Source organism: Halococcoides cellulosivorans (assembly GCF_003058365.1).
GTDB lineage: Archaea > Halobacteriota > Halobacteria > Halobacteriales > Haloarculaceae > Halococcoides > Halococcoides cellulosivorans.
Window position 1 is genome coordinate 1954138 of record NZ_CP028858.1, and the last position, 108615, is coordinate 2062752.

The 108615-nt window shown below is 67.3% G+C and carries 116 protein-coding genes, 2 tRNA genes and 1 other RNA gene (1 of these 119 only partly in view); 52 read left to right on the forward strand and 67 right to left on the reverse strand.

Features of this window, described 5'->3' with window-relative positions:
- Nucleotides 1-122: 122 nt before the first annotated feature.
- Nucleotides 123-1115: a ribonucleotide-diphosphate reductase subunit beta gene (locus HARCEL1_RS09745; protein ID WP_108382936.1), complete on the reverse strand. Its 993-nt coding sequence runs from the start codon at nt 1113-1115 to the stop codon at nt 123-125.
- Nucleotides 1112-3655 carry a ribonucleoside-diphosphate reductase subunit alpha gene (locus tag HARCEL1_RS09750; protein WP_108382939.1) on the reverse strand — a complete coding sequence of 848 codons (2544 nt, stop codon included), beginning with the start codon at nt 3653-3655 and terminating at the stop codon, nt 1112-1114. The genes HARCEL1_RS09745 and HARCEL1_RS09750 overlap by 4 nt, the downstream gene beginning before the upstream one ends.
- Nucleotides 3656-3882: 227 nt before the next feature.
- On the opposite strand from HARCEL1_RS09750, the gene HARCEL1_RS09755 reads away from it, so the two are divergent.
- Entirely contained in the window at nt 3883-5463 is a 1581-nt protein-coding gene (locus HARCEL1_RS09755) for a COG1361 S-layer family protein (protein ID WP_108382941.1), read from the forward strand.
- On the opposite strand, the gene HARCEL1_RS09760 is transcribed toward HARCEL1_RS09755, so the two are convergent.
- Nucleotides 5460-6650 (reverse strand): hypothetical protein, encoded by a 1191-nt coding sequence (locus tag HARCEL1_RS09760; RefSeq protein WP_108382943.1) that lies wholly within the window; start codon nt 6648-6650, stop codon nt 5460-5462. The genes HARCEL1_RS09755 and HARCEL1_RS09760 overlap by 4 nt on opposite strands.
- Nucleotides 6651-7091: 441 nt before the next feature.
- Between HARCEL1_RS09760 and HARCEL1_RS09765 the strand changes: the two genes are divergently transcribed.
- Both HARCEL1_RS09765 and HARCEL1_RS09770 read left to right on the forward strand, forming a co-directional pair.
- Nucleotides 7092-7367: a PadR family transcriptional regulator gene (locus HARCEL1_RS09765; protein ID WP_108382945.1), complete on the forward strand. Its 276-nt coding sequence runs from the start codon at nt 7092-7094 to the stop codon at nt 7365-7367.
- Between the two features lie 43 nt (nt 7368-7410).
- A complete protein-coding gene (locus HARCEL1_RS09770) occupies nt 7411-8523 on the forward strand; it encodes a Gfo/Idh/MocA family protein (RefSeq protein WP_108382947.1) in 1113 nt (370 codons plus the stop codon).
- On the opposite strand, the gene HARCEL1_RS09775 is transcribed toward HARCEL1_RS09770, so the two are convergent.
- Complete coding sequence (locus tag HARCEL1_RS09775) at nt 8499-8927, reverse strand: zinc ribbon domain-containing protein (protein WP_108382949.1); 429 nt, start codon at nt 8925-8927, stop codon at nt 8499-8501. The two genes, HARCEL1_RS09770 and HARCEL1_RS09775, sit on opposite strands and share 25 nt — an antisense overlap.
- A 101-nt stretch (nt 8928-9028) precedes the next feature.
- Here HARCEL1_RS09775 and HARCEL1_RS09780 point away from each other — a divergent pair, with 101 nt between their 5' ends.
- Together HARCEL1_RS09780 and HARCEL1_RS09785 are read left to right on the forward strand one after the other, a co-directional pair.
- Nucleotides 9029-9802, forward strand: coding sequence for a fumarylacetoacetate hydrolase family protein (locus tag HARCEL1_RS09780; RefSeq protein WP_108382952.1), 774 nt, complete (start codon nt 9029-9031; stop codon nt 9800-9802).
- A 92-nt stretch (nt 9803-9894) separates the two neighbouring features.
- The gene (locus HARCEL1_RS09785) at nt 9895-12126 is read left to right on the forward strand and encodes a glycoside hydrolase family 3 N-terminal domain-containing protein (RefSeq protein ID WP_233357325.1); all 2232 of its coding nucleotides are present in this window, start codon (nt 9895-9897) and stop codon (nt 12124-12126) included.
- Here HARCEL1_RS09785 and HARCEL1_RS09790 read toward each other — a convergent pair.
- Entirely contained in the window at nt 12120-12338 is a 219-nt protein-coding gene (locus HARCEL1_RS09790; protein ID WP_108382955.1) for an antitoxin VapB family protein, read from the reverse strand. The two genes, HARCEL1_RS09785 and HARCEL1_RS09790, sit on opposite strands and share 7 nt — an antisense overlap.
- A 157-nt stretch (nt 12339-12495) precedes the next feature.
- Between HARCEL1_RS09790 and HARCEL1_RS09795 the strand changes: the two genes are divergently transcribed.
- A complete protein-coding gene (locus tag HARCEL1_RS09795) occupies nt 12496-12726 on the forward strand; it encodes an AbrB/MazE/SpoVT family DNA-binding domain-containing protein (RefSeq protein WP_108382957.1) in 231 nt (76 codons plus the stop codon).
- Nucleotides 12727-13101, forward strand: coding sequence for a type II toxin-antitoxin system VapC family toxin (locus HARCEL1_RS09800; RefSeq protein WP_108382960.1), 375 nt, complete (start codon nt 12727-12729; stop codon nt 13099-13101).
- Between the two features lie 22 nt (nt 13102-13123).
- Here the strand turns inward: HARCEL1_RS09800 and hisS are convergent, their stop codons facing one another.
- Nucleotides 13124-14428: a histidine--tRNA ligase gene (hisS, locus tag HARCEL1_RS09805; protein ID WP_108382962.1), complete on the reverse strand. Its 1305-nt coding sequence runs from the start codon at nt 14426-14428 to the stop codon at nt 13124-13126.
- 79 nt (nt 14429-14507) lie between these two features.
- Between hisS and HARCEL1_RS09810 the strand changes: the two genes are divergently transcribed.
- Nucleotides 14508-15326 (forward strand): aldo/keto reductase, encoded by an 819-nt coding sequence (locus tag HARCEL1_RS09810; RefSeq protein ID WP_108382964.1) that lies wholly within the window; start codon nt 14508-14510, stop codon nt 15324-15326.
- 60 nt (nt 15327-15386) lie between these two features.
- Here HARCEL1_RS09810 and HARCEL1_RS09815 read toward each other — a convergent pair whose 3' ends face one another.
- The 6 genes from HARCEL1_RS09815 to HARCEL1_RS09840 form a co-directional block, all read right to left on the reverse strand.
- Nucleotides 15387-16436: a methionine synthase gene (locus tag HARCEL1_RS09815; RefSeq protein ID WP_108382967.1), complete on the reverse strand. Its 1050-nt coding sequence runs from the start codon at nt 16434-16436 to the stop codon at nt 15387-15389.
- A complete protein-coding gene (locus tag HARCEL1_RS09820; RefSeq protein ID WP_108382969.1) occupies nt 16433-17410 on the reverse strand; it encodes a 5-methyltetrahydropteroyltriglutamate--homocysteine methyltransferase in 978 nt (325 codons plus the stop codon). The genes HARCEL1_RS09815 and HARCEL1_RS09820 overlap by 4 nt, the downstream gene beginning before the upstream one ends.
- A gap of 93 nt (nt 17411-17503) precedes the next feature.
- Entirely contained in the window at nt 17504-17839 is a 336-nt protein-coding gene (locus HARCEL1_RS09825) for a type II toxin-antitoxin system PemK/MazF family toxin (protein WP_108382971.1), read from the reverse strand.
- Nucleotides 17840-18187 (reverse strand): MarR family transcriptional regulator, encoded by a 348-nt coding sequence (locus HARCEL1_RS09830; RefSeq protein ID WP_108382973.1) that lies wholly within the window; start codon nt 18185-18187, stop codon nt 17840-17842.
- A 253-nt stretch (nt 18188-18440) separates the two neighbouring features.
- Entirely contained in the window at nt 18441-18926 is a 486-nt protein-coding gene (locus tag HARCEL1_RS09835; protein ID WP_108382976.1) for a hypothetical protein, read from the reverse strand.
- Nucleotides 18926-19219, reverse strand: coding sequence for a UPF0175 family protein (locus HARCEL1_RS09840; protein ID WP_108382979.1), 294 nt, complete (start codon nt 19217-19219; stop codon nt 18926-18928). The genes HARCEL1_RS09835 and HARCEL1_RS09840 overlap by 1 nt, the downstream gene beginning before the upstream one ends.
- Before the next feature lie 139 nt (nt 19220-19358).
- On the opposite strand from HARCEL1_RS09840, the gene HARCEL1_RS09845 reads away from it, so the two are divergent.
- A complete protein-coding gene (locus HARCEL1_RS09845) occupies nt 19359-19724 on the forward strand; it encodes a hypothetical protein (protein ID WP_108382981.1) in 366 nt (121 codons plus the stop codon).
- A complete protein-coding gene (locus HARCEL1_RS09850) occupies nt 19721-20293 on the forward strand; it encodes a hypothetical protein (protein ID WP_108382983.1) in 573 nt (190 codons plus the stop codon). The genes HARCEL1_RS09845 and HARCEL1_RS09850 overlap by 4 nt, the downstream gene beginning before the upstream one ends.
- A 9-nt stretch (nt 20294-20302) precedes the next feature.
- Here the strand turns inward: HARCEL1_RS09850 and HARCEL1_RS09855 are convergent, their stop codons facing one another.
- Nucleotides 20303-23032: an ATP-dependent helicase gene (locus tag HARCEL1_RS09855; protein WP_108382986.1), complete on the reverse strand. Its 2730-nt coding sequence runs from the start codon at nt 23030-23032 to the stop codon at nt 20303-20305.
- Nucleotides 23033-23158: 126 nt separating this feature from the next.
- On the opposite strand from HARCEL1_RS09855, the gene HARCEL1_RS13370 reads away from it, so the two are divergent.
- From HARCEL1_RS13370 to HARCEL1_RS09880, 4 genes are read left to right on the forward strand one after another with little or no spacing between them, the layout of a single operon-like run.
- Nucleotides 23159-23578, forward strand: coding sequence for a DUF5791 family protein (locus tag HARCEL1_RS13370; RefSeq protein ID WP_159077081.1), 420 nt, complete (start codon nt 23159-23161; stop codon nt 23576-23578).
- Complete coding sequence (locus tag HARCEL1_RS09870; RefSeq protein ID WP_108384220.1) at nt 23578-24462, forward strand: NAD(P)H-binding protein; 885 nt, start codon at nt 23578-23580, stop codon at nt 24460-24462. The genes HARCEL1_RS13370 and HARCEL1_RS09870 overlap by 1 nt, the downstream gene beginning before the upstream one ends.
- Before the next feature lie 37 nt (nt 24463-24499).
- Nucleotides 24500-24874: a cupin domain-containing protein gene (locus tag HARCEL1_RS09875; RefSeq protein WP_108382992.1), complete on the forward strand. Its 375-nt coding sequence runs from the start codon at nt 24500-24502 to the stop codon at nt 24872-24874.
- Nucleotides 24875-24900: 26 nt separating this feature from the next.
- On the forward strand, nt 24901-25725 hold the full coding sequence (locus HARCEL1_RS09880; protein ID WP_108382994.1) for a DUF7537 family lipoprotein: 825 nt from the start codon (nt 24901-24903) through the stop codon (nt 25723-25725).
- Nucleotides 25726-25746: 21 nt separating this feature from the next.
- Here the strand turns inward: HARCEL1_RS09880 and ftsY are convergent, their stop codons facing one another.
- Genes ftsY through rpl18a form a run of 3 tightly spaced genes read right to left on the reverse strand, consistent with a single transcriptional unit; the run spans nt 25747 to nt 27608 of the window.
- Nucleotides 25747-26955 carry a signal recognition particle-docking protein FtsY gene (gene ftsY, locus HARCEL1_RS09885; protein ID WP_108382996.1) on the reverse strand — a complete coding sequence of 403 codons (1209 nt, stop codon included), beginning with the start codon at nt 26953-26955 and terminating at the stop codon, nt 25747-25749.
- 3 nt (nt 26956-26958) lie between these two features.
- Nucleotides 26959-27429, reverse strand: a complete 471-nt coding sequence (pfdA, locus tag HARCEL1_RS09890; protein ID WP_108382998.1) for a prefoldin subunit alpha — start codon at nt 27427-27429, stop codon at nt 26959-26961.
- The gene (gene rpl18a, locus HARCEL1_RS09895; protein ID WP_108383000.1) at nt 27426-27608 is read right to left on the reverse strand and encodes a 50S ribosomal protein L18Ae; all 183 of its coding nucleotides are present in this window, start codon (nt 27606-27608) and stop codon (nt 27426-27428) included. Before rpl18a ends, pfdA begins: the two co-directional genes overlap by 4 nt.
- Nucleotides 27609-27901: 293 nt before the next feature.
- Here rpl18a and HARCEL1_RS09900 point away from each other — a divergent pair, with 293 nt between their 5' ends.
- Nucleotides 27902-28357, forward strand: coding sequence for a DUF5814 domain-containing protein (locus HARCEL1_RS09900; RefSeq protein ID WP_108383002.1), 456 nt, complete (start codon nt 27902-27904; stop codon nt 28355-28357).
- A 25-nt stretch (nt 28358-28382) separates the two neighbouring features.
- Here HARCEL1_RS09900 and HARCEL1_RS09905 read toward each other — a convergent pair whose 3' ends face one another.
- The 3 genes from HARCEL1_RS09905 to HARCEL1_RS09915 all read right to left on the reverse strand — a co-directional run bounded on the left by HARCEL1_RS09905 (nt 28383) and on the right by HARCEL1_RS09915 (nt 30417).
- Nucleotides 28383-28790, reverse strand: a complete 408-nt coding sequence (locus HARCEL1_RS09905) for a CopG family transcriptional regulator (RefSeq protein WP_108383004.1) — start codon at nt 28788-28790, stop codon at nt 28383-28385.
- Between the two features lie 107 nt (nt 28791-28897).
- A complete protein-coding gene (locus HARCEL1_RS09910; protein WP_108383006.1) occupies nt 28898-29491 on the reverse strand; it encodes an RPA family protein in 594 nt (197 codons plus the stop codon).
- A complete protein-coding gene (locus HARCEL1_RS09915) occupies nt 29488-30417 on the reverse strand; it encodes a replication factor A (protein WP_108383008.1) in 930 nt (309 codons plus the stop codon). Before HARCEL1_RS09915 ends, HARCEL1_RS09910 begins: the two co-directional genes overlap by 4 nt.
- 228 nt (nt 30418-30645) lie before the next feature.
- Here HARCEL1_RS09915 and HARCEL1_RS09920 point away from each other — a divergent pair, with 228 nt between their 5' ends.
- Together HARCEL1_RS09920 and HARCEL1_RS09925 are read left to right on the forward strand one after the other, a co-directional pair.
- The gene (locus HARCEL1_RS09920; protein WP_108383010.1) at nt 30646-30927 is read left to right on the forward strand and encodes a DUF7091 family protein; all 282 of its coding nucleotides are present in this window, start codon (nt 30646-30648) and stop codon (nt 30925-30927) included.
- Between the two features lie 46 nt (nt 30928-30973).
- Nucleotides 30974-31180, forward strand: a complete 207-nt coding sequence (locus tag HARCEL1_RS09925; RefSeq protein WP_108383013.1) for a hypothetical protein — start codon at nt 30974-30976, stop codon at nt 31178-31180.
- Nucleotides 31181-31243: 63 nt separating this feature from the next.
- On the opposite strand, the gene HARCEL1_RS09930 is transcribed toward HARCEL1_RS09925, so the two are convergent.
- From HARCEL1_RS09930 to HARCEL1_RS09950, 5 genes are all read right to left on the reverse strand, one after another.
- On the reverse strand, nt 31244-31702 hold the full coding sequence (locus HARCEL1_RS09930) for a TRAM domain-containing protein (protein WP_108383016.1): 459 nt from the start codon (nt 31700-31702) through the stop codon (nt 31244-31246).
- A 51-nt stretch (nt 31703-31753) separates the two neighbouring features.
- On the reverse strand, nt 31754-32740 hold the full coding sequence (locus HARCEL1_RS09935; protein ID WP_108383019.1) for a radical SAM protein: 987 nt from the start codon (nt 32738-32740) through the stop codon (nt 31754-31756).
- 63 nt (nt 32741-32803) lie between these two features.
- Nucleotides 32804-33649: a CheF family chemotaxis protein gene (locus HARCEL1_RS09940; RefSeq protein ID WP_108383022.1), complete on the reverse strand. Its 846-nt coding sequence runs from the start codon at nt 33647-33649 to the stop codon at nt 32804-32806.
- A gap of 424 nt (nt 33650-34073) precedes the next feature.
- On the reverse strand, nt 34074-36077 hold the full coding sequence (locus tag HARCEL1_RS09945) for a MutS-related protein (RefSeq protein ID WP_108383025.1): 2004 nt from the start codon (nt 36075-36077) through the stop codon (nt 34074-34076).
- A gap of 69 nt (nt 36078-36146) precedes the next feature.
- Nucleotides 36147-37220, reverse strand: coding sequence for a M48 family metallopeptidase (locus HARCEL1_RS09950; protein ID WP_108383027.1), 1074 nt, complete (start codon nt 37218-37220; stop codon nt 36147-36149).
- A 63-nt stretch (nt 37221-37283) separates the two neighbouring features.
- Here HARCEL1_RS09950 and HARCEL1_RS09955 point away from each other — a divergent pair, with 63 nt between their 5' ends.
- Genes HARCEL1_RS09955 through HARCEL1_RS09975 form a run of 5 tightly spaced genes read left to right on the forward strand, consistent with a single transcriptional unit; the run spans nt 37284 to nt 42569 of the window.
- Nucleotides 37284-38300, forward strand: coding sequence for a DUF4129 domain-containing protein (locus HARCEL1_RS09955; protein ID WP_108383029.1), 1017 nt, complete (start codon nt 37284-37286; stop codon nt 38298-38300).
- Nucleotides 38297-38929 carry a DUF7269 family protein gene (locus HARCEL1_RS09960; RefSeq protein ID WP_108383031.1) on the forward strand — a complete coding sequence of 211 codons (633 nt, stop codon included), beginning with the start codon at nt 38297-38299 and terminating at the stop codon, nt 38927-38929. Before HARCEL1_RS09955 ends, HARCEL1_RS09960 begins: the two co-directional genes overlap by 4 nt.
- Entirely contained in the window at nt 38926-40149 is a 1224-nt protein-coding gene (locus tag HARCEL1_RS09965; protein WP_108383033.1) for a DUF58 domain-containing protein, read from the forward strand. Before HARCEL1_RS09960 ends, HARCEL1_RS09965 begins: the two co-directional genes overlap by 4 nt.
- Nucleotides 40146-41597: a DUF7519 family protein gene (locus HARCEL1_RS09970; RefSeq protein ID WP_159077082.1), complete on the forward strand. Its 1452-nt coding sequence runs from the start codon at nt 40146-40148 to the stop codon at nt 41595-41597. Before HARCEL1_RS09965 ends, HARCEL1_RS09970 begins: the two co-directional genes overlap by 4 nt.
- A gap of 24 nt (nt 41598-41621) precedes the next feature.
- On the forward strand, nt 41622-42569 hold the full coding sequence (locus HARCEL1_RS09975; protein ID WP_108383038.1) for an AAA family ATPase: 948 nt from the start codon (nt 41622-41624) through the stop codon (nt 42567-42569).
- Nucleotides 42570-42582: 13 nt separating this feature from the next.
- Here HARCEL1_RS09975 and HARCEL1_RS09980 read toward each other — a convergent pair whose 3' ends face one another.
- From HARCEL1_RS09980 to HARCEL1_RS09995, 4 genes are all read right to left on the reverse strand, one after another.
- The gene (locus HARCEL1_RS09980) at nt 42583-42933 is read right to left on the reverse strand and encodes a hypothetical protein (protein ID WP_108383040.1); all 351 of its coding nucleotides are present in this window, start codon (nt 42931-42933) and stop codon (nt 42583-42585) included.
- A complete protein-coding gene (locus HARCEL1_RS09985; RefSeq protein WP_108383042.1) occupies nt 42933-43298 on the reverse strand; it encodes a MarR family transcriptional regulator in 366 nt (121 codons plus the stop codon). Before HARCEL1_RS09985 ends, HARCEL1_RS09980 begins: the two co-directional genes overlap by 1 nt.
- A 119-nt stretch (nt 43299-43417) precedes the next feature.
- On the reverse strand, nt 43418-47638 hold the full coding sequence (locus tag HARCEL1_RS09990) for an LAGLIDADG family homing endonuclease (protein WP_108383044.1): 4221 nt from the start codon (nt 47636-47638) through the stop codon (nt 43418-43420).
- Nucleotides 47639-47812: 174 nt separating this feature from the next.
- Nucleotides 47813-48496 (reverse strand): potassium channel family protein, encoded by a 684-nt coding sequence (locus HARCEL1_RS09995; RefSeq protein ID WP_325047893.1) that lies wholly within the window; start codon nt 48494-48496, stop codon nt 47813-47815.
- An 82-nt stretch (nt 48497-48578) separates the two neighbouring features.
- Between HARCEL1_RS09995 and HARCEL1_RS10000 the strand changes: the two genes are divergently transcribed.
- The gene (locus HARCEL1_RS10000) at nt 48579-50087 is read left to right on the forward strand and encodes a hypothetical protein (RefSeq protein ID WP_108383046.1); all 1509 of its coding nucleotides are present in this window, start codon (nt 48579-48581) and stop codon (nt 50085-50087) included.
- Nucleotides 50088-50091: 4 nt separating this feature from the next.
- Here the strand turns inward: HARCEL1_RS10000 and HARCEL1_RS10005 are convergent, their stop codons facing one another.
- Complete coding sequence (locus HARCEL1_RS10005; protein ID WP_233357326.1) at nt 50092-50649, reverse strand: response regulator; 558 nt, start codon at nt 50647-50649, stop codon at nt 50092-50094.
- Nucleotides 50650-50752: 103 nt separating this feature from the next.
- Here HARCEL1_RS10005 and HARCEL1_RS10010 point away from each other — a divergent pair, with 103 nt between their 5' ends.
- The 3 genes from HARCEL1_RS10010 (at nt 50753) to HARCEL1_RS10020 (ending at nt 53942) form a co-directional block, all read left to right on the forward strand.
- Nucleotides 50753-52789: a sensor histidine kinase gene (locus HARCEL1_RS10010; RefSeq protein WP_108383051.1), complete on the forward strand. Its 2037-nt coding sequence runs from the start codon at nt 50753-50755 to the stop codon at nt 52787-52789.
- Nucleotides 52790-52911: 122 nt separating this feature from the next.
- Nucleotides 52912-53352 (forward strand): CBS domain-containing protein, encoded by a 441-nt coding sequence (locus HARCEL1_RS10015; RefSeq protein WP_159077083.1) that lies wholly within the window; start codon nt 52912-52914, stop codon nt 53350-53352.
- Nucleotides 53349-53942: a response regulator gene (locus HARCEL1_RS10020; protein WP_108383056.1), complete on the forward strand. Its 594-nt coding sequence runs from the start codon at nt 53349-53351 to the stop codon at nt 53940-53942. The genes HARCEL1_RS10015 and HARCEL1_RS10020 overlap by 4 nt, the downstream gene beginning before the upstream one ends.
- 16 nt (nt 53943-53958) lie before the next feature.
- Here HARCEL1_RS10020 and HARCEL1_RS10025 read toward each other — a convergent pair whose 3' ends face one another.
- The 7 genes from HARCEL1_RS10025 to HARCEL1_RS10055 form a co-directional block, all read right to left on the reverse strand.
- A complete protein-coding gene (locus HARCEL1_RS10025) occupies nt 53959-55440 on the reverse strand; it encodes a PAS domain-containing protein (RefSeq protein ID WP_159077084.1) in 1482 nt (493 codons plus the stop codon).
- 93 nt (nt 55441-55533) lie between these two features.
- On the reverse strand, nt 55534-56640 hold the full coding sequence (locus tag HARCEL1_RS10030; protein ID WP_108383060.1) for an aminotransferase class V-fold PLP-dependent enzyme: 1107 nt from the start codon (nt 56638-56640) through the stop codon (nt 55534-55536).
- Nucleotides 56641-56703: 63 nt separating this feature from the next.
- Nucleotides 56704-56979, reverse strand: coding sequence for a hypothetical protein (locus HARCEL1_RS10035; RefSeq protein WP_108383063.1), 276 nt, complete (start codon nt 56977-56979; stop codon nt 56704-56706).
- A gap of 66 nt (nt 56980-57045) precedes the next feature.
- Nucleotides 57046-57384 (reverse strand): fluoride efflux transporter FluC, encoded by a 339-nt coding sequence (locus HARCEL1_RS10040; RefSeq protein ID WP_108383066.1) that lies wholly within the window; start codon nt 57382-57384, stop codon nt 57046-57048.
- Nucleotides 57381-57779, reverse strand: coding sequence for a fluoride efflux transporter FluC (locus tag HARCEL1_RS10045; protein WP_233357327.1), 399 nt, complete (start codon nt 57777-57779; stop codon nt 57381-57383). The genes HARCEL1_RS10040 and HARCEL1_RS10045 overlap by 4 nt, the downstream gene beginning before the upstream one ends.
- Nucleotides 57780-57844: 65 nt before the next feature.
- Entirely contained in the window at nt 57845-58930 is a 1086-nt protein-coding gene (locus HARCEL1_RS10050; RefSeq protein ID WP_108383068.1) for a TrkA C-terminal domain-containing protein, read from the reverse strand.
- Nucleotides 58927-60090 carry a potassium transporter TrkA gene (locus HARCEL1_RS10055; protein ID WP_108383071.1) on the reverse strand — a complete coding sequence of 388 codons (1164 nt, stop codon included), beginning with the start codon at nt 60088-60090 and terminating at the stop codon, nt 58927-58929. The genes HARCEL1_RS10050 and HARCEL1_RS10055 overlap by 4 nt, the downstream gene beginning before the upstream one ends.
- A gap of 88 nt (nt 60091-60178) precedes the next feature.
- On the opposite strand from HARCEL1_RS10055, the gene HARCEL1_RS10060 reads away from it, so the two are divergent.
- A complete protein-coding gene (locus HARCEL1_RS10060; RefSeq protein WP_108383074.1) occupies nt 60179-61309 on the forward strand; it encodes an NAD-binding protein in 1131 nt (376 codons plus the stop codon).
- Between the two features lie 24 nt (nt 61310-61333).
- On the opposite strand, the gene HARCEL1_RS10065 is transcribed toward HARCEL1_RS10060, so the two are convergent.
- Nucleotides 61334-63802: an efflux RND transporter permease subunit gene (locus tag HARCEL1_RS10065; RefSeq protein WP_108384228.1), complete on the reverse strand. Its 2469-nt coding sequence runs from the start codon at nt 63800-63802 to the stop codon at nt 61334-61336.
- A 205-nt stretch (nt 63803-64007) separates the two neighbouring features.
- Nucleotides 64008-64760: a DICT sensory domain-containing protein gene (locus HARCEL1_RS10070; RefSeq protein ID WP_108383076.1), complete on the reverse strand. Its 753-nt coding sequence runs from the start codon at nt 64758-64760 to the stop codon at nt 64008-64010.
- Between the two features lie 213 nt (nt 64761-64973).
- On the opposite strand from HARCEL1_RS10070, the gene HARCEL1_RS10075 reads away from it, so the two are divergent.
- The 4 genes from HARCEL1_RS10075 to HARCEL1_RS10090 all read left to right on the forward strand — a co-directional run bounded on the left by HARCEL1_RS10075 (nt 64974) and on the right by HARCEL1_RS10090 (nt 67209).
- Nucleotides 64974-65816 carry a polyprenyl synthetase family protein gene (locus HARCEL1_RS10075; RefSeq protein WP_108383078.1) on the forward strand — a complete coding sequence of 281 codons (843 nt, stop codon included), beginning with the start codon at nt 64974-64976 and terminating at the stop codon, nt 65814-65816.
- Between the two features lie 49 nt (nt 65817-65865).
- The gene (locus HARCEL1_RS10080; protein WP_108383080.1) at nt 65866-66417 is read left to right on the forward strand and encodes an AAA family ATPase; all 552 of its coding nucleotides are present in this window, start codon (nt 65866-65868) and stop codon (nt 66415-66417) included.
- Nucleotides 66414-66848, forward strand: a complete 435-nt coding sequence (locus tag HARCEL1_RS10085) for an RNA-binding domain-containing protein (protein ID WP_108383083.1) — start codon at nt 66414-66416, stop codon at nt 66846-66848. Before HARCEL1_RS10080 ends, HARCEL1_RS10085 begins: the two co-directional genes overlap by 4 nt.
- Nucleotides 66849-66945: 97 nt before the next feature.
- A complete protein-coding gene (locus HARCEL1_RS10090; protein WP_108383086.1) occupies nt 66946-67209 on the forward strand; it encodes a hypothetical protein in 264 nt (87 codons plus the stop codon).
- Here the strand turns inward: HARCEL1_RS10090 and HARCEL1_RS10095 are convergent.
- Entirely contained in the window at nt 67206-67763 is a 558-nt protein-coding gene (locus HARCEL1_RS10095; RefSeq protein WP_108383088.1) for a magnesium transporter, read from the reverse strand. The two genes, HARCEL1_RS10090 and HARCEL1_RS10095, sit on opposite strands and share 4 nt — an antisense overlap.
- On the reverse strand, nt 67764-68327 hold the full coding sequence (locus tag HARCEL1_RS10100) for a magnesium transporter (protein ID WP_108383091.1): 564 nt from the start codon (nt 68325-68327) through the stop codon (nt 67764-67766).
- Nucleotides 68328-68467: 140 nt separating this feature from the next.
- Here HARCEL1_RS10100 and HARCEL1_RS10105 point away from each other — a divergent pair, with 140 nt between their 5' ends.
- Nucleotides 68468-68836 (forward strand): universal stress protein, encoded by a 369-nt coding sequence (locus HARCEL1_RS10105; RefSeq protein WP_108383094.1) that lies wholly within the window; start codon nt 68468-68470, stop codon nt 68834-68836.
- Nucleotides 68833-69393 (forward strand): GNAT family N-acetyltransferase, encoded by a 561-nt coding sequence (locus tag HARCEL1_RS10110; RefSeq protein ID WP_108383096.1) that lies wholly within the window; start codon nt 68833-68835, stop codon nt 69391-69393. The genes HARCEL1_RS10105 and HARCEL1_RS10110 overlap by 4 nt, the downstream gene beginning before the upstream one ends.
- Before the next feature lie 30 nt (nt 69394-69423).
- Here HARCEL1_RS10110 and HARCEL1_RS10115 read toward each other — a convergent pair whose 3' ends face one another.
- Entirely contained in the window at nt 69424-69876 is a 453-nt protein-coding gene (locus tag HARCEL1_RS10115; RefSeq protein ID WP_108384230.1) for a universal stress protein, read from the reverse strand.
- Between the two features lie 119 nt (nt 69877-69995).
- On the opposite strand from HARCEL1_RS10115, the gene HARCEL1_RS10120 reads away from it, so the two are divergent.
- On the forward strand, nt 69996-70436 hold the full coding sequence (locus HARCEL1_RS10120) for a universal stress protein (RefSeq protein ID WP_108384233.1): 441 nt from the start codon (nt 69996-69998) through the stop codon (nt 70434-70436).
- Complete coding sequence (locus tag HARCEL1_RS10125; protein ID WP_108383099.1) at nt 70433-71527, forward strand: DHH family phosphoesterase; 1095 nt, start codon at nt 70433-70435, stop codon at nt 71525-71527. The genes HARCEL1_RS10120 and HARCEL1_RS10125 overlap by 4 nt, the downstream gene beginning before the upstream one ends.
- 11 nt (nt 71528-71538) lie before the next feature.
- Here HARCEL1_RS10125 and HARCEL1_RS10130 read toward each other — a convergent pair whose 3' ends face one another.
- The 6 genes from HARCEL1_RS10130 to HARCEL1_RS10155 form a co-directional block, all read right to left on the reverse strand.
- A complete protein-coding gene (locus HARCEL1_RS10130) occupies nt 71539-72564 on the reverse strand; it encodes a segregation/condensation protein A (RefSeq protein WP_108383102.1) in 1026 nt (341 codons plus the stop codon).
- Nucleotides 72557-76126: a chromosome segregation protein SMC gene (gene smc / locus HARCEL1_RS10135; RefSeq protein ID WP_108383104.1), complete on the reverse strand. Its 3570-nt coding sequence runs from the start codon at nt 76124-76126 to the stop codon at nt 72557-72559. The genes HARCEL1_RS10130 and smc overlap by 8 nt, the downstream gene beginning before the upstream one ends.
- Nucleotides 76127-76146: 20 nt before the next feature.
- The gene (locus HARCEL1_RS10140) at nt 76147-76383 is read right to left on the reverse strand and encodes a DUF7518 family protein (protein ID WP_108383107.1); all 237 of its coding nucleotides are present in this window, start codon (nt 76381-76383) and stop codon (nt 76147-76149) included.
- Between the two features lie 93 nt (nt 76384-76476).
- Nucleotides 76477-76674, reverse strand: a complete 198-nt coding sequence (locus tag HARCEL1_RS10145) for a hypothetical protein (RefSeq protein WP_108383110.1) — start codon at nt 76672-76674, stop codon at nt 76477-76479.
- A 107-nt stretch (nt 76675-76781) separates the two neighbouring features.
- A complete protein-coding gene (locus tag HARCEL1_RS10150) occupies nt 76782-77303 on the reverse strand; it encodes a GtrA family protein (RefSeq protein WP_108383112.1) in 522 nt (173 codons plus the stop codon).
- Complete coding sequence (locus tag HARCEL1_RS10155) at nt 77300-78070, reverse strand: glycosyltransferase (protein ID WP_108383115.1); 771 nt, start codon at nt 78068-78070, stop codon at nt 77300-77302. Before HARCEL1_RS10155 ends, HARCEL1_RS10150 begins: the two co-directional genes overlap by 4 nt.
- A gap of 356 nt (nt 78071-78426) precedes the next feature.
- Here HARCEL1_RS10155 and HARCEL1_RS10160 point away from each other — a divergent pair.
- The 5 genes from HARCEL1_RS10160 (at nt 78427) to HARCEL1_RS13380 (ending at nt 80565) form a co-directional block, all read left to right on the forward strand.
- Nucleotides 78427-78502: transfer RNA gene (locus HARCEL1_RS10160), tRNA-Cys, on the forward strand.
- Nucleotides 78503-78824: 322 nt separating this feature from the next.
- Entirely contained in the window at nt 78825-79511 is a 687-nt protein-coding gene (locus HARCEL1_RS10165) for a helix-turn-helix domain-containing protein (RefSeq protein ID WP_108383118.1), read from the forward strand.
- Between the two features lie 35 nt (nt 79512-79546).
- Nucleotides 79547-79693, forward strand: a complete 147-nt coding sequence (locus HARCEL1_RS13375; protein WP_159077085.1) for a hypothetical protein — start codon at nt 79547-79549, stop codon at nt 79691-79693.
- A 45-nt stretch (nt 79694-79738) separates the two neighbouring features.
- The gene (locus HARCEL1_RS10170) at nt 79739-80338 is read left to right on the forward strand and encodes a DUF5789 family protein (protein WP_108383120.1); all 600 of its coding nucleotides are present in this window, start codon (nt 79739-79741) and stop codon (nt 80336-80338) included.
- A 77-nt stretch (nt 80339-80415) separates the two neighbouring features.
- Nucleotides 80416-80565, forward strand: coding sequence for a hypothetical protein (locus HARCEL1_RS13380; protein ID WP_159077086.1), 150 nt, complete (start codon nt 80416-80418; stop codon nt 80563-80565).
- Between the two features lie 156 nt (nt 80566-80721).
- Here HARCEL1_RS13380 and fer read toward each other — a convergent pair whose 3' ends face one another.
- From fer to HARCEL1_RS13395, 5 genes are all read right to left on the reverse strand, one after another.
- The gene (gene fer / locus HARCEL1_RS10175; RefSeq protein WP_108383123.1) at nt 80722-81111 is read right to left on the reverse strand and encodes a ferredoxin Fer; all 390 of its coding nucleotides are present in this window, start codon (nt 81109-81111) and stop codon (nt 80722-80724) included.
- A 176-nt stretch (nt 81112-81287) separates the two neighbouring features.
- A complete protein-coding gene (locus tag HARCEL1_RS13385; protein ID WP_159077087.1) occupies nt 81288-81461 on the reverse strand; it encodes a hypothetical protein in 174 nt (57 codons plus the stop codon).
- Between the two features lie 69 nt (nt 81462-81530).
- The gene (locus HARCEL1_RS10180) at nt 81531-82919 is read right to left on the reverse strand and encodes a signal recognition particle protein Srp54 (RefSeq protein ID WP_108383126.1); all 1389 of its coding nucleotides are present in this window, start codon (nt 82917-82919) and stop codon (nt 81531-81533) included.
- A 59-nt stretch (nt 82920-82978) separates the two neighbouring features.
- The gene (locus HARCEL1_RS13390) at nt 82979-83119 is read right to left on the reverse strand and encodes a hypothetical protein (protein WP_159077088.1); all 141 of its coding nucleotides are present in this window, start codon (nt 83117-83119) and stop codon (nt 82979-82981) included.
- A gap of 92 nt (nt 83120-83211) precedes the next feature.
- Nucleotides 83212-83367, reverse strand: a complete 156-nt coding sequence (locus HARCEL1_RS13395) for a hypothetical protein (protein WP_159077089.1) — start codon at nt 83365-83367, stop codon at nt 83212-83214.
- A gap of 165 nt (nt 83368-83532) precedes the next feature.
- Between HARCEL1_RS13395 and HARCEL1_RS10185 the strand changes: the two genes are divergently transcribed.
- Nucleotides 83533-83943 carry a DUF302 domain-containing protein gene (locus tag HARCEL1_RS10185; protein ID WP_108383128.1) on the forward strand — a complete coding sequence of 137 codons (411 nt, stop codon included), beginning with the start codon at nt 83533-83535 and terminating at the stop codon, nt 83941-83943.
- Between the two features lie 40 nt (nt 83944-83983).
- Here the strand turns inward: HARCEL1_RS10185 and HARCEL1_RS10190 are convergent, their stop codons facing one another.
- On the reverse strand, nt 83984-86560 hold the full coding sequence (locus HARCEL1_RS10190) for a heavy metal translocating P-type ATPase (protein ID WP_108383130.1): 2577 nt from the start codon (nt 86558-86560) through the stop codon (nt 83984-83986).
- A gap of 177 nt (nt 86561-86737) precedes the next feature.
- On the opposite strand from HARCEL1_RS10190, the gene HARCEL1_RS10195 reads away from it, so the two are divergent.
- The 7 genes from HARCEL1_RS10195 to HARCEL1_RS10225 all read left to right on the forward strand — a co-directional run bounded on the left by HARCEL1_RS10195 (nt 86738) and on the right by HARCEL1_RS10225 (nt 92369).
- Nucleotides 86738-87460, forward strand: a complete 723-nt coding sequence (locus HARCEL1_RS10195) for a hypothetical protein (protein WP_108383132.1) — start codon at nt 86738-86740, stop codon at nt 87458-87460.
- A 67-nt stretch (nt 87461-87527) separates the two neighbouring features.
- Nucleotides 87528-88214, forward strand: coding sequence for a TVP38/TMEM64 family protein (locus HARCEL1_RS10200; RefSeq protein WP_108383135.1), 687 nt, complete (start codon nt 87528-87530; stop codon nt 88212-88214).
- A gap of 52 nt (nt 88215-88266) precedes the next feature.
- The gene (locus HARCEL1_RS10205) at nt 88267-88539 is read left to right on the forward strand and encodes an AbrB/MazE/SpoVT family DNA-binding domain-containing protein (protein ID WP_108383137.1); all 273 of its coding nucleotides are present in this window, start codon (nt 88267-88269) and stop codon (nt 88537-88539) included.
- Nucleotides 88540-88670: 131 nt separating this feature from the next.
- Nucleotides 88671-89678 carry a sodium:calcium antiporter gene (locus HARCEL1_RS10210; protein ID WP_108383140.1) on the forward strand — a complete coding sequence of 336 codons (1008 nt, stop codon included), beginning with the start codon at nt 88671-88673 and terminating at the stop codon, nt 89676-89678.
- Nucleotides 89679-89726: 48 nt separating this feature from the next.
- On the forward strand, nt 89727-91670 hold the full coding sequence (locus HARCEL1_RS10215; RefSeq protein WP_108383142.1) for an SLC13 family permease: 1944 nt from the start codon (nt 89727-89729) through the stop codon (nt 91668-91670).
- Between the two features lie 61 nt (nt 91671-91731).
- Nucleotides 91732-91959 (forward strand): antitoxin VapB family protein, encoded by a 228-nt coding sequence (locus HARCEL1_RS10220; RefSeq protein ID WP_108383144.1) that lies wholly within the window; start codon nt 91732-91734, stop codon nt 91957-91959.
- Nucleotides 91956-92369, forward strand: a complete 414-nt coding sequence (locus HARCEL1_RS10225; protein ID WP_108383146.1) for a type II toxin-antitoxin system VapC family toxin — start codon at nt 91956-91958, stop codon at nt 92367-92369. The genes HARCEL1_RS10220 and HARCEL1_RS10225 overlap by 4 nt, the downstream gene beginning before the upstream one ends.
- A 616-nt stretch (nt 92370-92985) precedes the next feature.
- Here the strand turns inward: HARCEL1_RS10225 and HARCEL1_RS10230 are convergent.
- Nucleotides 92986-93060: transfer RNA gene (locus HARCEL1_RS10230), tRNA-Arg, on the reverse strand.
- A gap of 86 nt (nt 93061-93146) precedes the next feature.
- Between HARCEL1_RS10230 and HARCEL1_RS10235 the strand changes: the two genes are divergently transcribed.
- Nucleotides 93147-93560, forward strand: coding sequence for a CoA-binding protein (locus tag HARCEL1_RS10235; RefSeq protein ID WP_108383148.1), 414 nt, complete (start codon nt 93147-93149; stop codon nt 93558-93560).
- Here HARCEL1_RS10235 and HARCEL1_RS10240 read toward each other — a convergent pair.
- On the reverse strand, nt 93557-93919 hold the full coding sequence (locus HARCEL1_RS10240) for a DUF5798 family protein (RefSeq protein WP_108383151.1): 363 nt from the start codon (nt 93917-93919) through the stop codon (nt 93557-93559). The genes HARCEL1_RS10235 and HARCEL1_RS10240 overlap by 4 nt on opposite strands.
- A gap of 86 nt (nt 93920-94005) precedes the next feature.
- On the opposite strand from HARCEL1_RS10240, the gene ffs reads away from it, so the two are divergent.
- Nucleotides 94006-94319, forward strand: an RNA gene (gene ffs, locus HARCEL1_RS10245) — signal recognition particle sRNA.
- Between the two features lie 80 nt (nt 94320-94399).
- Here the strand turns inward: ffs and HARCEL1_RS10250 are convergent.
- A complete protein-coding gene (locus tag HARCEL1_RS10250) occupies nt 94400-95287 on the reverse strand; it encodes a mechanosensitive ion channel family protein (protein WP_108383154.1) in 888 nt (295 codons plus the stop codon).
- A complete protein-coding gene (locus HARCEL1_RS10255; RefSeq protein ID WP_108383157.1) occupies nt 95284-95523 on the reverse strand; it encodes a YhbY family RNA-binding protein in 240 nt (79 codons plus the stop codon). The genes HARCEL1_RS10250 and HARCEL1_RS10255 overlap by 4 nt, the downstream gene beginning before the upstream one ends.
- A gap of 103 nt (nt 95524-95626) precedes the next feature.
- On the opposite strand from HARCEL1_RS10255, the gene HARCEL1_RS10260 reads away from it, so the two are divergent.
- Complete coding sequence (locus HARCEL1_RS10260; protein WP_108383160.1) at nt 95627-95932, forward strand: DUF7565 family protein; 306 nt, start codon at nt 95627-95629, stop codon at nt 95930-95932.
- 19 nt (nt 95933-95951) lie between these two features.
- Here the strand turns inward: HARCEL1_RS10260 and HARCEL1_RS10265 are convergent, their stop codons facing one another.
- The 7 genes from HARCEL1_RS10265 to gatC all read right to left on the reverse strand — a co-directional run bounded on the left by HARCEL1_RS10265 (nt 95952) and on the right by gatC (nt 100695).
- Entirely contained in the window at nt 95952-96680 is a 729-nt protein-coding gene (locus tag HARCEL1_RS10265; protein ID WP_108383163.1) for a metal-dependent hydrolase, read from the reverse strand.
- 86 nt (nt 96681-96766) lie between these two features.
- Complete coding sequence (locus HARCEL1_RS10270; RefSeq protein WP_108383165.1) at nt 96767-97204, reverse strand: hypothetical protein; 438 nt, start codon at nt 97202-97204, stop codon at nt 96767-96769.
- A gap of 1 nt (nt 97205) precedes the next feature.
- Nucleotides 97206-97718 carry a DUF7342 family protein gene (locus HARCEL1_RS10275; RefSeq protein ID WP_233357328.1) on the reverse strand — a complete coding sequence of 171 codons (513 nt, stop codon included), beginning with the start codon at nt 97716-97718 and terminating at the stop codon, nt 97206-97208.
- Between the two features lie 139 nt (nt 97719-97857).
- The gene (locus tag HARCEL1_RS10280) at nt 97858-98232 is read right to left on the reverse strand and encodes a hypothetical protein (RefSeq protein ID WP_108383168.1); all 375 of its coding nucleotides are present in this window, start codon (nt 98230-98232) and stop codon (nt 97858-97860) included.
- A gap of 57 nt (nt 98233-98289) precedes the next feature.
- Nucleotides 98290-99033: a glucose 1-dehydrogenase gene (locus HARCEL1_RS10285; protein ID WP_108383171.1), complete on the reverse strand. Its 744-nt coding sequence runs from the start codon at nt 99031-99033 to the stop codon at nt 98290-98292.
- 59 nt (nt 99034-99092) lie between these two features.
- Nucleotides 99093-100415: an Asp-tRNA(Asn)/Glu-tRNA(Gln) amidotransferase subunit GatA gene (gene gatA, locus HARCEL1_RS10290; protein ID WP_108383173.1), complete on the reverse strand. Its 1323-nt coding sequence runs from the start codon at nt 100413-100415 to the stop codon at nt 99093-99095.
- 1 nt (nt 100416) lies between these two features.
- A complete protein-coding gene (gene gatC, locus HARCEL1_RS10295; RefSeq protein ID WP_108383176.1) occupies nt 100417-100695 on the reverse strand; it encodes an Asp-tRNA(Asn)/Glu-tRNA(Gln) amidotransferase subunit GatC in 279 nt (92 codons plus the stop codon).
- Nucleotides 100696-100905: 210 nt separating this feature from the next.
- Here gatC and HARCEL1_RS10300 point away from each other — a divergent pair, with 210 nt between their 5' ends.
- Nucleotides 100906-101871, forward strand: coding sequence for a transcription initiation factor IIB (locus HARCEL1_RS10300; protein ID WP_108383178.1), 966 nt, complete (start codon nt 100906-100908; stop codon nt 101869-101871).
- Between the two features lie 47 nt (nt 101872-101918).
- Here HARCEL1_RS10300 and HARCEL1_RS10305 read toward each other — a convergent pair whose 3' ends face one another.
- From HARCEL1_RS10305 to HARCEL1_RS13400, 3 genes are all read right to left on the reverse strand, one after another.
- Nucleotides 101919-104522 (reverse strand): glycoside hydrolase family 9 protein, encoded by a 2604-nt coding sequence (locus HARCEL1_RS10305; RefSeq protein ID WP_108383181.1) that lies wholly within the window; start codon nt 104520-104522, stop codon nt 101919-101921.
- Nucleotides 104523-104640: 118 nt separating this feature from the next.
- Nucleotides 104641-106920, reverse strand: a complete 2280-nt coding sequence (locus tag HARCEL1_RS10310; protein ID WP_108383184.1) for a glycoside hydrolase family 3 N-terminal domain-containing protein — start codon at nt 106918-106920, stop codon at nt 104641-104643.
- A gap of 122 nt (nt 106921-107042) precedes the next feature.
- Nucleotides 107043-108615, reverse strand: partial view of a hypothetical protein gene (locus tag HARCEL1_RS13400; protein ID WP_159077090.1) — the 3' portion only. 1145 nt of this gene lie beyond the right edge of the window; the window shows 1573 of its 2718 coding nt (coding positions 1146-2718); its start codon lies beyond the right edge, outside the window; the stop codon is at nt 107043-107045.

Below are 108615 nucleotides of genomic sequence, written 5' to 3' on the forward strand. Positions count from 1 at the left end.
CGCTCGCCGCTCCGAGGCCCCCACTTCGTTCGGGCCTCGCTACCCTTCGCGCGGACTCCGTCAGGACTCCAGTCCATTGCAGGGTTTATCTCAGTACCTCAGCAACCACGGCGACCCTCAGCCTACCACTCCAGCGACCCGCCGCTGCGGTATTCGGTGACCTGCGTCTCGAAGAAGTTCTTCTCCTTGTTGAGATCGGCCTGTTCGGACATCCAGGGGAACGGGTTCTGGGTGCCGTACTGCTCTGGCAGATCGAGTTGTCCCAGCCGGCGATCCGCGACGTACTCGACGTACTCGACGAACGAATCGGCGTCCATGCCGGGCACGTCGGGCGGGCAGGCCTCGCGGGCGTAGATCGCCTCCAGGTCGACCGCCTCGCGAACGAGTTCGAGGACCTCCTCACCGAACGCCTCGGTCCAGGCCTCGGGATGCTCGCGGCGGATCGCGTCGATCAGATCGACGCCGAAGCCCACGTGCAGCGACTCGTCGCGCATGATGTACTCGAACTGCTGGCCCAGGCCCGGCATGCGGTTGCGCCGCTTCAGGTTGAGGATCATCGCGAAGCCCGCGTAGAAGAAAATGCCCTCCATCACGACGTAAAAGCCGACGAGATCGCGGAGGAGTGCGCGCACGTCGGACGCGTCGTCGATCGAAAAGCCGTCGTGGTCGATCGACTGGGTGAGATCGACGACGAACTGGTCTTTCTCCTCGATCGAGGGCACGCGGTCGTACATACCGTAGAGGTGGTCCGGGTCGAATCCGAGGGTGTCACAGCAGTAGATGAACGTGTCGGTGTGGATGGCCTCCTCGTAGGCCTGCCGGAGGAGATACTGGCGACACTCCGGCGCGGTGACGTACTCGTAGAGTGCGAGCACGATGTTGTTCGCGGTGAGCGATTCCGCCGTCGAGAAAAAGCCCAGCGTGTACTCGATGAGGCGGCGCTCGCCGTCGGTCAACTCGTCGCCGTCCCACTGGCTGACGTCGTCTTGCATGGGGATCTCGCTGGGCACCCAGTTGTTGTCCACGCCGTCGGTGTAGTACTCGCGGGCCCAGTCGTACTCGATCGGGAGGATCTTGTTCGGGTCGTGTTCGGCGTCGGTGTCGAGGATCATTATTGGCAGGCGTCACAGGTCGGATCGGTGAGGCGAGCAAGCTCCTCGCTCGCGTCGTCGGTCGTCGAATCGTTCGCTTCGTCGGTCGAGGCGTTCGATGCGTTCGATTCGCCGGTCGAGTCCTGGCCGTCAGTCGAGTCCGTGTCCGCGCCTCCGCCGGGAGCGCCGATCGGAGATCCCGCGTCTGCCGACGACGGCGCGTCCTCGGCGTCCGAGCGACGCTGGGTGCGGCCGTACTCCGAGAGGTCGAGCGTGGATTTCTCGATCTGGGAGGCCCCGAGCGTGCGGAGGTAGTAGGTCGTCTTCAGGCCCAGACGCCAGGCCGTCCGATAGATCGAATCCAGGGCCTGCCCATCGGTCCCGGGGAAGAAGACGTTGTGCGAGACCGACTGGTCGATCCACGTGCCGCGATGGGCGGTCAGGCGCAACTGGTGGCGCGGATCGATCTCGAAGGCGCTCCGATGTCGCTCGCGGATCGACTCCGGAATCGCGGCGATCGACTGGATCGCGCCGTCGTGATAGAGGATCTGCTCGCGGATCTCGTCGGTCCACAGGTCTGCCTCGCGCAGATCCGCGACGAGGTGCTCGTTGATCACGGTGAACTCCCCGGACATGTTGGACTTGACGTACAGGTTCGAGTACCGGGGCTCGATCGACGGCGTCGTCCCGTTGATCGTCGAGACCGTCGCGGTCGGTGCGATCGCCATCGTGTTGGAGTTGCGCATGCCGTGCTCGGCGACGTGGGCGCGGACCCGCTCCCAGTCCAGAGTCTCCTCGCGGTCGGTCGGCACCTCGCGCCCGCGCTCGGCTTCGAGTCGATCGACAGTGTCCTGGGGGAAGACCCCGCGATCCCACTTGCTGCCCTCGTAGGACGGATGGGGCTCGCGTTCGGCGGCCAGACGGGAACTCCCCAAGATGGCGTGATAGGCGACGAACTCCTGCCAGCGGTTGGCGTACTCGATCGCCTCCTCGGTGGCCATCCCGACGCCACAGGCCGTGAGTGCGTCGTGAAAGCCCATCGTCCCCAGGCCGATCGGACGGTGGCGCATGTTCGAGCGCTCGGCGTCGTCGGTCGGATAATAGCACAGATCGACGACGTTGTCGAGCATGCGCATCGCGGTCTCGATGGTGTCGGCGAGTCGGTCGCGGTCGAGACGCCCGTCGGCGACGTGGGTGGCGAGGTTGACCGAGCCCAGATTGCAGACGGCCTCCTCGTCGGGCCCCGTGTTGAGCGTGATCTCCGTACAGAGATTCGAGGAGCGGACCGTCCCGACGTGGTCCTGTGGGCTGCGAATATTACAGGGGTCTTTGAACGTGATCCAGGGGTGGCCGGTCTCGAACAGGCGCGTGAGCATCGTCCGCCACAACTCGCGGGCGGGGAGGGTATCCGACTGGCGCAACTCGCCCGCCGCGGCCTGGCGTTCGTATTCTCGGTATTTCTCGGCGAACTCCTCGCCGACCGCCTCGTGGAGGTCGGGCACCTCGTCGGGACTGAACAGCGTCCACTCCTCGTCGTCAGCGACCCGCTCCATGAACAGGTCGGGCACCCACGCGGCGGTGTTCATGTCGGGCGTGCGGCGGCGCTCGTCGCCCGTCGCCCGCTTCAGGTCCAGAAAGTCCGGGAAATCGAGATGCCAGGCCGCGAGATACGCACACGCCGCCCCGCGGCGCTTGCCCGAGCGGTTGATCGCGGCGGTGACGTCGTTCGAGATCCGCAAAAAGGGGACGATCCCGGTCGATTCGACGCCCGTCGATTCGATGAGCGACCCCGACGCGCGGACCGGCGTCCAGTCGTTGCCCAGCCCACCGGAGTATTTCGAGAGCTGGGCGTGATGTTTGTACGCGTCGAAGATCCCCGCCAGATCGTCCGGGACGGTCGTCAGATAACACGACGACAACTGGGGCGTGGTCGTCCCGCTGTGGAACAGCGTCGGTGTCGAGGGGGTGAATTCGAGCGTGGAGAGCACCTCGTAGAACTCCAGGGCGCGGGCAGTGGGATCGGACTCCTCGATGGCGAGCCCCATCGCGACGCGCATCCAGAACGTCTGGGGCAACTCGAAGGGGGTCGCGTCGGGGCCCGTCCGGAGGAGATAGCGCTGGCGGAGCGTCTCGACGGCCATGTAGCCCAACTGGTCGTCGCGGGCGGGCCGGAGCGCGCCGGCCAACCGATCGAGGTCGAACCGCGCGGCGAGCGCGGGGTCGAGGCGGTCGGCAGCGATCCCCCGGTCGATGCCGTCGTGGAACTGCTGGCGATAGACCGCAGGGCGTTCCTCCGGAGCGGGATCCGTGCCCGTCACGCGGTAGAGAAGACGGCGTCGGAGGAGCGCACTCGCGAGGCGGTCGAACTCGGGATCGCAGTCGATGCGATTCGAGGCGACGCGCGCAGTCGTTTCGAGCCGATCGGCCAGATCGGGATCGGGCCCGAGTTCGCGCTCGGCCGCGCTGGCGAGGCCGTCGAGCCTGTCGTCGAGGTCGACGCCCGTCTCGCGAGCGGCCCGGTCGAGGATCGATCGAAGCGTCGTGGGTGGCGATGTCTGACTCATGTGTTCCGTGGCGCGATCGTGTCAGATCGGCGGCGGACGGCCGATCTCATCGAAACCCCGGATATCGGGGGTCGATCGTCGCCCCAGGATGGCTCCGGAACGCGGACCCCATAAAGTTTCCCAACAAGATTGATGTTGTCCAATATGAGTTGTTTTCGATCGGCCGCCCCACGCTCCGCGGTCAGTACATATACAATCCTGCGACCACAATCAAAGGACAGAATCCAATGCGCCGTCTCACGCAGGTCTCGCTGGCCGTTCTCTCAGTCGTGTTCCTCGTCGGCGTCGCGAGCGCCGCCTCGGTGATCGGGAGTCCCTCGCTCGTGGCGACGATCGACGACCGCTCGGTCGCGCCCGGCGCAGACACCGCGATCAACGTCAGCCTGACCAACCAGGGAGAGGTCGACACCGCACCGACCTCTGCGAGTTCGCTCGCCCAGCGCGTGACCACCGCGCGGGCCGTCCGGGTCCAGTTGAACTCCGCGGACGCACCGCTCACCGTCCACACCGACCGGCGGACGCTGGGATCGCTCCCCGAGGGCCAATCCGCCCCGCTGCCCTTTTTCGTCTCGGTCGACGACGACGCCGAGCCAGGCACCTACGAGATGAACGTCCGCGTCTGGTACCGCTACACCGAGGAAATCTCGCTCGACACTGGAAACTACCACGAGACCGACCGGTTCCGGTCACTAGACGTGAAAATCCGGGTCGAGGAGGAGCCACGATTCCGGATCGAGAACGTCACTGGGACGGTCCCCGAAGGCTCGACGGACGACGTCACGGTCGCGATCACGAACACGGGCGGGACCGCCGCCTCGGACGCCTCGCTATCGTTGCAGTCGAGTGGCGATTTGACCCTCGGTCGGTCCGCCCAGACGACCCGTCACGTCGGGGCCTGGCCGGCGGGTGAGACCCGCGAATTCAACGTGACCATGGGAGCCAGTCCGGACACCTCGGGCACCGCTTCGGTGACCGCCCGTGTCAGCTACGAGGATATCGACGGCATCCCCGGCCAGTCCGACCGGCTCTCGATCCCGGTCGACGTGACGCCCGATCGGCGGTTCTCGATCGAGAACGTCACGAGCAGTCTCGAAGTCGGCGCAGAGGGGACGATCAGCGGCGAGGTCAGAAACACCGGCGATCGGCGCGTCCAGAACGTCCAACTGGCCCTCCCGATCGAGTCGGCCACGGTGACGCCCGTCGACGCGACCGCGGCGGTGGGCGATCTGGCACCCGGTGAGCGCGCCGACTTCGAGTTCCGTGTATCGGTGAGCGAGGACGGATCGGCCGGGCCCCGGCAGTTCACGATCCAGCCCAGCTATCGCACCGTCGCGGGCAACCAGCGCGCCGGACAGTCCGCCGTCGTGCGCGTCCCCATCGAGGACAGCGTCGATCGGTTCGCCGTCGAGACGAGCGACGCGACCGTCGAAGAAGGCGACTCGACGCGCGTCACGCTCAGCGTGACGAACACCGGCTCCGACCCCGTGCGTCGGGTCTCCGCACAGCTGTTTGCCGACAGCCCGATCTCGACGACCGACAAGCGCGCCTACGTCGACACGCTCGCTCCGGGCGACACCGAGGAGTTGACCTTCGGCATCGCCGCCGAGGGCGCGCTCCCGAAGGCGTACCCACTGTCGGTCGACTTCGAGTACGAGAACAGTGACGGCGACACCGAACTCTCCGATACTTACTCGGTGGCGGTCCAGGTGACCGAACCGGCGGAGAACGGCGCACCGATTTTCGCACTCATCGCCGTCGTCGGCCTTCTCGGTGCCGTCCTCGCCGGCCTCTATCTCTGGCGGCGCTAGCGATCGAGGGCGTCGAAGCCTGGCAGGACGGACGGATCGCCGCGCCGGTCGATGTATTCGATCGCGATGCCCGTCAGCGGCGACTCGGCGGTCTCGGCGTGCTCGCGCGCGCAGTCGAGGTACGCCTCGACCACGTCGAGGATGGACCGACACGCCGACCGGTCGGTCTCCCGAAGCACGTACTCGGCAGTCACCGGCGTCAACTGCCCCGCCTGGCGATCGACGCGGTAGTCGTCGAGGTCGTCGAGCCAGATCTGCGCGCCGACGATCGCGAGCACGACGGCCCGCTCGAACGACACAGAGAGCTCCACACCCGTCGCCCGATACATGTCGATCATCGCCTCGTAGATCACCCCCACGCGGGCGTACTGGCTGTGGAGATAGGGGAGATCGGGACTTGCCCGCAGAAAGTCGCGATCTGGATCGGTCGCGTCGCGATACTCGTCTTCGATGGCCTCGCGCGCTCCGGGCACGCCATCCGTCGCCGCTCGATAGTGGGCCCGGAACGCGCGATCGCGATCCTGATGGGTCTCGCTGTACGCGACCGCGTCGTCGTAGGGCGCGCGGATCGCGTCGGGCAGGCGATCGAACTGTTCGTCGAGGTCGTCAGCGAGCGCTCGCTGGGCGGCCCGGGCGGCCCGTTCGCGGTCCACCTGTTCCCCGTCGACGCTGACCTCGAAGTCCTCGAACTCCCTGTCGTTGATCGCGTCGCGCATGTCGCCGTCGAGCAGCGCCTGGACGACCAGCCGTGTCACGCGCTCGCCGTAGGCGACCAGCGTCTCGGGATCGAGATCTCGATCTCCGTCGAAGGCATCTATCGTCCAGGGATCGTCCGGGGGCCCGTCGGCCCACGGACCGGAATCGACCGGATCGCCGTCTGCGCGCTCGCGGGCGAGTCGGTAGACCCGGCCGAGAGCGAGTTGTGCAGGCAAGAGGAGCTTCGTGTCGTAGGCGAACGAGACGGCTCGGGGATCGGCGTCGAAGGCGTCTGCGATCGCGGCCTCGGCGACCCCGAACGCCGCTGCGACCATGCGATCGGTCCGCCGGTCGACGAGGCGTTTCAGACGGAGACTCCCGAGGTCGACGTCGCCGGTCGTCGCCGTGTACCCGGCCGCCGCCTGGACCGCAGTGGGCAGCGCCGATCGGTTCGCGACCCAGGCGGCGAGACGGCGGCGCTGGCTGACCATGTCACCCTGAGGGGAGTGGGGGCGGCGGTTTCAGGGTTCCGTCCGACGGAGGCGATAGATTTAACCATTTTCAGTGGGAAATCACGCCCGGCGCTTCGTCTGGAGGGCCGAAGCGTCAGCGGGGACCAACTCAGGGCGGCACGCGTCCACGGAGTTTCCTCCGTGGCGTGCTTTTTCGCTGGACGGAACGGGGTCCGGAGCCACGGCCAGGGTTGACCGATCGGACCCATCGATCCGGCAATCCGGACCCATCGATCCGGCAATCCGAGCCCATCGATCTGACATGCCACCCGACACCCCGGGCCGAGCGTCAGATCAATCGCGTTATCCACCGCAAATTGAGCGACCGATTCACTCGCGAAGACGGTGGTCACCGGCAGTACACCGAATCTTCGACATATTTATACTATCCGGTGAACAAACGTCGAATGGACATAACCGATGTACGACCTGACAGGATTTCAGCGCGACCTGCTGTACACGATCGCAGGCAAAGACGAACCGCACGGACTGGCGATCAAAGACGAACTCGAAGGCTACTACGAGAAGGAGATCCACCACGGACGGCTCTATCCCAACCTCGACACACTCGTGGACAAAGGGCTGGTCGAGAAAGGCCAGCGCGACCGACGAACCAACTACTACAGTCTGACCCGGCGTGGCACCCGCGAAATCGAGGCCCGCCGCGAGTGGGAAGACCAGTACGTCGACCTCTGAACGGGCCCGGAAAGACTATTGGGGCGTCGCGTGACCTGCTGGTGTGTCACTCACCGTTGGCTTTCTCGGGGCCGGGTTCATGGGCCGCGCCCACACCCACGCCCTCACACGACTGCCGCTGACCGACGACCGACGGGTCGAGCGGGCGATACTGCTCGGGCGTGACGCCGATCGGACGGCCGCGGCCGCCGAGCACCTCGGATTCGATCGCGCGACGACCGACCGCGCGGAGGCGGTCACCGCGTGTGACGTGTTCTACGTCCTCGGGCCGAACGACGTCCACGCCGAGGCGTCGGTCGCGGCGCTGGACGCGGGCTGTGACGTTCTCTGTGAGAAACCGCTCGCGCGCTCGGCCACAGAAGCCGATCGGATGGTCGCCGCGGCCGAGGACAGCGACGCCGTCACCGCAACGGGGTTCAACTACCGGTGGGTGCCCGCGCTCCGATATGCCCGAGAACTGATCGGGTCCGGCGAGATCGGGACGGTCCGACGGTTTCGTGGCCGCTACCTCCAGAACTGGCTGCTCGATCCCGACGCCCCCTGGTCGTGGCGGTGTTCGGCCGACCGGGCGGGCAGCGGCGCGCTGGGCGATCTGGGCGCGCACGTGATCGATCTGGCGCGCTGGCTGGTCGGTGAGATCGCAGTCGTCGACGGCGAGACGACCACCCACGTCGACCATCGGCCCGCCCCCGGCGGAACCGACCAGCGACCGGTGACCGTCGACGATCACGTCAGCGCCGAGTTGGCCTTCGAGGACGGCGCGACCGGCCAGATCGAGTGCTCACGGGTCGAACCGGGCCGGGCGAACGATCTGACGGTCGAAATCGTCGGCTCCGAGGGCTCGATCCGGTTCTCGCTCCCGCGGCTGAACGAACTCGAACTCGTCGACGCCGACGAGTCGGGCGTACGCCGTGTCGACGTCACCGGCCCCGACACACCGGGCGGCGAGCGATGGTGGCCGCCGGGGCACGTCCTGGGCTGGGACCACACGTTCGTCGCCGAGAACGCCGCCTTTCTCGACGCGGTCAGCGAGCGCGAGGGCTACACGCCCGATTTCGCCACCGGGCGGGCCGTCCAGCGCGTCCTCGACGCGATCCAGGCGAGCGCGAAGGCCGGCGAGCGCCGCTCGGTTCACTCCGAGAGTCGGCGGGACTGAGCCAGGAGGTCGTCGGCGGTCGGCCCGTCGATCTCGGAGAGCCAGTCGAGCGCGACGAGCAGCCCCCGAATCTCGGGATCGAGATCGTCGGCCCGATCGGCATCGCGCGCGGCGGCCAGCGCGCCCGCGGGATCGATCGGTGCGAGGCGGTCGCGCTGATCGCCAAGCCCGTCGAGCGCGGCCAGGTCGGCGAGCGCAGCGCGGAGATCGCCCTGAAACTGGTCGGTCGGCGCGTCGTCGGGATCGACACTGCGCGCGCCGTGAGCGATCCCGGTACAGTACTGCCGGCTGACCGGGTGGAGCCAGCCACGGTCGTGCTCGTCGGCGGTGCGATCGGGCTCCCCACACCGGGTGCAGAAGCCGGCCGCGGCGTCGAGCGTGGCCCCACAGTACGGACAGTCCATGTCGGGCCTGAGAGTGCCGGCGACAAATACGTGCGGTCGTCGAGCCCGCCCCGCGGCACGGTTCAACAATGTTTATGCCCGAACGGACGGGATGAAGGGGCATGAAGCGGGTCCGGTTCCGGGACGACGCGGGGAACGTCCGGGGTGGACGATGGACGACGATCGACGGCGACCCCGCCGTGACGAGCGCCGCCGACCCCGTCGGAGACGGGAGTTTCGACGACGACACCTATCGACTCGACGAAGTCGAAGTGCTCCCGCCCTCCCACCCGACGAAGATCGTCTGCGTCGGCCTGAACTACCGGGATCACGCCGCCGAACAGGGGAAATCGGTGCCCGACCGGCCCATGCTGTTTTTGAAGACGCCGAACACCATCCGTGGCCACGGCGCGACGGTGACACTCCCGAAAGGGAAATCTCGTGTCGACCACGAGGCCGAGCTCGCAGTCGTCATCGGACAGCGCTGCCGGAACGTCGACCGCGAGAACGCCGAGGACGTGATCGCGGGGTTCACCTGCATGAACGACCTCTCGAATCGCGACGACCAGCAGCGCGAGCAAAACTGGGTGCGCGCGAAGGCGTTCGACGGCGCCGCCCCGCTCGGCCCGCTGATCGCCACGCCCGATCACGTGCCACGGGACGCGACCGTCGAGTGTCGTGTCAACGGCGAACTCCGCCAGCAGTCCTCCCGAGAGGAGTTCATCTTCTCGATTCCCGAACTTATCGAAGAGATCACCGCGTACATGACCCTCGAACCGGGCGACGTGATCTCGACCGGGACGCCCGCGGGCGTCGGCCCGCTCGAAGACGGCGATCGCGTCGAGATTACCGTCGAAGGTATCGGGACGCTCGCGAACGACGTCGAATCGGCCTGAGTGTCGTGTCCGAGCCGACACCACACGGAGTGACGGGCAGGTCCCCGACGACACGGAAGGACTCTTTAGTCCGAATAGCGTTGTGATATCATATGAACGATCTTCCACCCTACCGAGAGTCGTCCCGACCGATCGACGATCGCGTCGCCGACCTCCGCGACCGAATGACCACGCGCGAGAAGGTCGGCCAGCTCGTCGGCACGTACGTCGGCACGATGTGGACCCACAAGGGCCCCGACGACGTGGCCGACGAAATCCGGGAGTACGGCGTCGGCTCCGCCGTCCCGTTCGGCGTGTCGGCCGCCGACACGGCCGATCCACTCGCGGCCGCCGAACTCGCGAACGAGCTTCAGGAGGTCGCGATCGAGGAGACGCGCCTCGGAATCCCCCTCGTGATCCCCGTCGACGCCACCCACGGCCACGCATACGTCCTCGAATCGACCGTCCTGCCCCACGGCCTCGGCATGGGCGCGACTCGCCGGCCCGCGTTGGCGCGAGCGGGCGCGAGCGTGACCGCCAGCGAGTGTCGCGCGACCGGTGCATCGGTCGCCTACAGCCCGACCGCCGACATCGCCGCGGACCAGCGCTGGGGGCGCGCATTCGAGACGTTCGGCGAGACGGCCACGCTCGCGGGGGCGTTCGCCCGCGCGAAAGTCGAAGGGCTGCAAGGCGGGAGGGTCGACGAGGACGATAGCCACCAAGAGGGCCTCACCAAGGGTGTCGCCGCCTGCGTGAAGCACTTCCCCGCGTACGGCCAGCCCGTCGGCGGCGAGGACGCCGCCCCGGTCGACGTCAGCGAGACGACCCTGCGCGAGCGGTTCCTCCCACCGTTCGAGGACGTCATGGCGGCCGCCCCCGCCGTGATGATGCCGTGTTACAACGCCGTCGGGGTCGAGCCAGCGCATTCCTCCACATGGATGCTCGAGGACCTCTTGCGTGGCGAGTTGGGCTTCGACGGCGCGGTGTTCTCGGACTGGGGCGCGATCCGGATGCTCGACGAGGACCACCACGTCGCTCGCGATCACCGCGAGGCGACGTATCTCGCGCGGCAGGCGGGCGTGGACAGCGCCTCGGTCGACGGGCCGACCCACGCCGAGTCGCTGCTCGACCTCCTGGAGGCGGGCGAACTGTCCGAACAGCGCCTCGATCGACAGGTCGAGCGCATCCTCGCACTGAAATTCGAGCTCGGACTGTTCGAGGACCCCTACGTCGAGGCCGACCGGGTGCGCGATCAGTTGTTCACCGACGAGCACCGCGCGACTGCGCTGGAGGCGGCCCGCGATTCGATGACGCTGCTGGACAACGACGGGGTGCTCCCACTCGATGCGAGTGACGACGTCCTCGTGACCGGCCCGAACGCCGACTCGCTGGTCGGGCAGTGTGGCGGGTGGACCTGGCCCGACGAGGACGGCCTCGCGGGCACGACCGTCCGTGAGGGCCTCGACGATGCCCTCGACGGCGATCTGGTGTACGAGCCCGGTGCGGACTACACCGCCGAGCGCGACCTGGAGGCGGTCGAAACAGCGGCCCGCGACGCCGACGCCGCGGTCGCGGTCGTCGGCGAGGGCTGGTACATCCACGAGTTCGGCGGCGACGGCTCTGGCGACGCCGAGGCCTGGCCCCGACGGGACGACCTCTCGCTCCCACCGGCCCAGCGCCGCCTGCTCGACACGCTGTTCGAGACACCGACTCCGACGGCAGTCGTGCTCGTCTCCGGACGCCCGCTCGCGGTCACCGAGGCCGCCGAGCGCGCCGACGCGGTCCTGATGGCGTACTATCCCGGATCGACGGGTGGGACGGCGGTCGCCGAGACGCTACTGGGCGACGTGAACCCCGGCGGCGCGCTCCCGGTGTCGGTCCCCCGGTCGGCGAGTCGCGTGCCCGAGCGCATCGAGGATCGCCCGCACCCGACGCCGATCGGGAGCGAGCACCACCTCGACAGCTACGATCCCCTGTATCCCTTCGGCCACGGCGAGAGCTACACCGACTTCGAGGTCGGCGCGCCCGAGGCCCCCGCGACGGTCCGGCCCGGCGAGCGGGTGACTGTCGAGGTGCCGGTCGAAAACGTCGGGGATCGCGCGGGCGAGCGCGTCGTCGACGTGTTCGTCCGCGATCGGGTGAGTTCGGTCGTCACACCACGCCACGAACACGTCGGCTTCGATCGCGTCGCGGTCGATCCCGGCGAGACCGAGACCGCGACGGTGGAGTTCGCGGCGTCCGAGCTATCGGTCCAGGACGGGCGCGAGCGACGGATCGAACCCGGCGCATTCGAGGTCATCGTGGGCGAGGAGTCGGCGACGATCGAACTGGAGAGCGACTACTGAGAAGGCCTGTCGAGTTCCGATCGAATCGACTCGCGGGCCGCGCGGGCGTGCTCGGGCACCTCGGAATCGGCCCACAGTCCGGCCCCGGAGTCGATGGCCTCGCGGCGGTGATCGAGGAGCCGATCGACGCAGTCGTCGATGGTTTCGTCGTCGGCTTTCAGCCCGGTGAGCGCGGCATACGTGTCCTCACCGTGTTGAACAGTCAGGCTCATAGCAAACAATTGCATTCGTAATTTGAAATGTGGTCGGCCGATCTGGTGAGAAACAGATCCATGCGAGTGAACGCCGAGTAGATCGATGACAAAAAATCGTCTCCAGACACTCATCGATAGTGGGAATATATTTGAGTCTCCCCGGATTAGCTGACGTATGGGTTCGACCAGCCTCGACGACCGGGGGCGCTTGACGCTCCCGAAGGAACTCCGCGAGCGGTATGGCGATCGATACTACGCCATCGACATCGATGACGGCGTCAAGCTCGTCCCCGTCGCGGAGGATCCGCTGGCGGCGCTCCGCGACGAGTTCGCTGACGTCGACAAGAGTGCCGACGAGCTTCGAGACGGGGCCCGGACCGCGATGCTCGACGAGGCTGGCGAATAGATGTACGCAGAGACCGACTTCCTTCTCGCCCTGATCAAAGACGACGACTGGCTGGGCGACGCCGCCGAGGCAGTCTACGAGGCCCACGCCGACGACCTGTGGACCTCACAGTTCACGCTCGCCGAACTGTTGATGGTTGCCTATCGGGAGGATCGGGATGTCGAACGCGTCGTCACGAACGCCACCTCGCTGGTCACCGTTCGCGGCGACGAAACGGCGATCGTCGCGGCGGCAACACACGTCAAGGAGTACGGACTGACACCGTTCGATGCGATCCACCTGGTGATGGCCGACGGTGATCGGATCGTCTCCAGTGACGACAGCTACGACGGCCTGATTCCGCGGCGTGATCTTCGAGAGTATCGACCCGAGTGAGCCGTAAACTGAAAGCGACCGCTCAGGCGAAATCGTCGAACGTCGGCCGGTCGTGCGCGCCAGGGAACGCCTCGACGGGCACCTGGGTCTGATCGCCCGAAGCCATGTCCTTGATCGTCACCTCGTCGTTCGCGAGGTCCTGCTCGCCGACGATGACGACCGTCTCGCTGTTGATCGAGTCGGCGTAGTCGAGTTGCCCCCCAAAGCCGCGATCCGAGAGGTCGGTCTCGACGACGTGGCCCCGCTCGCGCAGATCGCGGGCGATCCGGGCCGCGACCGGACGGGTGTCGCCGACCTGGAGGACATAATAGTCGGTCGCGATCGATTCCTCGGGCCAGACGCCCGCGCGCTGACAGAGCAGGCCGAGCGTGGCGTGGCCGGGCGCGACGCCGACCGCCGGGGTGGGTGGGCCGCCGAACGATTCGATCAGGTCGTCGTAGCGGCCGCCGCCGAACACCGCCCGGGAGACCTCGCCCGTCGAGTCGAAACACTCGAAGACGACACCCGTGTAGTAATCCAGGCCGCGGGCAGTCGTCAGCGAGAGGTTACACTGTTCGGAGACGCCGAGATCCGCCGCAGCATCGAGGACGGCCTCCAGATTGTCGAGCGCCGCGTCGAGCGTCTCGCTGGTGGCGAACTCCCGGACTGCGCCGAGGTCGTCGGTGCCGGCGACGAGCACCTCGTCGAACTGCCGGGCCTGGTCGATACCGAGGCCCGCGTCGACCAGCATATCGATGTAGGCTGCCTCCTCGACTTTCGCGCGCTTGTCGACCGCCCGGATCGCCGCGCGACGGTCGACGTCGGCCTCGAAGGTGTCGAGCAGCGCGCCCAGCACGTCCCGATGGGAGACCCGAAACTCGAAGTCCTCGCCCGTCAGCCCGAGCGCGTCGAGCGCGTCGGCGGCGACCGCGAGCACCTCGGCGTCAGCGATCGGTTCGCGCGACCCGAAGACGTCGATATTCGTCTGGTAGAACTCCCGAAAGCGGCCCTGCTGGACCTGTTCGTACCGCCAGAACGGCCGCGTCGACACCCACTTGATCGGCTTCGACAGGGCCTGCTGGCGCGCGACGACCATGCGCGCGACCGTCGGGGTGAGTTCGGGCGTGAGCGCCACGTCACGGCCGCCCTTGTCCTCGAAGCTGTACAGTTCCTCTAAGATCTCCTCGCCGGACTTGTCGGCGTACATCGCGGCGTCTTCGAGTGCGGGCGTGCCGATCTCGCGGAAGCCATAGCGCTGCGCGGCGTCCTCGACGGTGTCGATGACCTCGCGGCGGGCGGCCATCTCGGGCGGGTAGAAGTCACGAAAGCCCTTGATGCGGTCGTACATACGCCGGATTCGGGCAGCGGGCGTTTGAAACTGTCCGTTCGGGCGGAGCTATATGCCGTGGGCGGTCCTATCCATGAGCATGGAGTTCGAAACCGCCGCCGGGCACGAGGTCCCGAAACTCGGGCTCGGCACCTGGCAGATGGATCCCGCGGTCGCACGCGAGACGGTCCAGACCGCCCTCGATCTGGGCTATCGTCACGTCGATACCGCCCAGGCCTACGGCAATGAGGCCGCCGTCGGGGCCGCACTGCGCGAGTCGCCCGTCGATCGCGAGGAGGTCTTTCTCACGACGAAAGTCCACGGGATGCGCCGGTCGTTCGATTCGATCGTCGCCTCAGCGCGTGACAGTCTCGACCGCCTCGGCGTCGAACAGGTCGATCTCCTCCTCATTCACTGGCCGAACCCGCTGGCCGACCTGGAGACCGTGATCGCCGCTCTGGAGGAGGCCCGCGAACGAGGCTGGACGCGGTCGATCGGCGTCTCGAACTTCGGGCGCGATCGCCTCGCTCGCGCCCGACGGCTGGCCGACGGCGAGATTCTGACCGACCAGGTCCTCTTTCACCCGTGGTGGCCCCAGCGGGAGTTGCTCTCCTACTGTCAGGACGAGGACGTCATCCTGACCGCCTACAGCCCACTCGCGAACGGCGGTGCGATCGACGATAGGGTGCTCGCGGCGGTCGGCAAGCGCCACGAGAAAACGGCCGTCCAGACCGCACTCCGGTGGGTCACCCAGCACGAAAACGTCGTCACGATCCCGATGTCGACGAGTCGGAACCACCTCGCGGAGAACCTCGATATCTTCGATTTCCGCCTCTCACAGGCCGAACACGACCGCATCACGCGCCCGTCGTACTACAAAACGGGCGTGACGATGGCGCGTGGCATGCTCGGGCTGTGACCCATCCGGTTCTAGAGTGGGATCTGGCCCACCGGCCGAGCGACCGGGTAAGCCGGCGACTCAGTGCTGAACGGTGTCGATCCGACCCGCGTCCAGATCCGCCTCGACCGATCGGGCCGCTTCGACCATGTTCGCCATCTTCTGGTAGGCGACGTCGCGATCGAGCAGTTTCAGGCCACAGTCGGGTGAGACCGTCAGGCGCTCGGGCGGGACGACCTCGAGGCCTTTGCGGATGTTGGCCTCGATCTGATCGACCGATTCGACCGTCGCGTCGTGAACGTCGAGGACGCCCAGCGCGAGGTCTTTCTCGAAAGTGGGCTCTTTGAACACGTCGATCTGCTCGAAGTCGCCGTTCGCGAGTTCGAGGTCGAACTCCTCGACCGGATAATCGAGAATCTCGGGGTAGATCCGCGAGTAATCGCCATAACAGACGTGCAGACCCAGGCGGACGTCCTCGGGCACGTCTGCGACCACGTGGTCGAGGGCTTCGCCGACGATGGCGTGGTCGTCGGGCGTCGTCGCGAGCGCGGGTTCGTCGATCTGGATGTAGCGCGCGCCGGCGTCGACCAGATCGAGGATCTCCTCGTTGACGAGGTCCGCGAGCGCGTAGGTCAGTTCCTCCTCAGAGCCGTAGTGTTCGTCGAAACTCCAGGAGGCGAGCGTGTACGGGCCCGTGATCGGGACCTTCACCGGTGAGTCGGTGACCGACGCCGTGAACTCGTACTCCTCGCGGAGCCAGGGCTCGTCGTAGGCGACCCGGTCCACGACGGAGGGCTTGTCGAAGTAGTTGTGCCCCCAGACCTTGACGCGGCCGTTGAACTCGTAGCCCTCGATTCGCTCGGCGAAGAATTCGACCATCTCGTTGCGGCGCATCTCGCCGTCGCTGACGACGTCCAGTCCCGCGCGGTCGTGTTCCTGGGTGATCAGGCGCGCGGCGTCGTCGAGTGATTCCTGCCAGTCCGACTCGTCGAAGTCCGCCTCGGGGTCTTCGTACAGCTCGCGGGCGCGGTCGTGCCAGGTCGGTTTGGGATGGGAGCCCACGATGGTCGTCAGCAGGAAATGCTCGTTCGGGTGATCGTCGGGTCGGAACTGTGCGCGTGTGTCAGTCATTGCTCGACCTCCGCTGGGGCCGCGGCGAGTGCATCCAGTTTCGCTTCGAACTTATTGTCCGGTAGATAGAACAGCTCGGTGTTCGCCGTCGCGATCACCGTCTCGGGGCTCGCGGCGCTTAGCGCGTCTTCGACGGTCGTCGCGATCCCTGCAGGCGACTCGACGAGGGTGTTCTGCCCGTCGACCGCGCCGACGGCGAGGGTGTCGGGCGCGCCGAATTGGGCGAGACGGTCGAGTGCGGCGTCAGCCGAGGTGACGAAATCCAGGCCGACGCCGTCGGCGACCTCGGTGAGACCGGGGTAGGTGTCGGCGTCGGGGACGCCCCAATAGGACTGGACGATCGTTTCCTCGGCTGCGCCGGCGACCTGTTCGATCGCGTCGAGCGTGCGGTCGATCGCGTCGGGCGGATCGACGGCGAGCGAGGGTTCCGCGAGCACGAGCGAGTCGATCGCCGGGAACTGCTCGATCTCGGCGACGAGCAGGTCGGCGATCGCCGCGAGGTACTCGCCCGCGTCGCCATAGTACTCGTCGGTCCCCAGGTCGGCCAGCGAGTACGGGCCGGGCAGGACCGCCTGGAGCGATCCATCGGCGTCCACGGCCGCAGCGGCTGCGTCGAGTTCGGCCGCGACGTCCCCGCTCGCCTGGAGGTCCTCGACCACGACCGGGTCGCGATAGAAGTTGTTGTTGTCGTAGTACCGCACGATCCCGCGGGTTTCGACACCCGCGGCCTGGGTCAGCGGGTGGGCGAGCATGTCGTCCCACCGCGCCTGGCCCTCGACGATCCGATCGAGGCCCGCCGATTCCTGGCGCTCGACGACCGCCGCGCGCACCTCGTCGTAGACGTCGACGATCGCGTCGCTCTCGGTGCCGTCGATCAGATCCGCCTTCTGGTGGCCTTTCAGCTCCGAGAGGTCGTCTTTCGCCCAGTCGGGCAGGGGATACAGTCCGAGCGTCGCCGCCTCGCATACTGTCATTACTGCGGCTTGGCCATGCCGGGCTTTAATATTTACCACTGCGTCGTATGTTCGTGAGTAATTCTCAGGGCGGGCCCCGGTGACGTCCCCGCGTCAGTCCGAGTGGACTCGCGTCAGTGCTCGAATCCGATCGGCGACCCGATGCATCGTCGTCGTATCGAGTTGGGCGACGCGTTTCGTGATCTCCTGGTGGGGCAAGACATGCAGTGACCAGGGTCTCACGAAACTCGGGTAGGTCTTCAGTCCGCCGTCGGAGATGGACCCTCGCTCGATCGGAACCGCCTCGGGGCGTTCGGTCGAGGTGACGACGGCAACGGTGTAGCGATTGCCGTAGAACGGTCGCTCGCGGTTCGAAACGACGAGATACGGCCGGCGACCCGATTTGAACGTGGCCGGGCCGATAACGACGCTGCCCTGTGCGTACGCCATCTATGCATTTTCACCGAGGTCCGGCGCGTCGACGGCCCACTCGTCGTCGTAGGCGTCGTCACCGTACTCCTCGGCGACGGTCGACAGCGAGACGACTGTCGCCATTCGTGACGCACCGACATCGTCGGCGACCGCCCAGTACGAATCGACCTTCCGAACGAGGCCCCGATCACGCAGTCGAGAGAGCGTCTTGTGGACACTCGCGTGCGGCACGTCGGTCAACTCCGCGAGTTCCTTCGGCGCGAACCCCATCTCGGGATGATCGAGTAGGACCCCCAGCAGCGCCTCGGCATTGGTATCGGGAGAGACTGGTGGCGCGTCGGCAGCGTCGTCGATTCTGATCGGCATGTCCCTGTTTGTCAGCGTTCGTCTGCGATCGTCATAACGATTGTGTCGTGCGGCCACAGTCAGCGGCCTGCGGCGTCGACATGAGTCGAACGACCGACACCTGCGACGATTGTGGTGCGTGCCTCGATAACGAGTACGACCTCACAGAGAAAGCGGGACAGTGCGCGCGCTGAACCTGTGCGGTCTGTCAGACGACGGTCCCAGAGGTCGTCGCCGAGCGGATCGACCACCAGCACCAGCGCCCGGCGTGAACTCAGTCCCCGAGTTCGCGGAGTTTCTTCTGTACCTGCGAGTAGACCGTCGGGTGGAGGTTCATCCCCTCGTTGACGAGGTCGTACAGGAGATCGGTCGCCTCGGTCGCCGTCAGATCGCCCGCTTTGGTCGCGCTGAGTAACAGCGTCGTCACCCACCAACAGTCGATGCCGTGGCTCCGGGCGACTGCGATCAATCCCTTGTCGTTGGCGAGGAGAACCTCCTCGTCCTCGGCCAGCAGGATGACCGACGCGTCGGCAACCGCGATGCCCTCCATCGATGCGATTTCCTCGGCCTCGGCCGGTGTGTCGTGGACGGCCACGTCTGCCAGAAACGCCTCCAGGGCCGCCGTGCCCCGTTTCCCCTCCGTGAGGACCTCGTCTCGAACGTCCTCGGTCGTGCGACAGTCCTCGAAGGTCGTCACGACGAGGTCGAGTCGGCCGACCCACGCGAGCGGAATCAGCGCGGATGAGTCGAGAACGACCATCAGATGCGGTCGAGGTCGCGCTCGAGGTCGTCGGTCGTGTACCCCACGTCGATCCCCTCCTCGGCGGCAAGCGTCAGCATCTCGACGAGCGAGACGTCCGCGCGCTCCGCGGCCGTCCGGAGTGTGACGCTATGCTCGCGGAGTTGATCCAGCGCTCGCTCCCTGCGCCAGTCGTCGAGCCCCTGTCGAATGAGTCGGCGAAGCACCTCCGACCGGTCGGCACTCTGTGCGTCCTCGAGTGCGGCGAGTGCCTCCTCGTCGTCTTCTGGAATGCGCGTGGTGACCGTCTTCATCGTTACAATCCATTACGTTACGATACGCAATAGATGTAACGGACGGCGACGCTCCAGAACCATACTGAATGTGGTCTGGACGGCCATTCGCGGAAATTGACGACCACATTTATTCGTGTGTAGATCCTACACATCTACGATGACCGAGGGCCGCACGAGAGTCGACTTCAACGCGCCGACATCGCTCGTCGATCGGGCCGACGGCGCGGCGGAGTTGCTCGACGTCTCCCGGACGCAACTGCTCGTCGAGGCACTGGAAGACCGTCTCGCTGACCTCGCCGGAGACGAACAGTTCCGCCACCGCCTGGCCGAGGCCTACTACGACGGCCGCGTCGACTACGACACGGTCGAGGACATCCTCGGGACCGAAGAGGCAATGGGACTCCAGGTCCTGCGTGCGTCGCTCGATCGAGACCCCCCAGTCCCGCGGCTGGACGAGGTTCCGACCGACGAGGAGTTCTACGACGGACCGGTCCCAGAATGGGCTCCCGACGACGAACGATGACGGCGACGGGGCTGACCGAGCCGACGATCGTCGTCGATACGAACGTCCTGCTCAACCTGGCGACGCCGGTGGTCGACGCCAGCGACCGCGCTGCGTCCGGCGACGATCCGTTGAAGACAGTCCTCAGTGCATACGACGTGCACGTTCCTGACGTGGTTCTCGGGGAAGTGACTGACGCCTCGACGGGGTCCGATCCCCTCTCGACGGCCGCGACTGCCGTCCTCTGGGCGTCCGAGCATCTCACGACCCACGCCATCGACGAGCGTATCGGCGCACCGCTCGATTACGGCCTCGATACTGGAGAATCGTACGCGATCTGGCTGGCCAACGATCTGGATGCAGCGATGTTCGTCACTGACGAATTTGGGCGCTCGAACTATCTCTTCGTCGCCCTGGCACTCGACGATCGCAACACGTTGTTCACGACGCCGCACGTGCTCTGCACGCTCGGTCGCGACGGCGTGATCGACTCCCAGTACGTCGATGCCGTCCTGACATACTACGAAGAACGGAAGGGGTGGGACGGTGCGTTTCTCGATCAGTTGCGCGAGCGATATCTGCGGGTCTGAACACCGAGATTACTCCACTGCTTCCCCCTCGATTTCCGCCATGACGCGCTCGTGAAAGTCCTGTAACACGGCGGACTCGTCTTCGGCGAGCACCACGTCGCTGGCCGAGAGCGTCGCCAGGCCAAAGGCTCGCGGTGTCGGTGAGTCCACCCGGTGGCTCACCACCTCGATGTCGCCAGCCTCGATCGCTGCGAGCACGCCTTCGATGCCCGCGACGTCGAGTTTGTCCTCTGCGATCTCCCGGTAGGTCTCCTCCATGACGGCGAAGTTCGGCAACTCCTGGGCGAAGTCGATCAGCATCTCGGCGTCGACCTGCTGTTGGCTCGCGGACTTGGAGTGGCCCTTGTAGTTCCGGAGGATCATCAGCGCGCGCGTCGCGTTGATCCGGAAATACCGCTGGAGCAGATCCGTGCCGTCGAGGGCATCGCGGAGATCTTCGCGGACGGTCTCGGGATCGAGGCCCTCGAGGAGGTTCACGGGGTCGACCTTGCGATTCAGCGGCATCGAGAGCACGAACCCGTTGTCGGCGACCGCGACCTGGACGTTCGCGTCGGCGGCGTCGGCGATCCGATCCGCGAGCAAGCGCGACAGGCCGTCGTTGAACCGCCGGCCGTAGATCGAGTGGACGTAGTACCGCCGTTCGTAGTCCTCGCGGTCTTGCTCGTGTTCGATGACGATCCGGTCGGGCGTCGCGAGACTCTCGGGGCCCGCGAAGCGAAGTTGCTGATCGAACAGTTGGGTGAGTGCGCGGACCGCATTTTCCGTCATGGGAAACTCGCGGAGCCACTGTCGCAGCGCGGGCATTCCAGCGCGGTCGTGATGATCGATGATTTCGCGTTGGATCGCGAGGATCTCCCGTCCGAGGTCCCGGGACAGGGGCAGACGCTCGGAGTACCACGACGGCACCGTCGGGCGCGCACTCGATCGATCGACGTACACCTTCGTCCCCCGGCGATAGCTGTACTCGTAGCGATCACCACCGAGGACGAACACGTCGCCCGGATCGAGCGTGTCGAGATACGCCTCGTCGAGGTGGCCCACCCAGGTGTCCGACCCGCGGAGGACGACCGTACACGAGAAACTGTCGGGGATGGTCCCGACGTTGGTCATGTAGATGACCCGCGCCATCCGCCCGCGCTTCCCGATCAGCGGTTCGCCCACCGGGTACTCCTCGTAGTGGTGTTGCCCATCGGGGGCGTCGTTCGTGTCCCGCCAGACTTTCGGGTAGACGTCCCGGTCTTCGAGGCCCTCGTAGTCGGCGGTGAGATAGGCCATCAGCGACTCGTAGTCGTCGTCTCCGTACCCCCGATAGGGGTCGGCTTTGGTGAGGATCGCGCGGACCTCGCTCTCGGGCCGGGGCCCGTTGATCGCCATGCCGTAGACGTGCTGGGCGGCGACGTCGTGGGCGTTCTCGGGGACGAACACGCGATCGACGAACCCCTCGCTCGCGCGCTCGACCATGACCGCGAGTTCGACCAGATCGTCGCGATCGAGTGCGATCGCGCGCCCGGTGACGGTCTCGCCGAGTTGGTGGCCCGCACGCCCGACCCGCTGGAGCAAGGCGGCGACCCGCTTCGGTGAGCCCAACTGGACGACCAGATCGACGTGGGGCATGTCGATGCCCAACTCGAGGCTGGTGGAAGTCGTCACCACGCTAATATCGCCCGCCTTGAGTTTCGACTCGATGCGTTCGCGGCGCTCGCGATCCAGACTGCCGTGGTGACAGCCACTCGTCTCCTCGTCGTAGGCGTCGTAGCGCTGGCGAAGGCGGTGGAGGACGCGTTCGGCTCCCGAACGGGTGTTCGTGAAGACGATGGTGTTCTCGTGGGCCTGAATCATCGCGTGGAGGTCCTCGTACAGCGCGTCGGTGACCGCCCCGGGTCCGGTTCCGATCAGATCGTCGACGGGCACGTCGAGTTCGAGGTCCAGATCGCGCGCGAAGCGGGCGTCGACGATGTCGTACTCGCGGGCGGGCCCGCCCGGGCGCTCCCGCCCGACCAGGAACTCGGCCATCCGATCCAGCGGTTCGACCGTCGCCGAACAGCCGATCCGGGTGGGCGACTCGTCGGCGAGCGCTTCGAGGCGTTCGAGTGAGACCGCGAGATGCGTGCCGCGTTTGTTGTCCGCGAGGCTGTGAATCTCGTCGACGACGACGTACTCGACGGTGCGAAGCTTCTCGCGGAACTTCGGGGAGTTGAGCAAGATCGCGAGCGTCTCGGGCGTCGTATTCAGGATGTGGGGGGTCTCTTCGAGCATCTGCTGGCGCTCGTGGTCGGGCGTGTCGCCGTGGCGGATCGCGTGCCGGACGGTGACGTCCTCCCCGGCGTCGGCCAGCCGATCGGTCACGCCCTCCAGCGGCGTCGCGAGATTCCGGTGGACGTCGTTGGCGAGCGCTTTCAGCGGCGAGACGTAGAGTGCGTGGACGCTGTTCGAGAGCTCCTCGGCCCGAGCGCGCTCGAAGAGGTCGTCGAGGATCGCCGCGAACGCGGCCTGGGTCTTCCCGCTCCCGGTCGGCGCACAGATGAGGGCGTTCGTCCCGTCGTCGATCAGCGGGATGGCTTCCTTCTGCGGGGGCGTGAAAAACCCGCCGTTCTGGGGGACGAACGCGCCGAACTGATCGACCCACCACTCGCGCAGTGGTGACTGGAACCGATCGAGGACGTCGCTATCATCGATCGCGATCGACTCGGAATCGAACTCGACGGCGCGTGCGGCCAGCAACTCGCGTCCGGTCGTCATCGAATAGCCGAGGTTCGCTCTCGGCGACCTTCTGTGTTTGGCAGGGGGGGCTGTTCGGGCCGCCCGACCTGCGGCCAGGCCCGCCGGGGGAGACAGACCCAAGCCGCCGACGGCCCAGTCGACTGTATGCACACCGACGCGATCGACGACGCCGAGTCCCGGGCGCATATCCTCGACGCCTGGACCGACGGGGCCCGCGACGCACTCGCCGACGCCGGGGCCGCGGCCGTCCGGGAGGCGACCGACGCCGACGCCGTGACCCTCGACGCGATCCAGGCGGGCGAGATCGAGCCGATTCCACTGGAGACCGTCGCGGGCGTGCTCGCCTGTGACCCCGACCAGCCAGACGCCGACGTGATCGCCGCCGAGGCGCGCGATCGACTGCTGCTGGGGATGACACGCGCGGTCCTCGACGTCGATCGGCTGGCGGCGCTGGTCGAGACCGATCGGACCGCGACCGAACTCCAGCAGGCCATCGAAGGGCGAGCCGAACTCCCGATGGGCGAGTTCGCGAGTTTGCGCGCGGCGATCGCCCGGGAATCGTGATCGACAGCGTCGCGATTCTGGGCTGTGGATGGGTCGGCTGTGAACTCGGGCGCATCCTCGCGGGGCGGGTCCGGGCGGTCGGCGTTCGTCGCTCCGACGCCGGCCTGGAGCGCGTCCGCGGAGCCGGGATCGACGCCGTCCAGGCGGATCTGACCGACGCCGACAGCCTGGCGCGCGTCCCCGACGTCGAAGCGCTCGTCGTCGCCGCGACGCCCGACGATCGGACGGCGGCGGCCGCACGCAGGCTGCACGTCGACGGCCTCCGGACGGCGATCGACCACTTTTCCGGGCGCGAAGCCCCACCCGATCGGCTCGTCTACGTCTCCTCGACCGGCGTGTACGGCGATCACGGCGGCGACTGGGTCGACGAATCGACCGAAATCGACCCGCCGACCGCGAAACTCGAGGCGATCGCAACCGCCGAGCGGATCACTCGCGAGCGCAGCGGCGCAATCGACGGCACCGTCGCCCGGTTCGGCGGGCTCTACGGGCCAGAACGCTATCGAATGGCCCGCTACGTCGAGGGGCCAGTCACCGCGGGCTGGCTCAACTCGATCCACCGCGACGACGCTGCGGGCGCGATCGCCCACCTCATCGCGACCGACGCCCGGCCCGACATCGTCAACGTCGTCGACGGATCGCCGGTCGAGAAACACCGCTTCGCGGACTGGTTGGCCGAGCAGTGTGGTCGGCCCCAACCCCCGAAACGAAGCGTCGCCGAGCGCATCGACGCGCTCGACGACCCGAACGGTGATCGCGGGGCGCGAATCCGCGCCCAGAAACGCGTCGCGGGAGATCGACTCCGATCACTTGGGTTTCGCCCGCGCTGCCCCTCCGCACGGGCCGGGTTCGCCGCGGCGGTCGCCGCCGGGAACTGTCCCTGATCGCGGCGCTCTTTTCGATGCCGTGCGACCGACCGGCATGGGCTACGCACAGATCGATCCGGCGGATCTCGCGGCGACCGACGACTTTTCGTGCGACCGACGCTCGATCGACGAGGCCGTCGGACTCGACGCGCTCGCGCTAACGGTGTACACGATCGCACCCGGCGAATCGCTGGCGCGATCGTACCATCGCCACGCGACCCGCGAAGAGGCGTTCTACGTGCTCGACGGCGCGTTGACCGTCGAGACCGCCGAGGGCGAGCGGACCGTCCCTGCCGGCGAGGTGTTCGTCGCGGAGGCCGACAGTCCACATCGGCCGTACAACCCCGCGAGCGCGAGCGATCCGGTGCGCGTGCTCGCCGCGGGCGCGCCACGATCGGATCCAGGACTGCCCGCCGACCGCCCGGAGTGAAGTGGGTCCGGGTCCAACCCCCACCGATGGACCGGTATCGGGCGACAGTGGTCACGACCGCCCTCGTCGTCGCACTGGCGGGCTGTTCGCTGCCGAGCGATGCGCCGACCGACACCGTCACGCCGGTCGATATCGGCTCGACGGACCCGCCCGGCGTCTCCACCCGGACCGACAGCGTCGACGCCGAGGCGTTGCTCGACGCTCACGAGCGCGCCCTCGCGAATCGATCGTTCGCCCTGCGAGTGAACCGGACCGAGCGGCAGCACGGCGAGACCGTCGGCACGCTCGGGGTCGACGCGGGGTTCGGCGCGGCTGACGGGGAGTACCGAATGGACGTTCGGGCCAGCGGCCGATTGACGGCGTACGCCTGGGCCCAGCGCTCGCGATACTGGGCCGGCGACGGCCAGTCGGTCGTCGTCCGCGAGTACAACCAGACGACGCTGTATCATCAAACCGAGCCGGCACGGTGGGCGCTCCCGATCGAGTCGACGCGCCGCTCGCGGATTGCGGGCGCGCTCGCGGACCTCACCGTGACGAGTATCGAGCCCCAGGCCAGCGGCGTCCGGATCGAAGCACGCGCCGATCCCGCCGGCGACGGCGTGACCGACTTCTGGTCGGCACCCACGGTTCGATCGGCGACGCTCGTCCTCGACGTGTCGAACGCCGGCCTGATTCGTGCGATCGACCTGGAGTACACGCTCGTCGAGAGCGACGGCGACCGCATCCAGATTCGAGAGACGACGCAGATCGACGGCGTCGGATCGACGACCGTCGGCCGCCCGGCGTGGGTCGAGACTGCGCTCCCGAACGCCTCGTCAGCCACGCCCGACCGCGATCGGCCGGGCTACTGAGGTCGGGACCGCCGGCCGAACCTACTCACCGACGAGATCGTCGGCCATGGCTTCGGGGTCGAACGCCTCCAGGTCGTCGTACCCCTGCCCGGTGCCCAAAAAGAGGATCGGCCGGCCGGTCACCTGTGCGATCGAGATGGCCGCGCCGCCCTGAGCGTCGGCGTCGGCTTTCGTGAGCACCGTCCCGTCGATGGCGGCGGCGTCGTCGAACTCCCGCGCGCGATTCACGGCGTCTTGCCCGGCGACCGCCTCGTCGACGAACAGCGTCAGGTCGGGCTCGACGACGCGGTCGATCTTTTCGAGTTGGGCCATCAGATCGTCGCTCGTGTGGAGTCGACCGGCGGTGTCGCCCAACACGACGTCGACGTCGTGGGCGTCGGCGTACTCGACGGCGTCGTAGATCACCGCGGCGGGATCGCTGCCCTGCTCGTGGTGGATGCACTCGACGTCGAGCGCCTCCGCGTGCTCGATGAGTTGCTCGTTCGCGCCCGCGCGAAACGTGTCGCCGTTGGCGACGACCGACGAGTAGCCCGCCCGGTCGAGATACCGGACGAGTTTCGCGATGGTCGTGGTCTTCCCGACGCCGTTGACACCCGTAAAGACGACCACGGCGGGGTCGTCGCCGGCCTCGATCGCCTCGATGAAGTCCAGATCGCCAACGTCGAGCGTGTCGTAGAGTGCCTCCCGGAGTGCATCCCGCGCCAGATCGCCCGTACTCGACAGTCGACGGCGCGTCTCACCGAGCAGCGTCGCTTCGACGCGGTCGATGATGCGCTCGGCGACCGACAGCTCGACGTCGCTCGCGAGGAGGGCGAACTCCAGGTCGTCGAGGTGGCCTGCGAGGTCGTCCTCGTCGACGACGGTCTTGCCACTGGCGAACAGTTTGGCCCGTTCGGTCAGGCCGCGACCGTCGTCGGCCTCGGCGTCGGAGTCCGCCTCGACTGACGTCTCGGCGTCCGCTCCAGTTTCGGCGTCCGCACCGTCCGCGTCTTCGGCCCGATCGGCGTCCGTAGCGGCCGGGGTTTCGGCACCGTCGTCGTCCGGCGCGGTCTCGGCGTCGGCAGCTGCCGACGCGTCGGCCTCTGACGGTGGCGACGGCTCCTCGTCAGCGGACGCTTCGGTCGGTGGGGCGTCGGCGTCCTCGGCCGCGGCGTCGGCGTCAGGCTCCTCGATGTCGTCGTCGACGTCCTCGGTAAAGGAGGACAGACGGTCTTTGAGCCCGTCGAACATCGGCTATTCGTCGTTTTCGGAGGCCTGCTGTTGTTGCATCTGCTGTTGCATCTGCTGTTGTTGCATCTGCTGTTGCATCTGCTGGGCGCGCTGTTCGAGTTCCTGACTCTCCTCGTCGAGCGCGTCGATGTCGTCGTTGAGGTCGTCGATCCGGGCGTCGTGGGCGTCCTGTTTGAGTTCGAGCGTCTCGACGGCGCCGTCGGCGTCGCGCTCGGCGGCGTAGCCGTCACCGATCTCGACGACGATCTCCTCGATGTCCTCGATGGTCGCGCGGACGTACGCGCCCCCGCCGAGCGGGACCTGCACGGACTCGTCGGTGTCCAGGGACTCGATCGCCTCGATGGCGTCGTCGATGTCGCCCTGTTCCTCGCGGTGGGCCTGGATCTCCGTGCGGATGGTGTTCTGCTCGGATTCGATCTCCTCGATGGCCTCGACGAGTTGCTGGAGCTGCTGGCGGCCCTGACCCTGGCTCATTGTGCGGCCTCCTCGACGGTGTCGACGGTCATCTCCGTCCGTTTGAGGCCGTGTCGCGACCCCATCGTCGCGAACGCGCGCTCGGTCGCGACATCGGCGTTGGGCGCGTCGATTGCTGTCTCGAACGAGCGGTCGCCCGCTCGGTCCTCGTAGGTTCCTGCGACTGTGTACGTTCCCATGTCCGAACGGGGGGCCGGATCGCGGAAGAATCTTCTCATCCAGCCCTGGACTCGCTGGGCCAACCGTCACGAAAAAATCGAGGTCCGGGTGCGGGAATTGAACCCGCCTCTGAGCCCCCACAAGGCTCAAGGATGCCACTACCCCAACCCGGACGCGCTGAGGCATTCGTTCGTATTCCAGCGCGGGGCAAATAGGTTTCGACACGACACCGCGAGCGCACGGCGCCACCGTGGCCGGGACCTGTCCCGGCCGATCCCGAGGCGCTTTTTGTCGTCCCGGCCCGAGGACGGGTGTGGCGATCACCGACCGCATCCAGCTGAAAAATCACCGCCAGATCCAGTCACAGCTGGAGACGTCGATCCCCAAGCGCGCGTTCGCTGGGGCGACTCTCGACGCGTTCTACGCCCGCGAGGGGCTCGCAGAGGTCGACGATGCGACGCGCGACCGCCTCGAAGCGTTCGCAGAGGACTTTCTGGTCTGTGACTGTGAAGGCGCACCCCACTGTGGCTGTGGCGAGCGGGCCTTCGTCGAGTACCTGCTGGACCTGCGCGCGAGCGGCCTGGGTCCGGACGCCATCGTCGACGTGATGGAAGACGACTACATGCTCACGGCCTACAGCGGCGACGTGCTCGGATTCCTCGACGAGAGTGTCCGCACGCTCGAAGCGGTCTCGGCACTCGCAGACGTCGACGGTCGCGACGAGGTCGCGGACGCGGCCCGATCACGACGCGACGATCTCGTGGGGTGAGGACGGCCGAGCACCACCGCGCCAATCAAAACGGCGTGTCGTCGAGGTCCGTCTCGATGCGGTAGGCCGATCCCTCGTCGCCCGCGTCGAGGTCTTCGAGGTGGACCACGTCGTCGGTGCCCTCTTCCAACTGCGCGACGTAGCGTTTGTACTCTTCGAGTTGCTCGCGGAGGTGATCGGCTTCGAGTTCGAGGCGTTCGTGCTCGCGGATGAACCGCTTCGGCACCTCGACTTTCGGTGGGAAGGAACCGTCGACCTCGCTCGCGTCTCCCTCGGAAACGACCTCGACCTGTCCGTCGTGGTCGACGAGTTTGTCGACGTAGTCCCGAAACATCGCAGACAGCGAGAGGTCCCGAGACTCCGCGATCTCCCGCAGGGCCTCGAACTTCGCCTCGCTGACCCGAAAGGAGATCGTCTTGTTCTTGTTGCCCATCGCTACGAGAATGTCGTCGTCCTCGCACTTAACGGTTCGTCAGACACGCTGCCCTCGGGGAGTTCGATCCTCGTCGAAGTGACGAAGTACGGGAACAGGGGAGCGCCCTACGCCGGCGCAGTCGCGTCTTCGGTGTCGAGATTCTCCAGCGCTTCGACGACCGCCCGGCGGTAGTTCTCGATCGGCCCCTCGTACTCCTCGCGGGCCATCCGAACGTACTCGTCTCCGGCGGCGGTCTCGTAGTGTTCGATCCGGTCGAGCGTGCGCTGGGCGGTCTCGATCACCCACCGGTCGCGCGTCCCCTCGTCGACCTCGGTGATCGACTCCGGCCGGACGGAGACGTTGACCGTCCCGTCGTCGGTCTCGAAGGTGCGGGGTTTACCGACGACGGCGACGTACGCCGGCGGTTCGATGTCGCGCAGCACGCTCGCGGCGTCTGGCTGGTATTGGCCGGCGTAGACGAAGAAGGGGTCGCCGTTCGGGTCGACGACCCGGCCCTGCCAGTACTCGCTGTCCTGGCCGACGTCTTCGGTCTCGGTGAGCGTCCCGACGATGAAGACGCGGTTCGAGCGCTGGCCCGTCGGGAGGAGTGCATAGACGGGAGCGCGGTCGTCGTCCGATTCCTTGAACGTGACCGTGGCGTCGTTGAACTCCGTGGCGAAGACGCGGCGCGCGACTTCGCGAGTGGGCGTAGTGCTCATTGCATCGACCTCGCTTGGACCAGCACGTCGTCGGCTGTCCCGGGGGCACCCAGGCGTTCGAACGCATCGACCAGGAGATACCGTCCGATCGTCGGGCCCTCGACGTGGTAGTACCGCCCGAGCACGTCGGCGGCCATCTCCTCGACGACGACCGACGTATCGAGGGCGTCCATCGCCATGTCCTGGGCCTCGTCGAGCGTGATGCCGGTCAACTCCTCGGTGGCCTCCCGATCGAACAGGACTTCGCTGACGGTCTCGCCGTCGTCGAGGACGCCCTTGATCCGCAGGTCGAACGTGCCCTCGACTTCGCCGTGTTCGGAACACCGGCCGTTCTGGAGGACGCGCGTGCAGTCCTCGTCGGGACAGCGCTTGATCAGACCGCTCCCCGACTGGACGTCGACCATCGCGCCCTCGACGGTCTCGCTATCGTCGCCGACCTCGATCTCCTCGTCGATGGCTTCGATCGTCGTCGTCCGATTGAGTTTGACCGAGAATCGGCCCTCGTACTCGTCGGTGACGACGTTGCTGAGTTCGTAACACGCGTCTTCCTCGAGGTCCTGAAGCTCGGATTTCGCCCACTTGGTGAACTTGATCGTCCCCGTTTCGTCACCGAGGAGGCCGACCTGGGCGACCGAATCGCTCCGGGGCTCCCAGAGGTCGGCCACGCGGACGCGCATGTCGACCCACTCTTCGGGGGCGTCGACGTCCGCGACCGTGACGGACTCGTTGCCGCTGTAGAGGTCCTCGTCGTCGAGGTCCGCCTCGTCGCGATAACTACTCTCGACGCTCCGACGGGCCTCCTCGACGGGCACCGAGTACTCTTCGACGAGTGTTTCGAGACGCTGTTCGATCTCGTCGACGTCGAGATCGAGCGCGTCGGCAAATCGCTCCTGAATCGCCTCTGCCTGGGTGCGCAAATCGGTCATGGGTTGGTGTCTCCACTCTGTTTTTCCCGGGAGACAGACGGGCTTGGAGACGGGTGTTCAAAAAGGTCGGCCATCACCGGAGTGGAAGTGTGCGTCGCGCCGTCAGGGGCGACGGAAAATACGCGTCGCGCCGCGAGGGGTGGCGGAACGCGCGCCACGCCGTTCGACCAGCAGCGAGACCCCGCCGGCGTCGAGAGGTCTTTCCCGCTCGGGCGGGTAGGCCCGCCGATGGGAGCGTTGCCCGACTGGCTCCGCGAACACGCTCGCTCGGCGGGCCGCCGTCTCGAAGAGACGCGGCGGGCGTTCGAGGAGGGCCAGGAGCGCTCACGGCAAAACCGCCCCGACGCCGAGCGGATCGGCCTGGTCTGTCGGCGCCACGCCGAGCGCCGCGAGGTCGACCTCGACGGTGCAGGGCGACCCGCGTGTTTCGAGGCGGGCCACCCGGACTGTGAGGGCTGTCTGGCCGACCTCGACGCGGGCCGCCTGGAGCGATGGAGTCCCGAGGACTGAGTCCCCGATCGGTCGATTTATCCGGGCGTTCGACGACGCTGCACACATGGCCAGGATCGACCAGTACGTCGACGACCGACTCGGCATCTACAGCGTCCTCGTCGGCGTGTTTCTCGTTCTCACTGCGCTCGGAACGCTCGCCGGACAGCCCTGGAACACCGACCCGACGGTCGTGATCACGCTGATCCGTCTCGTCGGCGTGGTCGCGGTCCTCGGTATCGGGACCGGCCTCCTCTGGCTCGCCGGGCAGTGACGCTGCGAACGAGACGCTCCAACCCCCGATTTCGAGCGACGGAAAATACCGGCAGTCGGCCGCCTACGAGCCCCAGAAGTTGTCGCGACTGCCGAGTCGGGTCCCCTCTTCGACGGACTCGTCGGTCGTGTCCGCGTCGGAATCGCTGATCTGGTCACCGTCGTCCGCGTCGTCGGCCTCGTCGGCGTCGAGTTCGAGGCGCTCGACCTCTTCGGCGCGAGCGTGATTCGAATGGACGTTCGTGATTCGGACGCGAGATCTGGCCTCGGGCAGCACGCCGTCGATGAGGACGATGAATCCGTCCTCGGTTCGACCGACGCCCGCACCGCTTTCGTGGATGTCTTCGACGTCGACGACGACTTCCTCACCGAGCTGGACCGGCTGGGACTTGAGATCGCTGATGGGCTGATTGAAATGCTTGCACCATTCGGCCCCACCCCGGTCGCCGTAGTGCTGGCAGCCCATGCCCTCGATCCGCTCGGTGTACTGCGGGCAGTCGTCGGCGAGCGGGCACTCCGCCATGGTATCAACGATAGCTCAGGCGGGCAGTAAACGTTTGCGCCTTGGCCCGGTCTACAGCGGCGTGCGCTCGACGACCGGGCGCTCGACGGTCGGATGGACCTCGACGATCGCGCCCCCAGGGAGGTCGCCGTCCGCGACCATCTCTTCGAGCAGCCACCACGCGATCGCGACGTGATCGTCGTCGACGGCGTAGAACTCCGCGGGCACGCCCAGTTCCTGGAGGCGTTCCGGCTCCGCTGCGGTCCGCCCGACCACGATCGTTCCGTCGTCGGTCACTTCCTCGAACGGACGGCTGACGCGCTCGGCGGTGCGTTTCATCCGGTTGCGGTGCTGGGCCGCGTCTTTGAACTGGCTGGTACACGCGAAGACCACGTCGTGGTCGCGATACCGGTCGAGGACCGATTCGAGGCCCTCGACGCGGTTGCCCTCGTCGGCAACACTGTGTCCCTGCGCGCGCATCGCGGCGGCGTTGCCGGCGCTGACCTCGAACTCGTTGACGTTGACGAACTCCGCAGGGCCGTCGGTACAGAGGTCGATGAATTCTGGTTCGTACTCGATGCCGGGAATCTCGAAGCCGGGACGCAGGCCCGCTCGGCGAGCCTGTTCGAGGGCCGCCTCCCAGGGACCGCCACGCAACTCGCCCCACACGTCGATCGGCGGGTGAAATCGAATCTCGTCGAGGCCCGCGTTGGCGAGGCGCTCGAAGGACTCCCGATCGCCCGTCTCGCCGGTGTAGAGGTGAACGTAGTGGTTGGGGCCGCGTTCCGTGACCAGCGCGTCGATGTACTCGGTGGTCCGATCGAGCACCGAGAGCGGTTCGCCCCCGGTCACGGCCGTCCCGAGCGCGTCCATGCGTTCGGCGGCCGCGAGCACGTCCGCGACCGACTCGACCCGTCGTTCGTTCGCGAACGCATGTTCGGCAGTCCGGCGCTCGGCGCCCAGCGGGCAGTAAAAGCAGCCACGATTGGGACACCGACCGGTGACGAACAGGGTCAGCACGGCCCCACGCGCACACCGTCGACAGCCCTCCGAATGCACGGTCGTCGGTCGGGCGTCCGCACACAAGAGTCGTCCGGACGCTCTCGGGCCCGGAGAATCGCGTCACTCCTCGTTCATCGCCTGACTCGCGAGATTCCGCCCCGTCCCGTTGAGCGCGACCTCCGTGCGGGTGCGGACCTCGTCGACGGCGCCCTTCTCCAGCAAGTCCTGATAGATCGATTCGACCTCGTCGACTGTGATCCCGACGAAATCGGCCATCTCGAAGGGCGCGACACCCGAATACAGCGCCATCAACACCTGTTTTTCGTGATCGGTCAACGCGGCGTCGTCGCCGTCTGCGAACGCCGCCCGACAGAGCGCGCCCAGGATCGAGGTGTGCCGCGACGTCCCGGAGACCTGCGTCTCGATCCGGCGGTCGTCGTCGGTGTACGCCACGGCGAGCACGGGGCGGGTCTCGCCCTGGACCGTCTCTTCGCGGTCTTCGACGCCCTCGATGGCGTCGACGGGGATCACCTCCCGATCGCCACCGGGAAACTGCAGCGTCAGGGTCTCGGCCTCGACGGCGAGTTTGGCCTTCGAATAGGTGGTGTCGTCCTGGACGACCCCACCGATCACCGCTCGCGGCCGGGCGAGCAACACCGTCCCGTCGAGGTTCGCGCGGTAGTACCGCTCGGGAAAGTCGTCGACGTCCGTCGCCTCGATCGCGACCAGCGACTCACCGACCGAGAGGACGAGCGTCTCTCGATCGTCGACGACGTCGGGTATCGTCTCGGGGGCGCGCACTTTCGCGTGCGGGAGCGCCGTCGAGGACTCCCCGCGATCGAGTACGATCCGTTTCGAGGTGAGGACGACCTGGCAGGACCGCCAGGACGGCGCCGTCGTGGCGGACGGATCGACACGGCAGTAGTCGCCCGCCGATTCGAGGATCCGCCGTTCGTCCTCGCTCATCCGCTCGCAAACTACGTCCCGTCCGTTGAAATACGTTCCCGCCAGGGTGGCCGCCCGCGGCTCGCGGCGCGTGCTGGTGGCGGCCACGCCTCAGAGGGACCCCGTCGACGGGGGCCGACCCGATCTGGCCCAGAAGATTCAGCATTGAGATCGATTCCCCGGTCCTCCGGATCACTCTGGAGAGATATAGAGATGGACGGCCCGAACCCCTTCGTTTCGGGTGGAACTGAGATCAATTACCACACGAGTACGTCGTTTTCGAACGCGATAGACGTCCGCCACCGAGTCGGTGACTCCACGTCGGGCGAGGTGAGGGCTGCGTTCTCACGGGTCGCGCGTCACGACCTACAGTTCGCGCGTCACGCCCTTCACGGGCAGGGCACCACGCGTCGGTCACGATCGATGCTGGGCGGCATTCGACAGGTCAGTCGCCGCTCGCGGCCTCGAATTTCCCGAGCAACCGATCGTAGAAGGCGCGATCGGTCTCGTCAGCGAGTTTCTCGACGATGAGTTCGGGCGTCGACCGTGCGAGGACGCCCTCGACGGGCGAGCGCTCGACGACGAGGTCGCCGTCGTCGAGACCGACCGCCTGAATGCCGTCGACCTGGATCTCGATCGTCGTTTCCTCACGGATCTCACGGGCGAGATGGGAGACGAACACCGCGGTCGTCTCACGATCAGCGAGTGCCTCACAGATGCCCGCGACGATGCGGGCGCTCGCCCCGGGTTCGGTGATGCTTTCGAGTTCGTCGACGAGGACGAGCGCGCCCTGACCGGCGTCGTCGATCAGCGTTTCGAACTCCCGGAGTGTGCTCTCGAAGGCCCCAGCGTCGAGTGTCCCGCGGTGTTTGCCGTAGTAGTTGATCGACGGGACGATCGGCGTCCGCACGCGGTCGGCGGGGACGGGCAGGCCCATCTGGGCCAGGATGGTGACGGTCGCGATCAGGTCGAGCGTCGAGGTCTTCCCACCGCTGTTGACCCCCGACAGGAGGCGAACGCCTGCGACCGTGTAGTCGACCGGGTCGACTCCGCCCGGCGCTTCCGGGAGCAGTGGATTCCGCCCGCCGACGATGTCGATGCCCGACCCCTCGGTCCCAGCGCCCTCGATTTCGGGCATCGTACAGTCGTACTCGGCGGCGAAGCGCGCGATCGCGCGGTCGACGTCGACCGCGAGCGCGGCGTCGAGCAGCGGATCGATCGCCTCGCGGAACGGGGCGAGTTCGCGAGCGACCTCGCGGGTGCGCTCCAGGCGACGACGATCCCGGGCGGCACGAAGCTCCGCGCGGAGATCCGCGAGGACCGACTCCTCGAACGCGATCGGGTAGGTCGGCTCGTCGGGCAGCGCCCGGTCGACACGGTCGGCCCGCGATTCGAGGTCGAGACGGTCGACGATCGCCGACCGGCCCGCGCTCACCGCGGCGTCGAAGGCGTCGCCCAACTCGCGTTCGAGGACGGTGTCGACGCCCGCACCGCGTTCGGCCAGCGAGAGGAGGTCCGCACCCTCGATGGTGACGTCCCGATCCTCGATCGCCGCGCGAAGGTGATCGGTCGCGGTCTGCTCGGCGGCCCCGACCGCGTCGTCGAACCCCTCGATCGCGCGTTCGAGGCGCTCGATCTCCGCCCCCGGCCGGACCGACCCGTCGGCGTCGATCTGGTCGAGAGCGGCGTCGAGTGCGTCGAGATCACAGGGCGGATCCAGCCCGACCCGGCGGTGGACTGCGATCGCCGCCCGCAACGCGTCGCGGTTCGCGCCGAAGGTCGCGAGCACGCGCTCGGGGACGACCGCGACCGGATCGTCGAGCGCATCGGGTCGAACCCGCACGTCGCCCTCGATGTCGAGGCCGCCGAAGGCCCGATCGAGCGCGATCACGGTCGCATACCCCTCCGCGAGGTCAGCGAGTTCGCGGGCATCCGCGACGGTCTCGACGCTGATCTCGGGGAACCGTTCGGTCGCGGCGGCGTACCGTTCGGCGTCACCGGTCGCGAGACACCGCTCGCGCACCCGGACGGTCGCGGCCTCGGCGCGTGGGTGGACGGCCGCGAGGTCGCTCGACAGGTCGTCGGGATATTCGCGGTCGATCGCGCGCTCGACGCGCTCGCGGACGCTGTCGATGCGCGATCGCGCGGTACTGGGATACAGCGTGCGGAGGTGCTGGCGGCCCGCGTCCGTGACGGCGCGCGATTGGAGCAAGTCGAGAATCGAGCGGTGGATCTCCGTCGCTCGATCGGTCGCGAGCACGTCGCCCGACTCGTCGTGGCGCGCCTGGATCGCACTGCGAGCGATGCGGGCCGCGCGAGCGGGCGTGATCTCGGGCGCGGCCGCGATCGCCGCGACGTCGCCCTCCCGGAGCGCCCGCTCTGGGTCGTCGATGTCGGCCAGCGCTGCCGCTGTCTTCGGCCCCACCCCCGGGATCGACTCCGGATCCATCGCATAGAGCGACGGCCCGTACAGCCAAGAAGGGCAGGGGTCCGTCCGGTCAGTGAGGAATCCCGTCGTCTACACTGCCGCCTCGCGGTCGACCCCGCCCTGCTCCAGTTCCGCGGCGATCTCGCGCAAGTGCTCGATCCGGCGCTCGGTCGGCGGATGGGAGTGCGTCTCGATGGTGAACGCGGGGTCGGAACCGAGACCGTCTCGGTCGGACTCGTCACCGAACCCACGCGCGAGCAGACAGAGCGCGGCGACCCCGTCGGCCCGACGATCGGTCGTCGGCCGATCCGCACGGTCGTCCAGCCGTTCGAGCGCGAGTGCGAGCGCGGCGGGATCGCCCGTGAGCAACGCCGCCGCGCGGTCGGCGGCCAGTTCCCGATCGCGGGCGAGCCGGCGGGCCAGGACCGTCACCGGGACCGCGAGCACGCCGAGCAAGACGCTCCCCAGCACGATCGTGAGCGTCGTAAGCACGACGAACGCACCCAGTGTCGTCGGACTGACCAGTGGAGCGTCGACGAGCGCCGCCGTGAGCGCGAGTCCGAGGCCGCCGGCGACCAGCCAGGGCCACCGCCGACTCGTCAGGTCGGGCAGAACCCGCCGGTCGTCGACCAGCGCGGGCACGAGACTCACGACCGTCATCACGACCGCGTCCCGGTTCTGGCGATGGGCGAGTTCGTGGGCGAGCACGCCGTCGAGAGCGTCGCCGTCGAGGGCATCGATCAGTCCCGTACTGACGAGCAGGGTGCCACCGCCGATCCCGCCGACGAGCGCGCTGTTGGGCACCGGGCTGTCGACGATCACCACCGCAGGGACGGGAACGTCGGCCTGAGCAGCGAGTCGTCGGACGCGATCGAGCAGGGCGGGATGGCTCCCCTCGGTCGCGGGCGTCGCGTCAAGGTCGTCGAGCAGGCGGTGACGCGCGACCGAGAGCGCAAGCACGGCGAGTGCGAGTGCGGCGATCGGCATGAGGCCGACCAGCACGACGGCGGCCGGGAGTCGGGGGAGGCCCGCAGTGCGAGTCAGCGCATCGACGGCCGGGCGGACCCACGGCACCGTGAGCGCCGCGAGCACGACCGCGACAACGATATCGAGGACGGTGAGCGCGGCCAGCGTCGTCGCCATGCGTCGCCGGAGTCGCGACATACCGCACGGTCGTCGGGCCAGGTAATAAACATCTATATGTGACCGTGATGGTCACTCGATACTGTGACCGATCGTCGCCACCTCTGGCCCGTCGCGATCGCGGGACTGGCCGCAGTCCTGCTGGTGTTGCTCATTCCGCCGGCGGGGCTTGGCCCCTCACCCGTCGGCACCGCCGACACCGGGCCCGGAGGCGTCGATCAGAGCGAGACCCCGGCCGCGACGGACACCTCGACGCCCACGGCGACGCCGACGCCGCAGGCGACGAGCGCCGGGACCGAAACCGACACGGACGCCACCGAGGATCGCGAGCGCGAGCGAACGACCACCGAGACCGACGAGGCCGCGGCCGCCGACACCGACGACGGAACGGGGCCCGCCGGCGTCCTCGGAGGTCTGCTGGGGTGGCTGATCGCGAGCGTCGTCGCCGTCGGTGTCGGGTGTGTTCTCTCCGTCGAAGGCAAGTACCGCGGCTGGCCGGGATTCGTGCGCCTCCCGATTCCGAGCGTGTCGGTTTTCGGCGCCAGTCAGTCGATCGCCCAGTCCGCGATGGTCGGGACGGTCGGGGCGGCCGCCACCACCGAGCACGTCCTCGACAGCCTCACCGTGCTCGGGCGGGGGCTGACCCGGTCCAGCGGAGCACTCTTGACCGCGCTGGGTCGTGGAGTCGCGGGACTCGTCGTGCTCCCCGCCGAGTTGCTGGGCGGACTCGCAGGGGCGATGTCGGGGCTCGGGACCGCACTCGCCGGCGTCGGCGCGCACACCGATCGCGTCGACGCGACCCCGGACACCGATCCGGTCCGTGAGCAGGACGTCAGCGACGCCGACGAGGAGCCCTGGCGACCGACGAGCGTCGAAGAGGCCTGGCAGGGGCTTCGCGACGCGATCGGGTACGTCCCCGACAGCCGAACGCCCGTCGAAATCGCGGAGATCGCGGTCGATCGGGGCCTCCCGGCAACGCCCGTCCGAACGATCACCGACGCCTTCCGGGCGGTCGTCTACGGCGGCCACTCCGAGGAGCGGTTGCGCACGACAGCGATCGATGCCTACGAGCGCATCGCGGGTCAGGAGGGCGACCGATGAGACTCCGGACCTGGAGTGAACTGGTGAGCGGGGGATTGCTCCTCGCGGCGGTCGCGGTCCTCGTGGTTCCGCTGCCGTCTGCGGCCCAGACCCTCGGGTGGGCGATCGCACGCCAGGAGTGGCTGCTGACCGCGAGCGCGGCGCTCGTCGGTCTGAGTGCCGTCGCCGCGCTCGCCGCGTCCGGAGGCCCGGGCGTCGAGATGCTGTTGGCCGGCCTGTCGAGCCATCGCTTGTCCCATCGTAGTCGACGGCCCGACGACGGCCTCGATCTCGCTGTCGCCGGCGGCGACATCGAGGCGTCACTCGATCGCCTGCGCGAGGGGTCGAGCGAGGGCGTCCCCGTCCGGACCGATCGCCACCGCGTCCGACGCCGACTCACCGAACTCGCGGTCGCGACGATCGCCGCGCGTGACGAGTGTTCGCGCGCGGCAGCCGGCGAGCGGGTCGCCCGAGGAACGTGGACCGACGACCCGCGCGCGGCGGCGTTTCTGGCCGACGACGAGCGCCCACCGCTGGACGTGCGGATCGAAGACTGGCTGTTCGGTCCGCCGACCGAACGGCGGGCCCGCGCGACCGTCGCGGAGATCGCCGCGCGTCGTGACATCGACACGGAGGTCGAGCGCCCGTGAGCCGAGATCTCGCCGCTTCGGGAATCGCCGTCGCGCTGATCGCGGTCGCGGCGGGCATTCTGACCCGCCAGCCCGGGATCGCGATGATCGCCGTCGTCGGCGCGGCGTTCGCGATCTACGGGCGATCGGAGACGGCCCTCGATCCCGATCTGGAGGTCGAGCGCCGGATCGAACCGCGGGCCCCGCGGCCCCGCGAGCGCGTGGCAGTCGTCCTCGTCGTCACCAATCGCGGGGATGGCGTCCTCACCGACGTGCGGATTCGGGAGTCACTCCCCGAAGAACTCACGCCCCTGGACGGCGATACCGCGTGCGCGAGTAGTCTCCGACCGGACGAGTCGGTGACGCTGTCGTATACACTGCGGGCCCGACCAGGACGGACGGTGATCGATCCGCCGACGATCGAGTGTGTCTCCGCGAACGGACGGCGCCGCCAGACCGTCGAGACGACCGCGCGGACCGAGTGGCACTGCCGCGCACCGCCGGTCGACGTGCCACTCGCCCAGCGGACGACGGCGTACACCGGGCAAGAACAGACGGACACGGGCGGCGAAGGCATCGAATTCCACTCGGTGCGAGCCTACCGCTCGGGTGACCCGCTCTCGCGTGTCGACTGGAACCGTCTCGCCAGCGATGGCCGTCTGCGGACGATCGAGTTCCGCGAGACCCGCGCGGCGTCGGTCGTGGTCGTCCTCGACACGACGGCCTCGACCACCCAGCGGCGGGGGCCCGACGAGCCAGCGGGCCGAACGCTCGCCAGACAGGCCGCCGAGCGCGTCGTCGACGGCTTGCTCGACGACCACAACCGGGTCGGCGTCGCGACCGTCGGGGAGCGCACGGGCTATCTCGCGCCGGGCGCGGGGCGTGACCAGGCGATTCGAGCCGAGCGCCTGCTCGACGGAACCTCGTCGGGGCTGGCTCTCGACTCGCTCCGGGCGGTTCGAAACCACCTGCCGGCCGACGCACAGGTCGTCGTCTGTTCGCCGCTGCTCGACGACGACGCCCTCACCATGGCGAGAGCGTTCCGTGCGGCCGACCACCCGGTGACGCTGCTCAGCCCGTCGGTGACCGATCCCGCGACCGTCGGCGGCACCGTCGAACGCATCGCCCGCCAGCGCCGCATCGATCGGGCGCGCCGGTCGGGCGTCCAGGTGCTCGACTGGCGGGCCGACGACCCCCTCGAACGCACCCTCGACGCCGCACGACACGGGTGGTCGCGATGAGGGATAGTGTCTCGCGGTCGGGCGGGACGATCGCGCTCGTCGTCGCGACGGTCGCCGGCCTCGCGGTCGGAATCGGTGCGCCGGTGGCGACGATCGCCGGCCTCGGGGGCGCGCTCGTCCTCGTCGGCGCGCTCTCGGTCGTTCGCTCGGACCGACTCGCCCATCGGGCGCTCGGCAGCGTCGGCCTGCTGGCCGGCGGTGGCCTGATCTGGGCGCCCCTGGTAAGGAATTCGATCACCGCCACGCTCGCGACGGTCGCCGTCCTCGTCGTCGGAATCGTCGGCCTGGTCGAGCGTGGGCCAGACCTGGACAGGAACGGCCTCGATCGGGCCTGGCTGGGCGCCGCCCGTGACCTGGGCATCGTGCTCGTCGCGACACAGCTCGTCTCGATGGTGGGCCTCCATCTCGGCGCGGCGATCGGCCCCGTCGCCGGCGTCGCGACCGCGACGATCACGACCCCCGCCACCGGATCGATCGTGTTGCTCCTCGAACTCGCCGCGGTGCTGATCGTGGTCGGCCCGGCGACCGCGACGCTCGAAACCTGGACCGACCGGGCGTATCGGCCGCTCGAATGGCTGGGCGTCGATCCCGACCGAGACTCGCTCTGGACGACACTCAGATCGAACGCGGTGCTCGTCGCCGTCGCGGTCGTCGTCGTGATCGTCGCGCCCGAACTGCTCGTCCGCCTGCTGAGCGAACTGCCCCTGATCGGCACGGCGATTGGCTGGCTGTTGACGGCCGGCCTGGTACACCTCCTCGTTGGGATCGGCCTCACAGTTCTGCTCGCGATCCTGGCCGTCGAAGCGGTCCGGCGGAGCGTCGTGGCCTGGGCCGGCGCGAGACCGACGCTGACGGTGGCGAACGCCGCTGGCGGGGTCCTCGTCGCGGTGCTGGCCTTCGTCGTCGGCGCGATTCCACCGATCGGATCGGTCGTCGCCGACACCAGTCCGGTCCTGTCTGGGGCGTTCGGCGTCGCGGGCGTCCTCGCAGGGGTCGCACTGGGCGTCGTCGCCGTACAGGTCGGTCTCGTCTTCACCATCGCACTCGTCGGCATGCTCGCACCGGGCCGGCCCGAACGGACCGAACTCGCGATCGGGAGTGGCGCGCTGATCGTCGCCGCGGTCGTCGCCGCGGGATCGATCCCGACGCCGGTCGTCCTCGGCGTCGCTGCCGCGGGACTCGTCGTCTGGGACGTCGGATCGCGAGCGGTCGATCTGGGAGCGTTGGGAGCCGACGCGCGAACCCAGCGGGCCGAACTCGTCGGGGCCGCGATCGCCGTCGCCGTCGGCGCACTCGGCATCCTCGTCGGGACGGCCGCCGTCGCACTCGTCGGGCCGACTGTAGACGGCGTCCCGCAGTGGCGGGCGGGCATCGCCGTCATCCTCGTCCTCGGGGCGCTCGTCGCCGTCGTCCCCGCCGCGCTCGACGATCCAGATACAAGCGCCTAAGTGTCACGACTCGAATGGATCGGTATGGACGTCGCGACTGCCCAGGCGACCACGCAGGACCTTCTCGACGAGATCAGTTCGGCAGTGATCACCGACCGGCGGTTTCTGGAGACCGTGTTCGTCGGCGTGCTCGGCCGGAGTCACGTCCTCCTCGAAGACGTGCCCGGGACCGGGAAGACACTCACCGCACGGACGCTCGCCACGACGCTCGGCTTGAGTTTCTCGCGCATCCAGTTCACGCCCGATTTGCTCCCCGCGGACGTCACCGGGACGCACGTGTTCAACGAGCAGGATCGTAGCTTCGAGTTCTCGAAGGGCCCGATCTTCGCGAACGTCGTGCTCGCTGACGAGATCAATCGCGCGCCGCCGAAGACCCAGAGCGCACTGCTCGAAGCGATGGAAGAGGGCCAGGTCACCGTCGACGGCGACACCCACGACCTCCCGGAGCCGTTTTTCGTCATCGCGACCCAGAACCCCGTCGAGATGGAGGGCACCTTCGAACTCCCGGAGGCCCAGGTCGATCGGTTCGGGATCAAGGCCTCGATGGGCTATCCCACCGCAGACGGCGAGCGCGAACTGCTCGACCGACGGCTGGGTCGGACCGAACAGAGTCCGAGCGTCGAAAGCGTGCTCGACCGCGAGCAGGTCACGGCGTTGCGCGCGGTCCCCGAAGACGTGCGTGTCGACCCCGACGTGCTCGATTACATGGTCGCGATCACGCGGGCGACTCGCGAGCACCGCCACGCCGAAGTCGGCGTCTCACCCCGTGGGACCCAGCGCTTTCTCGAACTCGCGCGGGCCCGGGCCGTCATCGCCGGGCGAGACTACGTGACCCCCGACGACGTGAAGTGGGTCGCCCGCCCCGCGCTCGCCCATCGCGTCGTGCTCACGCCCGAAGCGCGCGTCGACGGCGTCTCGAAGGCTGCCGTGATCAAGCGCGTGCTCGACGAAGTGCCCGTGCCGACGGTGTGATATCACTCCCCAATTACTGACGTGCCGAGTCTGCCGACGCGTTTCGATCGTCGACGTACCCGGCCATCCGACGGACGGTCGCGTCAGTGACGGCCTCCGAGACCCGAGCGACTGCTCTGTCGATGGTCGCATCACGGAGCGACACCACTGCCCACGGAGCGACGAACGACTCGCGATCGAGTCGCCCCTCGACGAATGCATCCGCGAGCGGGATCGACTCGTCGTACGACTTGGTCGAGATCCCCACGGCGATGCACTGTTCCCCGGCGAACGGATGCGTATCGTCGCTGACGACCAGATACGGTCGGCGCGGTGTCGTTCCAAACGGGTCCGCCGCGACCACGACGGTGCCTCGACGATACATCACTCGTCGCTCGGCCGGTCGGCGTCGAGATCCGGAAGGTCAGCGTCCCAGTCGTCGGTGCGATCGTAATAATCGCCCTCGAACTGGTCCGCGACAGCCTGGAGTCCGATCCGACTGGCGGTGTGGGCATCGTACGCTTCGACGTTGATCGCCCAGACCTCACCCTTGTGACGGACGAACCCACGCTGTTCGAGTCGCCGAAGCGTCGTTCCGACACTGCCACGTGGAATTGACAGTTCCGTTGCGAGTTCGCTCGGCCGGTATCCGAGATCGGGGCTCTCGGCGAGAAATTCGAGAATCCGCCGGCCATGAGTGTCCTCGTCCGGCAGGTCGGTCGGCGTGTACGACTCGAAATCGACCGGCATTGTAATCGTACGTCACGCTACGTCATCGAACGTAAAAACGATGGCGACGGACTTCCCCGATAGACAGCCGATCGGGGATGGCCCGACGCTATTTCTCCACCGAGATCCGGCCGCCGACGCTATGTCGTCCGGAGGTGATCGGTCCGGGGTTCGTACACCTCGCCCTTTTGTTTCAGCTTCTCGATCTCGTGGTCGGCTTTCGACGGCTCCATCCCGGCCTCCTCGGCCCGATCGATCACGACGTCGACGGGGGCGCCCTCGTCGTACTCGTCTTCGATGTCCGCGATGATGCCCTTGATGTTCTTGATACGGTCGCGCTGGGATTTCGAGCGGCCGGTCTCGATCACGTCGGCGTCGAGTTCGCCCGTCTCGGGGTCCATCCCGATGTCTTCGAGACAGTAGCTCGCGATGTCGGTCGCGCGGTGTGCGTCGGCGTCGGTCACCTGATCGCCCAGTCGGACGCGGGCCGAGGCCTCCGCCAGGCGGACCAGCGCTTCGAGTTTCCGGGCCGTGACCGGCACGGGCGCGTCCTCGTCGGCCCCCGAGGTCCGCAGATCGACATAAAAGTCTCGCAGGTGGGCGCGGGCCTCGTCGGTCATCGTCGGGAAACACGAGCGTTTGGCGTAGGCGACGTACTTCCGGAGGAGTTCGGGATCGATCGCGGGTTCGACGTCCTCGGTGACCGCTTCGACGGCCTCCGCGCCGTGGTTCGGCGTCGCGGCTTTCGTCCGGTGGGTTTCGAGTTCGCCCGCGTAGTTGGTCGTGAGGATGTGGTCAGCGAGTTCGGCGTCCTCGTCGGGGTCGGGCTGGTCGGTGATGGTGAAGATGAGATCGAACCGCGAGACGAGCGCGGGTTCGAGGTCGATCTGCTCGCCGATGGGTTCGTACTGGTCGAAGCGGCCGTACTTGGGGTTGGCCGCGCCGAGCAGCGAACACCGGGATTTCAGCGTGGCGTTAATTCCTGCTTTACTGATACTAATGGACTGTTGTTCCAATGCCTCGTGCATCGCGGACCGGTCTTCGGAGTTGTGAACGACCATCCCGTTGGCCACGTAGTTGTGGGTCCCGGCGACGGTGAGGTCGTAGACGTGGTCCGCGGCGACAGCCTCTCGATCGATCGTTTCGGTGGCCGCGACAGGACTGGACGAGACCCCAGACGGATCGGTGATCGGATCGCCTGTCGCCGGTGGTGACTCGACGAGACCCCCATCGGTCGCCACCGGAGACGAGTCCGGAACGAGAACGCGATCACCGCACTGGAGGGCCGCTGCCTCGCGTTCGATCCGTTCGGAGTCATCACGGAGCATGAACGGATGATCGGGCGTCGTCGTCAGTGTCGCTCCACTCTGGAGAGTTACGCGAATCAGCGTCTCCGGAGCGTCGTACTCGTGGATCGCCGTCACCGGCCGCCGTTCGATTCGACCGGACTCGGTCATCGTCCACACGTCGAGATCACACTCTCGAATCGTCCGCCCGTTGTCGAGCGGTTCGATCGTCCCGTCGCGTGCCGCCTCGTGTGCGACATCACGAACCCGGGCGACCCGATCACCGAACTGAACGAGGGTGTCGCCAGTCACACATTTCATCTTGTCGAGTTCGTCGATGGCGGCGATACCCTGGTCGGCAAGAACCAGCGCGCCAGCCTCCAGCGTCCACTGCTGGCCGTCACCGAAGTCGTCTCTCACAGCGGCAGCAGTGTTGTGTGTGACGATCCCATTGCCCACGAAGTTGTGTGTCTCGGGAACAGTCAGGTCGTAGAGTTCTTTTTCCCCGGTGTCGACAGCAGCGACGACCTCGTCCCAGCGGAGGTCCGCCTCGACCGCTTCGCGGACGACCGGTTCAGCCTCGCCGAGATCGACCTCGTCGAGGATCGATCGCGCCCGCTCGCGCCCCGGATGATCGCCGCGGTTCAGATTGTGGTAAAATTCACTCGACGAACTGCCAGTGGTTGCGAGCGCTGCCCCGACAGGCACGCGTTTATCGCGTCGACGTCGCTCGCCGACAATCGAGTCGAGTGCAGCCTGTTTTTCGGGGATCTCGAACCCGACCGCCGTGGCGTACCGGTCGATGTCGGCCCCGTAGATCTCCAGGTAATACTGGACGTGACGAGACTCGATCGTGCGTCCGTCTGCGAGTTCGGCCGTCCCACGCCGATCGCGCTCGCGGACGCCGGCCTGCACGCCATAGGTGTCCAACATGAACTGTACCTGCTCGCCAAGGGCCTCGCTGATCGTCGAGAGGAGCACGCTCGATCCGCCATCGTCGCGGCCCGAGACCGACCCGTCCGCGTCCATCAGTCCCCGAAGGAACGCGTCCGCGTCGCTCGCAGTGGTCAATCGGGAATCGAGTTCCAGGCCAGTCTTTGGGGTCGACATGCCTGCATTGGCAAACAGTCGAGCGATAGTCGCGCTGTGGACCCGAATAGACGGCACCCGATCGTCCTGGCGTTCGATCTCCGGCCGATAGTCGAATTTCGTCTCGAAAATGTCCTGTGCGCGCTGGAGAATCTGTTCGTCGCCGTTCGAGAGTCGAACCATCCCCCGATTGCCGTCACGGCGGTCGAGAGCGATGTCGCCGTCGCCGAAGACCAGGCCCAGCAGATACATGAGATCGCCGTCGAACGTCTCGGGTATCGTGACGCTATCGCCGTGTCGGCACATGAGCTGGTCGAACTCGACGTCGGCCCGCGTCGCTCCGATCGCGTCGAGCATCCGGTCGAGCTTCTCCATCGGGACGTGGCGGTTCTTCAGGTGGAGATAGATGAAATCCTCCGAGAGGTCGAGTGCAGCCGCCGCGTCCCGAAGCGTGCCGAACTCGTCAGTCAGACGCTCCCGAAACCACTCGACAGTGTCGTCAGTCAGCAGAAGTTTCTCGGTCCGGAGGTCGAGGTAGTCTCGAACTGGAACGGCCTCCCGATCGAGGTCGTCGTAGTCCGGCATCGCGACGTAATCGCCGGATTCGATCTCCGAGATCGGTGTCCACGTGAGTCCGTTCTCCCCGCAGGTCAACACGGGTGTATTCACCGACGCTTCGAGTTCCCGGCCGCCGTTCGTCTCGATGCGTCGGCAGGGCTTCTCGGGCATTCGCCAGACGTGCGAGGAAGCCGCCGTCTGCATCGTTCCGTCCTCGCGACCGAACGTCTGGACATCGATCGACCGTGGGACGCTCGTCTCGCGATCCACAGGGTCAGGGAGGTCAGACTCGACGATCGAATCGATCCGGCGAAAGCCATCGTTCGTATGAATCCGCGTGTCGCCTGTGACACAGAGTCCCGCGCTCGATGCCCCCTTCCCGGACGTGTATACTGATCGTGGAGCGATATTTCGAATATATTGAAGCAGTTGCGACTTCCCAGTACCCGGATCACCTATCAGTAATAAATGTAAATCGCCGCGAATTCGCGAGCCGTCGGGGAGGTTCTTCGTCACGCCGGAGAACAGTTGCAGTGCGATCGCGAGTTTCTGTTCGTCGTAGCCGTAGATCGAGGGCGCGATCGAGTCGACGACCCGGTCGTAGATGTCGGGGTCGTTCGCGAGTTCGACGATGCGCTCTTTGTCCGCGGGGGTGATGTCCATCTCCTCGAACTGCTCGTCCTCGATGGCGACGGTCATCCCCTCCATGTAGACGTCGAACAGCGGCGATTTCTCGCGATCGTTGCCCTGCTGTTCGAGGTGGAGCACGCCGGTCACGCGAACGTTGTCGCCGGCGGTGACCTCGCCAGTCACGTCGTCTTCGATGTGGACATCGATGGCCTGGGGCGTCTCGCCGCCGCGCAGGCCCTCGGGGGACTCCTGAACCCGCAGTTTCTGGGCGTCGACGAACTCCGACTGATCGAAGTTGATCTCGAAGGGGCCCTGGCGCTCACAGCCCTGGCACTCGTGGGGTTCCTGAAAGCTGCCGTCGCCCTGGGGGATGCGGGTGAGCGTGCCACAGCGCTGGCACTCGAAGGCGGCGGTCGTGATCTTCGGGCGGACGTCGGTGGCCTTCCGGACGATGCCCTGGACTGCGAGCAATCGTCCGCGATGGTCGGCCCGGATCTCCCGGATCTCCGTGGTCTCGGAGAGGTTCTCGAAACGGACGTGGGCCTGCCCGAGCGAGACGTCGATCGGCAGATCGTAGAGGCGGAGCGCCTCCTCGGCGTACTCGCGAAGCTGAGCGGGCCGGTCGCGGACGTCGGCCGCCAGATCGCGATCGAACCGGTAGAGCTCCTGATAGTCGACGAACAGGGACTTCCGTTCGGTGGGGTACTTCTGGGCGAGGTCCCCAATGTCGTCCCGGCAGTACTCCCGATAGAACGTCTCGAAACTGTCGACGACGTCGGTGTTTTCCGCACGAGCCATTCGTTACGAGTGGTTTCGTGAGCGCGCCTAAAGGCTCTCGCGTAGCGGGGTGAAACTGTCTGTGAGACCCCATCGCTTCCGGTCGACACGACCGTTCGAGTGCCGGACTGCACCGCCCTCGTATCAGATTCTCCAGACGAAAATACGGGGGGCGACCGATTGGCCCGTTGACGATCAGGCCGCGCCCTGAAGGCGCTGGCGAACGGCGTCGAGGTCGTCCGGGCGCGCGACGATGGCGACGCGATCACCGGCCTCGATGATCGTCTGGGGCAGCGGGATGTCCATCGACTCGCCCGACCGGCCGTGGGCGTAGAGTGTTGCGTCCCCCGGGAGATCGACTTTCGAGATGCGCGATCCGACGACGGGGGCGTCGGGACCGACCTTCACGCCCGTCACCGAGAGGCGCTCGGTGAGCGTCGCGAGCACGTCGAAGTCGCCGCCGAGCAGCGCGGTCTTCGCGCCCGCCGCGCCGAGCTGTTCGGGGTAGATCACGTCGTCGACCTCCTCGGCGTAGGTGTCGTACAGATCCGAGTGGTAGTCCTCGTCGATGCGCATGACCGTCCGGCAGTCGTGGCCGTCACCGACCAGACAGGCCGCGAGGTTCACCTGGACGTCACCGGTGAGCGCGCCGATGGCGTCGGCCTCGTCGATACCCGCCTCCACAAGCGTCGACTCCTCTTTGCCGTCGCCGTGGACGACGTCGAACCCGTCCGATCTGGCGCGGTCGGCCCGTTCGGAATCGTTATCGACGACCGAAATCGCGTGGTCTTCGCCGTCGAGAATCCGGATCGTGCGACGGCCCACGCGACCGTAGCCCACGATGACGATGTGCATGGGTGTCGTACGCAGGGCCCCCATTTCACGTTAGGGGTCCCCGACGGCGTCACCGCGATCGACGCGAGCCACACCGTTGATACCGTCGGGCGCGCAACGGCGGGCTATGTCAGCGACGGACCTCGCGGCGGCGGTCGAGGAGGCGCTCGCCACCGACCGCGAGGCGGTCCGCGAGCAGGCCACCCAGGAGGCCGAGGACCTCCTCGCGGCGATCCGAGAGGGCGCGTTCGACAACAGTCAGGCGCTCGTCGGCCTCGAACTCGAACTGTACGCTGTCGACGCCCGGACGGACGCGCTCTGTCGGGTGCCCAGACAACTGCTCGGCCTGATCGGGTTCGAACAGGAACTCGGCTTGCACAACGTCGAGACCCAGACGACGCCACAGCCGCTGAACACCCACGGACTCGCCGCCCAGAAACGCGAACTCCAGGCGACCCTCGAATCGGCGATCGAGCGCACGCTCACCGAGGACATCCGCCTGGTCAGCGACGGCGTCTGGACGGTCCCGCCGGTCGGTGAAGACGCTCGATCGTATCTCACCGACGCGGTCGAGGCCGACGGCGTCACCATCGGGGCGAACATGTCGGATTCGGTGCGGTACCACGCGATGGCCAATACCGACTATCCCGCGGGCCTGTCGATCGACGCGCCGAACGTCACGCTCGACGCCGAAACGGTGATGCCCGAGAGCCTGATCACGTCGATCCAGCCCCACTATCAGGTGGCCCGGGCGAGTGCGCTCCCCCAGCACTTTCGGTACGCGCTCCGGGTCGCCGGCCCGCTGCTCGCACTCGGCGTGAACGCACCATTTTTCCCGCCGGGACTGTACGACGATGCCCCCGCCGATCGGATCCTCGACGAGGCCCACATGAGCCACCGAATCGGGATCTTCGAGTCGGTGCTGAACGACCCCGACGGGCCGGGGAAAGTCCGCTTTCCCGACGACGTCGAGACGGTCGAAGACGCCGTCAGGGCCGTCGTCGAGGACCCGACGATCGTTCCGATGGACCCGCCACGAGGGACGCGATTCGACGACCAGTTCGCGACGATCCGGCACAAACACGGCTCGTACTGGCGATGGGTCCGACCGGTGTTCGACGGGGCGTCCCGATCCTCCGCGAACGCCCGCATCGAGTTCCGCCCGCTCGGCGCGCAACCGACTCTGCACGACGCCGTCGCCTTCGAGGCGGTGTTCGCCGGGCTGATGGAGTCACTCCCGCAACTGGAACATCCGGTGGGGACGCTCGACTGGGCGGCCGCCCACGAGAACTTCCGCGCGGCCGCGCGTGACGGCCTTCAGGCCGAGATGACGTGGATCGCCAGTGACGGCTCCGAGACCACCGCGACCGACCGGATCTACGCCGACCTGTTCGAACACGCCCGCGATGGCCTCGAACGGCGCGGGCTCACGACCGATGAGGCGCGCCAGTACCTCCGCCCGCTGCGCGAACGCGCCGATCGACGGCTGACGCCCGCCCGGTGGAAACACACCCAGGTCTGCGAAAGGGTCGCTGAGGGCGTGCCGCTGGGTGAGGCCATCTGGGGGATGCAGTCGGCGTACATCGACCGCCAGAGCGAGACGCTCGTCGACGGGCAGTTCGTCGACTGGGTGTGAGTGGCTACGCCGAGGAGTCCTCACCGAAATACGTCGGGTGGGCGCGTTCGATGGCCGCGATCCGGGCTTCGAGGTCCGCGATCCGGTCGTCGAGACGCGCGAACTCGGGGTGGTCGACGAGACGGTCGTCGTCTTTCTCGACGGCGATGACCGAGCGTTTCACCCGAGCACTGCCGAGTTCACGTTGGAGGTCCTCGTAGGTGTCGAGGTCCGCGAGCGCCGCGACGGTGTCTTCGAGGCTGTCGACGTCCACGGGCTTGCGGAGGTACGCGTCGATGTCGAATTCGATGATATCGAAATCGGGTTCGACGGCCGTGACCATCGCGACCCGAGCGTCGACGTCGCGGTCCGCTACCTCCCCGAGGACCTGCGCGCCCGAGAAACCGGGCATGCGCCGGTCGAGGAGGATCACGTCGATGGAGTCGTCGAGAACGTCGAGTGCCGCGTCACCGCTCGTGGCGACGTGGACCTCGTACTCGTCGGCCAGGATGCGCTCGTAGGCCTCGGCGGTCGCCCGTTCGTCCTCGACGATCAACACCGTCGCCCGGTCGTCAGTTGGCACGGTCGAATCACTCGTGGCTCGGATATAATGGTGTCCCCGCCAGTCCCATGGGTGAGATTCACGGGCGGCCCCTTTTGACCCCACAGCGCCTTCGTTCACGGAGATGGCCTGGCAATCGACGTGGCTCGTCCTCGCGCTGTTCGGGGCCGGGACCGTCCTGTACGTGCTCGGCCTCGCCATGATCGTCCAGGTCGCCCGCGACCGGATGACGCCGACCGTCGGCAGCGTCATGGTGTTCGCCGTCGCGGGCGGGACCTGGGGGATCGCGGCGGCCTATCAACTCGCCAATACCGGGCCGGCGATGCGACTCTGGTTCGGGATCGGCAGTGGAGCGTTCGTCGTGCTCGTCGTCGCGTGGTACGTCGCCGCCGTCTCGATCGCTGGCCGCCAGGCCTGGCTCACCCGCTCGCGACTCGGGGCGGTCCTGGTCGGCGGCGCCGGACTCGCCGTGCTCTCGGCAACGAACGACTGGCACGGCTTGCTCTGGTCGACCGAGACCGTCCACTGGAACGGCCTGGTGGTCCTCGACGTCGTGCTGACGCCCACCGCTCTGGGGGTGCTCGCGTTCGCCGGCGGTCTGACGCTCGCGGGCGCGGTCGCCCTTCTCCAGTACGCCCACCGCGATCACCACTGGGGCGCGGCGCTGGTCGTCGTCGCGACGATCGCCGTCCCCGTCGTGACCGGACTCCTCTATCACATCGGCGTCGGGCCGCGAGTGAATCTGACGCCGATCGCACTCGTGCCGGCGGCGATCGCGATCGTGTTCATCGTGTTCACCCGGAACGGCCTCGGCCGCGTTCCCGTCCCCCGATCGGCCGTCATCGACCGGATGGACGAGGGGCTGATCGTGATCGACGACCACGGCCGGATCGACGACGTGAACCCCGCAGCGCGATCGATGATGGGCTTCGACGACGTCGTGGGGCGACCGGCCGCCGAGGTGCTGGAGACGTGGCCCGCCGTCGACCCGCCCGCGACCTTCGAGACGACCGTCGGCAGCGACGCGCCGCGGCATCTCTCCGTCCGAGTGACTGAACTGGACGATTACGGCGGCCAGATCGCGCTGATCACGGACGTGACCGACGAGCGGGCGATCGAACAGCGCTATCGGGCGATCATCGAGGAGTCCGACGAGATGAACCTCCTGCTCGACGAGGAAGGGACGATTACCTACGCCAGCCCCTCCATCGAGCGGATCCACGGGTTCGACCCCGAGAAGATGGTCGGCACGGTGGCGTTCGAGTTCGTCCACCCCGACGATCGCGAGCGCATTCGCGAGGAGTTCGCCCGGGTCCGATCGGAGCCCAACGCGGACGCTCGCGTGGAGTACGCGATCGTCGACGACGACGGCGAGCGCCGCGTGTCCGACTCGCTCGTGCGAAACCTCCTCGATCACCCCCACGTCGGCGCGATCGCGGTCACCTCCCGGGACGTGACCGAGCGCAAGGCCCGCGAACGCCGCCTCGAAGAGATGAACGACCGACTCGAAACGTTCGCGTCGGTGTTGAGCCACGACCTCCGGAACCCCCTCGAAGTCGCCTCGATCCACACGACACTCGCCAAGCGTGGCGACGAGGACGCACTGGAGACCGTCGAGAGCGCGCTCGATCGGATGGAGGCGATGATCGAGGACATCCTCACGCTCGTCCGCGAGGACCGAACGATCGACCCCGAGGCGGTCGCGTTCGAGGACGTCCTGGAGGACGCCTGGGCACACGTCCATACCGGCGACGCCACACTCGCCGTTGAAGGCACCGGCACGATCGTTGCCGATCGAACGCGTCTCCGCCGTCTGTTGGAGAACCTGATTCGGAACGCGATCACACACGGCACCCCGAGCGATCGGTCCGACAGAGAGTCAACCGACGACACCCCGGTCGACCTGACGGTCACCGCCGGCGTCACGGACCACCGACTGTTCGTTGCCGACGACGGCCAGGGCATCGGTCCCGACGAGCGATCGGCGGTGTTCGAGAACGGATACACGACCGACGACGACGGGACGGGGCTGGGACTCAGCATCGTCGACCGCATCGCCGCGGCCCACGGCTGGTCGGTCTCGGTGACCGAATCCAGCGACGGCGGTGCACGCTTCGAGTTCGACGACGTCGATCGACCGGACAGTTATCAGGGACGATAGTCCTTGGCGTGTCTTTATACTCCGCCACGAGCGACCTATGCGGACGGACGCCGGGCATTCGCCACCGACCCGATCCCCGACCCTCGGCGGTGCTCGCGACGACCCGACACCCAGGCCCGACGATGTTGATCAGCGACGTCATGAACACGGACTACCGGACCGTCGCCCGCTCCGAGAGCCTGAAAACCGCCGTCGGCGTCATGCTCAGAGCCGACGTCGAAGCCGTCATCATCACCGACGAGGACGACCCGAGCGGGATCGTGACCCGCCGCAAGGCGTTGATCGCGAGTTTCAAGACCGACGATCCGCTCTCCGAGATCCCCCTCGCTGGCTTCTCCTCGGGCTTTCCAACCTCGGTCGGACCCGATTCGACGGTGCTGTTCGCGATCGGACGGCTCGTCAGCGCCGAACTCGAAGTGCTCCCCGTCGTCGACGGCCTCGATCTGGTCGGGGTCGTGACGCGCCAGGACATGCTCGACGAATACACCAATCTCAGAAACGAGGCGTTCGACACGCTCGAACGCCGCTCGGACTGGGAATCGACGACCTTCGACCACCCATGACACCAGACCCCGCGACCGTCCTCGTCATCGAGGACGAACGACAGATTGCCGACGGCTACGCGTCGATCCTCGACGACGAGTACGAAGTCCGGATCGCCAACTCCGGGGCAGAGGGCCTCGAAACGATCGACGACACGGTCGACGTGGTGTTGCTCGATCGGATGATGTCCGGGCTCTCCGGCCAGGAGACCCTCGACGAGATGCGCGACCGGGGGTACGACGTGCCAGTCGCGATGGTGACCGCGAAAGTCCCCGACTACGACGTCCTCGACATGGGGTTCGACGACTACCTCACCAAACCCGTCGAGGTCGAGGACCTGTTCGACACCGTCGAGCGCCTCCTCGCGATGGGCGAACTCGACCGCGACCTTCGAGAGTACGTCGCGGCGTCGGTCAAACAGGCCAGCCTGGAGGCGACCAAGCCATCACTCGAACTCGAAGAGCACCAGGAGTACCGCGACCTTCGCGCGGAACTCACCGACCGTGGGGCCGAACTCGGTGATATCTCCGCGGCGATGACCGACCACCAGTTCGAACTCGTCGTCAAGACGGTCGTTCGGAACCTCCAGAGCGGCCCCGAACAGCTGTGACCGGACCTGAAGGCCCTCAGGTGGCTCCAGCGCGACGTTTCCAGGCCGCGGTGTCCACGACGAGGACCGTCCGGTCCGGGGCCGGGTGGCGAGTCTCGACGTTCCAGCCCATGACCTCCGCGAGGACGCTGGCTTTCAACAGCGGGCGCGACCCGCTGAGGAGATCCTGATCGCGATACCGGGCGGCGATTTCGGGCACGACCACGTGCGCGGGAACGTCGAGTTCGAACCCGTCGCGGGTCGGTTCGATCGTGACCGTCGCGCCCGTCGGAACGACACGGGTGAGTTGATCGAAAAACAGTCGGGCGAAGCTATCGTCTGTCCGCACGCTCACCGTCGGCCCGATGACCGTCCACTGCTGTGACTGGTCTGCCATCTCGACCACGTCGAACTGGCGGATCTCGCCGTCCGTCCGGACCACACTCACGAGATCACCGAAGTCCCCGACGAGTGTTTCGAGCGTGTCGATAAGCTCCCTCTCGGCCGCTCCGGCGGACTGCAAGGCGTCGGACAGGCGCTCCCAGTCCTCGATCGCAGCCTCGATCTGTTCGGCCGCGTCGTCCTCGGCGGCGACCGCCTCGCGGAGGCCATCGAGGTGTTCGCGCCCCGACGCCTCCGCGTCGGTCGCGTCTCGGAGGGACGCCTGAATGCCGATACGAGTCTGGACGAGATTTCGGAAATTGTGATCGTAGATGCCGTAGAGGTGCTCGACGACGCGCGCCACGTCGTCGACGAGCGTCCGCCGACGGGTGATCTCCGTCACGTCGTGCGAAATCCCGATCAAGCCGATGATGTGTCCGTCAGCGTCGTGTATCGGGTGTTTGGAGACGGAAACGTGAACGTACTCGCCGGCAGCGTTCTCGACCCACTCGGTCTCGTTGCAGACCTCACGGCGCCCTTCCAGCACCGCCATGTTGTCCGCGTAGATTTCGGCTGCAGTCTCGGGGAAGAAGACGTCGAACTCACTTTTCCCTTCGAGAGCAACGGGCGTCGTGTCGTGGAACGCCGCTTTGGTCTCGTTGACCCGCACGAACCGCCCATGCCGATCGAACACGTAGATGTGATCGTCGAAATCACCCATCAGCGTCGCGTAGGCCCGCGCCTCGACCGAACCCGATCCGAGAGCACCCTCACCAGCGGATCGGGCGTCGACGGCGGCGCCGCGATACAGACTCCGGAGGCGGTCACCGAAATCTTCGCTCCGATCGGTGGACAAGAACACGTCAGCCCCGGCCCCCATCGCCCGCGTCGCCGCGACTGGATCGCGGCCGACGAACATCGTCGGTGGATGGCTGTCGGCGGCCTCGATCGCGTCGAGGCCGTCGTCACCCTGGACGATCAGGAGATCGGCTTCGGTCGTGCGAAACGATGCTGCAGACGGCTCGACCGTGACGGTATCTGCAACCAGCGACTCACAGACCGACCGGTAACCGTCGACGGCGTCGAGCGGTCCGGGCACGACGCCGACGAGTGCGTCGTCGAGGGCTGGAACGGTCACGGTGGCTGAGCACACGAGTCGTCTGTACGTAGAGGGGCCCGGACGACAAAAATGATCGGTCCAACTGACGTATTCGACGACACGAACGGACCCTCACTCGATCAGTGCCGTCGCGACCCGGTCGACCTCCTCGGCGGTCGAGACCGCGTGGATCGACGCCCGGACGGTCCCCTCTGGCGTGGGCAGCGAGCGGATCCGGATGTCCGCCGCGTCGAGGCGTTCGACGGTCGCCTCGGGATCGTCGACGTCGATCGTCACCAGGCCGGACTCGGGGTCGGCGGGGCTGACCAGCCGGTCGGCGGGAATCCGATCGGTGAGTCGCCCGGCGAGTCGGTGGATGCGGTCGGCGACGCGATCGACACCGACCGCCTGGGCCGTCTCGACGGCCGCGACGAGTCCGGCATAGGGGGCCGGCGAGGCCGTCCCGAGTTCGAACCGGCGGGCATCGGCGTGGAAGGTGAGCCCCTCGCCACGCTCGACCGATCGGTAGCCGACGCGGTCGGGTTCGAGCGCGTCGAGCGCGTCGGGCGCGACCGCGAGCATTCCCGCGCCCCACGGGCCGAGCAGCCACTTGTGACTCGCGGCGGCGACGGCGTCCGCGCCCCACGCCGCGACGTCGACGGGGTGGTGGCCGACCGACTGGACGGCGTCGACGAGCACGCGCGCGCCGGCGTCGTGGGCTTCGTCGACCAACGCGGCGATCGGCCAGCGCGTGCCGTGTGACCAGGTCAACGACTGGAGCGTGACGAGGTCGGCATCCCGAACCGCGTCGCTGTACGCATCGCGGTCGATCCGGCCGGCCCGGGTCTCCAGGACGCGCACCTCGACGCCGCGCGTCTCGGCCAGGCGCGCCCAGGGCAAGACGTTCGCCGGGTGTTCGAGATCGCTCCGGACGACGACGTCGCCCGCGCCGAGATCCAGCGCGTCGGCGACGCGCGTGATCGCGTCGGCCGTCGAGTTCGTCAACGCGACGCACTCGGACTCCGTGCCGAGCAGGTCGGCCGCGGCCGCCCGTGCGCGGTCGAACGTGTCGAACGCGTAGTCGTAGGGCCCCTCGCCGGCGTGGGCCGCGCTGTGGTCGGTGATGGCGTCACGGGCGGCTTCGAGGACGGCCTCTGAGGGTGGGCCGCTCGCCCCGTAGTTGAGGTAGGTCGTGTCGGCGAGCGCCGGGACCGACGCCCGCAGGTCCAGTGGGTCCATGCCGGAGCCAGACACGCCAGTGGGTTCAATCCCGCGGCCAGGGCGGTCTGGCGAGCCAGCGAGTCACTCCCCGGCGGTGAGGTCCACCGCCGCCGACTCACCGCCGCGCCACCGCACGACTGCCACCGCGAGGACGGCCAGGGAGAGGAGGCCGAGTGCGATTAGCCCGATCGATCGCCCGGGACAGCTTTCAGTCTCCGGGTCCGGGCCGTCGCGGTCCGGGTCGGCGCCGGCGGAGTCCCGATCTGTGGCCGAGTGTCCGTGGCCGTCACAGTCACAGTCACCACCGAACACCGGCCCGTCGAAATGCGGTTCGAACAGTGTGATCTTCGATGCCATACGCCGCCATCGACCGCCGACCGCTTCAATCGGTCGGCGCGAGCATCGAGTCGCGGTCCGTGTCACTCAGAGCAGGGTGACGACGCCCCCGCCGACGGCGACTGCCGTGATCGCTCCGGCCAGGTGAAGCGTCGCCAGCCCCGCCGCGCGCCGGGGCGCACCGTCCTGGGCGATCCGGACGACCTCGAACGCGAACGACGAAAACGTCGTGAACGCCCCACAGAAGCCCGTCCCGAGGAGCGCGAGCGTCGAGGCCGACGGGTCGGTCGCCACGAGCACGCCGAGCGCGAGCGATCCGAGGAGGTTCACCGCGAGCGTATCGCGCGTCGAATCGAGGCGATCACCGACGGAGTGGCGGGCCATCGCGCCGGCGACCCCACCCAGGCCGACCAGAAGGGTGTTCATCGGATCACCCCGCGGGTGAGCGCCTGGGCGGCGAGGATCGCACCGAACCCGAGCGTGTAGGTGAGAGCGACGTACGCGAGCGCGACGGCGACGCCCGAGAGCGTGAGCCCGGCGACCGTCACACCCGCGAGGCGCGTCGTCTCCAGGGCGAACGTGCTGTAGGTGCTGAGCGACGAACAAAATCCCGTGCCGACGAGCAAGCGCGTCTCCGTCGAGAGCCGATCGGCGTGGGGCTCCGAGAGAACGACACCGAGCAGTGCCGCCCCCGCGACGTTCGCGGCGAGCGTGCCCGCGAGCGATCCGGCGAGAGTGTCCGCGACGTGTCTGGCGATCGCACCCGCGAACCCGCCCGCGGCGACGAACAGGAGTGTTTCGAGACGGCCCAAACTGGTCACGTTCGCGATCGGCGAGCGGCCCACTGAAGCGTTTCGAACGGTCGGGCGCGATCACCGTCCCGCCCTCAGAGCGCCCGGAGCGCCGCGAGGCGGTCGGGTGTGTCGACGACGTACAACTGGTCGCCGGCAGCGATCTGGCGGTCTTCGGGCGGGAGCGCCTCGGTCGGTCCGCCCTCGGGGACGATCGCGAGCACCGGCGATCGGAGCGCCCCGGCGGGGAGGCCGACGAGTGGGCTCGACACACCGACCGCGATCACGGCGACGGTCTCGTCGGCCCGCCGGAGGACGCCCGCGGCGGCCCGGCCCGCGTCGGCGGTCGCCCCGACGGTCACCAGGCGATACGCGCGGTCAGGGTCGACCGCGTCGGTCTCGGCGGCCGGCATCGCGACCGTCACGACGTCGCCGGCAACACCGCGGAGTTCGCCAGTCGTCACGCGATCGCCGTCTGCGACGATCTGCACGACGTCGCCGGGCCCGGCCGCGAGCGGCGGATCGGCCCGCACGGCCATCGCGGCGGTGTCGGCGGGCAGCGTCGGCCCCAGGCCGGCCGGTCGCGCGCCGAGGACGAGTTCGGTGACGTCACCCGCGGCGTCGACGGTCGCGTCGACGTACGCGACGCCGTGATCGCGCCGGAGGCGCTCGGCCAGTCGGGCTTCGACGTCCGCGGGGGTGAGCCCCCGCGGGAACGTCATCGATCGGCCGGCGAGCGTCTCCCGCGTCGTCGCATCGACCGGGTCGTACCCCACGGCGTCGGTGATCGTCTCGGGCAACGCGATCGTCGTCGTGCGACCGACGCCGGCGATCGCGCGCCCGAGATCGCTGGCTCCCGCGCCACGGCGTTCGCGGATGGCCTGGCCCACCCGATCGCCGCCGCGCCGGCCGATTGAGCCCGAAAATACGCCCGCGAGGACCGCCCCGGCGTTGAACAGAACCGTCCCCAGCGCGACCGCGTCGTCGCTCATCACCTGGCCGAGTGCCGCGGTCGTGTTGAGGTAGACCGCGAGCACGCCCAACCCGCCGAGGATCGCCAGCGATGACGGAATCTCGGCCCCGAGGTGCGCACGGTACGCCGCCGCGAGCGCGGCCGCGACGAGGCCGGCGGTGACGGCCAGCCCCACGAGTTCGAGGACCGACCAGGCCAGGGGGCTCATCGGGCCACCTCTCCGAGTCGGGCGAGCGTCTCGGGCGATCCGACGACGAACAGCGCCTGGTCCGGCGCGAGCGGATGGTCGGCGGCGGGCGTGATCGTCCAGCCGTCGGGAGTCTCGGCGGCGAGGACGGTCCCCGGGAGGTCCGCGACCGTCGCCGGTGGGTCGGCCCCGAGCGTGACCGATCGGACGCGATGGCCCGCGCGCCGGAGCACGCTGAGCAGTTCGATCTCCCGACTCCGCCCGCGCGAGCGGACGATCACGGCGGCACGATCGACGGCGAGCAGGCGACTGGCGTCGGCCCGCGAGACCCCGACGGTCACGCGACCCTCGCCACCGGTGGTCGTCGCCGCGCCAGAGTGGGGGACCGGCTCCGCCGTCGATGGCTCGTCGGGGTCGCCCGACCGCGCGCTGACGATCGTCCCGTCGACGGTCTCTGCGGGCGTTCGGACGGTGACCCGATCGCCCCGAACCAGGCCCGTCGGGACGAGTGCGTCCACCGAGACGGCGCGCTGGCCGGCGTCGAGGCGACGCGACACGCCCGCGAGTTCGGGGGCCGCCGCGACGCTGGCGCGACCGCGGTCGTCGATCTGCACCGAGACCTCCGCGCAGTCGAACTCGGTGGCGATCCGGTCGGCCAGACGCCGCTGGAGTTCGTCGATCGGCAGGTCCGCTGAGAGTCGCCAGTCGGTCTCGCGGATCGCCGTCCGCGTGTCGGCCGACAGCGGCGGGAACCCCTCGATGTCGCTCACTGGCCCCTCGACCGCGATGCGGACCTCCGAGCCGAACACCTCAGCGAGATCGACCGACAGGGTGCGCTCACCGATCGCCCGCCAGGCCACCGCGCCACGCGGGAGCGCGGCCCCCAGCGCGTCGCCCCGGGAGTGGGCGTACAGTGTGAGCATCATCACGACGAGCAGCGCCGTCACGATCGTCGGAGCGTCGGTCGTCGCGACGATCGTCGGGTCCGCCAGCGCGAGCAGGCCGCCGTTGACCCCCGCCAGCGAGATGCCCAGTACGAGCACCCCGAACCCGGGGATGGTGACGCCGACGACGTACCGGAACAGAAAGCCCAGCGTCCACGCGACCAGCGCGGGGACGATCCCGGTCACGATACCGAGATAGACGCCGAACAGGACGGCGACGGGCAGCGAATTCGCCATGCGGATCGACCGACCGCCGTCGGCTTACAGTTTGTGGGCCCCGCGACGCTGGCGGCGGATTTTTTGGCTCCGACGGCGAGCGTGGCGTATGGCCCTGTGGGGGCGCGTCCGCACGACGCGCGCGGCGATCTGGCTGACCGCCCTCGTCGCACTGTTGAGCGTCACGACCGGTCTCGTCAACCTCAGCACCCGATCGGTCGCCCGTGCTGGCGACGTCATTCCCACCTGGATCGAACAGACCGCCGGCTTCACCGGTGCGATGACCGGGTTCGCGATGCTCGCGAGTGCGATGGCGCTCCGCCGGGGCTATCGCACTGGCTGGCTGGCGACACTCGCCATGCTCCCGCTGACGGCGATCCAGGGCGTCCTCCAGCAGAGCGTCCTCTCGGCCCCGCTTGTCGCGCTGTCGGTGCTCTCGGTCCCGACGGTCTGGCTGACCCGCGACCGATTCGTCCGACCGGCCGACCTCTCGGTGGTCCAGCAGGCCGCCATCGTCGCCTTCGTGGGCACCGTCTCCTACGGAACGCTCGGGACCTACGCGCTCCGCGAGGAGTTCCCCGCCGTCGAGACGCTGACCGACGCGCTCTATTTCACGGTCGTGACGGCCTCGACGGTGGGCTACGGCGACGTGACGCCCGCGACGCCGATCGGGAAGCTGTACACCCTCTCGGTGCTCGCGCTGGGGGTGGCTTCCTTTGGGTTGCTCGCCGGATCGCTGCTGGGGCCGGCGATCGAGGCCCGCTTCGCGAACGTTCTGGGAACCATGACTGCAAGCCAACTCACTACCCTCGAAGACCACGTCCTCGTGCTGGGCTACGGCGATCTGACTGCACCGATTCTCGACGAACTCACGGCGAGCGCGCCGTACGTCGTCGTCGCACCGACGGAACCAGCCTCGGTGCCCGACGACGCGAAGGTCCTCCGGGGCGACCCGAGCGACGAGCGTCTCCTCGACGACGCCGGGATCGATCGGGCGCGAGCGGTCGTCGTCGCGACCGAAGACGACGCCGAGGACGCCCTGGCGATCCTCACCGCCCGCGAACTCGCGCCCGAGATCCGTATCGTCGCCGCCGCGACCAACCGGCGCAACGTCGCGAAACTCGAACACGCCGGCGCCGACGCCGTGATCAGTCCCGCGCTCATCGGCGGGCGACTCATCGTCGAGTCGGCGCTCGGGAACGCGGATTCGACGGCGTCTCTCGACCCGGACCTGAACTGACCGGGCGCTGGTGGGCCGAGCGTCCTAGATGTCGGGCGCAGGCCGGTCGATCCCGAGTGCGACCCGGGCGCGATACCAGACGACGAGCACCGACGGCGTGACGATCATCGCCGCGAGATACGAGTAGCCGATCGCCATCGCCGTGACGAGGCCGAACTGCCCGAGGATCGGCGTAATCGCGATCACGAGGACGCCGATCCCCGACGCCGTCGTGACCATACTGCCCGTCAGCGCGCCGCCCGTGCCCCGCACGGTGTCTTCGAGCGCGTCCCAGAACGGTCGCTCGGGGTACTCGTCGGCAAATCGGTGGACGACGTGGACCGAGTAGTCGATCCCCAGGCCGATCGCGATCGAGAGGATCGTCGCCGTCAGCGCGTTCAGCGGCATGCCCAGCGCGCGCATCGTCCCGACGATCAGGGCGAGCGAGACGAGGATCGGCGCGAGATTCACCAGGCCGAGCGTCGCCCGCCCCTCGACGATTCGGTAGGCGACCAGGAGGAAGGCCCCGGTCCCGACGAGCGCGACGACGAGGCTCGTGATCGCGGACTGGAGGATCGTCGCTGAGATGGCGTCGAAGACGACGACCTGGCCGGTCGCGGTGGCGTCGCCGCGGACGTCCTCGGCCAGTCGGCGGGCCTGGCCCGATATCTCGGCGTCACTCGCGTCCGCGTCGACCTGATAGACCAGCCGCGTGCGCCGGTAGTCGCTCGTGATGTACTGGGTGGCCTGCTGGCGGGCCGGCGAGTCCATGAGTGCGTCGTAGACCGCTTCGAGGTTCTGCTCGGGGATGCCGTCACCGTCTGGGTCGTTACGCGCGACCAGACGGGCGAACGCGGGCGACGCCGCGGCGTGGGACTGGATGACCGACCCGATCCAGCGCACCTCCGCCTCGCGGTCGGTCGCGACGAACGCGGGCGGGGGGTTCCGGTTGACGTGCTGGAGCTCTTCGAGTTGGGTGGGGTCACGCATCGGCGCTTCGACGTACAGCGTCACCGACGACTGCTGGTCGCTGGCGAATCGGTCCTCGATAAAGGAGATCGTCCCCGTGACGGTGTACTCCGAGGGGGCAAAGGGTTCCGGGAGCCGATCGAGGATCGCCGGCGTGTCCTCGGGCGGGAGGAAGTCGTCCTGGTTGAACGACGTGTCGACGCCGGTGCCGTACGCCGCCGCGCCGGCCGTGAGGAGGGCGATCACGACGAGCGTCGCGATCGGGGCCCGTCGCGCGAGCACCAACCCGCCCGCGAGCACGCGTCCGAGCGCGGTGTCGTCCGCGCCCAGCGGTCGTTTCGCCGGCCGCTCCGAGCGGCCCAGCCAGTCGTCGACGAACAGTTTCGCCGCCGGAAGGAAGATTCCGAACACGCCGAACGTGATGACGATCCCCATCGCCGCGACCAGGCCGAAATCGCGGATCGGCCCGAGATCGCTCGTCAGATTCGCGGAAAAGCCGATCACGGTCGTCCCCGTGACGATGCCGAAGGCGACGAGCAACTGAGCCATCGTCGTGCGCATCGCTGGCTGAGCGCGTGCGCCCGCGACACGCTCCTCGCGATACCGGTTGATCGTGTGGATGCCGTAATCGATCCCGACCGCGAGCAACAGGGGCGGGACGGCGATCAGCATCTGCGTGAACGGAATGCCGAGCAGGCCGACCGCGCCGAACGTCCACACGATCGCCATGAGGAGTGCGAGCACGCCCAATCCGAGATCGACCGGATCGCGGTACGCGACCATCAAAAAGAGCAAGATCAGGACGACGGCAGCAGGGACGACGATCACCAGCGAGTCGAGAATGACGTTCTGGAACTCCGCGGCGACGACGCCCTGACCGAACACGGTCACGTCACCGGGCGAGCGCTCGGCAACGCTCTCGACGCCGGTCTGATAGCCCTGGAGTGGGCTCTCACCGCTCGTGCCCGCGCCGCTTCCCATGCCCGCAGGCACCTCGTGGGTGACCGTCGCGATGGTTGCCGAGGCACGCGCACTCTCGGGGTTGAAATCGTCGCTCAACGATCGCGAAAAGCCCGGGCGGGCCGCCAGCTCCGCGACGGCGCGATCGATCTCACGGGCCGTCGCGCGGTCGATGGCGTCGTGTTGGGCCGCGAGCGTGCGCGCCTCGGGATCGATCGTCTGGGCGATCGACCGGGCGACGCTGCTGGCCTCGGTGATCCGCAACGATTCCCGTTCGAGCAGGCGTTCCTGGAGCGTGAGCAGGCGGAGCAAGGCGGGTTTCGAGAGGACGTTCCGATCCTTGACGATCAACGTCGTCGACCCAGTGTCGGCCGAAAACGTCGGGCCGAACACCTCGTTGACGGCCTCGAACGCCTCTTCGGAGGGAGATCCCTCGGTAAACTGACTCGTCCCCGACTCCGTCGTGAGATTGCCCAGCCCCGCGCCGAAGACGAGCGTCAACAGCAGGCCGACGATCACGACACGGCGAGTGTGCTCGACCACCAGGCGGTCGGCCGCCGCGACGGACCACTCGACGAAATCCATCCGACCGGACATCGCCGCCGGTCGCGGTTCAGCGTTTCGGCGTGTCGTGGGCGTCGACCGACCGCCCACGCGATCGATCAGACGTCGACGTCGTCGAGATCCCAATTACCTCCGGTCGGCGGTGCTCAGCGGAGACTGTCGCTGGAGCCGTCTCGACGCGAGCGACGGCGACGACCCGAGGGCGTCCGCCTTCAGATCGCAGCGGTCAGGATGGGGCATGGGTCGGAGGGTCGGAGTCGACGACGTAGGTCTCTTCGAGGTGCGTGACGATCTGCCCGACGATCGCGGGGTCGTAGGTCCAGACGCCGTAGTACTGACCCTCCTTGCGTTCCTCAGCGACGAGCGCCGTCGCCTGGGTCGGCTCGGTCCCCCCGTCGAAGGCGACGAACCAGGTCTGGGCGATCTCGTCGGTCTCTGGTGTGTGGACCGTCCCCTGCCCGATGTGGGGGATCGCCCCGTCGGGGACCCCGTAGGTGTGGACCGTCAGCCCGCGATCAGCGAGGTCCCGGTAGATCGGGGCCTGCAACGCCATGAGTGAACTCCGCTGAAACCCGGTGTGGATCGTGCCGCTCCCGACACGGCGCGCGCGATCCTCGATTTCACGCGTGGTCGCGAGCATCTGGCGTTTGTCGTAGGCGGTGAAACTCGTCTCTTTCAGTGGCGTGAGAAACGGTTCGAACGCCCCGTCTCGAATCCCGAGGTCGCTGTCCGGTGGCCCCTCGTCGACCAACTCCCGGAGCCGATCCACCTCGACGAGTGCGATGACGGCCTCGGGACGACTGAGGACGGCGATCTCCTCGGGGCGTCCCGACGCCGTCTGGGCCGTCCGAATCCGGACGTTCTGGGTCTCGAAAAACCGTTCGAGGCGCTCGGCAATCCGACTCGCCGGCGGGAGGTTGAACAGTGTGAGATCCTTTTCGAGCGATTCGATCGCCTCGACGATCAAGCGGAGACTCATTGGTTGTTCTACGTATTTCACTGTGTTAATTGCTAGCCTCAATCGACACCGATCAGGGCCTCCGGTCGGCGCCGGGCGCGTCCCGGCCCTGGACCGTCGCGCCCGGAGACCGTCTCGGCTCTGGACCGTCTCGCCATCAGACCGTCGGGCCGAAGGGGTCCCCGACTGTCGGAGTCGTCACGTACATGTCGATTCGGTCGATATGTCTCCCCCATGCAGGACCTCGACCGGCGTCGTGACCTCGTCGAGCAGCGACTCGTCGAGGTGCTCGACGCGGTCGAACCGCCCGTGCTGGCCGATCGGAGCAGTGACGTCGTCCTCGCGGGCGGCAAGCGGGTCCGTCCGACGCTCGTGATGCTCGTCTGTGAGTTACTCGGCGGGGAGAGCGACGACGCCCTCGACTACGCCGCGGGCGTCGAACTCGTCCACAACGCCTCGCTGGTCGTCGACGACATCATCGACGAGTCGGAGTTGCGCCGCGGATCGCCCAGTGCGTGGGCGGCGACCGGGCACGGCCCCGCGCTGATCACCAGCGACGGACTGCTCGGTGAGGCGCTCGCGCTGTTTGCCGACGACCCCCGGGCGATGGAGACGATCACCGAGTCGGTCGTCGATCTGGGCGCAGGCGAGGCGACCGAACTGATGGCCTCGCCCAGCGACGAGGCGGCGTATCTCGAACTCGCGCGCCGGAAGACGGGCGCCCTGTTCCGGGCCGCCGCCGAGTTGGGGGCGATCGCCGTCGACGCCTCGCCGGAGACGACCGACGCCGCGGGGACGTACGCCGAACGCGTCGGCGTCGCCTTCCAGATTCGTGACGACGTCCTCGACGCGACCGGCGATCGAAGCCTGCTCGGCAAGCCCGCCGGCCAGGACGCCGACCTCGACCGACCGTCGGTGCTCGAAGTGACCGACCTCTCGGCGGCCGAGGCGACCGACCGAGCGCGCGAGGAGCGCGACCGCGCGCTGGCCGCGCTCGACTCGATCGACGCCGCCGATCCCGCGGCACTCGAATACCTCCGCGATCTGGCCTCGTTTGCGGTCGAGCGCGAGCGCTGAGTGGGGCCCGAACGCCACCCTTTTGGACGACCTTCGAGTACCACCGCCGATGACCGTCATCGGATTCGTCGGCCTGCCGGGCAGCGGCAAGAGCGAGGCCGCCGCCGTGGCGCGCGAGGAGGGGCTTCCGGTGATCGCGATGGGCGACGTGATCCGGGCGGCCTGTCGCGAACGCGGTCGCGATCCCGCGACCGATCACGGCGCGGTCGCGACCGCGCTCCGCGAGGAAGACGGGCCCGCAGCGATCGCTGACCGGACGATCCCGCGACTGCGAGACGCACTCAACCGGTCGGACGCCGCCGTCGTCGAGGGGATCCGCTCGGACGTCGAAGTCGAGCGCTTCGAGGACGCCTTCGGAGACGCGTTCGTCCTCGTGCGCATCGACGCGCCCCAGGACCTGCGCGCCGAACGCCTCGACGATCGCGGTCGTGACGCCACCGCCGACGCCGGCGGCGAGTCGCTGGCCGATCGGGACGCCCGCGAGCGGTCGTTCGGGATGGACGCGGCGATGGCGATGGCCGACCGAGCCATCGACAACACGAGCGACCTGGAGACGTTCCGCGAGCGCGTGCGAGAGCTCGTCGCGGAGATCGATCCATGAGTGGCGGTGACGCCCCCGAGGCCTACCGGATCGACGTGACCGCGACGGCACCGGTGTACCCCACCGAGGACCCCGACCGCGTCCGAGACGCGATCCGGACCGTGCTGCCGAGTGCCGACCCGGACCTGACCGACGGCGAGGTTCGCGCCGAGGCCCACGACCTCGCGGCGTTCTCCGAGCACCTCCACCGCCGTGAGATCCTCGAAACCGCCCGTGGCGTCTTTTTCGACGGCCGCCAGGGCGATCGCTTCGAATTCGATCTCGCGAAACAGCCGGCCGCTGCCGATCGGATCAACTTCGCCGTCGAGGAGGACCCCCACGAACTCGGGACGATCCACGTCCGCGTTCGGGTCCACGAGCCGAGCGTCGAGCGGGTCATCGACGCCATCGCACCGCCGACCGACGGCGGCGATCCACTCGACCACGAGTGATCGGAGGTCGGTCGGGCTGGGCGGCGTCCACGTCGTCGGCCGCTCGACGGCAGCCGCAGATCCGCGCGACTTTGTGACTGGCTCACCCAAAAGCGGTATGGACCTTCACCGGATCGACGTCGCGATTTTCGTCTACAACGTCGCCGTCGTGGCCTCGGGCGCGGCGGTCGTCACGAGCATGGAGATCGAGTCGCCGGTCGTCGGCGTCGGCGCCGCAGTCGTGATAGGGCTGGCCTGGACGGTCTACGTCCGACTGAGTCTGATCGACCGCCTCCTCGACCTCGAAGCCGTCGACGAGAGAGCGAGCGCGGACGACACCGACGCGGGCGACGGCGGCGCGCGACCGCCCTGGGAACGTTAGAGCAGGAGTTCGACGACACCGAACAGGACGACCACGCCCAGCACGTCACAGACGTTCGTGACGACGGGGATCACCACCGAGTCGGGATCGAGACTGGCGTGCCAGGCGATCCACGTGGTGACCGTCGTGACGGCGATCGCCACGCCAGCGAGGACGAGGCCACTCGTCGTCGCGATCACGAGCACCGTCCGAAGCGCGAGCGTGGGATCGGCCGTGAGCACCGCCAGCCCCCACGCACAGAGGCCGACGATCGGAAACAGCGTCGTCGCGAGCGCGACCGTCGCGATCGAGGAGCCGGCGAGCCAGGCCCCGCCGCGCTCGGGCCCGACCGTCCCGAGTGCGAGTGCCGTCGAGAGCCGCGAGGCGAGGATGCTCCCGAGGTTCCCCGCCGTCCCGATCGTCACCGGCACGAGCACGAGCAGGGTCGGCATCTCCAGGAGTCGATACTCGAATTGGCCGAGCACGAGGCCACTCCCGATCTCGACGAGCACGAGCACCGCGAGCAAGGGCCCCATCGCGCGCGTGATCCCCGTGATCGTCCAGCGCGACTCCACTCAGAGCACCCCCGCGACCAGACGCGCCGCGACCAGGAGTGCGGCCATGCCGAACACGTCGCCGGTCGTCGTCACGATCGGCCCGACCAGCGTGTCTGGATCCAGCCCGCGCCGGTAGCCCACCACGATCACGGCCACGACCACGACGACGAGCACGCTCCCCGAGAGCAGCCCCGAGAGGATCGCGATCGCGAGCAGCGGGGCCGCGGCGACCGGCCGACCCATCGCGGGGAGGATCGCAGCCACCGAGAGGGCGGCGAACGACCCCGCGAGCAGGCCATTCACGAGCGCCGCGGCCGCAGCGCGCCGGAGGCGGGGATCGTCGACGCGCGGGCGGAGCAACCCCTGGTGGAGCCCGGTCGCCAGCCGCGCGCCGAAGGATCCGTAGACGTTCCCCCGGAGTGCGAGTAAGGCGGGCACGAGCACGACCAGGCCCTGGACGCGGGCGAGATCGCTACGCATCCCCGCGAAGACCACCCCGGCGAGCAGGCCCCCGACGGCGCTCACCGCGAGCGGGCCGATCGCCTCGCGGTAGGCCTCCGCGGCGGCCGCCCGGACGGTCATCGTGCGCCCCGAGGGCCGGCGTGGGGAAAAACGAACCGGGCGTCGACCGGGGACGGCGATTCGTCCCGCCGACCTGATCGCGAACTGACGACCCGAACCAGGTGGCGAACGCTTATGCCCGCGCTGGCCCGACGCCCGCTATGGACGTGTTGGTGGGGGTCGGCGGAACGACGGCCTCCTGGGACGCACTCGAAGAGACTGCCGAGCGGGCCCGCGTCGCGGGCGACGCGGTGACCGTCGCGATCTTCGAGACCGACGACGTCGCGGCCGACCCTGAGACCGTCGAACGGCGCGCCCGAGAACTGCTCACGGAGGTCGGCATCGACGCCGAGATTCGACACCTCTCCGGCGATCCCGGCGGCGCGCTCGTCGAACTGGCCGACGGCGAGAGCTTCGATCGACTCGTCCTCGGTGGCTCCTCCCGGAGCAACCTCGGCAAGATTCGGCTGAACTCGATCAGCGAGTTCGTCGTCCTCAACTCCGAAACCCCGGTGACGCTCATCCGATGACCGACCGCGATGGATCGTTTCCCGAGACGCCGGCCGGCCCCTTCGAGCGACCGCCACGGTCGTTTGTGGACGGCGACGGCCAGACGATCGAGTTGGTCGAGACGGACCTCGCCGGCGAGCAGCGCGACGCGGTCGTCGCGATGTACGAGCGGTTCGACCCGGCCGACCGCGCCCAGGGCATCCCACCGATCGAGCGCGACGCGATCGAGCGGTGGCTCGACGAGTTGATCTGCGAGCACTGTCTGAACGTCGTCGCCCGTGACGGCGACCGCGTCATCGGTCACGCCATGGCCGTCCCCGACGAGACCGGGACGCCCGAGACGATCGACGCCTACGAACTCGCGATCTTCGTCGAGAGCGCCTACCAGAACGTCGGCATCGGGACCGAACTCACGAGTGCGTTGCTGGGCGACGCCGCCGCCGCGGACGTCGAATACGTCTGGCTCACCGTCGAGCGCTGGAACGACCCCGCCGTCGCGGTCTACCGCGAGGTCGGCTTCGAAGTCGTCGAATCGACGAGCTTCGAACTCGAAATGGCGATTCGACTCACGGCGTGATCGGATCGCAAACGCCGAACGAACCGACGATTAGACCGACAGCACGGGTTCGCTCGCGTACGAGAGCAGGTGTTGAGAGACACGCCCCAACACGCCGGGGTCTTCGCTACGGTCGTCGCCGCGCTCGATCACGATGAAGTCGGCGTCGACGTCGTCGGCCCCGTCGAGGACGGCCGTCACGGGGTTCCGCGAGAGCTCAGAGACCGAAAAGCCCGCCGTCGCGGACTGGGTGACCGGCACGTCGTCCGAGCAGTCCCTGACGGTCTCGTGGACGACTTTCATGAACGCGCGCTGCTGGTTGGCGACGGCCTCGGGGTCGAGTCGTCCGCGGGCCAGGCCTCGGACGACGCCCTCTTCGAGGACGTGTAACACGTGGAGGCTGGCGTCGTAGCGCGCAGCGACCTCGACGGCGTACTCGACGGCCCGTTCGGACCGGTCGGTGGCATCGACGGGAACCAGCACAGTATCGACGTCGACGGGCATCGCGTGCCATTGGATCGCGACCATTCAAAAATCCACCGTGTTTTGCGGTCGATCGAGAGACTGCGTCGTGGAGATGCGTCTCCGATACCCTGATGTGCGCGGCCGCCGCGAACTGGTGTATGATCGACACCGTCGTCCTGACGACCGACGGCTCGGCCAGCGCGGATCGAGCGGTCCGCGTCGCGCTGGACCTGGCCGACCGGTTCGACGCGACGATCCACGCCCTGTACGTCGTCGACACCGTCGAAGTCGAGGCCTCACCCAAGCAGGTCCGCGAGGACCTCCACGAGGCGCTGCTCGACAGCGGCCACGACGCGCTCGACGCCCTCCAGGAGCGCACCGACAGCCAGATCGAGACGGTCGTCCGCGAGGGCGAACCGACCGACGAGATCTGTGCGTACGCCGACGAGATCGACGCCGACGTGATCGCGACCGGGACCCGCGGTCGCCACGGCGAGCACGCGCTCCTGCTCGGGAGTGTGGCCGAGAGCGTCGTCCGGCGGGCGACGATGCCCGTGTTGACCGTCCGCCAACTCGACGAGGAGGAGGCCGCCGCATGAACTGGTCGATCGACGACTGCTCGATCGAACGCCAGTCGATCCTCCCCGGCCAGGGCTTTTTCGAGCCCAGCGAGGACCGTCCGGCGCTCGATCTGGCCGATGCGGAGTGGGTCGTGATCGCGGACCCCGACGCCGACGGCCTGGCCTGTACCGCGCTCGTCCGGGCGACCCACGATGGGCAGGTCACGCTCGTCCCGACCGATCCCCACCAGTTGGCCGACCAGCTCGAACGCACCGCCGCAGCCCTCCCGGCCGAGACGCCAGTCGTGATCTGCGATCTCGCCCCCGACGAGGCGAGCGACCTCGCGGGCCTCGACGCGCTCGTCGAGCAGGCCGAATCGGTCGCCTGGTACGATCACCACGAGTGGGACGACGCGTTGGCCGACCAGGTCCGCGCGGCGGGCGTCACGCTCGCGGTGGGCGACTCCGAGACGGTCTGTGCCGCCGATGTCACCGCCGAGCACCTGGATGGCGTGCCCGACCACCTCGCGGAACTCGTCGCCGTCACGCGCGATCACGACCTCTGGATCCGCGATGATCCGCGCAGCGACGACCTGGCCGACTACGCCCACTGGGCCGACCCAGAGGAGTACATCGCGACCGTCACCGAACACGGGGCGGACCTGCCCGCCGACGTCCAGGCGGTGCTCACCGAGCGCCGCGAGCGCAAGGCCCAGTTGATCGAGAAGGCCGCCGCCCGCGCCGAGATGCGCGATATCGGGCCCTGGACGGTCGCCGTGACCTACGGCCACTGCTCACAGAACGAGGTGGCCGAGCGATTGCGCGAGCGAGGAGCCGACGCCGCAGTGATCGTCAAGCCCGCCGGCAGCGCCTCGATCCGCGGGACCGAGAACTTCGAGCGGTGTCACGAAGTGGCCGAGGCGGTCGGCGGCGGGGGCCACCCCCGGGCCGCGGGCTGTAAGCCCGACATCTACGACGACCCGCTCGATTACGCTCACCACTGGACGACCCGCGGTGCGGTCGCCAAACGGCTCATCCTGGAGGCGTTTCACGACCTCGTTCCGGAGGACGGCGCGGACGGCGATGACAGCGCGAACGTCGACACCGAGGACAGTCCTGAAAGCGAGTAGGGGCCCGACGCTCAATCGTCGTCGGTCGGCTCTGGCGTGGCCGGATCGGCCGCCTCGGGATCCGCCTCGTCCCCGTCGGAATCAGCGAGCGCGGACGCGGCCGTCGCGTCGTCGTCTCTGATCCCGGGCTGTTGCAGCCAGAGGTCACCGAACAACGCGTCCTGTTCCATGTCGATGACGTCCCGATCACACAGGAAGAGCACGCCCAGATACGTCTGGACGCGAGACGGGCCGGCGTCCTCGATTTCCGCGAACAGCACTTCCGAGCGACCCGCCTCGAATTCCGCTTCGATCGCCGCACGCACGTCGTCGAGCAGGTCCTCGATGTGCTCGGCGTGGGTCGTGCCCGTCACGTCCTCGGCGGTCGGTTCGCCCGCCGCGCGGTCGGCGTCGCCGCTGCGGTAGTCGAGTCGCTGGGTGCCCCGGCGAAACCCCTTTGGGGAGTCGCTGGTGTCGTACTCGCGGGACTCTTTCCAGCGCGCCTCGCGTTCGATCTCGCGGAGTTCGCGCACGAGTTCGTCGAGCGTCCGGGGCGACCCGCGAGCGCGCTTGCGGTCGATCCGCCGATCGATCTCGCGTTCCAGGTCCGCGAACGGGTCGGGCCCGCCCGGTTCGGGTGGGGCTCCCGGTCGGGGCTCGGCCCAGGGGTCCTCGGGGTCGGGTTCGTCCTCCTCGTCCTCCAGGAGCATCTCGCTTTTCATCCGGACGAGCACGCTCGCGTAGAACAATGCGCGCGCGGACGCCCGGAGGTCGCTCTCGTCCAGGCGATCGAGAAATCGGTCGGTGACGCGCACGACGTCGATGTCCCAGGGATCGATCTCGCCGTCGTCCGCGAGATCGACGAGCACGTCCACCGGCTGGACCGGGCCCTCGGTGTCGGCGGTCGCGACCGCGCCGCCGTCCGGCCGTGGCGGACCGAGGGGGTCGCGTCGCTCGTCGCCGTTCCGCTCCGCTGGATGCTCCGACTCCCTGCGGTCGTCGGCCTCCCGCCCCGCTGGATGCTCTGACTCGCTACGCTCGTCAGGAGCATCAGTCATCAGCGGGCACCTCCTCGCTCGACAGGTCGATCCCGGTGACCTCGCTGACGTTGTCCGCGGTGATCGTGACGCCGATCGCGCGCTCGGAGCGTTCGAGCATCGCGGAGCGGTGACTCACGACGACGAACTGCGCCTCGCCCGCGAGTTCGTCGACCATCTCCCCGACCAGATCGGCGTTCGCCGCGTCGAGGAAGGCGTCGACCTCGTCGAGCGCGTAGAACGGCGCAGGGTTGTGCCGCTGGATCGCGAAGATGAAGGCGAGTGCCGTCAGGGACTTCTCGCCGCCGCTCATCGCATCGAGGCGCTGGATCGGCTTGTCGCCGGGCTGGGCTTTCATCGTCAGGCCCCCCTCGAAAGGATCCTCGTCGTCTTCGAGGTGCAACTGGCCCGTGCCGTTCGAGAGGCGCTCGAAGATGTCCTGAAAGTGGTCGTCGATCGCTTCGAACGTTTCGAGGAACGTCTCGCGTTTCTGGGTCTCGTACCCGTCGATGCGGGCGCGGATCTCGTCGGCTTCGGTCCGGAGCGTGTCGCGTTTCTCTTCGAGATCGTCGAGATCGGCCGCCACCTCGTCGTACTCGTCGATCGCGAGCATGTTGACGGGTTCGAGTTCCTCCATCCGGGATTCGAGTTGCCCGATCTTCGTCCGGACGGTGTGGTGATCGGGAATCTCCTCGGGGTCGTACTCACCGACCTCCGCTTCGATCTCGGCGATTTCGTCGGCGCGGCGCTCGATCTCGGCCTCGGCGGACTCGATCTCGTCGTCGACACGGTCGCGCTCGCGGCGGGTCGCGTCGCGGGCCTCGCGAGCCTCGTTCAACTCGGCCGATAACTCGTCGCGCTCGTCTTTCAGTTCGACGAGTTCGGATTCGAGCGCGGCGATCTCGTCCTCGATCGCCTCGATCTCGCCGTCGATCGCCTCGATCTCACTCTCGATCTCCTCGATCTCGCGCTCGCGCTCGGCGGCGCGCTCTTTGGCGGCCTCCACGCGGCCCTCCAAGTCCTCGATGGCGTCTTCGGCGTACTCCTTTTCGAGGGCAAGTTCGTTCAGTCGCGCGTCACGGTCATCGATCGCGGATTTCCGGTCGGCAATCTCGGCGCGTAACTCGTCGGCGCGCTCGGTGAGTTCGGCGAGTCGAGAGTCCTCGATGTCGGCTTTCAGATCGGCGATGTCGTCTTCGATCGCTGCGATCGTCTCGCGCTTCTCGCTGATCTGGGCGTCTAACTCGTCCATCTCGTCGGCGACGGCCTCGCGTTCGGCCTCGATCTCGTCGAGACGGGATTCGAGGTCGTCGATTTTGCCTTCCAGCGCGTCGCGTTCGTCTTCGAGGTCGTCGATCTCGCGTTCGACGTCGCGCAGTTGCTCGGTCGCGTCGGCCTTCCGGTCGCGGGCGTCTTCGATGCGCCCCTCGACGTCCCGAAGCTGTTCGCGCAGGTCGCGACGCTGGTCTTCGAGGTCGTTGATCCGACTGGCGACACGGTCGAGTTGCCCGCGACTCCCCGAAAAGGAGTGCCGAGACCCACTGGTCGACCCACCGGTCATCGCGCCGCTCTTCTCGACGAGATCACCCTCCAGCGTGACGATGCGGAGTTGGCCCATCAGTGCGCGCGCGGTCGCCATGTCCTCGACGACGACGGTGTCACCGACGACGTACTCGAAGATAGAGCGATACTCGGGGTCGAAATCCAGGAGTTCGACCGCGAAGTCGATCACGCCCGGATCGTCGGGGAGCCGAGGGAGCGATCGGTCCTCCATCTCGGTGATCGGAAGCACGGTCGCCCGGCCGGCATTCCGCTGTTTGAGGTGGTCGATACAGCGTTCACCGACCGAATCGTCGTCGACGACGACGTTGGCCATTCGCCCGCCGGCGGCAGTCTCCAGCGCGGTCGCGTACTGGGGGTCGACGCTCGCGAGGCGCGCGACCGGGCCGTGGACGCCCTCGATGTCGGCGTCGAGCAGGGTCGTCACCGCGCGGCCGAAGGAGCCGTCGCCCGACTCCTCGGCGGTGGCTTCGAGGCGGGCGTACTCCTCCTGGGCGGCCGAGAGGTCGTCTTCGACGGTGTCCAGATCTGACTGGATCGACTCGCGGTCGTCTTGTAGATCTTCGATGACCTCCTCGATCGTCTCGCGATTCTGCTCGGCTTTCCGACGTTCGTCGGCCAGCGCGGCGATCTCGGTCTCGATCTCGGGGACGCGCTCGCGGGCCTCCGCGAGGTCGTCCTCGATCTCCTCCTGTTCGTCCGAGCGGCGGCGTGCCTCGTCGATCAGACGGTCCTGCTCGCGCTGGAGTTCGTTTTGCTCGGCCTTGGCGTCCTCCAGATCGGCCTTGCGGTCCTCCAGGCGCTCGCGAATTGCCTGGACGGTGTCGTCGAGCGCGTCGATCTCGGACTCGACGGTCTCCAGTTCCGCCTCGAAGTCCTGGCGTTCGGCCGCCAGCGAGGATTTCTCGACTTTCAGATCGCGGATGTCACTCGTGAGTTCCTCGACGGTCTCCTGTTTCCGGTCGATCTCGACGAACGCCTCGCGGCGCTCGCTCTCGGCGTCTTCGATGGCCTCCTCGGCGGCGGCCCGGCGGTCGGCCAGTCGCGAGCGCTCGCCTTTGAGCTCCTCGATCTCGCGTTTGAGTTCGAGCTGTTCGTCCTCGCCTTTCCGCTGGATCTCCGCTTCGAGATCGCCCAGCTCGTCTTCGAGGCGCTCCACGCGGGCATCGCGCTCCTCGAAATCCGCGACGATTCCCTCGCGGCGCTCCTGGAGCTCTTCGAGGTCGGCCTCGCGATCGACGAGTTGCTCGCGTTTCCGTTCGAGTTTCGCCGCGCGCTCGTAGGTCTCGTAGGTCTCCTTTTCCTCGCGGAGCTCCTGGTATTCGAGTGCGGTCTCGCGTTCGTCTTCGAGTTGCTCCAGCCGATCGGTCTTCTCTTCGATGCGGAGATCGGCCTCCTCGATGCGTTCCTCGACGGTTTCGAGTTCCTCGAAGGCCTGGGCTTTCTTCTCGTCGAACTCGGCGACGCCCGCGATCTCGTCGATGATCTCCCGGCGCGTCCCCGCGGTCATGTTGATGATCTCGGTGACGTCGCCCTGCATCACGACGTTGTACCCTTCGGGCGCGATCCCCGCCTGCGCGAGCAGGTCCTGGATGTCCGAGAGGTTGACCGAGCGGTCGTTGATGTAGTAGTAGGAGTAGTAGTTGTCCTCGGTCTCTTTGACCCGCCGGCGGATCGCGATGGTCTCGACGTCACCGATCTTGTCGGTCCCGGCGGCCGAGACGACCTGCTGGCGGTCGAGCGTGCCGTCCGCGTTGTTGAGGACGACCTCGACGGTCGCCTCCCGTGGGCCACTCGTGTCCGACTCGCCGTGGTGACCCGGGTTGTAGATCAGGTCGGTGAGTTTCTCCGCGCGGATGCCCGAGGTGCGGGCGAGTCCGAGCGCGAACAGCACGCCGTCGATGATGTTCGATTTGCCCGACCCGTTGGGCCCGCTGATCGTCGTGAAGTCCTCGTAGAAGGGGATCCGCGTCTTCCGGCCGAAGCTCTTGAAATTGTCGAGGACGATCGCGTCGATGTGCATGGGCGGGCGAGGCTCCGACTCTATGCCACGATGATGTCGTCGGAGTCCTGTTCGTCTTCAGTCTCGGACTCCTCGGAATTAGATGTGTCGGCCTCGGGGAGGATGTCGTCGCTCTCGGTCGTCGAGACGTCGGCCAGATCGGCGTCGGAGGCCGCTTCGAGGTCCCGAATGCGTTGCTTGCACTCGATCAACTCATCGGTCAGGCCCGCGACGCTGGCTTCGAGTTCCTGAACGCGCTCCTGCAGGTCCTCGCTCATACCAGTCTCTCCGGTGTCGAGGCCCTTGAACGTGTGTCAGACACGTGTCGGATCGTTGTCTGTCCAGACGGGAGAGACCCGTCGAGAGATCGATCAGGGCGAGACTGCATCCCCATCGGCCTCGGCCCCCGCGACGGCGTCGGCCAGCGCCTCCCGACCGTCCATCACGTGGACGTCGAGCGAATCGTCCTCGATGCGGTCACCGCCGTCGTCGGTCTGCTCGTCGGTCAGCGTCGCCTCGTCGCTGACTGCCATGAACAGATCGCGCAGTTCGTCGGTGTTCGCGGCCATGCGTACCCACGGATTGATAGCGGTTCGTAATAAATCTTGTGCTGGCGGCGACCACCGCCGTGGGCGATGCTCACGGTCTAACAGGCCCGAATCGACGCCGACAGGAATCAATCGCGGATCGAGAATCGTCGATCCGACTCCGACGGGTCGGTCGAAGCCACAGTGTCGCTCACGTCCTCGCGGTGGACCTGCCAGGTGAACAGACTCTCGAAGACGTAGTTGACACCCATCGCTGCGGCGATGGCGATCGGACTCGCGAGGAGGAACCACCAGTCCGTCCCCGCGAGGACGACCTCGACGGCCATGATCTGGGTCAACACGGTGTAGACGGTCAACTGGACGGTCACGCCGCCGGACCGAACGAGATGGGACTTGGCGATTCGCGTCGCGAGCGACCGGGGATCCATCGCGCCCTCGTCCGCGAACGTCCAGACCTCGTTGACGGCGAACATCACGAGAATCGCCGTCTCGACACCGGCGGCTTTCGCCAGGAGTTCGGGCGCGCCGAACACCAGTCGGAAGACCATAAGAACGGCCGTGTCGGCGGCCGCACCGACGATCCCCACGGAGACGAACTGCCCGAATCGGACGCCCGAGAGGAGCGCGCCGAACCGCTCGCGGTCGATCACGAGTGCCCCCGGCGAATCAACGCCTCGCCGTCGTCGCGTCGGTCCGCGATCGCTCGGTGGAGGCGACTGTCCTGGATCTGGCGCGCGCGGTGGCGGGCGGTGAGGAGCGTCCGCCCCATTTCGAGGACCGCATCCAGGGGATCGACCGTCGATCCGGGCTGGTCTTGCCAGGTGATCGGCACCTCCTCGATCCGATAGTCGAACGCGGCGGCGACCGCGATGAGTTCGACGTCCCACGCGAACCCGGCCTCGTAGAGGTGGCCCCGAACCGTCTCCCAGACCGCCGCGGAGAGTGCCTTCGCTCCACACTGGAAGTCGTACAGGTCGGCAGCGAGAAAGCGTCGCGCGAGCCAGGCGAACCCGTCGCCCAGCAGGCGTCGCCCGACGGTCTGGTGACTCCCGACGTCGGACTCGGGATGACGGCGCGACCCGACCGACAGATCGGCCGAGTCCGAGCGGACCGGGTCGATCACGGCCGCCACCGATCGAGCGGGCGTCGCGCCGTCGGCGTCGACAAAGGCCAGCACGTCCGTATCGAGCGCTTCGAACCCCGCAGTGATCGCCGCCCCTTTCCCCCGTCGCTCCGAGACGGTCGCGACCTCGGCGTCCGCCGCGTCGAGACGCTCACGAACCCCCTCGTCTGGATCGTCGAGTTCGATCCGAATCGTCGGGTCGTCCAGCGCCGCCGACAACTGGTCGACGTAGGCGATCAACCCCTCGACGTCGGGCCGGAACGCCGGCACGACCACCCCCACGGACCGGCTCATCGCTGATAGTTACCCGTATATCGATAAAAATTGTTCGGACTCCGCCGTCGACAGCGATCGGTGCTTTCCTGACCGGGCCCCGGACACGTAACGCATTTATCGACGCGAGTGGGAGTATCGATACGCGCCAAGGTGGCAGCGTTCGGCCTCACGCAGCGGCCTGCAGTTCCGGAGCGCTAAAGCGCTCCGACCTTCGCGAACGCTTCGCGTTCGCTCAGTTCCCGCAGACGGCCGCGCTCGTCGAGCTCGCGCGACCGACTGCCGACGTGCCGCCTCGCGGGACTCGGCGGCACAGGCGCCCACCGCCGGTTCAGACCAAAATAGATAACCCGCCAGACCGCAGACCTCTCACACGTGCCAAGGTGGCAGAGTTCGGCCTAACGCAGCGGCCTGCAGAGCCGCCCATCGCCGGTTCAAATCCGGCCCTTGGCTCTTCTGACTGAGCAGAGCGAACGAAGAGAGCAAAGCAGCCGGATTTGTAACCAGACGAGTCGAAGCTGCCAAGCGAAGCGAGACAGACCGTCTCGTTCCGGTTCAAATCCGGCCCTTGGCTCTTCTGATTCTCGACAGTCGGTCACGACTCCCTCCGTCGCAATCATTATGGACACAGCGGTCGATAGGTCGAACGGATGAACCGAACAAAACTCATCGCCATCGTCGCCATCGTCGCGATGGTCGTCATCGCGCTCCGCAAGCACCGCTCCTCGGACGAGGACGAAGTCGAAATCGAATAGTTCAGTACCGCTCAACACGGGTGACAGAGACTCTCATCGCTGAATTCGAGGTCACGTCGTCGTCGGTCGTTCTCGGACCGACGCTGGCCCGCGACCTCGACGTGACCGTTCACGCCGAGCGACTGCCGGTCTCGGACGGAGAGACGACCTGGTTTCACGTCCAGGTCCACTCCGGGGAGTTCCAGGCGTTCGAACGCGCGCTCGCTGAGGATTCGACGGTCGCCGACGCCAACCTGTTCGTCACCCACGACGAGACCTCGCGGACCTATCGGCTGACGATCGCCGACGACGTGCCCGTGATGACCGCCACCGTCGCCGCCATCGGCGAGGAACTGCTCGACCTGCGTTCGAGCGGTGACGGCTGGCGCGTCCAGATCCGGACGACCGATCGGGCGTCGATTCGGGCGTTCACCGAGTTCTGTGCGACCAACGATATCGACTGTGACCTCCGCGAACTCTATCGGTCGGCGGCCCCCGTCGGGACGGTCGCCGTCCCGCTCGACACCGACGACGCCGAACTGCTCCGGACGGCACTGGAGGCAGGCTATTTCGAGGTGCCCCGTGAGACCAGCCTCGAAACACTCGCCACGACGTTCGACTGTTCTGAATCGACACTCTCGGTGCGTCTCCGGCGGGCCACCCGAGACGTCCTCCAAGAACTGCTCGCCGAGTCCGGCGCTGATAAAGCCCCAACCAGTTCGGAGTGATCCCCATCAGTCCCCACCACGTACCAGTGGCTGCAATGGAACGACAACGAGTGGGGCGGGATGGTACAGAGACGGGTGTGACCGAAAGCGACCGGGCCGCCGTGCGAGTCACGATCGACATCGACGGGCGGCGACTGGTGTACGACCGCAGCGACATCGCCGCCCTCGCGATCGAGCGGTGACGGGGCGGCCATAGAACTATCCGGGAGGGCGCCGTCGGTCCTGAGATGGCAGACGACAAATCGGGCCGGACGGACCAGGCCCACGACGCCGACCGCCGACGCCGCGAGCGCGACCTTGCCGAGCAACTGGAACGGATGGACGAGCCCAGACCACCGATCGAGGACGACGTCCTCGATCCGGTCATCGAACCGCTCGATGGGATCGAGTTCCCGGCGACGAGCGCCGCGGTCGTCGCGACGATCGGTGATCGGGCCATCGAGATGCCGGACGATCACGTCCCCGTCGCGGACCTCCTGCCGAACTCCGAGCGGATCGTCTTCGAGTCCACCGCGGCGGTGCGCGCGCGGACGAAACGGCCGACAGTCGCCGCCGCGATGAAACGGATCGTCGAGGCCGCCGACGAACTCCAAGAGGCGGAGTTCGATCGGTCGCGCCGCGAAGCCTACGAGAAGACCCTCCGGGCGCTCGCTGCGATCGACGCCACCGACGACGACCAGCCCGTCGACGTGATCGCTGACTGGATCGTCGACCACGTCCACGCGAACGACTCGCTCCCGGGGTCACGGGCGGTCCGCCGGCAGGCGGCCAAACACTGCCGATCCCAGGACTACGCGGTCAGCAATAACGACTGGCTCGGGATCTGAGCGGGAGGTCCCCGAGCCGACCGCAACATTCGTCGACGACACGGTGCTTTTGCGCATCGAACGCCTACTGTTCGAAGATGCTCCTTGCCCAGGTTCCGGGTGGGCCCGAACTGCTCGTCCTCGCGTTGATCGGGATCATCCTGCTCGGTGTCGTGCTGGTCCCGGTCGCGCTGATCGGAGCGGGTCTGTACGTCGTGTTCCGGTCAGAATCAGATCACGACGAGTGACCGTCCGGGGTGGCAGACAGCCACCCAGCGGGCGGTCGGTGAGTCGTCGGGTGTGAGGACTCGCTGTCGCGTATCGAACTGCGATACTACACGGACAGCCTGGATGTCGAACGGGTCAGGAGAGGAGCCGACGCGGTCGGCCGTACCACAGTCCCGTTAGATGACGCGGTTCTGAAGGAAGTCGAGGTGTTTGGCGTTGAAGACGATCTTGACCTCGTCGGTCTCGGGCGTGCCGACACAGGTCAGGCGCACGCCTTTGTCTTCGATCTCCTCGTCGGAGAGGATCTGCTGCATGTCCATGTCGACTTCGCCCTCGACGACGATCGAGGCGCAGTTCGCACACGCCCCGGCGCGACACGAAAAGGGCCAGTCGTAGCCCTGCGCCTCGGCGCTTTCGAGGATGTACTCGCCTTCTGCGACCTCCAGCGAGCCGTGCTCGGACTCGCCAAGGTCGAGGTCCTGAGCCTTCTCGAAGAGGTCGTCGTCTTCGATGTCCCAGCCCTGGTCGTCGATCACTTCGTAGTTGAGGTATTCGACAGTTGGCATCGACCGGCAGTTCAAGCGCCGAGGTGTTAAAAGATACCCTTCTGAATGCGGTGGAATGTCACACCAAGATCAGTCGAATCGACCAATTCGAGCAGGACATCACTGCGACCGACGCCCACCGGCAAGTCGTTCGACGCCAGCGGGCGACCGAACCAGAAACGGGTCGGCCCCCACGATCAGTCCATCAATACATCCAAAGCCGTCATAATGGCCCCAAATGCGACACCGGCCCCGACCGCCTCTGGGATCGAGATTGGACCACTGACGATTGGCATGACCAGCCACATGAAACACCCGAACAAGATACCGCTGATGATACTACCGATCAGATCGCCGATCGATGTTTCCATAGCTTCAGGTTCGAATCGGCACTGAAAATAACAACGGATGGACGATGGTAAAGCGGGTCGGAAAGTGGCTCAGAACGGCCCCATCCCGCCCATACCACCCATCCCGCCACCCTCGCCCAGTTGGTCCATCATCCGCCCGAGGTCGCCGTCGCCCATCCCCTGGAACTGATCGAGCGTGCGGTCCATCATCTGGTGTTGCTGGAGGAGTTCCCGCACGGTCTCGGGGTCGGTCCCCGACCCGCGCGCGATGCGCTCGACGCGCTCGGCCCCCACCGACTGGGGGTGTTCGAGTTCGTCCTCGGTCATCGAGTCCATGATGACCTCGAACGACCGCATGCGATCCTCGGTGACGTCCATCGCGTCGTCGGGCAACTGGTCCATGATCCCGCCGCCCAGGCCGGGAATCATGTCCATCACCTGGTCGAGCGGGCCCATCTGGTTCATCGCCTCCATCTGCTTGCGCATGTCCTTCAGCGTAAACTCGCCCTCCATCAGGTCCTCGGGGTCCCACTCCTCGTCGTCCTCGCCCGTCTCGACCATCGCGCGCTCGACGCGTTCGGCCAGCTGTTCGAGGTCGCCCATCCCGAGGAGTCGCGAGACGAACCCCGAGGGCTCGAAGCGCTCGACGTCTTTGACGCCCTCACCGGTCCCGAGGAAGGCGATCTCCGCGTCGGTCTGGTCGACCGCCGCGAGCGCGCCGCCACCCTTGGCCGTCCCGTCGAGTTTCGTGATCGTCACGCCGTCGACGCCGTCAGCGACCGCGCGATCGAACTCCTCGGCCTGATCGCTCGCGGCCTGGCCGATCGCCGCGTCCAGCACGAGGATCGTGTCGTCGGGGTCGACGGCCCGATCGATCGCTTCGAGTTCCTCGATCAGGTCGTCTTCGAGGGCGTGCCGCCCGGCGGTGTCGACGATCTGGACTTCCGCATCGGCCGTCGCTTCGAGTCCGTCGCGGGCGATCTGGACGGGATCGTCGCCGTCGGGATCGCCGTAGAAATCGACCTCCGCGCGCTCGGCCATCTGCTCGGCCTGGTCGTACGCGCCGGGCCGGAACGTGTCGGTCTGGATGACCGCCGGGCGGAGGCCTTTCGTCGAGAACCACCACGCCATCTTCGCCGCCGTGGTCGTCTTCCCCGACCCCTGCAGGCCCGCGAGGACGATCGTTCGTTCTTCGAGGGGCAACTCCATCGAATCGCCCACGAGATCGACGAGTTCCTCGTAGACGATCCGCAGGACGTGATCGCGAGCGGACGTCCCCGCCGGGGGCTCTTCGTCGAGTGAACGCGATCGGATCGCCTCCGAGAGGTCCTGGACCAGGCCCACGTCGACGTCGGCCTGGAGCAGCGACCGTTGGATCTCGGTGACGACCTCGTCGACGTCCTCTTCGTCGATGCGTGACTTTCCCCGCAGGGAATCGAGCGTCCCCCGGAGCGATTCACCGAGATCGTCGAGTACCATTTGGCGTGGCTACGCGAGGCGGTCGGTCAACCCTTTCGGTCGGGTTCGGCCCGACGGCGTCAGTCGTCCGACCGCCGACCGAAGAGGTAGCCGACGACGAACGCCGGCCCGCCGACGAATCCGATCAGGAAGACGAGCAAAATGAGGAGTAGTTCCGGTCCACCAGGCATGCCACCCGTACCGGGAATTCCCAGGATCATACACGAAGGTCTTTGAGAGGAAAAATTAATTGTTTCGAAACGGGATCGGGACGGACGATCGCTCTGCCAGGTCGAATCCCGAAACGGGTGGGTCAGTTCCCGCTGTCGTCCTCGGAGCCACGCCGGCGCAGCACGAGGACGACGATCGCCACCGGAAGGCCCACGAACAGGACCAGCGTGATGAGCAGTAAGGCGATCAGTTCGGGCAGCGCAGCCATCGGTCCCAGGCCCGGAATCCCAACGATCATGCGCAGACGTATTCAGAAGGAGAAAATAATACTTGCGAACGAGGGGAGGATCCAGGTCGTCGACGACGGCCAAGACGATACAAGACGAACCGTCGCTGGCTGCAGACTCCGCCACCGGACCGGTAGGACGCATATAACGAGGGGCCTGGCACCACGACGATCGGTATGGAGTACACTATCCAGACCACCGTCGACGGTGCGTTCGACGACGTGACCGACGCGACGATCGCCGCGCTCGAAGCCGAGGGGTTCGGCGTCCTCTGTGACATCGACGTCCAGGCGGTCTTCGCAGAGAAACTCGACGCGGAGTTCGATCAGTACCGGATTCTCGGGGCCTGCAACCCCGACCTCGCGTACGACGGCCTCGACGCAGAGATCGAACTCGGGACGCTGTTGCCCTGTAACGTCGTCGTCTACGAGACGGAGACCGGCGAGATCGGCGTGAGCCTCATGGATCCGCGCATCGTGCTCGGGTTGGCCGACGACGACCGCATCGATGCGGTCGCCCGGGAGGCCACCGACCGACTCGAACGCGTCGTCAAGACCATCGCCGCCGACCACGCCTCGGCGGCCTGAGGCGGTTTCCGGCCGAGAGCGGAGCAGTGGGTGGACGCCGCTATCGGAACCGGCCGAAGATGCGGTAGTCCCGATCGGGCACATACCGGCGGAAGAGGAGGCTGTTCGTGAGCACCGACACGCTCGAAAACGCCATCGCCGCCGCCGCGAGCACGGGCTGAAGCAGGCCCAGGGAGGCCAACGGGATCATCGCGGTGTTGTAGCCCAGCGCCCAGACGAGATTCTGTTTGATCTTCTGGAGGGTCGCATCGGAGATCCGGATCGCCTTCACGACGTCCTGGGGGTCCGATCGCATCAGCGTCACGTCCGCCGCTTCGATGGCGACGTCGGTGCCCGATCCGATCGCCGTCCCGACGTGGGCGACCGCGAGCGCGGGCGCGTCGTTGACGCCGTCACCGACCATCATCGCTTTGCGACCGTCGCTTTGAATCGCCTCCACGGCGTCGGATTTGTCCTCGGGGAGGACCTCCGCGCGGACGTTCTCGGGGTCGATCCCGACCGACTCGGCGACGGCACGCGCGGTGCGCTCGTTGTCGCCGGTAATCATCATCACGTCGACGCCCCGCTCGCGAAGCGCCGCGACGGCCTCGGTCGCGCCCTCTTTCACCGTGTCGGCGTCGGCGACGACGCCCGCCAACTGGCCGTCGACCGCGACCAACATTGCGGTCTTGCCCTCGCGTTCGAGTCGTTCCATGGTCTCGGCGGCGGGCGCGGGATCGATGCCTGCGTCGTCGAGCAGTTTGCGGTTCCCGACCAGAACGTCACGACCGTCGACCACCGCGCGGATCCCGTGGCCGGGGACGTTCTCGAAGCTCTCGGGGTCAGGAACGTCCAGGCCGCGGTCCTCGGCCCCCGCGACGATGGCGCGTGCGAGCGGGTGTTCGCTCCCGCTCTCGGCGCTGGCCGCCAGCCGGAGGATCGCGTCCTCGTCGAGGGCCTCTGCCGTCGCCGCCCCAGTGCCGCCGTCCGCGCGCGCGTCGAGGGCGATCACGTCCGTCAACTCCATTTCGCCTTCGGTGAGCGTGCCCGTCTTGTCGAACACGACGGTGTCGACGTCTTTGGCGCGTTCGAGGATATCCCCGCCTTTGAACAGGACGCCGTTCTGGGCCCCGATGGTCGTCCCGACCATCGTCGCCGCGGGCGTCGCCAGCCCGAGCGCGCAGGGGCAGGCGATCAGCACCGACGACGCGAACACGATGATCGCGAACTCGAACGCCGAGACCGTCCCGCCGGCGATCGCCGGCCCGCCGGCGACCAGATCGAAGAGTGGGACCCACCCGACGAGGCCGGCGAGCAGTTCGGGAGCGACGAACCAGACGGTCGCCCAGAAGATGGCGTTCACGATGACCGCCGGGACGAAGTACGCAGAGATCCGGTCGGCGACGTTCTGGATCTCCGGCTGACGGGACTGAGCCTCTTTGACGGTCTGGACGATCTGCTGGAGCGCAGTGTCTTTCCCGACCTTCGTCGCCTCGACGACCAGCAGACCGTTCTCGTTGATCGTCGAGCCGACGACCTCGTCACCCTCGCTCTTCTCGACGGGGACCGATTCCCCGGTCACCATCGACTCGTCGACCGCCGACTGGCCCTCGACCACGACGCCGTCGGTCGGGATCTGCTCGCCCGGCCGGACTTTCATGCGATCGCCGACTGCGACTTCTTCGAGGGGCACCTCTCGTTCGGTGCCGTCCTCGTCGACGAGGGTGGCGGTCTCGGCTTCCATCGCGAGCAGTTCCCGGAGCGCCTCGCCGGCCTGGCCTTTCGAGCGCGCTTCGAGGTAGTTCCCGAGCGTGATGAAGACCAGAATCAACGCCGCGGTGTCGAAGTACAGCCCCTCGCTGGCGATCAGGGTCGCGAGGACGGCCAGCGAGTAGAGGTACGCCGTCGAGGATCCCAGCGCGATCAGGACGTCCATGTTCGCGCGGCGGTTGTTCACGAGGGCGTTGTAGGAGTTCCTGTAAAACGGCCAGCCGAGGACCGCCTGCACGGGCGTCGCGAGCAGGAACTCGACCCACCCGAACCTGATCCCGAGGACCGTCTCGGGGACGATCGCGCCGCCGAGCAGGAGTTTGTCGGCCATGAACAGGAGCATGGGCGCCGAGAGGACGGCCCCGAACAGCGTCAGGCGAAGCTGTTTTCGGATCTCCCCCTCGCGGGCGGCGTCGCGTGCGTCCGTCCCGTCGTCGCCGTCGTCGTCCTTCCGGACCGGCGAATACCCCGCCGACTCGACGGCGTCGTACAGGTCGTCGAGCGAGGTCTCGGCGGGATTGTATCGGACCTGGGCCTCGTCGGTCGCGTAGTTCACGTCCGCGTCGATCACGCCCGGTGTGTCCGCGAACGCCTCACCGATCGTCGCCGCGCAGTTCGCACACGACATATCGGCGATCGCGATCGTCACCGTCTCCGCGACCGCGCTATACCCCGCCCGGTCGACCGCGTCGTAGATTGCAGAGAGTGAGACCCGCTCTGGATCGAAGGTGACCGACCCCTCGTCGGTCGCGTAGTTCGCGTCGGCGCTCTCGACGCCGTCGAGATCGGCGAGCGTGTCCTCGATGGTCCCCGAACAGTTCGCACAGGACATCCCCTGGAGTTCGAGTCGAGACGTTCGCGTACTCATGGGTGACTCGTCCTATGGGCTCCCCACTTAGGCACGTTGTTGCTTCGTCAATCGGGGTTCGACCCCCGCTAATTTTTGGAGTCGAAAGTCGATCGCGATCGAATCCTGGCCGTCGCAGTCGGGTGCTCGCCAGCGAGGACCGCCATCGTTACCACTCGGCCGGTGAAACACGCGCTCATGGGAACGAACGTTCGTCACGGCACGATCGAGGGGGCGGCGACCGTCGACCGCTCGATCGGGCGCATCGTCGGCATCGCCAGCGCACTCGTCGTGTTCAACATTTTGTTGATGTGGCTGGTGAGTTTCACGCCGATCGCACCGCTCGTGACCCCGCTGTTGTTCGCGAACTACTTCGTGACGATCGGATTTTTCGTCGTCACCGTCGGGGGCGGGTTCTGGATCGCGAACCTCGGCCTGGAACGCGGGAGTGGGATCCTCACGGGCGCGGGCGTCACGCTGACCCAGGCGGGTTACGGCCTGTTCGGGGCGGCGATCCTCGCGATCGCCGGGAGCCAGCTAGGCCTTTCGGCGTCGATGCGCCTGGCCGGGATCGGCATCGCGGCGTTGATCACCGCCGCGATCACCGCCGTCGTGACGGTGATCGTCTTCTCGACCGATCACTCCTTCGAACGGTGGCAAACCTACGCCTTCGGCGGATTCATCGGTGGGATGGCGCTGGGCGCGGTCGGCTACTTCGTCAACCCCATGCTGATCGCGCTCGCGGGCGTGATCTTCTTTCTGGCCTTTGTCTGTGATCTGACCTACGAGATCTGGGCCGTCCGGGAAGATTATCACGCCAGCGACCTCCGATCGGCGATCGGCATCTACGTCGCGGTCATGGGCGTGTTCATCCACGTCCTCCAGTGGGTGCTGCGCATCCTCGCGCTGCTCGACAACTGAACAGGCGGTCGTCACACCGATCGATCAACGCCTAAGTACGTCGATCCCTGAGTACGGGCACTGACCGATGCAGATCTTCAAGACGACACGGGATCGCAATCTCGCGATCGCGGGGCTGGTGGCGTTCGCGCTGTTCATCGGGAGCATCTACCTGACGATACGGTTGAAATTCCCGTTTTTGCTCAGTGAGGAGGCCCTCAAAGAGATTTTCAGGGGGTTCCCGCCCGGGCTGGGCATGCTCGTCTTCACCGTCTCGCACATCATCCAAGTCGTGTTGATGGCGATCCCGGGGTACGCCATCGCCGCCGTCGGGGGCGCGCTGTTCGGCCCGGTCGTCGGCCTCGGCCTCACGATGATCGGCGTCACCGTCGGGAGTACGATCGCCTTCCTGATCGCCCGTCGGTGGGGCCGACCGATCGTCGAGCGGATGATCGAAGAAGACGCCCTCGAACGGTTCGACGAGTTCGCCCAGAGCGCTGGCACGCCCGGCCTGTTCCTGTTCGTGTTCATCCCCGTGCTCCCGGAGGACGTGATCAGTTTCGTCGCGGGGATGGCCGAGTTCAAACTCTCGACGTTCGTCGCGGTGATGTTCTTCGGTCGCCTGCCCGCGGCGGCAGTCGCCGTCTTCGCGGGGTCGAGTTTCGCCAGCGGGGAACTGCTCGAAGCGGGCCTCTGGGCGATGGTGTTGATCGTCTTCTCGGGGTACACCTACTACTACCGCGACGAACTCCTGGAGTACGCGAGTCGGCTGTGAGCGATCGGTGTGGGGAAGGATTTTGCCCGTTCCCACCACAACGAAAACCACGATGAGTCCCGACGACCGGCGAATCGATTCCACGGGGCGACTCACGATCCCGAAAGCGATGCGGGATCGTCTCGGGATCGACACCGGCGATCGCGTCACTATCGAAATCGACGACGCGTTCGTCATCCGGCCCCAGACCGACCGCGAGGAGTTCGTCACCACGATGGAGGGGTGTATCACGGCCGAGACCCGCCGCGAGTCCGCTCGACCGATCTCGCCGGCGGAGTTGAGAGCAGACTGGACCTCTGACCGTCCCGACGAACGATCGCTGTGAGTGGCTCGTCGTCGATCCCGCCGACCGCGTAGCCCCAGACACAACGGATCCACGCGTTCGGGTGCGACGGGCGGCCACGGCGTTCACACCGCCCCCAGCTATTTGGAGCCTGACCCTCCAAGGGGAGTCCGATGGTCGGACTGCCCGCCGCTCTCGGTCTCCTCGCGGTCACCCCCGCGATCATCTGGATCGGCAGTACCTTCTTCGAGCAGTCCGCCGGACGCCTGAGCAAACACTACGGCCTGCCGGTCGCCGTCCACGGCGCGATCGTGCTCGCGGTCGGATCGAGCGTTCCCGAGATCAGTTCGATCGTCATCAGCACGGTCGTCCACGGCGAGTTCGCGCTCGGCGTCGGCGCGATCGTCGGGAGTGCGATCTTCAACCTGCTGGTGATCCCCGCGCTCTCGGGGCTCACCAGCGAGAGCCTCGAAGCCACGCGGGATATCGTCCACAAGGACGCCCAGTTTTACATCATCAGCGTGCTCGTGCTCTTCGTCGTCTTCGCGCTGGGGGCGACGTACGTCCCGGGCGGGACGAACGAGGCCGCGATCTTGACGCCCGCACTGGTCGTCCTCCCCTTGCTCACCTACGGCGTCTACGTCTTTTTACACCAGCAAGACGCGAGCGCCCACGTCGCGCCGGACGGGCCGGCGATCGCACCGATTCGGGAGTGGGCCACGCTCGCGGGCGCGCTCGTCGTCATCGCCGTCGGCGTCGAGGGCATCGTCCGCGCGGCGCTCTCGCTCGGCGCGCTCTTCGAGACCCCCACCTTCCTCTGGGGCGTAACCGTCATCGCCGCCGCGACGAGTCTGCCCGACGCGTTCGTCAGCATCCGGGCCGCTCGAAACGACGACAGCGTCACCAGCCTGACGAACGTCCTCGGGTCGAACACGTTCAACCTGCTCGTCGCCATCCCCGTCGGCGTCCTCCTCGCGGGGACGGCGACGATCGACTTCCGGGTGGCGGTCCCGACGATGGGGTTTCTGGGGGTCGCGACGCTCGTCTTCGTCGTCTTCACGCGGACGGACCTCGAGTTGACCGACCGCGAGGCGATCGGCTTCCTCGCGCTGTACGGCCTCTTCCTGGTGTGGATGATCCTCGAGTCGATCGGTGCGATCGAGACGGTCCGCGGGATCTGACCGACCCCCACGGTATTTACGACCGGCGACGAAACTGACGACCCGGTCATGGCGGTCGCACAGCTGGGTCAGATAGCGGGACTCCTCGCGGAATCGCCGCTCACCGTGGACATGCTGGTCGTGTTCGCGATCATCGCCGTCGCGCTCGTGCTGTTCGTCTGGCAGCCGATCCCGATCGACACGACGGCGATCGCCGTCATGGTCGCGTTGATCGTCCTCGAACCCTGGACCGGGGTGACGCCCGCCGACGGCGTCTCGGGATTCTCGAACCCCGCGACGGTGACCGTCCTCGCGATGTTCGTGTTGAGCGAGGGGGTCCGGCGAACGGGGGCGGTTCAGATCCTCACGCGGGCGATATCGAAATACACCGGCGACAGCGACCTCAAGCAGTTGCTCGCGGTGATCGGCCTCGGGGGGCCACCGGCGGGCTTTATCAACAACACCCCGATCGTCGCGATCTTGATCCCGGCGGTCAACGAGATCGCCCGCAAGGCCGACACCTCACCGTCGAAGCTGTTGATGCCACTCTCCTTTGCGGCGATGATGGGCGGGACACTCACCCTGATCGGGACCTCGACGAACCTGCTCGCGAGTGACGTCTGGGCGCGCCAGGGCGGGCCCGCCGCCGCGCCGTTTACGATGTTCGAGTTCACCCAGCTCGGCGTCGTCGTCTTCGCCGTCGGCGTCGTCTATCTGCTGACCGTCGGGCGATACCTGACGCCAGCGCGCATCAGCCCCGCCGGCTCGCGCGAGGAGTTCGGGCTCTCGGAGTATCTCACCGACGTGGTCGTCCGAGAGGGGTCGCCGCTGGCCGGCACGACCGTGCGCGAGATCCACCGCACCGACGAGTTCGCGATCGAGGTGTTCCAGATCGTCCGCGACGGCCACACGATCGCCCACGATCTCAGCACGCAGCGACTCCAGGCGGGCGACATCCTCGCCGTCCGGACCGACGAGGACACGATCCAGCGCGTGCTCGACGCCGACGGCCTGGACCTGCTCGCGGACGTCATAGACGACATCGAGGACGAACGATCGGCAGACATTCGCGACGCCGTCGTCGGCGACATGGGAGACGCCGACCGGCCACGCGACACCGACGCGGACCGCGACACCGCCGCGAACGATAGCGACGACGAGGCCGTCATGACCGAAGTCGTCCTCCTGCCGGGGTCGTGGCTCTCGGGCCGGGCGTATCGCATCGCCGATTTCGAACACCAGTACGATCTGAGCGTGCTCGCGGTCCGTCGGGGCAGCGAGGTGATCCGCAAGCGCATGCGCGACGTGAGACTCCGCGGCGGCGACACCCTGCTGATCCAGGCCTCGGGGCCGACCGTCGAGGAGTTACGTACCGCCCGGAACGTCGTCGTCTCGGGCAACGACGACTGGGAGTCGTTCGACCGCCGGAAGATTCCGATCGCGGTCGGGATCGTCGGTGGCGTCGTCGCACTCGCCGCCCTCGACGTCCTCCCGATCATGGTGAGTGCGCTCGCGGGCATCGTCGCGATGATCGTCACCGGCTGTCTCCGGCCCGCAGACGCCTACGACGCCGTCAGCTGGGACGTGATCTTCCTGCTCGCGGGCGTGATCCCGCTCGGCATCGCGATGGAGCAGTCGGGCGCGGCGGCGCTGCTGGGGACGATGATCGTCGGCGTGGGCGATCTACTCCCACCGCTGGCCATGCTCGGGGTGTTCTACCTCTTTACCGCGGTGCTCACCAACGTGATCAGCAACAACGCCAGCGTCGTGTTGATGATCCCGATCGCCATCGACGCGGCCGTCAGCCTCGGCGCGAACCCGTTTTCGTTCGTGCTCGCGGTGACGTTCGCCGCCTCGACGGCGTTCATGACGCCCGTCGGCTACCAGACGAATCTGATGGTCTACGGGCCCGGTGGCTACCGATTCGGTGATTTCGTCCGGGTGGGACTCCCCTTGCAACTGTTGCTTACGATCGTGACGCCACTCGCGATTGCGTACTTCTGGGGCGTGTGAGTGGAGAGAGGGCCGTCCGGGCGTCGAAACGTCTTTACAATTTCGTACACATTGTATACACGTGAGCACGATACGCGTCTCCGACGACGTCAAAGAGCGGTTACGGGACCTGAAACGTGACGACGAGTCGTTCGACGACCTGCTGGATCGACTCAGTCGCCAGGACACCGACGTCGACGAGATCGCGGGCTGTCTGGCCTTTGCGGACGATGATGGCGACCTTCTGGATCGGATGGACGACGCCCACGACGAGTTGAGCGATTCGCTGGACGGACACGTTGGACGATGATCGTCCTCGACAGGGACGTTCTGGCGAAAATTTCCGGACGAGACGTCGACCAGGGCGTCCTCAACCATTGCCGACAGTACAGCCGAGAGGAGTGGACGATTCCAGCGATCGTCGCCTGGGAGTCGTACAAAGCGGTGTCGGAACGGTCACAGAAGCGACGTGTCCAGCGGGCACTGGCCGACAACTTCGATCGGATTCTCGACCTGACCGACGACGCTGGTCTCGAAGCCGCCGCACTCGACGAGAGCCTCTCAGCGCAGGGCGTCACACTCGACACCGCCGATCTCCTGAATCTCGCAATCGCCCACGAGGCCGGCGGCACGTTCGTCACCCACAACGCCAACGACTTCGATACGCCACCAGTTCACGACCTCGTCGATATCGACGTCGTGACCGGCGACTCAACCTGACCCGGGAGAATCGCGACTCCGTTCCGTGTCACCGATGATCGAAGGGGACGAGCGTTGGACTCCGTCCAACGAACCACACGGGCGCTGAGGGACTGAGCGAAGCCGAAGGCTTCGCGAGGGTCGTCGCGGCCGCTGAATGACGAGCAATGCGAGGAACGAAGCGGCTGCGACGGGACTGAGCGGCGACTCCGTCGCCGCGAGGGTTGAGGGACGCTTGCGTCCCTCAGGACTGAGCGAACGCGTTGCGTTCGCGATGATCGAACGACGCGTGCGTCGGTCGGGATTTGAACCACCTGCACTTCGCTCACTTCGTTCGCTCGTGCCGTCGTTCAAATCCTTCAGTGCCGGTTCGCTCGTTTCTCACTCCGTTCGAAAACTCGCTGTCTCCGAAAATCGAAGATTTTCGGGATGAGCGTTGGACTTTGTCCAACGAACCACACGGGCGCTGAGGGATTTGAACCGAAGCCAGACGTGCTCGCTCCGCTGCGCGCGACTGGCAGGGTTCAAATCCGCAGTGCCGGTTCGTTCGCCGGTTCGCTGGCTCACGGCCATGCCGTTCGCCGTTCCGAGGCTCTCACTTCGTTCGAGCCTCGCTATCGCTCACCGGCTCACTGCACGGGCGCTGAGGGATTTGAACCCCCGGCAACTTGGTTCGAAGCCAAGCACTCTGTCCAGGCTGAGCTAAGCGCCCTTATCCGAGCCAAAACACGCGCAGGGATAAAACCCACCATCCCGCCGTCCGCCACACCTATGACAGTGGGCGTTCCCTGTCCACACATGTCACTCTCTGACGACGCGATCACCGACCTGCTCGCATCGGCCGAAACGATCGCCGTGGTCGGCTGTTCGAGCACGCCCGGTAAGGCCGCCCACGACGTCCCGAAGTATCTCGACGGGCACGGCTACAACATCCTGCCAGTCAACCCGTTCGCCGACGAGATCCTGGGCCGCGAGGCCGTCGATTCGCTCGCCGACATCGACGAATCGGTCGACATCGTCGACGTGTTCCGCCCGAGCGACGAAGTCCCGGAGATCATCGACAGTGCGCTCGACAATACGGACGATGCGGCGATCTGGCTGCAACTCGGTATCGATCACCCCAATGCCGTCGAACGCGCCAGAGCGGCGGGCCGGTCGGTCGTCGCCGATCGGTGCATGAAGATCGAACACGGCCGCCTGATCGAAACCTAACGCTCGTCGCTCGCGCTGTCGGTACTCTCGGCGGGCGAGTCGGGCGTGGCCTCGTCGCTCCCGCCGTCTGAATCCTCGTCCGCGTCCCCCTCCGCGGACTCGTCGTCCGCGTCCACGTCCTCGATCGACGCCTCGGCGATGATCGCGTCGGGATCGAGCCCCTGCTCGGCGGCGATCGCCTCGATGAGCGCACGATTTTCCGCGACGTCTCGGTCGAGGCCGTCGACGGTGTCGGCAGTCGTGTTGAGCTTCTTGCGGATCTCGATGACGTGCTCGCGGAGTTCGACCATCCGCTCGTACAGCTCCTCGGCGACCTCGACCATCTTCTGGACGCGTTTCGCCGTGTCGGTGAGTGCCATTGTCGGATCGAGGCGGTCGACCCCTGTGGCCCTTTCGGTGGCCCGCCGTCGAGCGAAAGGTCCTTGAGGGGAGCCGGCGGAGTGTGGAGTGGACTAGGCCGGGCGGCCAGGCCCCGCCCCTCGCCCGCATGATGGTCTTGAGCGGGGGCCGAACACCGGAGACGTCGGATCCGCCGGGTGCGGACCCCGGCCCCAACCGTGGAAGCCTCGTCCCGCGGGGGCAGCGGTCCACGTCGGCTCGCCTGCAGGGGCGACTCGGCGTGGTTGATCGGCGCCAGCCCGTCAGGCGCGGAAGCGAGCAGCGGAGCGCCGGACACCTGTCGCTCGCGGGGTTGCGGGGTGGAGGGACGGGCCGGGACTACCCGCACCCGAACGATCCGGCAACTCCGGCCGTCCACTCCCATTCATCGCGACATCGACCGACGAGCGGTCGCTCCGTGTCGGTTGCGCGCGCCGGGAATTCGATCGCAGCGCGTCCCATCACTCGGTCTCGAACGCCGCGCCCTCGACGGTCAGCCCGCCGCTGACCGTGCGATTCGGATACGGGATGTCGATGCCGGCGTCGTCGAATCGCTCTTTGACGCTGGCGGTGTACTCGCCGCGGATCCGCACCACGTCCGACCGACTCGGATCACCGATCCAGACCCGCGACTGGAGGACGACCGACGAGTCACCGAGTTCGGTCACCCGCACCGAGGGGTCGGGGGTCGCGAGCACGTCCGGGTGGGCCTCGGCCTCGTCGAGGACGATGTCGGTCGCAGCGTCGATGTCGTCGTCGTACCCGATGCCAAAGTCGACTTTGACGCGCAACCGGTCGGCGTCGACCGGGTTCTTGATGACGCCGTCGGTGAGGTGGCTGTTCGGGACCGTCAGCAGTTCGTTGTCGAACGTCCGGACGCGGGTCACCCGGAGGCTGATGTCCTCGACGCGCCCGCTGTAATCGTCCCACTCGATCCAATCACCGATGCGGAACGGCCGATCGGTGAAGATGAACACGCCCGCCGCGAGGTTTTTCATCACGTCCTGCAGGGCGAACCCGATCGCGAGCGTCCCGGCGGCGGCGATGGTCGCGAGCGACTGGAGGAAGCTTCCGAAGCCCGCGAGGCCGAAGGCGACCGCGACCGCGACGAACAGAACGGCGATGTTGACGAGTTTGATCAGGGGTTTCCGGGCGTGTGCGTCGAGATTCCGGGCCTGCAGGACACGGCCGATCGCCGGCGCGACGACCGCCCGGCCCACGATCACGAGTGCCACGAAGACGGCGAAGAAGGTGAGTGCGCTGCCGATCTCGGCGGCATAGGGCAGCCCTGCCGCGTCGAGCGTCTGGCCGATCGGGCCCGCCGTGACGTTGGTGTCGAGGACGCTCATTCGTAGACGGCGGTGTGCCCTCTCGTCTCGACGAGATCCGCGCCGGCGCGGTCGGCCAGGTCGGCCGCCAACTCGTCGGTGGTCGTTCCGCCCCGTGCCGCGCGGTGGAAGCGGACCTTGACGAACGCGCGATCGTCGAGTTGGGCCGCGAGTTCCTCGACGGCGGGGTCGAGGCCACGCTTGCCCACCCAGAGGCTCACGTCGAGGTCGTGAATCTGCTGGCGTCGATCGGTCATACGGGGTTCACCCGATGCAGATGTGAATAGCTTTCGGCGCGGGCGCGCCACCGGGCCGACGACGGACGATAGTTTTTCCCGCCAGCGCTCCAACGTGGGGAGTATGTCCCGCTGGGAGTGTGCCATCGAGGGCGACGATCGGACCTTCGATCGGGTCGAAGACCTGATCGTCCACCAGGCCAGCGCGCACGAGCACGTCGAGTGCAAGGTCTGCGGGACCGTCCTGCCCGACGGCTACTTCGCGATTCGCCACGCCTTCGAGGAACACACCCGGGCGGACTACGTGCGGGCCTACGACGCGACGGCCGCCGAGGTCCGCCGTCGCGAACAGGTCAAACAGGTCGTCGAGTCCGCCGCCGACATCCGCGAGGTCGTCGACCGCCTGGAGGGCGGCGACGGCACGCTCTAATTTTCAGCCGCCGATCGGCTCAGTCCGCCGCGGTCGCGGGGAGTTCCGACTCGACAGCGAGTCGTTCGTCCGCATCGCAGACGAGCGCCCGAGCGTCGCTGTGCGATTCGACCGCATCGGCGAACTCGTCGGTGTCCACCTCGATCGGCGGGAACGAGTCGTAGTGCATCGGGAGCGCGAGATCGGCTCCGACCCAGTCGACGGCGATCGCGGCCTGCTCGGGCCCCATCGTGAAGTGATCGCCGATCGGCACGGCCGCGACGTCCGGTTCGAGGAACTCGCCGATCACGTCGGCCATCTCGCTCATCAGCGCGGTATCGCCAGCATGGTAAAACACCGGATCGTCGTCGGCCGCGAGCGGCGGGGCCGCACCGATCAGATAGCCCGCGGGCATCCCACCGGTGGCGTCGGGCGCGGTCTCCATGCCGTTGGAGTGGTCCGCGCGATGCATCGTCACGTGAGCGTCGCCCAGTTCGATCGTCCCACCGAGGTTGAACCCGATCGTCTCGCCGATGTCGAACGCCTGCTCGCAGTAGCCCACGACCTCGGGCGTGCCCGCGACCGGGCAGTCGTAGGCCCCCACGTCGGCGATGTGGTCGGCGTGACCGTGGGTCAGGAGGACGTAGTCGGGATCCACGTCGGTCGGGTCCGCGTCGGTCTTGGGATTGTCGAAGAACGGATCGATCAGCAGCGTCGTCGAGTCTATCTCGACACGCCAGGTCGAGTGGCCGAACCAGGTAAGCTCCATAGGCGGCGGTCGGGGCGGATCGCACTTAATCGTTGAGTGGTCCAGTCGAGCGAAGTGGGCGAGATCGGCGGATCACCGCCCCGATGTCATCCGAGCAACTCCCGAATCCGGCGTTCGAACAGTTCCTCCAGAGCGATCCAGAGGATCTCGGTCGGAATCGTCGGGTCGAACGACGACGCCTCGTGGTGAGTGTCCGAAGCGTCCGGCACCTGGTACTGGAAGTGGACCGGACCGAGGTCGGGATGATCCGCGTCGCGGTGGTACCCACAGTTGAACCCCGTGTTCGGATCGGCGTAATGAATGCGATAGAACTGCTCGTCACCCCGAAACCGCCACTCCACGTCGAGTGTGGGATCGGCAGGACCCGTCGACGGCCGGACGCGATCGGCCGCGACAGTCGCTCGAAGAGACCGTTTCACGATGCTGTCCGGTTCGTAGGTGACGGTCGTGATTTCTGGCTGGCGTTCGAGTACGTCCCTGAGCCCGCGATAGACCGTCGTATCGATCGTCCCTGGCAGACTCATATCAGACCGACAGTGCGTCTCGCTCGCTCGCCCAGTCGTACTCGTTGAGCGCGGCCCTGAGGACTGGCTGACGGTCGGCGAGATGTTCCCACTCGCTGGCGATATCGCGGCGGCGATCGATCTCGTCGATCGCGTCGAGGTCTGCGATCGACGCGCGGAGTTCGCCCGGCGTATCGACCCCGAACTCGTCTTTCCAGTCGGCGATCGACGATCGAATCGACACGAGAGAACTCGTCAGTGCCTCACGGTCGTGTTCGCGCTGGAGGGTCGCGATCTCCCGGTAAGTCGCCATCAACTGGTCGATACAGTAGCGTCGCTGGCCGTCTTGCTCGACGACACGCAGCACGTCGTCCTCGACGAGTTGGTCGAGATACTTCCGGGCGGTCTTGGCGGAGACGTCAGTTTCGTCGGCGACCCACGCCGCCGTCCGCGGCGTCCGAAGCGTCCGCGCGGCCGCCCGGACACGCTCTCCGCGTGTCAACTCGGTTCGGTCGCCAGATGGCTCGTCGGTCACGTTCGTGTAGAGGTGGCCCGCGAACAAATATACATCGCCGGGGAAATATACGAATCGCGCCCACGACACTCTGCGTCGGTCACACTCGAACGTCCGGTCGGGTCGGATGCGATCGAACCGACGGCCGGTCACCCTCGGGTCAGTCCTCGTGTCTGAGGTACCCCACGACGAACACGATTCCCGCACCGACAGCGATCGTGAGATGGGCGAGTACTTGCCACCCGTTGAAGCCGGCGGCGAGAAGGGCGAGACCCGCCCCCAGGTACAGCGCCAAGGCGCTGGCGACGGCGAGATCGATGATCGTCCACCCCTCGTCGATCGATTGCTGAGATTCGAAGACGACCTTGAACCCGACACTGACGAACAGGAGCGTGAGGACAGCCCCGAAGACGACCCCCGGCCTGAACAGCGGTTGTCCAGCACCGATGTCGTCCCCATGGGTGACGGCGAACGCTCCTCCGGCGATCACGACGATGGCAATTGCGAGTGACGTTTGTTTGAGTCCGATATCCATGAGTTCGCGTTACTGCGGTACAACAGTATCCCGTAGCGTCGAGACCCCGTTCGACCGTCACTGCGTGACGTAGCCGCCGTCGATCACCATCGACTCGCCGGTGACGAAGGAGGCGTCGTCCGAGCAGAGCCAGACCGCGGCGTCACCGATCTCCTCGGGATCACCCAGGCGGCCCATCGGCGTCGCGTCCGCGGCCGCGTCCGCCGTGTCGGAGTCGTCGGTCATCGGCGTCCGGATCACACCCGGACAGATGGCGTTGACCCGGACGCCGTCGGCGGCGAATTCCAGCGCGGCGGACTTCGTCAGGCCGAGCACGCCGTGTTTGCTCGCGACGTAGGGGCTCAGACCGGGAAAACCGACGACGCCAGCGATCGAGGCGGTGTTGACGATCGACCCACCGCCCGATTCGAGCATCGCGGGGATCTGGGCGCGCATCGAGCAGAACACGCCCTTGAGATTCACGCCGATGACCGACTCCCAGTTGTCCATCGGTTGGTCGGCAGTCGCGCCGCTTTCCCCGTCGATGCCAGCGTTGTTGAACGCGAAGTCGAGACCGCCGTAGGTGTCGACGGTCGCCTCGACGAGCGCCTCGACGCTTTCCTCGTCGCTCACGTCGGTCTCGACGAACGTCGCCTCACCGCCCGCCGATTCGATGTCCGCGACGGTCTGCTGGCCGTCCTGGACGTTCACGTCCGCGACGACGACCCGTGCGCCTTCGGCGGCGAATCGCTGTGCGGCGGCGTCTCCGATCCCTGTGCTCGCGCCCGTGACGATCGTGACTGCTCCATCGAGTCCGTCCATACGATCGAAGGGGGGACGGGCCAGAGAATAATAGTTTCGGCAGTGACAGGGAGGGGCGATCAGACTCGGTCTTCGAGCGCGCTCGCGACCCGGACGATCGTCGGTTCGCCGAACGCGGGGCCGACGAACTGCGCGCCGACCGGGAGGCCGTCGGTCTCGCCTGCGGGCACGCTGATCGCGGGCAGGTTCGCCAGATTCACAGGCGTCGTGTTCGCGTCCGCGAGATACATTGTGAGCGGATCGTCCAGACTCTCCCCGCGTTCCATCGGCGGGACCGGCATCGTCGGCGACGCCAACACGTCGACCTCGTCGAAGACGGCGTCGAAGTCCTGTTTGATCCACGCGCGGGCCTCCTGGGCCTGTTTGTAGTACTTGTCGTGATAGCCCGCCGAGAGCGCATACGTGCCCAGCAGGATCCGACGGATCACTTCCTCGCCGAAGCCCTCCGCACGGGTCGCGCCGAACGATTCGTTCCAGTTGCCCGATTTCCCGGCGTCGTGGCCGAAGCGGACGCCGTCGAACCGCGCGAGGTTCGACGAGGCTTCCGACATCGCGATGACGTAGTACGCGGCGACGGCGTGTTCGAGACTCGGGAGTTCGACCTCCCGGATCGTCGCGCCAGCGTCGGAGAGGCAGTCAATGGCGTCCTCGAACGTCCCGACGACACCCGCGTCGGCCCCGTCGAGCAGGTCGGTCACCACACCGATGGTGAGATTCGCGACCGATCCGTCGGCGGCGTCGGCGAAGCCATAGGCGGGCGCAGGGCCAGCGGGGTCGGCCCCCGTCGCGGTGTCGTAGTGGTCGCTGGCGTCGCGCGTCGTCGCGTCCCGGTCGTCCGGCCCCGCGATGACGTCCAGCGCGAGCGCCGCGTCTTCGACGCTCTCCGCGATCGGGCCGATCTGTTCGAGGCTGTTCGCATAGGCGATCAGGCCGTACCGGCTGACCAGCCCGTAGGTGGGCTTGATCCCGACCGTGCCCGTAAAGGCCGCGGGACAGCGCACCGATCCACCCGTATCGCTGCCGAGCGCGATCGGCACGTCGCCGTCGGCGACCGCTGCGGCCGATCCACCCGACGATCCGCCGGGAACGTGGCCCTCCGCGACGGGGTTCTCGACGGCCCCGAACGCCGACGTCTCGGTCGTCGTCCCCATCCCGAACTCGTCCATGTTGGTCTTCCCGACGATGGCTGCCCCCGCCGCGCGCAGACGCTCGACGACGGTCGCGCTGTAGGGCGGGACGTACTCCGCGAGCATCGTCGAGCCAGCGGTCGTCCGGACGCCCGCCGTCGAGATGTTGTCTTTGACCGCGACCTCGCGATCGGCGAGTGCGCCCGATCCGTCGGCGTCGATCCGCTCGCGAGTGACGTACGCGTTCGAGTCCATCTCAGGACACCCGTGGCCCCTTGAAGTAGCCCGCCTCGGTCTCGGCGGCGTTGTCGAGTGCGTCCTCGGTGTCGAGTGACTCGCGCACCTCGTCGGCGCGGAGGACGTTCGTCAGGTCGGGGTCCGCGTCTGTCTCGGGCACCTCGTCGAGGCGATCGAAGTACTCGAGGATGTCGCCAAACTGGTCGGCCATACGGTCGACGGCGTCGTCGTCCAGGTCGACTCGGGCCAGATCAGCGACGTGGCGGACCTCTTCGTGATCGACGGTCCGGTCGCTCATGACTCGCTGGCGGGTCGCTGCGCCACTAAGCGTTTCGACCCCGAGCGCACCGGGTGTGACAGTGATCGCCAAGCAAATCTTCGTCGAGAAAAACTCACGTTCGAGAGTCGCCGGCCAAATTTTTGGCTTGCCAAAGATTTAAGTCGCTTCCGGTCCAACAATAAATCGAGTGACGGAGTTTTCCGGGCTCACGCCCGATCATGGAGACCAATGTCAGATACGACAATCAGAACCACCGAGCGCGACACGGACGAACGTACAGAACCCGCTGGTGAACACCTCGAATGTCCGGAGTGTGGGGGATCGCTGAAGAGTGACTCCGGCCGCGGCGAGACGGTCTGTGAGGAGTGTGGGCTGGTGGTCGAAAGCGACGAGATCGACCCTGGTCCGGAGTGGCGCGCGTTCGACTCCGCGGAGAAAGACGAGAAGTCCCGCGTGGGCGCGCCCACGACGAAGATGATGCACGACAAGGGCCTCTCGACGAACATCGGGTGGCAGGACAAAGACGCCTACGGGAACTCACTGTCCAGCCGTCAGCGCGAGAAGATGCAGCGCCTGCGGACCTGGAACGAGCGCTTTCGCACCCGCGACTCCAAAGAGCGCAACCTCAAGCAGGCCCTCGGTGAGATCGATCGGATGGCGTCGGCACTCGGCCTCCCCGAGAACGTTCGCGAGACCGCGAGCGTGATCTATCGACGCGCCCTCGACGAGGACCTCCTGCCCGGGCGATCGATCGAAGGCGTCGCGACCGCCTCGCTGTACGCCTCCGCGCGGCAGGCCGGCACCCCGCGAAGTCTCGACGAGATCGACGCCGTCTCGCGGGTCGACAAAGACGAGGTCGCCCGAACCTATCGGTACGTCGTCCGCGAACTCGGCCTCGAAGTCCAGCCTGCCGACCCCGAAAGCTACGTGCCCCGCTTCGCGAGCGATCTCGACCTCTCGGACGAGGTCGAGCGCCGCGCGCGCGAACTGCTTCAGAACGCCAAAGAGAAAGGCGTCCACTCCGGCAAGTCGCCGGTCGGTCTCGCTGCGGCGTCGGTGTACGCCGCCTCCTTGCTCGCCAACGAGAAGGTGACCCAGAGCGACGTCTCCGCGGTCGCCAACATCTCGGAAGTGACGATTCGGAATCGGTATCACGAACTGCTGGAAGCCGAAGAGTCGATCCGCACGCTGTAGATCGTCGGGTCGCGCTCCGCTCCGTCTCGACTGTTTTCGACGCCGTTTCAGACCATCTCGAACAGCGCGAGCACGTCCTGCTGGTCGAGGGTGCCGTCGCCCGTGAAGTCGTAGTACTCCAGATTGTCTTGCGCGACGCTCGAATCGGCGTTCTGGAACAGCCTGTTCACGTCGGGGAAGTTGAGCGTCCCGTCACCCGAGAGGTCCTCGTACAGGCCGTCACCGTCCGGATCGGTCGGTGCGTTCGGCCACGTCGGTCCGTCGGGCAGTGGGTCACCCTCGTCGCCCCCGACGACGAGGTCGGTCGCCGGATACGACCACCACGGCCCGTCGGCGGCGATCACGCCGATCTCGTAGGTCTGACCCGTATCGAGCCCACCGATCGTCGCGCTGGTCTCGGTCGTCGTCGTGACGACCCGATCGTCGAGTTCGACGAGGTACTCGTCGGCGTCCGCGACGGACGACCACTCGACCATGACGCTGGTGCCGTTGCCGTCCGTCGAGACCGTCGCGGGCGCGGGCGGGCGCAGAGAGTTCTCGGGCGTACTCGTCTGGCCGGGTTCGCGGCCCGCGACCTGATCGCCATCGTAGTACACCGGGAGGGTCTCGACGACGTCCACCTCCGACCCGATGCCCTCGTGGCTGGGCGACGCAGCGGGATCCCAGCCGTCGACCCCGTAGGCCGCGATGGCGAAGCTGATCTCCTTGCGACCGCGGAAGGCGTGCCCCGAGTAGTCGAACTCGACGTAGTAGAGGCCGTCCTCGTCGGTGGGTTTCGGATCGCTCACCGCGACCGAATGCCCCTCCTGACTGCCGACCTGGTCGTAGGTCACGTCGAACGTGACGTCGTCGACCGTCCCCGACATCTCGGAGACGTCGAAGTAGTATCGGAAGCTCAGCCCGTCGACGCCTCGAGCCGGGTGGAACAGTTCGCTGATGAGATAGGCTTTGTAGTCGATGCGGTTGCCGTCGTTGCGGTCGACGGCCGCCTCGACCCAGAACGCGTCCTCGTCGCGGCCCTCCGGCGGGAACTCACTGACCGGGAGCGGGTCGTCGGACCCGAACCGCTCGTAGAAGCCCGCGAGCGCGCCGACGAAGGCGGCGTTGTAGTCGCTGGTGACTTCGTTGAGCTTCCAGTCGTCCGTCTCGTCGACGTGATTGTCGCTGACGTCGGGCCCGCCGACGAGCGCGCCCCACAGCGTGTGGCGGTGCTCGACCGGATCGGTCGGATCGCCAGTCAGCGCACCGTGAGCGGTGTCGTGGTGTGGGTGGGAGGCGTAGTCGTCGGTGAAGCCGACGATCAGCGAGTAGTCGAACGGATTCGATCCCATGATATAACGCATCTGCCCTTTCGCCCACTCGACGAACCCGTCGTGATCGTTGTACTTGTCGTAGACCAGCGCGGACAGTTGCGCGGCGGCGTTGTACCGGGCCGACCCCCACTCGCTGAGCCACGAGAAGCCCGCCGGGGTCGTCGTGATGTAACTGCCGCCGCCTGATTTGTGCTCGATGTCGCCACCCGACCAGAAGGCCAGATTCTGGTGGGCGAAATCCCACCACTTCTGATCGTCGGTGATCGCGCCCAGGCGGAGGAAGACGCCACCCCAGACGTTCTCCCAGCAGTGCACCCAGTGGTTGTTCCAGTCGTCCGATTCGGTGCTCAGAATCGCGCTCAGGTGACCGGTGTACGACCCGCTGGCGTCAGTGCCGATGACGTCGTCGAGATACTGGTCCTCGCCAGTCGCCTCGTGCAGCCACAGCGCGGCCCACGCCAGGTCGTCGGCGTCACTGGTCGAACCGTAGTACGGGGCGGCCGTGTCCGGCCTCCCCCGGTACTCGTCACCGAAGTCGTACAGCTTTCGGGCCGTCTCGACACACTCGGTCGCGAACTCCGGATCGCGGTCCTCGAACGCCAGCGAGACGACCGCCAGCGCGGCCGCCGCCTCACCGGCGCGGTCGCTCGCGGGATTGTCCGCCGTCGCGAAGTAGGCCGGACGGGGCGACGTCTCGGGATCCTGTAGCTCCGCAGGCCCCCAGTAGTTGTGGTCGAACCCGTCCCCACCGTTCGAGACCTGATAGGCAAAGGCGACGACCTCGCCGTCCGCGACGAACGTGTTCCCGAGGATGTACTCGGCGTACCGCCGGAGGTGATGGCGGATGTGGTCGTCGGTCTCGGTGTCCTCGAACGCGTCGGGGAACTCGTAGTACGCCCACCCGAGCGTCGAGGCCGTATAGAACGCCGGCAGGCCGAACTTCACGTGGTCACCGGCGTCGTGATACCCCCCCGCGAGGTCGACCGTCCCCGTCCCCTCGGGGTCGAGCACATCGCTGTACTCGTCGATGAATCCGCTAGAGAGTGTCGTTCCGCCCTCCTCGACGGCCGCGTCGAGCGGCACGGCAGTATCGGTCGTGTGACAGTCCCCGCGCCAGTCCAGGCGACTCTCCTCGCGGACGCCCGGACCGCACATGTTGGCGTCGTAGAAGTACAGCGACTTCTGCAGCGCCTCCGCGACGTTGTACCCCTCCATCCCGGCGACCGGCGTGACCGCCGACCCCCCGATGGCCAGCGCGCCGAGTCCAGCGCCGGTCGTTCGAACGAACGTCCGTCGGTCGATGCCACTCCTGTCGGACGATTGCATGTTGTCTGTCATGTCCACCCCGGGACCGTCCCCGTTGGATTATTGTAGCACCTCCGCGATGATAAGAATTCGCGTCCGCGCCCGCACGCACGACACAAATTGTCGCGCTATGTCGTGCGATCGGCAGCGATCAGACCGCCTCGAACAGCGCGAGCACGTCCTGTTGGTCGACGATGGCGTCGCCCGTGAGGTCGTACGCACCGACGTGGTCCTGGACCGCGGCGGAGTCGGTCTGCTGGAAGAAGCGGTTGACGTCCGGGAAGTCGAGTTTACCGTTCGCGTTGAAGTCCTCGTGGATGCCGTCGCCGTCGATATCGCGAGGCACGACCCCGTCGACTGGCGTCAAGCCGCTCTCCCCGACCGCGATATCGACGGTCTCGCGAACGTCCCGAGAGGACGCCCCGACGTGAATCCGGAACTGGCCGTCATCGACGGCCCACGCGCGAGCGTCCGGGTCGAAATACGCGAACGCCGAGCGATCGAGATCGATCTCGACTGTCGTCGCCGTCCCCGGGTCGAGACGGACTTTCTGGAAGCCCGAGAGTTCTTTCGGCGGGCGCTCGACCGCCGGGTCGCGCTCCTCGACGTACACCTGGACGACCTCGCTGCCCGCGACCGACCCGGTGTTGGTCACTTCGACGGAGACCGTCGCGCGATCCTCGGTCGTCGGGTCGTATCCTGCGGGCGCGTCGACCACCTCGATCGCGAACTCCGTATACGAGAGGCCGTGCCCGAACGGATAGAGCGGGTCGACGCCCGCCGCGTCGAAGTGTCGATAGCCGACGAACACGCCTTCGTCGAAGTGGACCCGATCGTTCTCGCCCGGGTACTGCCGCTGCTCGGAGACGGGGTAATCGTCGAAGGACTGTCCGAACGTCGTCGGGAGTTTCCCGCCCGGGTCGCAGTCCCCGAAGACGACGTTCGCCGTCGCGGTGCCGTCCTCCATGCCCGGATACCACATCGAGAGCACCCCGTCGACGTCGTCGACCCACGGCATCACGATCGGCCCCGGAATGTGCACGACCGCGACGGTGGGCCCACTCGACGCGGCCTGCTGGATCAATTCGTCGTCACGCCGTTCGAGGTGCATGTCCGAGCGATCCTCGAACTCCGAAGAGTACACCTGGCCAAAGGCCAGTGTGACGTCGGCCTCGCTCGCGACCCGGGCCGCCGAACTCGGATCGCGACCCGTCCGGATCTCCGCGCGCCCGTCGACGAACTCCTGGATGCCCTCCAGCGGACTGACGGTATCGGCCGGCGTGACCTCCGCCGCGCCGCCACCGCCCACGAGCGCGTCGTCGATCGCACGCCCGACGACGCCGATCCGATCGACCGCGTCGGGATCGATGGGCAGCGCGCCGTCGTTTTTCAGCAGTGTCGCACCTTCTTCAGCGATCTCACGGGCGAGGTCCCGATGGGCGGTCGTGTTGCGTTCGCCCGGGCCGATCGACCCGTCGAGATGGCCCGTCTCGGCAAACGCCGTGAGGACCCGTGTGACCATCTCGTCGAGCTGTGATTCGGGCACCTCGCCGTTCTCGACCGCACGGCGAAGGTCAGCCCCGTAATACTCGTCTTCCCACATCTCGACGTCCTGGCCCGCGAGCGCGCTGTCGACGGTACTGCCCATCGCGCCCCAGTCCGAGACGACGAAGCCCTCGAATCCCCATTCGTCTTTCAGCACGTCCGAGAGGAGAACCTCGTGTTCGGTGCAGTACGTGCCGTTGACCCGGTTGTACGCCGACATCATCGAGAGCGCGCCCGCCTCGACGGTCGCCCGGTAGCCCGGGAGATAGATCTCACGAAGCGCGCGCTCGCTCACCTCGGAACTGACGTACTTGCGGCGTGTCTCCTGGGTGTTCGCCGCGAAGTGTTTCGGCGTCGCGACGACGTCTTCGGACTGGATCCCGCGCGTGCTCGCGGCCGCCATCGCGGCAGTGAGCAACGGATCTTCGCTGTAGTACTCGAAGTTGCGCCCACAGACGGGCACGCGCTGGATGTTCAACGCTGGCCCGAGCAGTTGGTGGGCATCGACCGCTTTGGCCTCCCGACCCATCGCCCGACCCTGTCGTTCCATCAACTCGGGATCGAACGACGCCGCGGCGGCGATCGACGCCGGAAACGCGGTCATCGGGGTCTCGGATTCGGTCCGAACGCCGACCGGCCCGTCGAACATTCTGATCCCCGGAATGCCAAGGTCGTGCAGTGGCGCGATCCACCCCGTCGCGTCTCTTTTGTCGTGGCCGTGCACCATGTGGACCTTCTGGTCGATCGACATCTTATCGACCAAGCCGGATACCTGGGTCGCGCCCGCCGCGAGGCCGCTCGACCCCGCCGCGATGGCGGCGAGCGTTCCCAGTACGCGTCGGCGTGTCACACTCTGCGGTCCGTCGTCCCCCGATCGGTCAGTCATGCCTGAGAGTCCCTGTCACTGACGGTCGGACGCCGTCAGCGATGATCGAAGATTACGTTCTTATTTCGCATTAAAATTTTCGTCGGTCGAGGGTCGAAAATGGGGAAAACCGCGTCGTGTCGCTACCGCCGGTAGATCAGCACGCCAGCAGCAGCGACGAGGACGACGACGATCAGCAGCGGCAGGACGAATCCACCACTGCTGTCTTCGGGCGGCTCACCGCCACCAGCCTGCGTGGTGGTCGGTTCGTCGGTCGGCTCGTCGGTCGTCGGCTCGTCGGTCGTCGGTTCGTCAGTCTCGGGTTCGTCGGTCTCCGAGTCGTCGTCGGAGGGAACCGGCGTCTGGACCGCGCCACCCGAATCGTCGTCGGGTTCGTCGGGCGTGATCGGAACGCGATCGTTCCCACCGGTCGGGGGCGAGCCACTGCCGTCCTCGGTGTCGGTGGGTTCGGGTTCGGTCACCGAGAGCGTCCCGGTGGCCGAGGCACTGCGGTCGGCCCCGTCCTGGGCCACCGCGTCGAGCGTCCACGTGCCCGCCGCGGCGTCCGAGGGCGCCGAGAGCGTGACGTTGATCGTCACGCTCCGGTTCTCGGACCAGGTCCACCCGATCTTCTGGGCGTCGTCGACCGTCCCGACCTGGGGCGTCCCGTCCGCGTCGTCGTAGGCTTCGATCGTCCAGTCGGACGGAATGCCCGACAGCGTGAGCACGCCCGTGTTCTCGGTGGTCAGCGAAAGCGTCATGTTCTCGCCAGCCAGCGCGCTGGCGTTCGAGACGCTCACGGACGGCCCGGTCGGAGTCGCCTCCTCGACGGTGATCGTCCCGGTGGCAGTCGCCGTCAGATCGTCGGCGTTGGCCGCTTCCGCGGTCAACACCGTCTCACCGAGCGCAGCGTCCTCGGGGATCGTCATCGTGATCGACACCGAGCGGTTGTCGTTTTGATCCCAGGCCCACGCGATCTTCCGGGCCCCGTCGGCAGTGTCGACCACCGTCGTGGCACCGTTCTCGTCGTACTCGTCGATCGTCCAGTTGTTCTGGATCCCTGCCAGCGAGAGCAGGCCCGTGTTCTCGGCGGTCACGTCGACCGTCACCGTCTCGCCCGGTGCGACCGTGCCGTTCGTGACGCTCACGCTCGGCTCGACCGGCTCAGGCCCGGCCTCTTCGACGGTGATCGTGCCGGTGGAAGTCGCCATCGCGTCGTCGGTGTCTTCGGCTACTGCAGTGAGGTCCGTCTCACCGAGCGTCGCGTCGTCGGGGATCGACAGCGTGACCGACACCGTGCGGTCGTCGTCCTGATCCCACGCCCAACCGATCTTCTGAGCACCGTCGACCGTGCCAACCACCGGTGACCCGCCCGCGTCGTCGTAGGAGTCGATCTCCCACGCGGTCGGGATACCCGCCAGCGACAGCACGCCCGTGTTCTCGGCGGTCACGTCGACCGTCACCGTCTCGCCCGGTGCGACCGTACCGTCCGTCACGCTCACCGACGGTCCGGGCTCCGTGCCGGCGTCTTCGACGGTGAGTTGACCGTCCTCGGTCCCGGAGATAGCCGACTCCCCGGTCCGACGGTCGCTCGTGACCTCGACGTCGGACAGCGAGAGGGCCACGGTGCCGTCAACGTCCGCTGCGGCCTGCAGGTCGACGGTCGCGAGGACGACCTGCGAGTCGGTCTCGTTGATCGCTCCGGCCTCGTCAGCG

What these genes read in the sequence shown, in the direction of transcription:
- HARCEL1_RS09750 (WP_108382939.1), bottom strand. Translation starts at nt 3,655, where the DNA reads ATGAGTCAGACATCGCCACCCACGACGCTTCGATCGATCCTCGACCGG.
- HARCEL1_RS09755 (WP_108382941.1), top strand. Translation starts at nt 3,883, where the DNA reads ATGCGCCGTCTCACGCAGGTCTCGCTGGCCGTTCTCTCAGTCGTGTTC.
- HARCEL1_RS09760 (WP_108382943.1), bottom strand. Translation starts at nt 6,650, where the DNA reads ATGGTCAGCCAGCGCCGCCGTCTCGCCGCCTGGGTCGCGAACCGATCG.
- HARCEL1_RS09765 (WP_108382945.1), top strand. Translation starts at nt 7,092, where the DNA reads ATGTACGACCTGACAGGATTTCAGCGCGACCTGCTGTACACGATCGCA.
- HARCEL1_RS09775 (WP_108382949.1), bottom strand. Translation starts at nt 8,927, where the DNA reads ATGGACTGTCCGTACTGTGGGGCCACGCTCGACGCCGCGGCCGGCTTC.
- HARCEL1_RS09780 (WP_108382952.1), top strand. Translation starts at nt 9,029, where the DNA reads ATGAAGCGGGTCCGGTTCCGGGACGACGCGGGGAACGTCCGGGGTGGA.
- HARCEL1_RS09785 (WP_233357325.1), top strand. Translation starts at nt 9,895, where the DNA reads ATGAACGATCTTCCACCCTACCGAGAGTCGTCCCGACCGATCGACGAT.
- HARCEL1_RS09790 (WP_108382955.1), bottom strand. Translation starts at nt 12,338, where the DNA reads ATGAGCCTGACTGTTCAACACGGTGAGGACACGTATGCCGCGCTCACC.
- HARCEL1_RS09795 (WP_108382957.1), top strand. Translation starts at nt 12,496, where the DNA reads ATGGGTTCGACCAGCCTCGACGACCGGGGGCGCTTGACGCTCCCGAAG.
- HARCEL1_RS09800 (WP_108382960.1), top strand. Translation starts at nt 12,727, where the DNA reads ATGTACGCAGAGACCGACTTCCTTCTCGCCCTGATCAAAGACGACGAC.
- hisS (WP_108382962.1), bottom strand. Translation starts at nt 14,428, where the DNA reads ATGTACGACCGCATCAAGGGCTTTCGTGACTTCTACCCGCCCGAGATG.
- HARCEL1_RS09810 (WP_108382964.1), top strand. Translation starts at nt 14,508, where the DNA reads ATGGAGTTCGAAACCGCCGCCGGGCACGAGGTCCCGAAACTCGGGCTC.
- HARCEL1_RS09815 (WP_108382967.1), bottom strand. Translation starts at nt 16,436, where the DNA reads ATGACTGACACACGCGCACAGTTCCGACCCGACGATCACCCGAACGAG.
- HARCEL1_RS09820 (WP_108382969.1), bottom strand. Translation starts at nt 17,410, where the DNA reads ATGACAGTATGCGAGGCGGCGACGCTCGGACTGTATCCCCTGCCCGAC.
- HARCEL1_RS09825 (WP_108382971.1), bottom strand. Translation starts at nt 17,839, where the DNA reads ATGGCGTACGCACAGGGCAGCGTCGTTATCGGCCCGGCCACGTTCAAA.
- HARCEL1_RS09830 (WP_108382973.1), bottom strand. Translation starts at nt 18,187, where the DNA reads ATGCCGATCAGAATCGACGACGCTGCCGACGCGCCACCAGTCTCTCCC.
- HARCEL1_RS09835 (WP_108382976.1), bottom strand. Translation starts at nt 18,926, where the DNA reads ATGGTCGTTCTCGACTCATCCGCGCTGATTCCGCTCGCGTGGGTCGGC.
- HARCEL1_RS09840 (WP_108382979.1), bottom strand. Translation starts at nt 19,219, where the DNA reads ATGAAGACGGTCACCACGCGCATTCCAGAAGACGACGAGGAGGCACTC.
- HARCEL1_RS09845 (WP_108382981.1), top strand. Translation starts at nt 19,359, where the DNA reads ATGACCGAGGGCCGCACGAGAGTCGACTTCAACGCGCCGACATCGCTC.
- HARCEL1_RS09850 (WP_108382983.1), top strand. Translation starts at nt 19,721, where the DNA reads ATGACGGCGACGGGGCTGACCGAGCCGACGATCGTCGTCGATACGAAC.
- HARCEL1_RS09855 (WP_108382986.1), bottom strand. Translation starts at nt 23,032, where the DNA reads ATGACGACCGGACGCGAGTTGCTGGCCGCACGCGCCGTCGAGTTCGAT.
- HARCEL1_RS13370 (WP_159077081.1), top strand. Translation starts at nt 23,159, where the DNA reads ATGCACACCGACGCGATCGACGACGCCGAGTCCCGGGCGCATATCCTC.
- HARCEL1_RS09875 (WP_108382992.1), top strand. Translation starts at nt 24,500, where the DNA reads ATGGGCTACGCACAGATCGATCCGGCGGATCTCGCGGCGACCGACGAC.
- HARCEL1_RS09880 (WP_108382994.1), top strand. Translation starts at nt 24,901, where the DNA reads ATGGACCGGTATCGGGCGACAGTGGTCACGACCGCCCTCGTCGTCGCA.
- ftsY (WP_108382996.1), bottom strand. Translation starts at nt 26,955, where the DNA reads ATGTTCGACGGGCTCAAAGACCGTCTGTCCTCCTTTACCGAGGACGTC.
- pfdA (WP_108382998.1), bottom strand. Translation starts at nt 27,429, where the DNA reads ATGAGCCAGGGTCAGGGCCGCCAGCAGCTCCAGCAACTCGTCGAGGCC.
- rpl18a (WP_108383000.1), bottom strand. Translation starts at nt 27,608, where the DNA reads ATGGGAACGTACACAGTCGCAGGAACCTACGAGGACCGAGCGGGCGAC.
- HARCEL1_RS09905 (WP_108383004.1), bottom strand. Translation starts at nt 28,790, where the DNA reads ATGGGCAACAAGAACAAGACGATCTCCTTTCGGGTCAGCGAGGCGAAG.
- HARCEL1_RS09910 (WP_108383006.1), bottom strand. Translation starts at nt 29,491, where the DNA reads ATGAGCACTACGCCCACTCGCGAAGTCGCGCGCCGCGTCTTCGCCACG.
- HARCEL1_RS09915 (WP_108383008.1), bottom strand. Translation starts at nt 30,417, where the DNA reads ATGACCGATTTGCGCACCCAGGCAGAGGCGATTCAGGAGCGATTTGCC.
- HARCEL1_RS09920 (WP_108383010.1), top strand. Translation starts at nt 30,646, where the DNA reads ATGGGAGCGTTGCCCGACTGGCTCCGCGAACACGCTCGCTCGGCGGGC.
- HARCEL1_RS09925 (WP_108383013.1), top strand. Translation starts at nt 30,974, where the DNA reads ATGGCCAGGATCGACCAGTACGTCGACGACCGACTCGGCATCTACAGC.
- HARCEL1_RS09930 (WP_108383016.1), bottom strand. Translation starts at nt 31,702, where the DNA reads ATGGCGGAGTGCCCGCTCGCCGACGACTGCCCGCAGTACACCGAGCGG.
- HARCEL1_RS09940 (WP_108383022.1), bottom strand. Translation starts at nt 33,649, where the DNA reads ATGAGCGAGGACGAACGGCGGATCCTCGAATCGGCGGGCGACTACTGC.
- HARCEL1_RS09945 (WP_108383025.1), bottom strand. Translation starts at nt 36,077, where the DNA reads ATGGATCCGGAGTCGATCCCGGGGGTGGGGCCGAAGACAGCGGCAGCG.
- HARCEL1_RS09950 (WP_108383027.1), bottom strand. Translation starts at nt 37,220, where the DNA reads ATGTCGCGACTCCGGCGACGCATGGCGACGACGCTGGCCGCGCTCACC.
- HARCEL1_RS09960 (WP_108383031.1), top strand. Translation starts at nt 38,297, where the DNA reads ATGAGACTCCGGACCTGGAGTGAACTGGTGAGCGGGGGATTGCTCCTC.
- HARCEL1_RS09970 (WP_159077082.1), top strand. Translation starts at nt 40,146, where the DNA reads ATGAGGGATAGTGTCTCGCGGTCGGGCGGGACGATCGCGCTCGTCGTC.
- HARCEL1_RS09975 (WP_108383038.1), top strand. Translation starts at nt 41,622, where the DNA reads ATGGACGTCGCGACTGCCCAGGCGACCACGCAGGACCTTCTCGACGAG.
- HARCEL1_RS09980 (WP_108383040.1), bottom strand. Translation starts at nt 42,933, where the DNA reads ATGTATCGTCGAGGCACCGTCGTGGTCGCGGCGGACCCGTTTGGAACG.
- HARCEL1_RS09985 (WP_108383042.1), bottom strand. Translation starts at nt 43,298, where the DNA reads ATGCCGGTCGATTTCGAGTCGTACACGCCGACCGACCTGCCGGACGAG.
- HARCEL1_RS09990 (WP_108383044.1), bottom strand. Translation starts at nt 47,638, where the DNA reads ATGGCTCGTGCGGAAAACACCGACGTCGTCGACAGTTTCGAGACGTTC.
- HARCEL1_RS09995 (WP_325047893.1), bottom strand. Translation starts at nt 48,496, where the DNA reads ATGGGGGCCCTGCGTACGACACCCATGCACATCGTCATCGTGGGCTAC.
- HARCEL1_RS10000 (WP_108383046.1), top strand. Translation starts at nt 48,579, where the DNA reads ATGTCAGCGACGGACCTCGCGGCGGCGGTCGAGGAGGCGCTCGCCACC.
- HARCEL1_RS10010 (WP_108383051.1), top strand. Translation starts at nt 50,753, where the DNA reads ATGGCCTGGCAATCGACGTGGCTCGTCCTCGCGCTGTTCGGGGCCGGG.
- HARCEL1_RS10015 (WP_159077083.1), top strand. Translation starts at nt 52,912, where the DNA reads ATGTTGATCAGCGACGTCATGAACACGGACTACCGGACCGTCGCCCGC.
- HARCEL1_RS10020 (WP_108383056.1), top strand. Translation starts at nt 53,349, where the DNA reads ATGACACCAGACCCCGCGACCGTCCTCGTCATCGAGGACGAACGACAG.
- HARCEL1_RS10030 (WP_108383060.1), bottom strand. Translation starts at nt 56,640, where the DNA reads ATGGACCCACTGGACCTGCGGGCGTCGGTCCCGGCGCTCGCCGACACG.
- HARCEL1_RS10035 (WP_108383063.1), bottom strand. Translation starts at nt 56,979, where the DNA reads ATGGCATCGAAGATCACACTGTTCGAACCGCATTTCGACGGGCCGGTG.
- HARCEL1_RS10040 (WP_108383066.1), bottom strand. Translation starts at nt 57,384, where the DNA reads ATGAACACCCTTCTGGTCGGCCTGGGTGGGGTCGCCGGCGCGATGGCC.
- HARCEL1_RS10050 (WP_108383068.1), bottom strand. Translation starts at nt 58,930, where the DNA reads ATGAGCCCCCTGGCCTGGTCGGTCCTCGAACTCGTGGGGCTGGCCGTC.
- HARCEL1_RS10055 (WP_108383071.1), bottom strand. Translation starts at nt 60,090, where the DNA reads ATGGCGAATTCGCTGCCCGTCGCCGTCCTGTTCGGCGTCTATCTCGGT.
- HARCEL1_RS10060 (WP_108383074.1), top strand. Translation starts at nt 60,179, where the DNA reads ATGGCCCTGTGGGGGCGCGTCCGCACGACGCGCGCGGCGATCTGGCTG.
- HARCEL1_RS10065 (WP_108384228.1), bottom strand. Translation starts at nt 63,802, where the DNA reads ATGGATTTCGTCGAGTGGTCCGTCGCGGCGGCCGACCGCCTGGTGGTC.
- HARCEL1_RS10070 (WP_108383076.1), bottom strand. Translation starts at nt 64,760, where the DNA reads ATGAGTCTCCGCTTGATCGTCGAGGCGATCGAATCGCTCGAAAAGGAT.
- HARCEL1_RS10075 (WP_108383078.1), top strand. Translation starts at nt 64,974, where the DNA reads ATGCAGGACCTCGACCGGCGTCGTGACCTCGTCGAGCAGCGACTCGTC.
- HARCEL1_RS10080 (WP_108383080.1), top strand. Translation starts at nt 65,866, where the DNA reads ATGACCGTCATCGGATTCGTCGGCCTGCCGGGCAGCGGCAAGAGCGAG.
- HARCEL1_RS10085 (WP_108383083.1), top strand. Translation starts at nt 66,414, where the DNA reads ATGAGTGGCGGTGACGCCCCCGAGGCCTACCGGATCGACGTGACCGCG.
- HARCEL1_RS10090 (WP_108383086.1), top strand. Translation starts at nt 66,946, where the DNA reads ATGGACCTTCACCGGATCGACGTCGCGATTTTCGTCTACAACGTCGCC.
- HARCEL1_RS10100 (WP_108383091.1), bottom strand. Translation starts at nt 68,327, where the DNA reads ATGACCGTCCGGGCGGCCGCCGCGGAGGCCTACCGCGAGGCGATCGGC.
- HARCEL1_RS10105 (WP_108383094.1), top strand. Translation starts at nt 68,468, where the DNA reads ATGGACGTGTTGGTGGGGGTCGGCGGAACGACGGCCTCCTGGGACGCA.
- HARCEL1_RS10110 (WP_108383096.1), top strand. Translation starts at nt 68,833, where the DNA reads ATGACCGACCGCGATGGATCGTTTCCCGAGACGCCGGCCGGCCCCTTC.
- HARCEL1_RS10115 (WP_108384230.1), bottom strand. Translation starts at nt 69,876, where the DNA reads ATGCCCGTCGACGTCGATACTGTGCTGGTTCCCGTCGATGCCACCGAC.
- HARCEL1_RS10120 (WP_108384233.1), top strand. Translation starts at nt 69,996, where the DNA reads ATGATCGACACCGTCGTCCTGACGACCGACGGCTCGGCCAGCGCGGAT.
- HARCEL1_RS10125 (WP_108383099.1), top strand. Translation starts at nt 70,433, where the DNA reads ATGAACTGGTCGATCGACGACTGCTCGATCGAACGCCAGTCGATCCTC.
- HARCEL1_RS10130 (WP_108383102.1), bottom strand. Translation starts at nt 72,564, where the DNA reads ATGACTGATGCTCCTGACGAGCGTAGCGAGTCAGAGCATCCAGCGGGG.
- smc (WP_108383104.1), bottom strand. Translation starts at nt 76,126, where the DNA reads ATGCACATCGACGCGATCGTCCTCGACAATTTCAAGAGCTTCGGCCGG.
- HARCEL1_RS10140 (WP_108383107.1), bottom strand. Translation starts at nt 76,383, where the DNA reads ATGAGCGAGGACCTGCAGGAGCGCGTTCAGGAACTCGAAGCCAGCGTC.
- HARCEL1_RS10145 (WP_108383110.1), bottom strand. Translation starts at nt 76,674, where the DNA reads ATGGCCGCGAACACCGACGAACTGCGCGATCTGTTCATGGCAGTCAGC.
- HARCEL1_RS10155 (WP_108383115.1), bottom strand. Translation starts at nt 78,070, where the DNA reads ATGAGCCGGTCCGTGGGGGTGGTCGTGCCGGCGTTCCGGCCCGACGTC.
- HARCEL1_RS13375 (WP_159077085.1), top strand. Translation starts at nt 79,547, where the DNA reads ATGGAACGACAACGAGTGGGGCGGGATGGTACAGAGACGGGTGTGACC.
- HARCEL1_RS10170 (WP_108383120.1), top strand. Translation starts at nt 79,739, where the DNA reads ATGGCAGACGACAAATCGGGCCGGACGGACCAGGCCCACGACGCCGAC.
- HARCEL1_RS13380 (WP_159077086.1), top strand. Translation starts at nt 80,416, where the DNA reads ATGCTCCTTGCCCAGGTTCCGGGTGGGCCCGAACTGCTCGTCCTCGCG.
- fer (WP_108383123.1), bottom strand. Translation starts at nt 81,111, where the DNA reads ATGCCAACTGTCGAATACCTCAACTACGAAGTGATCGACGACCAGGGC.
- HARCEL1_RS13385 (WP_159077087.1), bottom strand. Translation starts at nt 81,461, where the DNA reads ATGGAAACATCGATCGGCGATCTGATCGGTAGTATCATCAGCGGTATC.
- HARCEL1_RS10180 (WP_108383126.1), bottom strand. Translation starts at nt 82,919, where the DNA reads ATGGTACTCGACGATCTCGGTGAATCGCTCCGGGGGACGCTCGATTCC.
- HARCEL1_RS13390 (WP_159077088.1), bottom strand. Translation starts at nt 83,119, where the DNA reads ATGATCCTGGGAATTCCCGGTACGGGTGGCATGCCTGGTGGACCGGAA.
- HARCEL1_RS13395 (WP_159077089.1), bottom strand. Translation starts at nt 83,367, where the DNA reads ATGATCGTTGGGATTCCGGGCCTGGGACCGATGGCTGCGCTGCCCGAA.
- HARCEL1_RS10185 (WP_108383128.1), top strand. Translation starts at nt 83,533, where the DNA reads ATGGAGTACACTATCCAGACCACCGTCGACGGTGCGTTCGACGACGTG.
- HARCEL1_RS10190 (WP_108383130.1), bottom strand. Translation starts at nt 86,560, where the DNA reads ATGAGTACGCGAACGTCTCGACTCGAACTCCAGGGGATGTCCTGTGCG.
- HARCEL1_RS10195 (WP_108383132.1), top strand. Translation starts at nt 86,738, where the DNA reads ATGGGAACGAACGTTCGTCACGGCACGATCGAGGGGGCGGCGACCGTC.
- HARCEL1_RS10200 (WP_108383135.1), top strand. Translation starts at nt 87,528, where the DNA reads ATGCAGATCTTCAAGACGACACGGGATCGCAATCTCGCGATCGCGGGG.
- HARCEL1_RS10205 (WP_108383137.1), top strand. Translation starts at nt 88,267, where the DNA reads ATGAGTCCCGACGACCGGCGAATCGATTCCACGGGGCGACTCACGATC.
- HARCEL1_RS10210 (WP_108383140.1), top strand. Translation starts at nt 88,671, where the DNA reads ATGGTCGGACTGCCCGCCGCTCTCGGTCTCCTCGCGGTCACCCCCGCG.
- HARCEL1_RS10215 (WP_108383142.1), top strand. Translation starts at nt 89,727, where the DNA reads ATGGCGGTCGCACAGCTGGGTCAGATAGCGGGACTCCTCGCGGAATCG.
- HARCEL1_RS10225 (WP_108383146.1), top strand. Translation starts at nt 91,956, where the DNA reads ATGATCGTCCTCGACAGGGACGTTCTGGCGAAAATTTCCGGACGAGAC.
- HARCEL1_RS10235 (WP_108383148.1), top strand. Translation starts at nt 93,147, where the DNA reads ATGTCACTCTCTGACGACGCGATCACCGACCTGCTCGCATCGGCCGAA.
- HARCEL1_RS10240 (WP_108383151.1), bottom strand. Translation starts at nt 93,919, where the DNA reads ATGGCACTCACCGACACGGCGAAACGCGTCCAGAAGATGGTCGAGGTC.
- HARCEL1_RS10250 (WP_108383154.1), bottom strand. Translation starts at nt 95,287, where the DNA reads ATGAGCGTCCTCGACACCAACGTCACGGCGGGCCCGATCGGCCAGACG.
- HARCEL1_RS10255 (WP_108383157.1), bottom strand. Translation starts at nt 95,523, where the DNA reads ATGACCGATCGACGCCAGCAGATTCACGACCTCGACGTGAGCCTCTGG.
- HARCEL1_RS10260 (WP_108383160.1), top strand. Translation starts at nt 95,627, where the DNA reads ATGTCCCGCTGGGAGTGTGCCATCGAGGGCGACGATCGGACCTTCGAT.
- HARCEL1_RS10265 (WP_108383163.1), bottom strand. Translation starts at nt 96,680, where the DNA reads ATGGAGCTTACCTGGTTCGGCCACTCGACCTGGCGTGTCGAGATAGAC.
- HARCEL1_RS10270 (WP_108383165.1), bottom strand. Translation starts at nt 97,204, where the DNA reads ATGAGTCTGCCAGGGACGATCGATACGACGGTCTATCGCGGGCTCAGG.
- HARCEL1_RS10280 (WP_108383168.1), bottom strand. Translation starts at nt 98,232, where the DNA reads ATGGATATCGGACTCAAACAAACGTCACTCGCAATTGCCATCGTCGTG.
- HARCEL1_RS10285 (WP_108383171.1), bottom strand. Translation starts at nt 99,033, where the DNA reads ATGGACGGACTCGATGGAGCAGTCACGATCGTCACGGGCGCGAGCACA.
- gatA (WP_108383173.1), bottom strand. Translation starts at nt 100,415, where the DNA reads ATGGACTCGAACGCGTACGTCACTCGCGAGCGGATCGACGCCGACGGA.
- gatC (WP_108383176.1), bottom strand. Translation starts at nt 100,695, where the DNA reads ATGAGCGACCGGACCGTCGATCACGAAGAGGTCCGCCACGTCGCTGAT.
- HARCEL1_RS10300 (WP_108383178.1), top strand. Translation starts at nt 100,906, where the DNA reads ATGTCAGATACGACAATCAGAACCACCGAGCGCGACACGGACGAACGT.
- HARCEL1_RS10305 (WP_108383181.1), bottom strand. Translation starts at nt 104,522, where the DNA reads ATGACAGACAACATGCAATCGTCCGACAGGAGTGGCATCGACCGACGG.
- HARCEL1_RS10310 (WP_108383184.1), bottom strand. Translation starts at nt 106,920, where the DNA reads ATGACTGACCGATCGGGGGACGACGGACCGCAGAGTGTGACACGCCGA.